Consider the following 110,776-nt stretch of genomic DNA (forward strand, 5'->3'; position numbering starts at 1 on the left):
GACGGCACCGAATCAAACCCCGCGTCCACCGCGAAGTCAGAATTCGACACCGCCTGCATCACACGCAGCGACCGATTCACACCCCACGCATCGTGAGACTCCCCCGCCCCCACAGACAACGCCAGGTCCGCATCCCCAGTCCCCTGGCCGACCAACTCAACCGACCCATCCCCCACCGGATCAACCACCGACCAACCAGACCCCAACACCGCACCCGAGAAATCATCCGACAACAACACCGTCGCCGCGGTTGCTGGTGACGCCATGCCTGCAAGAGCCACTGCTACGGCCCCGGCAACCGCCACCACTGCACGGAAGGGTCGGGTCGAACTAACTGCACTCTTCGCGTTCATGAGGAACTTCCGTCGACTTGGTGGATGAGTTCGGGTGGGGTCAGCATTCGGCCTTGGACTCGGGCTCGAAGCCGCCCTGCACTGATGCGAGCCCGCCGAGCCGAGTACGCAACTGCGAACGCCGCCCCGGAGGAGAGGTCATCCGGGAGAGAGCCGGTCGTCCTGGAGAGCGCACGAGTTGTACGCCCGAGCAGTCGCAATCGGATGAACGTCGGGCTTCCCTTCGTCGCCGGATCGAACCATGTGGCGATCTCCGCGGCAGAGGTTCGGCCCTGCCGTGACGAACTCTCATGGACGCGGCGTCGGAACAGGCGTCTGTCGACAAGGTCGAACGTTCCCATTGCCGCCATCTCCGCGAGGAACGTGACGTCCGAGGAGATGTAGGGCCGAATCAGTCCCGTCCGGGTCATCGGCTCACGCCGCATGACGCCGAAAGCCGCGTTGCAAAGGCTGAAGCGCCAAGCGAAGGAGGCCACCCTGCGCCACGGCGCTCGGGCCGTGATCTCGAGTCGCTCGTTGTACTCGCGGACCTCGTCGCCGACGCCGTCGATGATCGTCGCCTGCGCGAACGCGAGCACTGCGTCCGGATTCGCGTCCAGTGCCGCGACGCACGAACTCACATTCTCCGGCTCGAGGAGGTCGTCGTAGCCGGCCCACTTGAACAGTTCGGCACGCGAGTCCGTCACGAGTCGGTTGTAGTTGTAGGCCGCGCCCATGTTCCGGTCGTTCCGGACGAGTCGTACCCGGGGATCCCGCTCAGCGAACGATTCGACGATGGCGACGGTGCTGTCGGTCGAGGCGTTGTCGGAGACCACCAGTTCGAAGTCGTCGTAGTCCTGTGCGAGCAGGCTCTCGAGGGTCTCCGCCAGGTAGGCCTCGCCGTTGTAGACGGGAAGCCCGATGGTCAGCCGGGGCGTGCTCACAGTGCCTCCACGGTCGGCGCGAGGCCGAGGTCGGTCAGTTCGTTGACGATCTCGGTGCGATAGGCGCCGTTCATCACGATCACGAGCGCCGGCTCGGCGTCGGTGAGGTCCTTCGGCGCGAGGACACGGTGGCCGGTGCCGGCCATGTACTGGTTCTGCTTGAACGGGTTGATGTCGACGACGCCGCCCACCAGGGCGGCGTCCGCACCGAGTGCGGCGAGGAACGCGACACCCTTCGACCCGCCACCCCAGATGACCGTTCGGCCGCCTTCGGCGTGGACGGTCCGGATCCGGTCCCGCCAATGCTCGACCATCGTCCGGTGCCCGCGAGCGAATCGCGCGGCGGCCTCGGCGAGCGCCGCCGGGTCCTCCTCGATCGGGAGCGCCGCTGCTGCGCCGTCGACCGTCGGCCGGGCCTCGACGAGCAAGGTCTGGTCGGAGTACGCCCGCTTGATGCTGAGCACGTCGAACCCGGCAGCCCGGAACAGCCGGCCGACCGATCCCGCGGAGAAGTAGGAGCTGTGCTCGTAGTAGACGTCCCAGAACGCGACCTCGTCCAGGACCCGCTGCACGTCGGGCACCTCGAACAGCAGCACGGTGCGCTCGACGTCGGTGATCGCGGACCGGATGGACTCCAGGAACTCCCGGACCGGGGCGATGTGTTCGAGCGTGTGACGGCAGATGATGGCGTCCGCGTCCAGCTCGGGCAGGTCCTGCGGGAAGAGTCCCTGGATCCAGGTGACGGGGACGTCGTCGGTGATCCGGGCGGGCTGCACACCCGGGTCCACGCCGATGCCGGCGCCGATCCCGGCGCGGGCCATCTCCACCAGGAACTCACCCTTGCCACAGCCGATCTCGACGACGGTCCGGCCCGTCAGCGCGTAGCGCTCGACCCAGTCCGTGGCCAGGTCATGGATGAATGCCTGGAAGGTCGGCGAGAAGCCCTGCGTCTCCTCATAGTCCTGCGAGTACGTCGTCAGTGTCGGGTCGTGGCGGCAGTTCCAGATGAGTCCGCACACAGGGCACAACGCCAGCGCCAGGTCACCCTTCGGGAAGTCGACGGCGGCGGCCTGGTCCCCGAGGAGGAGGCAACTGTTGACCGGCACCGGTTCGCCCACATGGAAGGGTTCGGGTGCTGCGGTGCCGCATGCCGGGCAGGTGCCCGCGGTCACGGGGTGACTCGTTCCGCGAGGTCACTGCGCTGGGTCTCGCCACTGCGAGGTGCACTCGAGCGCCTTCTGCGACCGAGGAGACCGTCGAAGACGCCCACGTAGGCACGGGCCTGGAGCGACCAGGCCAACTCGTGCTCGATGCGGCTCCGGCCGACCCGTCCCATCGCCGTCCGTCGCTGCGGATCGTCGAGGAGATCGGCAATCGCCTGCGCGGACTGAGCGGGATCGTCACCGGAGACGTACACGGCCGCGTCACCGGCGCAGCGACGGGTCTCCCGCAGGTCCGTCGCGACGACCGGGATCTCGTGGGCCATGTACTCGAGGGTCTTGTTCATCGTCGAGCGGTGGTTGAACTCGTTCTGTGGGTCCGGCGTCACACCGAGGTCGGCGGTGGACAGCCAACGACCCAGCTCGTCGTGGTCCACCTTGCCGGTGAACGTCACCCACGCATCCAGGCCTCGGGCGGTGGCATCCGCCTTGAGGTCATCGAGGCTGTCACCGAAGCCGAGCAGGGCGAACCTCGTGTCCTCCCGGCCGAGGTCGTGCACGTAGTGGTCGATAGTCGCCAGGAGTCCGTCGACACCATCCTGCGGCCCCATGATGCCGACGTAGCAGACCAGGTGCTCGCGTCCGTCACGCAACTCCGGATGCGCTTCCCTGCGGCGCATCCGGTCCGCGTCCGGGGTGCTCATCACGACGGCGGTCCGGCCTGCCGGCACGCCACCGCGTTCGAGGGCGACGTCCCGATAGGCGGGGTTCGGGGAGATCACGCGGTCCGCGATCCGGTAGGTCATGGCCTCCAGGAGCAGGAGCGCGCGGTGCAGCGCGCCCCGCTTGCCGAAGCGGGCCTCGTAGACCTCCGGGCAGAGATCGTGCTGATCGAACACGTATCGCCGGCCACGCAGCTTCCAGAGCGCCCCGAGGAGCCAGTAGGTGTCCGGCGGGTTGCAGGCTTGAAGCACGTCGAAGCCACGCTCACGGTTCACCGTGATCGACAGCCGTGCGGTCTGCAGCCAGCACAGCGCGAACTCGCGGAAGTAACTCACCAGCCCAGAACTCTCCGGTGGGGCCGTGTAGGAGTACACATGGACGCCGTCGGCCACATGCCGATCGGCCTCGCCGGCGGTCTCCTTCGGGCAGATGACGCTCACGTCGTAGCCGGCACGCACCAGGGCGGCGCACTCGGTCCGGACCCGGCGGTCGATCCGGAGCGGCAGGTTCTGGATCACGATCAGCACGCGTGGCTTCCGCCCGGAGGCCGCGCCGGCCGCGACCGACGTCCTTCCGTTCCGGCGATTCCACATGTGTCCGCTCTCCTGTCATTGGGTGCAGGCGGCGGAGGAACTCACCAACGCGAGTGCGCACGACCCGACGGGCCGCGACCTCACCTCGCTCGATCCCCCGAACGCAGTGCTTCTCATTGCAACGTACTGAGGACGCCCGGCCCCCGATAGGTGATGGACGGGTGATCTTCCCCCACCTTCTGCCATCACCCCGGGGTGAGAGGAGGAGGGGGCAGCATTCCCTGACAGGCAGTCCTATGGACGGGATACTCAGCGCGTGGTCTCAATCATCATTCCAGCGCACAACGAGGAGCGGGCACTGCCTCGGCTGTTGGACGCGCTCCAAAGCACCGACGGATCCCCATCCGAGGTCGTGGTCGTGGCGAACGGCTGCTCGGACCGGACGGCGGACATCGCCCGTGGCCACGGGGTCACCGTGATCGAGACGCCCGTGCCGTCGAAGATCCGCGCCTTGGCACTCGGAGACCAGCACGCCTCGTCCTACCCGCGGATCTACGTCGACGGCGACGTGGTGCTCGGTGCCGATGATGCGAGGGCGCTCTGCGGCGCACTCACCGAAGAGATCCACGCTGCGGGCCCGACCAGGCACCTGCCGATGGACGGGGTGTCGGCGCCGGTCCGCTGGTATTACGACGTGTGGCAGAGGCTGGACGGCGTCCGGACCGAGTTGTACGGACGCGGTGTGATCGCCGTGAGTGAGCAGGGCCACGCTCGGATCCGGGACTGGCCGGACACGATGTCCGACGACCTACACCTGGCCATGAGCTTCGCCCCCGAAGAGCGCACCGTGGTGCCCGGCGCGCGGGTCACGATCAGGCCGCCGAAGACCTACGGCGACCTGTTGCGCCGACGGATCCGTGCGATGACCGGCAACACCCGCATGTCGGCTGCGCCCGGCGCACCGCCCGTGCGTGGCGCCGGTGCGACGCCGGGAGCGCTCGCCCGGATGGTCATGGCCGAACCCCGCCTGCTGCCCGGGGTGGTCGTCTTCGTTGCCACCGCGGCGATATCGAAGCTACTGGGACGCCGCGCGGCGCGGCGCGGCGACACCACCTGGCTACGGGATGAGAGCAGCCGGAGCTGACGGTCCGATTGCCTCACACCCCCTCACCCCCTGGTGAACGGAATTCCCACCGAAGGTCACCCCCCAGTCACCCGACGCTGCTTCACACGCTGCCCTAGATTCCGGAGTGTTCGAGCAGTACCTACCGGCTGTAGCCATCGGGCATGGGGAGATACGACGTGAAATTGCGTAGAGATGGCGTCACCTGGCGTGAGATCGACGGCGAGATGGTCATCCTCGACCTGAAGACGTCCAAGTACCTGACCACGAACCGCGCCGGCACCACACTGGTCAGATTGCTCGCCGAGGACCGAACGACCGGTGATCTCACCGACGCGCTGGTGACCGAGTTCGGTATCAGCACCGACCAGGCCGCCGGTGACGTGGCCACGTTCGTGGACTCCCTCGAGCAACGGGGACTGCTGCAGGACGCTGCGCGTTGAGGCGCGCCCAAGAATTCCGGCACATTCAGGCCGGGGCCACACGACGACACGTCGAGGGAGGTGACATCACCATGTACGAATCTCCGATGATCCAGGAGGTCGGCTCCGTCCGCGACCTCACGCTGGGCGAGGGCTGGGCCGGGAGCGACGACACGTTCCTGTACTTCATCCGGTACGGGACCGACCCGTCCTCCTGACCGCGGTGAGAGCGGGCTCGTTGGCCGATGCTGGTCAGCGGGCCCGCTCCGTTTCAGTGCTAGCGGCGTGAACCACCCAAATCGACTCGATTGGACCATGACATGACGGAAGCGCCCCCGGTGGACGGGTTCGTCCGATCCGACGCTTTCGAAGTGGCGACCTGCTGGAAGTACGGCCTGAGTGAGCCGACGCCCCTCCCGTCCCGGCTTCAGTCGCCGCGCGCCGCACTGGAAGCGGCAATCCTGCCCACGCTTGTCGACGGAGCCTGCTACGTCACGTTCTCCGGTGGCCGCGACTCATCGGCGATCCTCGCGGTCGCGACTCACCTGGCCAGGCGAGAAGGGCTGCCCGACCCCGTGCCGGTGACTCGCCGCTACCCGAACGTCCCGGACTCGGACGAGTCCGAGTGGCAGGACCTCGTCATCGATCACCTCGGCATCGACGACTGGCTCAAGCTGGAGTTCACCGAGGATGAGACCGATCTTCTCGGCCCCGCGGCCCAGGCGAGCGTGCGGCGTCACGGCCTGCTCTGGCCTCCCGCCGTGCACAGTCATGGTCTGGTCTACAGCCACTTGACCGGCGGGACGATGCTGACCGGAGAGGGCGGCGACGAGGTACTCGGCGCGCGTCGAGTCACGCCGCTCACCTTGCTGCGCCGGCGCCGCCGCCCGACCCGCACGCTCCTGCGCGGAGCGGCGCAGGCGCTCTCACCGACGTTGGTGCGCCAGCGTCAGATACGCCGCGAACTGGAATCGGCGCGGCTCCAACACTGGCTCCGCGCCGACGCCAAGGACCGGCACCTGCGGCGCATAGCCGCCGACGAAGCCACCGAGCCGCTGCGTTATGACGCCGCTACATGGTGGATCACCAGGCGGCGCAGCTGGACGACCATGGCGACGAACCAGGCTCTGATCGCCGGGACCTACCAGGTGCGCACTTCGAACCCGCTCCTCGACGTCGGCTTCGTCGCGGCATTGGCACATGCCGGAGACACCTGGGGATTCAACGGCCGGACCGCGACGATGAAGGCGCTCTTCTCGGACGTGCTGCCACCGGCGTTGCTGGCCCGCCGGACCAAGGCAAGTTTCAACAAGGCCTACGCCGGCAGGTACACCCGCGAGTTCGCAAGGGACTGGGACGGCTCCGGGGTCGACGACAGCCTCGTGGATCCGGAGATCCTGCGCGGCGTCTGGCTCTCCGACGCCCCGACCATGTCCACCGCGATGCTGCTCCATCAGGCCTGGCTAGCCGCCACGGTGACACGATGAGCGTCCGCCGGCCCCCGTTCGGTGAGTGGCCATGGATCGTCGCGGCCCTTGCCCTCGCGATCGTGGCCGAACTTGGCCTGCGCACCGCGGGCCTGCCACGCCTTGCCCGCGCGTTCGGGACGCCCCTGCGCACCGATGACTCGACTCGCGCCGAGCCGGCTCACCCCACCGGCCCTCCGGTCCTGGATGATCGGGCCCGACGCCAGGTGCGTGCCACTCGCCGGGTGATGCGTCATTGGCCGTTCGGCGACACGTGTCTGCGCCAGGCACTCGTCAGCGGCGCCCTGCTCCGCCGGCTCCGACCGGAGTTGCTCGTGGGCGTGGCCAAGATCGACGGCCACGTGCGCGCGCACGCCTGGCTCGAGATCAATGGCGGCATCCTCGACCCGCTGGGCGCTGCATCGTCCTACACACCGTTGCTCTCACTCGATGCCATGGACACGAAATGAACATCACCAAGTTGTACGGCCTGAACCTCGACTCCGAACTGCCACTGCATCAGACGAGGCCGGCCGACGGTCCGACCGACGTGACGATCCGGCTCGGTGCAACCATGGAGGCCACCGAGTCCGTGCCTCCCGGCCGCGTGCTGCTCCATCTCGACGGCGACAAGCAGTATTACTCCGCCACCGACACCGGATCGGGGTACCTGCTCCGGTTCTACCGCACCTGTGACTTCGAGCTCGACCAGGAACTCACCACGGTCACGGTCCGCCTCGTCCGTGGCGCCGACCCCGAACGGGCCGGCGTCCTCGCCGCGGGGACGATGCTTTCCTTCCTCCTCGCCATGCGCGGTCGCCCGGTGCTGCACGCGAGCGCGGTCCAGGTCGGCGACGCCGCGCTCGCATTCGTGGGCCGGTCCGGCATGGGCAAGTCGACGATGGCGACGCTGATGTGCGCCGACGGTGCCCGTCTCATCACCGATGACGTACTCCACCTCGACCTCGATGCGGCACCGCCGCGGTGTCACCTCGGGGCCACCGAACTCCGCCTCCGCAAGGCGGCCGGCGACCTTGCGGCCCGGTTCACCGTCCCGCCCGTGCACCGAGTCACGGGCGACGACCGGGACGCGCTCGCGACACGTCCAGCTGATACCGATGGCCTGCCGCTGCGCGCGATCGTGATCCCGGCGCCCGACCACTCGGACCAGGATCGGGAGCCGGAGTTCACCCGCCTGTCCCAGCGGGACGCGCTGCTGCACCTGCTGATGTTCCCTCGCATCGTGGGCTGGGAGGATCCAGCCGCCGTGGATCAGCAGTTCCAGCACCTCAGCGATCTCGTCGAGACGGTTCCGGTCTACGTCGCCCGGCTGCCCTGGGGGCCGCCCTTCCCGCCGTCCATCGCCGCACAGGTACGCGCCGCGGTGGGGTTGGGTCAGTCGGTCGCCTCGGTCTCGACACCGGCCAGGTAGACCTCCAACGCGGCCTCGTCCGCCGGGAGTCGGTTGGCCTTCGGGACCGCAGGCGTCCGGCGGGCCCGTTCGCGCACGCCGAGCAGTGCGTTGTGGCCGGCTGCGGCGAGCGTGCGGCCGGCGCCCGGTTGCGCGGCCCGGGCCACCAACCGCGCCAGGCCCGGTTCCTGACGAGCGTGCGGTACGGGGGCGACTCGATCCACAGCCGCCGTCAGGGCACCGAAGGCGCCGGACAGGCCCAGGCGACGGGTCAGGTCCGCGGGCGCCGAACCGGCGCCGAGGACGCGCCGGGCACGTGCCAGGACCAGGGCGACGTGCGGCTCGGCGCGCCACGCCTTGGCTCGGCGAGCCACCTCGTCCCAGTCCTCGATCTGGGCTGCCAGCCGGTCGGCGTCCACGAGGAGGAGGAGTCTGTTCGCGCCGGTCAGAGCCGCGTGCAAGCACACGTGCACCAGGGAGTCGGCCGGCGACAGCGCCCAGGCACGGTTCAGGCCAAGCGCCACTGGGGTCCTGCGGTCCAGGAGCTCACGGGTCGGTACGGCGAACCGCGCTCGCCGCACGGCCATGTTGATCATGGACCAGTGCAGGTCCATCAGCAGGCCGGAGGGACTGACCCAGTGCATCTCCCCGGGGGTCTGGGGGTTGCGCAGCATGTCGTCGTAGTCGGCGACCGTCCAGCCGGCCGCAAGGAGCCGGTGCGCGACCTCACGCAGATCGCTGGGATCGACCAGGGTGTCGACGTCGTGGTAGGTCCGCAGGCCCTGCGCGGGATGTGCCGTCTCGGAGAGGAATGGGCCCTTGAAGGTCACCCAGTCGATGTCCTCGAGGATGCCGCCGAAGTCGTCGAGCATGATCGTGGCCCGGATGTGCACGCCCATGGCGTGGTCCCTGTCGATTCGCAGGAGCGCTGCGTCCTCCGGGGCACTGTCCCTGAGCGCGAGGTGCACGAGCGGCGCGACGCGGTGGTACCGGGCGGCCTGGACCAGGTCCTGCCGCGCGCCCTCCCCCGGGGAGGCGAGGCCGCGATCGCCCCGCGCAACGGCCACCAGCAGGTCCGAGACCAACTGCCTCGTGCGGCGATCGACCCCAGTGGCGCCACCGGCACCTTCGGACGATCGCGTCACCGGGCGAGGGCCTTCCGGATCGAACGAACCACAAGAACTCCCGGGCGTCTTCGGGCCGGTCCCCGGCTACGGGACGGCGATAGGCGGTGGCCCTGCGCTCATCTGGCAGGTGACGAAAGGCTAGCGTGGGCCGCCGGCCGCGGGGGCCGATTGGCGGGGATCCGCGAACGTGGACCGCGACTCCACGTCGCGGCATCGCCGTACGTCAGGACGCCTTGACCACGTGCACGAAACAGCCTGGGACATCGGCGTCGGGGCGCCGGTCCGCCGCCGGGGTGGCCCGGACGAACCGCTCGACCTCGTGCTGGACGGGGAGCAGGTGCGGCAGCTGCGCTCGTCCGTCCCGGAAGACGGCGTGCCCGCCGACTGCGATCGCGGGCCACCAGTTCTCGATCTCGGCACGGATCCCATCACCGGACACGGAGGCGTCGAAGAACACCAGGTCGAACGGGTCCTCGCCCGGTTCATGCAGTCGCGTGTCGCCGACGACCAGGTCGACCTGATCGGCCAGTCCCAGCCGATCGAGGACCTGCTCCAGTTCCGGCCCCCAGACGTCCTGCTTGGGGTTGCCGTCGATGGAGGTCACCCGGGCACCGGTCGCCGCGTAGAAGACGGTGGAGCCACCCCGGAATCGGCCTAGTTCAGCGACCCGCGGTCGGTCGATCGCGGTCAGGATCCGGTAAAGGTACGCGGCCTCGTCGAGATCGAGCCGGCTGAACCGGTGGTTCAGCCAGTTCGAGGAGAACAGCCAGGCCAGGTCCTCGAAGTGCTCCACCGGTGCTCGGAATGCCGGCTCGGTCTGCGCGGTATCCCAGTCCGCCGCACGTGCCATTCGGTCCGAGAGCGAGAGCAGGAGCTCCGCGCGCACGTGTGGGTCGCGCATAGCCGATCGGACCAGAGCGAGCCCCACCCGACTGCCGACCAATGCCGAGGCCATGCGTCGCCCTGCCGAACGCATGCCCGACCCGGCCGCTCTCGGGGGCCCGAGCCAGATGCGGTCGGAGACTGGTGATCCCGCCGAACGCGACGGCGGGAAGCTGCGTTTGAGTGTCGATAGCACCACGGGGACTCCCCCAGGAGTTCGGTCATGTCGCGGCGCGGGCACGCCGAGTCGATTCGACAGTGCCCCCTGCCGTCATTCCTGACGCGGTGAACGTTAGTACCGACCGAGGCCGCCCGTGGGCCGAATGCTCGGCTGAAAGAAACCAGATCCTGCCGTGGCCGATCGGCCCCGGCAGGCCGTGGTGCCGCTCAGAAGATCCGGTTCGACACCTCCGCCGGCGCCAGCAGCAGTTCCTTGAGCTCATTGTCGACCTTGAGCAGGGTCAGCGAGGCGCCGGCCATGTCCAGGGAGGTGCAATACTCCCCCACATAGCTGCGGAACACCGAGATACCCTGGTCCGCGAGCTTGCGGTGGGCGATCCCGTAGAGCAGGTACTGCTCGCTGATCGGGGTGCCGCCGAGACCGTTGATCATCAGGGCGACCTCGTCGCCGGAGGAGTACGGCAGGTCGCCGACGACGGCGTCGAGGAGGATGTCCACGATCTCGTCGGCACTGGCGAGCTTGACGCGTTCCCGGCCCGGTTCGCCGTGGATGCCGATCCCGACCTCCATCTCGTCGTCACCGATCTCGAACAGGGGTGTGCCACGCTCGGGCGGGGTGCAGGAGGTGAGCGCGATGCCCATGCTGCGCACGGACGCGATCACCTTCTCCCCGATCCGAACCAGCTCCTCCAGCTCGGCGCCGTTCTCCGATGCGGCGCCGGTGGCCTTGATGACGAAGAAGTTGCCCGCCACGCCGCGGCGCCCGACGGTCCAGGTGGAGTCCTTGACCGCGACATCGTCGTCGACGAGCAGGGCGCCGACCTTCATGCCGTCGGCCTCGCACATCTCCTTGGCCATCTCCCACGCGGTGCGGTCGCCGGTGTAGTTGTTGACCAGGTGCAGGATGCCCTTCGGGGAGTAGAGCAGCTTGGACGTCTCGTAGACGAACTCCACGGGAGGCCCCGCGAACACGTCACCGGGGCACGCGCCGTCGAGCATGCCCTTCCCGACGATCATCGTGTGCGCGGGTTCGTGACCGGAGCCGGAGCCCTGGATGATGCTGACCTTGTTGTCGTTGGGGGCATCCGCCCGATAGATGAGGTTGTAGCGCGGGTCGTAGTCGAGCGCCCCGCCGCTGGCGAGCTGGATGCCGGTGAGCATCTCGGGGACGAACTGACGTGGGTCGTTGACGAACTTCTTCACTGTCCGGCTCCTTGCCGTGAGTCGCGCCACGCGGCGCTGATGTCCTGCAGGATCACCCCGATGGCGGTCGCCCCCGCGTCCACCGATGCGCGGCTGCGTTCGCCCGTGTAGGCGGCGCGGCCCCGTTTCGCGAGCATGCCCAGCGTCGCCTCCGCGGCGGCGACCGCCACGTCGGCTGCCTTCTGCACGGCGGCGACCCCGCCGTCGTCGAACCCCTCGGCGATGCTGGCCTCCAGCGAGTCGACCGCCGGCACCAGGGCATCGAGCAGGGTCTTGTCCCCCAGTTCCGCCTGCCCGCGCTGGGAGATCCCGGTGATCGAGGCCCGCAGGACCTCGATCAGCTCGGGCCCGGTGAGGCGGGTGCGCTCCCCCGCGGCGGCCGCCGCACGCATGAACGCCGTGCCCCAGATCGGCCCGCTGACCCCGCCGACCTTGCCGGCGATGACGAACCCGACCTTCTTCAGCAGCGCGCCCACGCTGGTGTGGTCGAAGGAGTCGAGGTCGGCCTCGACCACCTCGAAACCGTTGCGCAGGGAGAACCCGAAGTCGCCGTCCCCCGCCACGGCGTCCAGCTGCGCGAACTCCTCGGCGTTGTCCACGATAGTCCGCGCCATCGTGCGCAGGACGAGGTCGACGTCGTCGTTCGTGTCCGTCATGCCTACCCTCCTTGGTCGGTGCGGTGCTGGGTGCGATTCACTCCAGGCAGCTGAGCAGGTCGGCGAGGCCGATCACGGTGTCGGGCCGGGCGGCGCCCCGGTTGGCCAGGACGAGGGCGGGCTCTCCACCGGGGTCCCCGAGCGAGGTGACCACCAGGATGGCCTCGTCGTTCGGTTCGGTTCGCGTGTACCCGTTCACCGTCAGCACGCACCGCAGGCCTGCGCCGGTGGCGGCGAGCAGCCCGTTGCGGGAGTCCTCGATGACCAGGGTCCTCCTCGGGTTCGCCCCGAGCCGTTCGAGCGCGAGCAGGTAGATGTCCGGCGCCGGCTTCTTCGCCGGCACCACGTCCCCGGCGAGGATCGCGTCGAACGCCTCGGCCCGCCGTGGCCCGACCGCCTGGGTCAGGATGGCGCGCACCGATGCCTCCGCGGACGTCGAGGCGACGGCGAGCTGCCAGCCGGCGTCCTGGGCGGCGGTGATGATCCGGGTGACGCCGGGCCGGGGCGGCAGCGCGCCGTCGGCGACCAGTTGCGTGTACCGGGCGGTCTTGTCCTTGTGCCAGTCGGCGATCATCGCCGCCTGTTCGTCGAGGTCGGTGGGCAGGTTGTTCGCGGCGACGAACTCGGGGGTGAGCTCGCTCGCCATCCGTTCCTTGCCGCCAGCGATCTGCAGCTTGGCGGCGTAGTCGGCCTCGCTCCAGTGCAGGGGCACCCCGACGTGCTCGAACGTGGCGTTGAACGCGACCCGGTGCCCGTCCCGCTCGGTGTCCGCGAGCACGCCGTCGCAGTCGAAGATCAGGGTGGCGCTCACGTGACGGCCCAGGCCTTCCCGGCGCTGCCGAACATCCGGATGTGCTCGGCGGCCATCTCCTGGACGGCCGCGGTCTGCGCCCGGAACAGCGACGGCGGGTCGTACGTGCCCGGGTTGGCGTTCATGTAGTCGTAGCCCGAGGCCATGAACCTGATCTTGAGCGCCGTGGAGATGTTCACCTTCGCGCAGCCCCGGGAGATCAGGTCGCTGAACTGCGCCGCGCTCATCCCGGTGCCACCGTGCAGTGCCACCGGGATCCCGGCCGCCTCGACGATGTCTGTGACCCGCTTGTTGTCCAGGGTGGGCGCGGCCCGGTACATGCCGTGCGCGTTGCCGATGGCGGGCGCGAACACATCCACACCGGTGGCCTCGATGAAGGCCAGCGCGGTCTCCAGGCTGAGCTCGGGCGGTGGGGCGTCCCCGGCGAGATCCTCCACCCGGGCGAACGGCTCGATCTCCCCCTCGACCAGCGCGCCGTACTCCCGAGCCTGCTCGACCACCTCGACGCACTGGCGCTGGTTCTCCTCGACGCTCAGCTTCGAGCCGTCGAAGAGCACGGAGTTCCACCCGGCCTCCAGGCACGCGGTGATCAGGTCCCGGTCCGGGCAGTGGTCCAGGTGCAGCGCCACCGGCACGCTCACCCCCTCGGCGAGCTCGGCCCAGAGCGCGTACAGCACGTTCACGCCCATCGCCTCGACGGTCTTCACCGAGGTCTGCACGATGAGTGGCGCTCGTAGTTCCTGCGCCGCGGCGAGCACGGCCGCCATCGTCAGGTCGTTCACCACGTTGATCGCGGCGACCCCGTACCGGTCCTCGAATGCCCGGTCCACGATGTCCTGCGTGGGCACGATCGGCATCATCCACCTCCGATTCTCATGACCCCTCCGCCCGGTCCGTCACCACCAGCTCGAGGACGGCCCGGGCGTTCGGCTCGTCCACCACGAGCGCGTCGACGATGCCGGCGCGCAACACCCCGAGAATGGCGAGCGGCTTCTCCGGCCCGCACGCGACGGCTACGACGGCGGGGATCCGCCGCAGCTCCTCCAGCGACAGTGCCATCACCCGCTCCAGGTGCGGTGCGGTGATCGCCCGGCCGGAGGCGTCCACATACGTGCCGAGCACGTCCCCGACGGCGCCACGCGCCCGCAGCCGCGCGATCTCGGCGGCGGACAGGCACCCGGACCGCACCATGGTGCACCCGTCGTCGGTCCCGCCGATCCCCACCAGGGCCAACGCCGCCTCCGCGGCGAGATCGAAAACACGGCCGACGGCGTCCTGCTGGCGCAGTTGGTCCCGCACCTGTCCGTCGGCCACGTAGGCGGGCGCGTAGAGGCTGTGCGCGGTGCCGTCGGAGGCGTCCGCGAGCGCCCGGGCGATCTCGTTCGGGTTGGTGGGCGCGTCCACGAGCGGCGATCCGCCCATGGCGCTGACGAACACGCATCCGGTCGCGGCGGGTCCCCGGAACGCCCCGGCGAGAGCCGCCAGGTCCCGGCCGTGCCCGACGGCCACCCGGACCCCGTCGGTGAGCCGGCGCTCCAGGTACCGGGCCGCGCTGCGGCCCACCAGGGTGCGCTGCTCGGCAGCTCCCTCGGCGGCGGGCGCCACGATCGCGTGCCGGAGCCCGAAAGCCTCGGCGAGGCGGTCCTCGAGGTCGAGGTCGAGGCCACGCGGGGTGTCGATGTGGATGTCCACCACGCCGGTGGCGCGGGCCCGCTCGAGCAGCCGGCCGACCTTGGGCCGGGACAGCGCGAACTCCTCGGCGATCTGTTCCTGCGTGCGGGCGTCGACGTAGGACCGGTACGCGATCCGGGCGAGCAGCTCGTGCTCGTCAGGGTTCAGACCCACGGGCATGGCCGCCTCCGACACCTGAGCATCCGCTCACCACTGAGCGGATGCTCGTCAAGGTAGCACCGCGCGAACGCCGAGCGGAAGGGCTGACGCCGGGAGGCGTCAGTACGCGAGACGACCCCCGCCCGGCCCGCCGCCCGGGCCGAGCCCGGCACCGCCGTCGGGCATCATCTCGGCCCCCGCGTCGGAGGTGAACGCGACGTCGAGGTCACCGACGGTGGGCGCCTCGAACGTCGCCACACCCTCCTCGGGGACCAGCCGCAGCCGCGGGGTGGGCCGTGGGGAGCCCTTCGCGACGGCGTCGTCGGCGCCCCAGTCGTCGATGAGCGTGAGCAGTTCGCCGACCAGGTCGTTGATCCGGTCCCGCGCTCCCGCACCCGGTTTGTACGAGGGCAGCGGCGCGGCCGCACCCGGGCCGGCGAGCTCGGCGTAGTCGGTCGCACCGGCCACCGGCGTCCGGTAGCCGGTGCCCCACGCCCCCAGCCAGTTGCCCAGCCCCGTGGCCGAAGTCCGCATCCGGATCCACCGGTGGTTCTCGAACCCGAACCCGGGGGTGCCGCCCGGATCGCCGCCGGCGAACTGGTCCACCAGCTTGGCAGCGCCGGCCCGGCCGCGGGCCGCGAGCGCATCGACGATCTCCTTCGGCATGGACAGGTTCATCCCGCCCTCGTCGCCGGAGTGGTAGATCGTGACCACCCGGTCCCGGTAGCCGGGCAGCACCAGCTGGGCGTTGTCGACCCACACCTGGGACGTGGTCACCAGCGCGTGGGCGAACCCGAGCAGTCCGCCAAGGCCCGACGGCGTGAGCGTGTGCCAGTGCCGCAGCGCACCTACCGCGTTGTGGGTGGGCAGGAACGTGTTCTTGGCCTGGTCCGCCTCGGGTGCCCGGCCGGCGGCCAGCTGGCCGAGGTTGATCGCGAACGTGGGCCGCCGTGGCAGCGGGCTGTCGAAGAAGTGCACGGGCAGGTTCGCGCACAGGCCGCCGTCGGAGAACCAGTTCGGCTCGAACTCGGGAGCCGCGATCGCCGCCAGCGCCTCCTCGGTACCTGCGTCCGGGTGCTCGCCCAGCCAGGCCTCGGCCGTCTTCCGGTACCTCGTGTTCACGCCCCTGCTGAAGTCGATCGACTCCAGCGGCACGGCGGAGATGAGCACCGGGAAGCTCAGGCTCATCCGGGTCGCGACCACGATGGGGACGTCCCGCGGTGCGGGGAACGGCACCAGTCCACGCCGGCGGGCGTGCGCGCGGGTGAGCGCCGTGTAGCGGTCCTTCACGGTGGTCCCGGTCACGGCCGGCGGGTGCTGCTCGATCCAGGCGACCACGTCCTCGGGGAAGTAGCGGCGCCAGACCGCCGGGTCGATGTAGTAGCCGCGGCTGTCCCACGGCATCGACATGGGCTGGTACCGGGTCACGTTCGTGGTCATCATCCGCAGCGTGATGCCGGCGTCGGCGAGCTGCCCGAACGTCACCGGCCCCTCGCCCCCGCCGCGCCCGGGCCCGCCGCGCCCGGCCATGGTCTGGATCCGCTCGTGCAGCCAGGGTGTGAGCGCGGGCGCACTGTGCCGGGACTGCTCGCTCCGCCCGCTCTGCCCGCCGTAGCCGGCCATCCCGGTGCACATCCCCCACCCCTGCAGCCGGCCGAGCAGCCCGGCAGCGGAGATCACGAGGCCGAACACGGCACCGAGCAGCGCCAGGACCACCCCGGCCACGACCCCGGCCCACCGGCCGCCGCCACCGCCCGAGACCCCGGCGACCACCGCCAGGGCCACGCCCGGCAGGGCGCCGAGCACCAGTGCCCACCAGAACCAACGCAACGTCGCGAGCGCCTTCGCACGCACCGCCGTCGACCCCTTCGACCCCATCCCCGCGGTGGCGACCCCGAACAGCGGGGCCGCCGCCCGGGTCGGCTGGAACAGCCGGAACAGGGTGGACCCGCCGGCGGGCGAGGGCGCGGTGATGTCGTCCGGCATGCGCTCCAGCTCGGCGAACCCGCCGGTGCCGCGCCCGAGCTCGGCGGCGGCGGCCGCGGCGGCGGCGATGGCCCCGGCGGACGCGCCACCCACCGACCGGAGCCGGTAGGTGCGGGCGAGCTCGGTGACGGCCCGCGGGTAGATCACCCCGGAGGTGATCCCGCCCTTCATGACCAGGTCACACTCCAGCTTGGGGTCGGACCAGTCCTCGCTCATGACGACCTCCTCGGTTGGGGCGTTCTCAGTCCGGCGGGAAGAGCCGGTCGTAGTACGCGGCGACGACCTGCCTGGTCATCGCGGTGTAGGGCGCGTCTTCGGCGACGAAGGTGGCCACGTCGGCCACGCCGCGTTCGAACTGCTCGCGCAGGCCCCGGTCCTGCGGATGCCGGCCGATGGCCGCCTTCAGCGCGGCCAACGACTCCAGGTGACCGACGAGCTGACGCACCACGCGCCGTCGGGCCTCGACCAGGCCACGCCGCTGCAGCGCGCACACCTTGATCGTGGCCTGCCCCTTGCGGCTCTCCCGGCCGGAGTCGTTGCGGCTCGCCCGCACCCAGCCCTCGTCGATGCCCGTGGTCTGCCACACGAACTCGAGGTGCTTCTCCGGGTGGTCGAGGTAGGGGTGCAGCAGCAGCCGGTCCTCGCGGCCCTCCTGTCCCGGGCGGCTGGCGCGGCGGGACTCGGAGCCGATCGGGAACGCGTTCGCCTTGCCGGCCGTCTCCTTGATACCCGGCAGCTCCTGGGCCCGCGGGCTGTTGCAGTCGGTGCAGGAGGGCAGCAGGTTGTCCCAGTCCGAGGCGAGCCAGTAGTAGCCGGGCGGGGTACGCACCCCGTTGATGGTCACCTCACCCTTGGGCCGGTAGTGCTCGACGGCGAAGGGCTGGGTCGCCCCGTACGTCGACTCGCAGTAGGCGCACTTGTTCGAGAAGGCCCGCTCGAGCGCCTCCTTCACGTCCGGCGCCTTGTAGACGGAGTACTTGCCGTACTTCGCCGTGCCGTCCCAGGTCGCGTAGAACGCGGCCGCCGCCGCGCGCTCGCGCTCGGCTTTCGCCGAGGACAGGGTCGGCGGCGCGGGCGGGCGCGGTACCCGCCTCATCGCTGTGCTCCCCGGGCCGCCGGCGGCCCTGGCAGCCGCGCCGTCCACAGGGCCGCGAGCTCGGAGGTGACCTCCGCGGAGGTGCGCGTCACCTCATCACCCACCTGACGCCGTCGGGCGATGAACTCGTCCGCCGAGGCGAGCAGCAGCCGATCCCGTTCGGTGCTGCCGAGCACCCCGATCGCGTCCAGCCGGGCGCGCACGTGCGCCAGCTGCGACTCCTGTTCGGCGCCCCGTTCGGACAGCCCCTGGAGCTGGTAGTACTGCGCCCAGAGGTCGTCCAGCTCCGGGTCGTCGGTGCTGCCCAGGCCGAAGTGCTCGGAGGTGAGCAGCTGGTCCACGCGCATGCCCTGCACCGAGGGCAGGTCGGTGATCGCGATGACGTCGGCCTCGGCGTTGCGGCGGATCACCGTGACCTCGCCGTCGAGCAGGCCGCGCAGGCAGAGCGGGTCGTGGGTGGACACGATGAACTGCACCCGCGGCATGAGGGTGCGCAGCGCGGTCACGATCCGCATCCGCCAGCGCGGGTGCAGGTGGGCGCCGAGCTCGTCGATGAGCACGATCCCCTCCGCGAGGCCCACCTGGTCCCAACGGGTCAGGACCGTGCGCAGCACGTCGCAGGCGAGCACCAGCATGGACTGGTACCCGTCGCTGAGTTCGGTGAGTTCGGCCACGGAGGCGTGCTGGTGGATCCGGACGACCTTGCGGCGCCGGTCCGCCTCGATCTCGGCGCTGTCCTCCAGGGCGAGCAGGTCCGCGAGGCCCTCGGCGACGTCGGTGAACACCGTCTCCGGCAGGGACAGCAGCCATGCGGTGGGGTCGGTGAGCGGGCGGAACGGGTCGAACAGGTTGTCCACCCAGGCGCCGGCGCGGTCCGGGCGCTGCGGCGCCGGGCCGCGGGGCAGCAGCCGGGTGGCGCCGTAGCCGAGGAGCAGCACCGGGGCGGCCTCGGGGCCGGTGAAGTCGGTGTCGCCCGTGCCCCAGGTCAGTTCGAACGGCTGCGAATCACCGGTCAGGTAGACCTGCACGCGGCCGACCCGGGCGCGGTGGCGCAGGTACGCGCCGGCGTCCATGGCGAGCTCGCGTCGGTAGGCGCCGCCGATCAGGGTGAGCGCGATCGCGTGCAGGATCGAGGACTTGCCGCACCCGTTCTCGCCGAGCAGCACCGTCCACGGTCCGTGGGAGCTCGTGGACGTCGAGAAGTCCAGGTCGAGGTCCCGGATCGGCCGGAAGTTGCCGATGACCACCCGGTCGATCCACTTCGTGGCGCCGTAGTAGCTCGTCGCCTGGGTGGGTGCGAGTGGGAGGTTCAGGTCGTAGCCCGGGCGGGGCAGCGCCATGGCGGGCGTGTGCCCGACGCCGCGCTCGGTCATCGAGGGGAACGCGTCCGGGGTGAGGTTCGCCCGCCGCGCCGCCAGGGAGGACCGGTTCAGGGCGAGCACCTCGATGGTGACCCGGCCCCGTTCGGTGGTCCCGGCGACCGTCCCGTCGACCTGGTAGAGCAGGTGGGCGGCGAGGTCCTCCCGGCCGGGATCGAGGAGCAGCGCGTCCTCGCTGGTCCATGGCTCGGGCGCATCGGACCGGGCGCCGCGCACCGGGAACCGGCTGCCCTTGGCCCGCACGCAGTCCGCGCACGCGGGCAGCAGGTTCGACCAGGTGTACTCCAGCCATCGGTAGTGGTCCGGGCTGACCGAGCCGTCCTCGTCGACGGCGTTCCCCGGCGGGCGGTGGTGCGTCACCACCGCGGTATCGGGATCGATCGGGGTCTCGCAGTACGCGCATCGGTCGCCCGTCATGGCCAGCAGCGCTGCGACCACGCCGGGCGAGCGCAGGCCGTCCGCGCGGGCGCTCTTGACCAGGGGGCCGCGCCCGCCGGCGGTCAGCTGCTCCGAGCGCGCGCGGGCGAACTCCTCGGGCTCTGCTGGGCGCACCAGTCGCATGGGACCTCCGCCGACCGTTGGGCGACATCATCCCACCGGGCCAACTCCTCCGGTGGGCGTTTGCTCAGCGAAGAGGTGCATGCGGCGACCGTGATACCGGCCGCCCGTTGGTGCAGGTCAGGACCGGCTGATGTTCGGCAGGGCCGCGAGCGCGGTGTCCCCGGCGGCGTCGCGATGGAGCATCGGCACGATCACCCAGCCGGTGCCGGAGCGACCCGGGCTGACCACGTGCGCGGACTTGCCGTCCGGGGCGGTCCAGTCGGATCGGCGCCATTCGGCAACGACCGAGTCGGCGACGTCACCCACCTTCATCACGTGGTCGAGATCGCACACCCACGCACACGATGTCTCACCCATGTGCCACCACTCCCCGGTTCGGTCCAATTCGTTCCCTTGAGCGCTCTTCACGCTAGTCCGGGATGTGATACGGAGCACTAGCCGGATCGGGTGATCTTGAGGCCGTCCCGCGTTCACCCCGGGGTGAGCACAGGGTGAGGCCTCACCCCCACCGAGATCGGCATCGCCCGTACCGCCACCCGCCGCCGTCATCCCTGGCACGATCACCGGAGGCGCAGCAATGGTCATGAACAAGGAGCAGCGATGGTGAAGGTCCTGGTGGTGGGCGCGGGGATCCTCGGACTGGCGACGGCGGCGCGACTGGTCCGCCGCGGCGACGAGGTCATCGTCGTGGACAAGGAACTCTCGGTGGCGCGGCACCAGACAGGTCGCAACTCCGGCGTGATCCATTCCGGCCTGTACTACGCACCGGGGAGTCTGAAGGCACGCCTGGGCACCGCCGGCGCGGCGAGCATGACGGCATTCGCGCAGGACCACGGCGTGGCGGTGCGCACCTGCGGGAAGCTCGTGGTCGCCGTCGACGACGCGGAACTGCCGGGCCTGGCCGAGCTGGCCCGCCGGGCGGAGGCGAACGGCGTGCCGGCGCGACTCATCGACGCCGCCGAGGCCCGCGAGTACGAGCCGAACGTCAAGTGCGTGCGCGCGCTGCGGGTGGAGAGCACCGGCATCGTCGACTACGTCGGCGTGTGTGAGGTGCTGGCGCGCCAGATCGCCGACGGCGGTGGGCAGCTCCGCTTCGGCCGCACCTTCCGCGGTGCGCGCACCGTGGGTGGGCGCGTGCGCGCCCGGGTGGACGTGGTGGATCCCGACGGCGGGACGGAGCGGGAGGACATCGTCGCCGATGCCCTCGTGGTCTGCGGCGGCCTGCACGCGGACCGGTTGGCGGACGCCTGCAACGTGGTCCCGCAGGCACGGATCGTGCCGTTCCGTGGCGAATACTTCGAGTTGGTGCCGGACAAGGCGGATCTGGTCCGGACGCTCATCTACCCGGTGCCCGACCCGCGGTTCCCGTTCCTCGGGGTGCACCTGACCACGATGATCCACGGCGGTGTGCACGCCGGCCCGAACGCGGTGCTTGCCCTGGCCCGGGAGGGCTACACCTGGCGGGACGTGAACCTGGCGGACCTGCGCGGCTCCCTGTCCTGGCCCGGGCTGTGGCACCTCGGGCGCCGCAACATCGTGCCCGGCGCCGGGGAGATCATCCGGTCGCTGTCCCGGGCGCGGTTCGCGACCAGCCTGTCCCGGCTGGTGCCTGGCATCACGGCGGCGGACCTGGTGCCGGCCCCGGCCGGGGTGCGGGCGCAGGCGCTGCGGCGCGACGGGTCCCTGGTGGACGACTTCCTCGTCCAGCGTGCGGACCGGCAGCTCCACGTGCTGAACGCTCCGTCGCCGGCGGCGACGGCGTCCCTGGAGATCGCCGCGCACCTGGAGTCGGAACTGGACGAGGTCCTCGCCGACGCGGCAGTCTGATGCGATGACCCACATGGACCAGCAGGTGCACTTCATCACCCTCGCCACCGCGGACCTGGATGCGGCCCGCCGGTTCTACGCCGAGGCCCTGGGGTGGACGCCCACCCTGGACGTGCCGGGCGAGATCCTGTTCTTCCAGGTGGCACCGGGGCAGATGCTCGGGCTGTTCGACGCCGTGAAGTTCAACGAGGACCTCGGCGCCCCGGCCGGCCCGGCCTCGGTCTCCGGGGTGACGCTGGCCCACAACGTGGCCGGACCGGACCAGGTGCGCGCCCTGGTCGAAGCGATGGCCGCCGCCGGCGGCGCGGTGCTCACGGCGCCGCAGCCCGGGGCGTTCGGCGGGATCTTCCACGCGCATGTCCAGGACCCGAACGGGGTGATCTGGGAGATCGCGCACAACCCCGGGTGGAGCATCGACGCCGACGGCACCGTCCGGTTCGGTTAGTTTCCGGGCACTCCGGGACCACCTCCGATGACGAATGTCGGTGGCCCGTGCCATCGTGTTCCCATGGCCGCTCACGCACACCGCATCCCGCTCTCGATCGACTACATCGAGATCTCGGTGACGGACCTGCCCGTCGCCCAGGAGTTCTACAACCGCGCCTTCGGGTGGGAGTTCACGGCCTACGGGGACGGCTACGCCGGCATCCGCACCGCCGCGGAGTCCCCCGGCGAGGAGGCCGGTGGCCTCGCGCTCGCGTCGGAGATCAAGGTCGGCGGACCCCTGGTGCTGCTCTACAGCGAGGACCTCGACGCCACGCTGGCGGCGGTGACGGATGCCGGCGGGCGCATCGTGAACGGACCCTACGAGTTCCCCGGCGGCCGCAGGTTCCACTTCACGGACCCGAGCGGCAACGAGCTCGGCGTCTGGGCCGAGGCGTAGACCCGGCCCCTCGGCGTTCTCGACCTCCGAGGAGAAGGACTCAAGATCGGGACGGCGGCCATGGCCAGAGGACCTGGGCCGTCACGAGCGCTGCCGCCGCAGCCTCGTAACCCTTGTCCTCGCGGGACCCGGGCAGGCCCGCCCGGTCGATCGCCTGGGCCTCGTCGTCGCAGGTCAACAGCCCGAAGCCGACGGGAACGCCGTGATCGAGGGCCACCCGGGTGAGTCCGTCGGTGGCGGCCGAGCACACGTAGTCGAAGTGCGGTGTGCCTCCGCGGATGACCACGCCGAGGGCCACGACGGCGTCGTGGCTTCGGGCCAGGCGATCGGCGGCCACCGGCAGCTCGAACGATCCGGGCACACGCAGCACGGTCGGCTCGGCGACCCCGGCCTCCCGGCAGGCGCGCAGGGCACCGTCGAGCAGGCCGTCCATGACCTGCTCGTGCCAGGACGCGGCGACGACGGCGACCCTCGCCTGCGGCAGGTGGGGCACCTTCTGGTCGGGGCTTCCGTGTCCGCTCATGCGCTCTCTCCGGTCTGGTGGGGTAGGTCGACGAGGTGGTGTCCCAGTCGGTCCCGCTTGGTGGTCAGGTAGGCCAGGTTCTCGGGCGTGGGGTGGGTGGTCAGGTCGACGGTGCCGGTCACGTCGACGCCGCCGGCCCGCAGCGCCTGCGCCTTGGCCGGATTGTGGGTGAGCAGTCGGACCGAGCGCACGTCCAGGTGGTCGAGGATCCGCGGGACCACGGCGAAGGACCGCGCATCGACCGGCAGGCCCAGGTCGAGATTGGCGTCGACGGTGTCGCGGCCGGTCTCCTGCAAGGCGTAGGCACGCAGCTTCTCGATGAGGCCGATGCCACGCCCTTCGTGCCCGCGCAGCAGCACCAGCACGCCGCGTCCCTCGCGATCGATCCGGGCCAGGGACTCCTGGAGCTGGGGTCCGCAGTCGCACCGTCGGCTGCCCAGGACGTCACCGGTCACGCACTCGGAGTGCACCCGGACGAGGACGGGTTCAGGACCGCTGACGTCGCCGCGGACCAGCACCAGGTGCTCGGCTCTCGATCCTGGATCAGTGCCGCCCACGGGGTCGGCCTCCCGCACTGCGAGCGCGGTGAACACCCCGTGACTCGTGGGCAGCCGCACCGGCTCGGTGATCTCCAGTCGGGTGATCGTGGCTCGGCGGTGCGCGGCGAGGTCCTCGATGGAGATCATCGCCAGGCCGTGGTGATCGGCGAACTCCCGCAGTGCCGGGCCGCGCATCATGGTGCCGTCGTCGTGGACCAGCTCGACCAGCACGCCGACGTCCGGTAGGCCCGCGAGCGCCATCAGGTCCACCGCGGCCTCGGTGTGCCCGCGACGCTCGAGCACGCCGCCGGCGCGGGCCCGCAGCGGGAAGACGTGCCCGGGACGGGTGAGGTCACCCGCTGTGGTGTCGCCTCCCGCGAGCAGTCGCAGGGTGCTGGCGCGGTCGGCGGCACTGATTCCGGTGCTGACGCCATCGCGGGCATCGACGCTCACCGTGAAGGCCGTGTGCAGCGGGTCCTCGGTGCGTTCGACCATCAGCGGCAGACCGAGACGGTCGGCGTGGGCGGCGGGCATCGGGGCGCAGATGATGCCGCTCGAGTACCGCACCGTCATGGCCAGCAGCTCGGGGGTCGCGGCAGCCGCGGAGAAGATCAGGTCGCCCTCGTTCTCGCGTTCCGCGTCATCGACGACGACCACGGGCCGGCCGGCCGCGATCTCGGCGACGGCGCGGGAGACGGGGTCGAGGCGGAGCGCGTTCATCGTCGCGCCACGGCCTCGAGCCCGGGCCGGAGGTTCTCGACGTACTTGGCCAGGACGTCCACCTCGATGTTCACGCGAGATCCGACGGTGCGCAGGCCCAGGGTGGTGCGGGCGAGGGTCTCCGGGATCAGGCCGATGGTCACGACGGCGTCCGCCACGGAGGCAACGGTCAGGCTGACGCCGTCCACGGCGATCGACCCGCGGTCGACCACGTAGCGAGTGACGCCGTCGGGCAGTGCGACACGGATCAGGTGCCCGCCCTCGCCGGCCTCGTTGGCGATCACCTCGCCGACGCCGTCGACGTGGCCCTGCACGATGTGACCGCCGAGGCGGGCGTCGGCGCGCAGGGACCGCTCGAGGTTCACCCGGTCGCCGGCCGCGAGGGTGCCGAGCGAGGTCGCCATGAGGGTGGTGCGGATGACGTCGGCGCTCCACACCTGGCCGTCGTGCTCGGTGACGGTCAGGCAGCAGCCGTTGACGGCGATCGAGTCGCCCGGCGCGGCGTCGGAGAGGACGAGTGGCGCGCGGATGTGCACGCGTGCGGCGTGCTCCGAGGAGTCGATGCCCTCGACGGTGCCGAGTTCCTCGACGATTCCGGTGAACATGGTGATCCCTTCTGTTGGGGTCAGGCGGCGGGTGGCCGCAGGGTCAGCTGGAGGTCGGTGCGTCCGTCCGGTGAGGTGAGCAGGGTGGTGTCGACCAGGTCGAGCGCCAGGGCGTCGGCGATGGTTCCGATGCCGAGCGACCCGATCGCCGCCGGTCCGGCGCCGAGGAGCTTCGGGGCGAGGTGGACGATCAGTTCGTCGACCAGTCCGGCGGTGAGGAACACGGCGGCGAGGGTCGGCCCACCCTCGAGCAGCACGTGTCGCCGCCCGCGAGCGTGGAGGTCCGCCAAGGCCTCGGACGGGTCATGGGTGCGTAGTTGCACGGCGGGGACCGCCCGCTCGGGGGTGGGCAGGTCTGGGACCCGGCCGAGCCCCATCACGGCGCGAAGCGGCTGCCTCGGGTGCAAGGTGCCATCGGTGCGGCGCGCCGTGAGCGCCGGCAGGTCCGCCCGGGCGGTCCCGGCGCCGACCAGGACCACGTCGCACCGCGCCCGCAGGCGATGGACCCACTCGCGGGCCGCGCTGCCGGTGATCCACCTGCTGGAGCCGTCGGCGGCGGCCACCCGTCCGTCCAGGGTGAGCGCCAGTTTCGCGGTGACCAGGGGCCGTGCGTGCCACAGCCCGTGCTCCCAGCCGCGGTTCAACGCCGCGGCCTCGGCCGCGAGTTCGGCGGGCACGTCGGCATCGACCTCGATCCCGGCTGCGCGCAGGACCTCGACCCCGCCGGCGGCGACGGGGTTCGGGTCGCGGCGGCCGATCACCACGCGCCTGATCCCGGCGTCGATCAGGGCCTGGGTGCAGGGGCCGGTGCGGCCGGTGTGGGCGCAGGGTTCGAGGGTGACGATCGCGGTGGCACCGACCGTGTCCGCCGACCCGGCCCGGGCCAGGGCGTCGACCTCGGCATGCGCGGTTCCGGCGCCGCGGTGGTAGCCCTCGGCGATGACCCGACTGTCCGGGCCGAGCAGGACGCAACCGACGCGTGGATTGGGCCCGAAGGGGACGGCGGGGTGCGCCGCGATCTCGAGGGCACGGCGCAGTCCGCCGTGTTCCGCCTGGTCGATCATGCCCACTCCTGGTGTCCGCGATGCTCGCGGTCCGGAGTGAGGAAGGGGTCACGGAGGCGTCGTCCACCAGGGGAGTCCACGGCTGCACGGGTGCGCCCTGGGATCCGTCCGGAGACGTCGTCGCGTGCGCTTCCCATCCGGACTCTGACCGTCGGTCCAGGAGTTCCACCTGGTCAACCGGTGACCTTTCGGCCATCGGGTCGCGGACTATAACCGCCGGCTCGGAATTTCACCGACCCCAGTGCACGCGAGCTTTCCAGCTCGTCGACGCCATGCTAACAGCGCCGCCCGTACTGCTCCGGGTGGCCCGTCCGGCGACCGATCCGTGAGACGGGTCCCCGCATCACACAGCATCGGCAGCCCGAGGCTCATGAACCAGCGTTCCCACCGACGCGGAGCCGACGCCGCGTCGGCGGGCGGCCAATGCGACTCAAGGAGTCGCGTTGGGTTCCCGGCCAAGCAGAGCGACACTTCACTCGCCTGTGGTTCAGCAGCACACCTTGAGGTAGTCCTGGAGGTCACCGAGTGCTTGGCTCATGCCGTCGCGGTCGGCCCGGTACAGCACGACCTTGCCGTCTCGTCGGGACGTGACGATGCCCCCGCGGCGCAGGAGTTGGAGCTGGTGGGAGGCGGTGGACTGCCCGACGCCGGCACGTTCGGCGACCGCGCCGACGGAGAGCTCGGCGCCGGAGGCGAAGAGCAGCATCATGCGCTGTCGGGTGGGGCTGGCCAGGGCCGTGAGGAAGTCATGGGTGGCTCGCGAGAGCTCGCCCTGAGCGGCTGCGGAGGGTCGCTGTGAGGCGATCGGCGAGGTGCTCATGTCTGGGAGCATATCGCCTCAGATCGACATATTGACATATCGCGAAACTTCGATACGTTTTCCTCGTGACCTCCTCATCTGCACTCCCTGTGATCATCATCGGTGCCGGTCAGTCCGGGTTGGCTACGGCCCGGGCCGTGCGCGACCGCGGTCTTGAGCCGCTTGTGCTCGAGGCCGGTGACCGGCCGGTGGGCTCGTGGCCCTCGTACTACGACAGCCTGCGCCTGTTCTCCCCGGCGCGTTACAGCGGCTTCCCCGGGTTCCTGTTCGGGGGTGACCCCGATCGTTATCCGGCGCGGGACGAGGTGGTGGACCATCTCGCCCGGTATGCGGCGCATCTGGGTGTGGAGGTCCGCATGGGCACACGAGTGTCGACGGTCGAGCGGGCAGGGTCGGCGTTCCTGGTGCGTACCGCGGAGGGTGAGGAGGTCATCGGCAGTGCGGTGATCGCGGCGACGGGATCGTTCGCCAATCCCGTGACGCCCTCGCTGCCGGGGCTGGAGGCCTTCGCGGGCCGGGTGGTGCACTCCGCGGCCTACCGGGAGCCCGCGGACTTCGCCGGGCAGCGGGTCGTCGTGGTCGGGGGTGGGAACTCGGCGGTGCAGATCGCGCACGAGCTGAACGAAGTCGCCCGGCTGACGCTGGCCACACGCGAGCCGATCACGTTCGCCGCGCAGCGCCCGGCCGGCCGGGATCTGCACTTCTGGTTCCGGGTGTCCGGGTTCGACCGGTTGTCCCCGGCCTGGCTGCGGCGACTGGTGCGGGCACCCCTGGTGCTCGATACCGGCACCTACCGGGACGCGGTCGAGAGCGGACGGCTGGAGCGGCGTCCGATGTTCGCCCGGGTCGAGCACGGCGAAGTCGTCTGGTCGGACGGTTCGCGTGAGTCCGTGGATGCGTTGGTCCTCGCAACCGGATACCGACCTGCCTTGGCCTACCTGCACGCGCTGGGCGCGCTCGATGAGGCCGGCATGCCCCGTCATCGGGGTGGAATCTCCACTACCCACCCGGGGCTGGGGTATGTGGGCCTGGAGCTGCAGCGCTCGTTCTCCTCGAACACATTGCGCGGGGTGCACCGCGATGCGGACCACGTCGCGACGGCGGTCGTGGCCCACGCACGCTCGGCGCGGCCCCTCGCCCGGGCATGACCCTGCCTGGGCGAGCGGTCCCGCGAAGCCGGGCCACGGCTCGGCCGCGAGGCGTCCTCGGGGTGCTGTGCCTGACCCAGATCGTGGGCTGGGGAGTGCTCTACTACTCCTTCCCGGTCGCGCTACCGGCCATCACGGCGGAGACCGGCTGGTCTGCCACCTCGACCCTCGCGGCATTCTCCGCCGCCCTGGTGGTGGCCGCCGGTGCCGGGGTAGCCGTCGGGCGGGTGATCGACCAGCATGGCCCCCGATGGGTGATGACCGGTGGCTCGGCGTTGGCGACCGGCGCCGTCCTGGTGATCGCGTGGGCGCCGAACCTCGGGTGGTTCGTGACCGGGTGGGTCATCGCCGGATTGGCGCAGTCGATGGTCCTGTATGCACCGGCCTTCACTGCCATCACGCGCTGGTACGGGCCGGCTCGGACTCGGGCGCTGTTGACCGTCACGCTTGTCGCGGGGCTGGCCAGCACGATCTTCGCCCCGGTCACCGCCGCGCTGTTGGAGCAGCTCGGTTGGCGCCACACCTACCTCGTCCTCGCAGCCTTGCTGGCCCTCGTCACGATCCCGGCGCACGCCCTTGGACTGCGCGCACCCTGGCCGCCGCACCGCCACCGTTCGCTTGACCCGGGCGCCCGGCCCGGCCAGGGCACGCGTGCGATTGCGCGATCACGCGCCTTCGTCGCCCTCACGGTCGCGACGTCCCTGGGGGCGTTCGCGATGTTCGCCGCGACCATCCACCTGATTCCGATGCTGACCTGGCGTGGCCTGTCAGCATCCGCGGCCGCGTGGGCCCTGGGCCTGTCCGGGGCCGGCCAGCTCGCGGGTCGCCTCGCCTACGCACCACTGGCCGGAAGGACGACGCCGGTCTCGCGAGCGGTCGCCATCCTCGCCCTCTCCGGTGCAGGTGTCGCGGCCGTCGGACTACTTCCCGGACCCGGCCCGGCGCTCGTGGCCGCGGCCATCGGCCTGGGAGTCGTCCGCGGTGCGTACACGCTGTTGCAGTCGACCGCCGTCAGCGACCGATGGGGCACCGAAGGGTTCGGGGCCCTGTACGGGATCCTGAATGCGCCGACCACGCTGGCGATGGCCCTGGCGCCTTGGGTCGCCGGCGTGCTCAAGGACACGACCGGTTCCTACCCCGCGACCTTCGCGGCACTGGCCGGCGCCGCGGGGCTTGCTGCGTTCGTCGCGACCAGGACTGCTCCACCAAGCGCACCCGATCCGCACCTCCCCTAGGCAGAGTCGATCATCAGGCCGGGTCGGTGGGCTGCGGCTGACGTGGGATCAGGCGTCCGCAGCGTCGCCGGAGCGGCCGTGCGCCACGCCGGTGGCGAATCCCAGCCCGGCGCCCGCACCCACCCCGAGGGTGACGAGCTGGGGCGCGGCGGGCGCGCTCCCGCAGCACGACGAGGTCGCGGCGCCTGGCTGGTCGGCTTCGAGGGCGAGGTCGCTGGAGCAGACTCCGGTCGCGGGTAGGGCCAGTTCGACGGTGTCCGCGCCGGCTCGGTCGCCGGCCAGGGCGGCGGCGATCGACCGGACCTGTTCGTACCCGGTGGCCAGGAGGAATGTCGGTGCCCGCCCGTAGGACTTCATCCCGGCCAGGTAGAACCCGTCGTCGGGGTGCGCCAGGACGCGCTCCCCGTGCGCGGGCACGGTGCCGCACGAGTGCTGGTTCGGGTCGATCAGCGGCGCGAGAGCGGTCGGCGCCTCCACAACGGGGTCGAGGTCGAGGCGGACCTCGCGCAGCATGCCCAGGTCGGGCCGGAATCCGGTCGCGTTGACGATCGAGTGCACGTTCAGGTCGAGGTCGCCCTCACGGGACGCACCGAGCACCCGGACCGACTCGTCGCCGGGCAGCAGCCCTTCGATCGAGACCCGGGTGAGCAGCCGCAGTTGCCCGGCCTCGACCGCACCCTTGAGCCGGGTGCCCAGCAGGCCACGGGCAGGGAGCTCGTCGTCGGTCCCACCGCCGAACAGGCGACGCGCCGATCCCCCTCGGATCGCCCAGGTGATCGTGGTGGCCGGGTCGGCGGCGGCCAGCTCGACCAGGCTCAGGAGGGTGTTCGCGGCCGAGTGCCCCATGCCCACGACCAGGGTGTCCCGGCCCGCGAACCGGGCCCGGTCCGCGCCGAGTACGTCCGGCAGAGGGCCGGTGATGAATCCGGCAGCTTGATCCTCGCCGGCTGCGGGAAGGCCGCTCACGCCCAACGGGTTGGAGTGCCCGTAGGTGCCCGAGGCGTCGATCACGGCCCGGGCCAGGATGTCGACGACGGTGCCGTGGGAGTCCACGGTGCGCACGCGATAGCCCAGTCGCTCACGACCCAGGCTCCGGGTCTTGTCGCCGCCATCGCGCGCCACAGCCACGACCCGGGTGTGAGTGCGCAGCCGAGGCGCGATCTCTTCGGTCTGGGCCAGCGGTGCGAGGTACTGCGCGACGAGCTCGGCGCCGGTCGGCAGGGCATCCGGATCCGGGGCGACCCACCCGGTCGGCTCAAGGATCCGGGCCGCCGCGGCATCGACGTCGTAGCGCCACGGCGAGAACAACCGCACCTGCCCCCACGACCCGACGGCGGCGCCGGGCCCCTCCCCCGCCTCGAGCACGAGCGGCTCAATGCCACGCTCCAGCAGATGCGCCGCGGCCGCCAGACCCACCGGCCCCGCCCCGATCACCACGACCGGCAACTCCGCACGCGCAACCTCAACCATCACCACTCCTCACATCGAGAAACATCAATGAGACCGAGCGTGACCCACGCATCGAAGAATGTCAATCCATGGGACACTAGCGCCATGACGACGACCGAGATCGCACCGGCGGCAGCGGACATCGGCTGCTGCGCCCCCGCAGTCGCGCCGGCTCTCGACCCCGAGGTCGCCCGCGACGTCGCGCACGCGTTCAAGGCACTCTCGGATCCCACCCGCGTCCAGCTCCTGGCGATCATCGCCGCCCAACCGGACGGCGAGGCCTGCGTATGTGACCTCACCGAACCCGTCGCCCTCGCCCAGCCGACCGTCAGCCACCACCTCAAGATCCTCGTCGACGCCGGCCTGCTCGCCCGCGAACAACGAGGCCGTTGGGCCTACTACTCGCTCCAGCCCAACGCCCTGACGCACCTGGCCGCCGGCCTCGCCAGCACAAGCAGCACCACCGCGCCGCAGCGCTAGCCGCACCCCCCATACCCTTCGCCGTAAGCCCTGCAGACACATCGCTTGCGCGCTATATCGATACGTGTCAACATAGACGCATATCTATATAGCAGGCCCGGTTCACCGCCCGGCCACGGAGGAGATCTGATGAGTCTGGACACCGTCGCTGTGACCGTCGCGGACGCGGGCGTCGTGTCCATTCCGACGACGCTGAACTTCTACCCTGGGGCGAACTCGTGACGTCGGTGGTGGGTGCCCACCCGAGGAACGTGCTGGTCGCCGAGATCGAGGAGGTCCTGGCGTGAGTGAGACCGCCCTCGCGCCCGGCGCGCAGCGCACCCAAGCACCCCGGCTCTCGACACTGGACCGGTGGCTGCCGGTCTGGATCGGGCTGGCCATGGTCGCCGGCCTGGTCCTGGGCCGGTTCGTACCGGGCCTCGCCGGCGTGCTGACGGCGCTGGAGGTCGGGGGGATCTCCGTTCCGATCGGGTTGGGCCTGCTGGTGATGATGTACCCGGTGCTGGCGAAGGTCCGCTACGACAAGGTCGGCGCCGTCACCGGCGACAAGAAGCTCCTGATCAGCTCCCTGGCGCTGAACTGGCTGCTCGGACCCGCGCTGATGTTCACCCTGGCCTGGGCACTGCTGCCGGACCTGCCGGAGTACCGGACCGGGCTGATCATCGTGGGCCTGGCCCGGTGCATCGCGATGGTCGTGATCTGGAACGACCTCGCCTGCGGTGACCGGGAAGCGGCCGCCGTCCTCGTGGCGATCAACTCCGTGTTCCAGGTCATCGCGTTCTCCCTGCTCGGGTACTTCTACCTGACCGTGCTGCCCGGGTGGCTCGGCCTGGACACCCAGGGCCTGGACGTCTCCGTGGGGCAGATCGCACTCAACGTCGTGGTCTTCCTCGGGGTCCCACTACTCGCCGGCTTCGCCTCCCGCTGGATCGGCGAACGCACCAAGGGACGCGACTGGTACGAGGCCACGTTCGTGCCCCGGATCGGGCCATGGGCCCTCTACGGGCTCCTGTTCACGATCGTGCTGCTGTTCGCCCTCCAAGGCGAGGCCGTGACCTCCAACCCCCTGGACGTGGCCCGCATCGCACTGCCCCTGCTGGTCTACTTCGCGCTCATGTGGGGCATCGGGATCGCGCTCGGCAAATCCCTGGGACTCGGGTACGCCCGCTCCACCACGCTCGCGTTCACCGCAGCCGGCAACAACTTCGAACTCGCGATCGCCGTCGCGATCGGCACCTTCGGTGCGACGTCCGGGCAGGCCCTCGCCGGTGTGGTCGGCCCCCTGATCGAGGTCCCGGTCCTGGTTGGACTCGTCTACGTCTCGCTCTGGCTCGCCCGCCGCCTGTTCCACACCGACCCCAACACTCTCCCCGGCAGCACCCCATCCATGGAAGGAGCACGATCATGACCACCTCCGACGCGGTGCGGTCCATGTTCGACGTGACCGACCCGGACTGCGCACCACAGCTCGAGTCACATGCGATCGCCACCGAGAGCGCCACCACGGTGGCCACCACGCTGAAGGCCCTGGCCGAACCACTCCGGTTGCGAATGCTCTCGTTCATCGCGACCGCACCGGCCGGCGAGGCTTGTGTGTGCGATCTCGCGGCGCTCACCGACGTGTCCCAGCCGACCGTCTCCCACCACTTGAAGGTGCTGCGCGACGTTGGCGTCCTGACCTCCGAGCGGCGCGGTACCTGGGTCTGGTACCGGATCGAGCCCGGCTACCGAGGTGCGGTCGCGACCCTGCTGGACGCCTTCGCGCCCGCCGCGCTCGAGGCGCCGCACCGCCGGGAGGTGTTCAGCGGTCTGGACGACGCCGACGCGGTGCTGGATCGCCTGGTCACCGAGCTCGCGACGTCCTTCGCCGATGTTCACTTCGACGTGGTGCAGCGCATCGTGCGCGAGTCCTACACGAGCCTGGCCCGCACCGCGAGGGTCTCCGCGCACCTGGTCCCACTCGCTGAACGATTCGCCCGACAGCGCCTGGCCGACGTCAGCCGGGACGCCACGAACTCGGTCCCGCAGGTGCTGTTCGTCTGTGTCGCGAACGCCGGCCGCTCCCAGCTGGCCGCGGCCCTGATGAAGCGGTACGCGGGTGAGCGCGTGACCGTTCGCTCGGCTGGGTCAACACCCGCAGCGGACGTGCACACCGGGGTCCGCGAGGCCCTCGCCGATCTCGGCACCACCGACGCGTTCCCGAAGCCTCTCACCGATGATGCCGTCCGTGCCGCGGACGTCGTGGTCACGATGGGCTGCGGCGACGTCTGCCCGATCCTGCCCGGCATCCGGTACGAGGACTGGCTCGTCGGGGACCCCGCCTTGGCCTCACCCGCGGGCGTCGCCGCGATCCGGGACGACCTCGACACCCGGGTCCGGAGTCTCCTCACCGAGCTGCTGCCCGACCTCACCCTGCCCACCACCTGACCCTCGTTGGAGCCGACCATGACCACCACCCAGCCATCCGCCCTGTTCGTGTGCGTACACAACGCCGGCCGTTCCCAGATGGCCGCAGGGTTCCTGCGCACCCTGTCCGGCGGGGCCGTCGAGGTCCGTTCCGCCGGGTCCATGCCGGCCGACCAGATCAACCCGGTCGCCGTCGAGGCCATGGCCGAGGTCGGTATCGACATCCGCGCCGAGCAGCCCAAGGTCCTGACCACCGAAGCCGTCCAAGCATCCGACGTGGTCATCACCATGGGCTGCGGCGACGCCTGCCCGATCTTTCCCGGCAAGCGCTACGAGGACTGGACCCTCGAAGACCCGGCGGGGCAGGGCATCGAATCGGTGCGCCCGATCCGCGATGAGATCCGCGGGCGGGTCCTGACGCTCCTGGGCGAACTGGGCGTGGCCCCGGCTCAAGCCTGAACTGAGCCGGTGCCCGCGCCACCCATCCGGGCGAGGTCGACATAGGGAATCGGGCAGTCCGCGCACGTGCAGCCGGTGAGGCTGTCGCAGCGGCTATCGACGAGCTGTTGTAGGGATGCGCGGATCGTCGCGAGGTCGGCCATCCGCTGCTCGATCTCCTTGAGCTTCGCCACGGCACGGGTGCGCAGGTCTGGCGTCGGGTGCCGGCGGCTCCCGGCTGCCAGGAGCTCGGCCACCTCGTCGAGCGTGAAGCCGAGCCGTTGTGCCGACTTGATGACCCGAAGCAGCGCCACGGTGTCCTCGGAGTAGGCGCGGTGCCCGCCCGTGCTGCGTGCGGGCACCGCGATCAGTCCGCGCCTCTCGTAGTAACGCAGGGTCTCCACGTTGACGCCGGCGCGCTCGGCGACCTGGCCGCTGCGCATACTCATGCGATCGCCTCCGATCGCGCCTGCAGTGCGTCGAGGATCGATGCGTGCTGCGGTGGGACCTCGATGCCCAGCACAACGTCGGAGCCGTCCGCGGCGATCGTGAAGCCGAAGAATGAGCAGCACTGCGCCTCGCGGGCGGCGAGGTCGCGGACGGTCTCCTCGAGGCGCGCGTCGCGATGCAGGCGCAGCGTGAGGCGTGTGGGCGAGTCGCGCCCGTAAGTGCGTACCGAGCCGGTCAGGAGTTCGTCGAACTCGGCCAGGCGGATCGGTCGCTGCATGGTCGGGAGGTTGCACGCGTCGGGTATCTCGAAGGCCATAGGACAACGGTAAACCCGTACCTGGGTACGGGATACAAGCCCTCGACCGGCATCAGTTCCGTGCGGTGTCATGATCGTCCTCGCCATCCGGACGCGTAAGTGGTAACTTACGGGTTGTGTCCGCATTGACTGTCGACCCGTGGCACGCGTTGGGCGATCCGACGCGGCGTCGCGTCTTCGCGCGCGTTGCGCACAGCCCGTGCTCGGTGACCGAGATCGCGCAGGACTTGCCGGTCAGTCGCCCCGCGGTGTCTCAGCATCTGCGGGTGCTGCTCGACGCACGCTTGGTCGACGTCCACCAGCAGGGACGCCTGCGCATGTATCAGGCCCGTCCTGACGGGCTGGCCGAACTGCGGCACGAGTTGGAGTCCTACTGGACACAGGCTCTGACCACCTTCAAGAAGGTGGCCGAGCAGACCTACCAGGCAGAACCCTTGGAATAGGAAGGAATCCCAGCCCCATGAGTACCGCGCCGCAAGAACGGACCAACCTGCACGTCGACATCACGGTCGAGGTTCCCGTCGACCACGCCTTCCGGGTGTTCACCGGACACTTCGACGAGATCAAACCCCGCGCGCACAACCTGCTCCCGGTGCCGATCGAACGAACCGTCCTCGAACCCCGTGTCGGCGGCACGATCTACGACATCGGCACCGACGGGAGCATCTGCACCTGGGCAAGAGTGCTCGCCTACGAGCCGCCGCACCGGCTCGCGTTCAGCTGGGACATCAGCCCGCAATGGCGGATCGAACCCGACCCCGCCCGCACCAGCGAGGTCGAGATCCGTTTCACCTCCGAGGCCCCCGATCGCACCCGAGTCGTGCTGGAGCACCGCAACCTCGACCGCCACGGGCAGGGTTGGGAAGGCTTCACGAGTCTCGATACCGGAGACGGTTGGCCTTTGTACCTCGCCCGCTACCGCGACGTGGCGGAACGAGTCGCACGCGATGGTTCAACCTCGGCCCTCGCGTAACCCGGCTCAGCACGGGAGGGCTCGCCCGAGCGTCATCGGACGTTCGCGGCCAGGCGAACGGAGGTCGCAGATGGACGCGATCGAAAAGCACCGGCGTCACGCCGAGGCGGTGCGGAGTGCGGCCACCGGCTCGGCCGGAGTGACCGAGGCGGCGCTGCGCGCGGCCGTGCTGGCCCGAGCGGCCGGCGGCGCTCCGCTCGGCCAACCCTACGACGCGCTCGCTCGGCAGATCGGGGAAGCCGCATACCGGGTCACCGATGCCCAGGTCGAGGAGGTTCGCGTCGCCGAGGGCAGCGACAAGAGGGCGTTCGAGATCATCATGGCCGCCAGCATCGGGGCCGGACTCGCCCAGTGGGATGCCGCGATCGGAGCGATCGAGGGGACCGGCGATGCGACTTCCTGACGTCGAGCGCGGCGACAGCCTCCGCGGCCGGGCACTGATCCGGGTCATCTCGATCGTGTCCGCGGCACGTCTACCCGACGCGGCCCGCGTGGCGTTCTATCACCGGTCCTTCGTCGGCCCGACCTTCGGCGCCTGGACTCAGGCGGCGATGCGCGGACCCGGCGATTGGTCCGTGGGCGAGCGGGAACTGATGGCCGCGATGGTGGGCCACTGGAACTCCTGTGCCTTCTGCATCGGTGCACACCATGCGACCGCTGTGCGCGGTCTCGAGCCGGCGCTCGTCGACGCCTGCCTCGCCGACTACCGCACCGCGCCGATCTCCGAACCGCTGCGCGCCACGCTCGCATTCCTGGAGACCATGACCCTGCGACCCGGCGACCTGGCGGCCTCCGACGCGAAGGACGCGATGGACGCCGGCGTGAGCCGCACACAACTTGCTGACGCCGCCGCGGTCGCCGCCGTGTTCAACATCATCACCCGATACGCTGACGCCCTCGACTTCACCGTTCCGACGAACGCCGAGTTCGACAGGGCCGCGGCAATGCTGCTCAGACGCGGATACGGATAGGCCGGCGCTGCTCATTCGAAGGCCGCGCAGCACCCACGGCCTACGAATCCGGATCCGCTCGACGCGAACCGCCATTCGGAGCAACCATGCGTCATGGACCACTACCGACCCAACGAGCCGGTGCAGCGGTGAGCCCGGCAGAACGGGCGATGCTCGCCGAACTCGGGAGCCACCACCACCTCTGGTCCGACACCGCCCAGCCCACGACCCTGGCGCGCGGCAGCGAGAACTCGACGTTCGCCGTCGACGGTTTCATCGTCCGCCGCACAGCGGACGTCGAGGCCCTCGCGCGGGAGGTCGCTCTGCTGGACGCGCTCGCCGGCGCGACCGCGGTGCCGGTCCCCGTGCCCCTGGTGCACCGAGCGGACCTGGGGGTACTCGTGTACCGGAGGCTCCCGGGGGCGCCCCTGCTGCGCCGGCCCGACCGGGTCGGGCCCGCCGTCGAACACGCGCTGATCAACGTGCTCACCGCCGTGCGTCGGGTCGAGCCCGAGCCGCCGATGGAGGTGGACGATCACCCGAACGAGGCGTGGCTCGCCGACGCCCGGGAGAACCTCGAGGCCGCCCGGTCCTACCTCGGCGTGGAGCGGGCGGCGGCCGTGGCGGCATTCCTCGATGAGGCGCCGCCGCCGACCAGGTCGGTGCGCGTCGCCCAACACAACGACCTCGGGGCCGAGCACATCCTCGTCGACGAGAGCGGGCAGGTGACCGGCATCATCGACTGGACCGACGCCGCGCTCGCGGACCCGGCCCGGGACACCGGGCTGTTGCTACGAGACCTTGGCTCCGCCGTCGCCCTCGCGGTCAGCGCCGGGCTCGACGGGCCACCGATGCCCGACGAACGCGCGCGGATCTACTTCCATGCGCGGTGCAAGTGGCTCGAGGACCTCGCGTACGGCCTTGAGGACCCGGCCGGGCGGGTGGCGTATCTCGAGAACTCCGGCCGCACCTTCACGCATGTGTTCGGCGGCACCTGACCGGACCGGCTCATGCCGAAGGCCGCCGCGCCTGCCGGGATCGGCGGGTGCGGCGGCCTTCGGGAGGTGGGCCTGGGGAGCTCGCGTCATCGAGCGGGCGAGGCGACCCGGCCCTGCAGGGCCCTGGACGCGATCACCAACGCGGCGGTGACGAGGACGATGTCCTTGATGATGTACTGCGCCTCGAGGGTGAGGCCGCCGCCGACGAGGTCGCCGGCGAACAGCACGATCGGGGCGAAGAATCCGACCATCGCGCCGCCCATCGCGAGCAGCCCGAGTCGCAGGAACTTGCCCGTCACGAGGGTGAGACCGATGAACGTCTCGAGCAGTGCGACGGCGACCATCGCGGCGTGCCCCGAGACCAGTCCGAGGGAGAGCGCCTCGACCGTGTCGGTCACCAACGCCTCGACAGGGCTCGCGCCCGGGATGTACTTCGGGATCCCGAACGCCAGGAAGATCAGGCCGATGCTGACGCGCAGCAGGGTGACGCCGTGCCGTTCGGCCCAGCCTGCGAACCGGGTCGAGATGGTGGCCGGCGGCGCGGTCGGCGCCGGACGATAGGTGGTCGTGCTGGACATGAGAACCTCCGGGATGGGTGCGTTTTTCGGACGTTCTCAGCGTCGCCGTGACGGGCCCGGAGCGGATCCACCGGTGAGCGGGTTCCGGGCTGCGTCATCGGGCGCATCGGGGGGCGCTCGGTGACGACTCGTGGGGTCGCCCGGGTACGACAGCGGGCGCAGCGGACCCTGACGGGCCGGTGGGGGTTTCCCCTGAGCGCGGCGCCGCGCGCGGGCGGGTCTCAGCGGCGAACCGCGATGTCGACCCAGCACCGCTCCGGCCCGCGGGTCAGCAGTGCGACGAGGCCGCGAGCGTCCGTGGCCGGCGCCATTCGGAGCTGCCAGGGTCCCTCCATCGCACGCGGCGCTGGGCGCCTCGTCGGGACGCCCGCCCGGCTGTAGAGAACCGTGGTGGCACTCGAGCCGACCGAGGTCGATCCCGGCGGTCCGGCCGCAGGGCGCACCCGGAAGTTCGCGTTCCTGATCCGGGTCAGCGCGACCAGCTCGGCCGGTGCGAGTTCGCCCGCGGCGGCGGCCAGCAGTCGCCGCCTGCGCCGTCGGGCCTGCACCACGAAGGCGGACCCGACCGCGGCGGCACCACCGCCCAGGAAGAGGCCGAGGCCGGCCATGCCGAGCCTGGCGCCGGTGGGCGAATCGGCCGTCATGTGGCCGCTCGCGGCAACCCAGGCGTCGACGGTCTCCCCCACCACCGGGTCGTTTCCGCACGTGGAGTAACTGCCCCGGTCCGGTGCACCGTCGGTCGACCAGCTGAGCTCGACCCGGTACCTGTCCACGGAGCTGCGATTGCAGCGTCCCTCGACGGTGACCGACTCAACCCGGGCCTGCACCTTTTCGGTACGCCCGAGCAGATGATCGGCGGCGATGTCCCCCGTCAGGACGTAGAGCGTCACCGGGAACACCGCACACAGCACTGCGATGATCGCGACCATCACCACGCTCCGCCCCGAACGCGCGTCGGCGCGCCGCAGCGCGGCGAACTCCGCCGGGAGCATCAGACCTCAGACCTCGCGCGGCTCGATCGCCGGCCGGCGGCCCAGGGTGCGAGGTTCACGCTCGCAGTCTACGAAAGGCGAGCGGCCGCGCGAACGCACGCTCCGCCGTCGACGGCCTTCATCGATCGGGACTCGAGAGGCGGCCACCTGCGGACCATGCCTAGCATTGCTGACGGGTTCGAGAGGACGGAGCACTCATGAGCGACCGCGGAAAGAAGGACGGACCGACACTGCTCTCCGGCGGCAACCCGCAGATCCCGAAGGGTGAGGGGAACGAGCCGGTCCGGGACTACATCGCCGCGATGCCGGACTGGAAGCAAGACATCGGGCGACGCCTCGACGACCTCATCGTGGCCATCGTGCCGGACGTCCACAAGGCCGTGAAGTGGAACCAGCCGCACTACGGGCACGACGACGACGGCTGGTTCCTCTCCTTCCGGTGCTATACGGACTATGTCCAGGTGCAGTTCCTCAGGGGGACGTCCCTCGAGCCGATGCCGCCGAAGGCGTCCAAGCACAGCGAGGTGCGCTACCTCGACATCCACGAGGATGACGAGCTGGACGAGAAGCAGCTCCGCTCGTGGGTCAAGCAGGCCAGCGGGCTGCCGGGCGAGCGGATGTGACGCGGGCCGACCAAGCCATACCGAATGGTACGGTCGGCCCCATGGGTGCAGCACGCGACCGTTGGCTCGACGAGGGCATCCGGGTCCTGGCTCAGGAGGGCGCGGCCGGTGTCCGCATCGACCGGATCGCGGCAAGGCTGGGACTGTCGAAGGGGTCGTTCCACCACCACTTCGACGGCGCCGAGGGCTACAAGCGCGCCCTGCTGGCGCATTTCGAACGGCTGTCGATCGAGCAACTGGACCGCGCGATCGCCGAGGTCGGGCCAACCGGCGACGCGCGTTCGACCCTCGGCCGGCTGACCGAGCTCATCGAGCCACGGGAGGCCGGCCTCTACCAGCCGGAACTCGACGTAGCGGTGCGCGCGTGGTCGGCATCCGATCCGGAGGTTCGGTCCGCGCAGGCGCGGATCGACGAGGCCAGGCTCGCCGCCCTGCAGCGCGTCTGGCGACCGTACGTGACGACGGACGCCGAGGCCCGCACCGCCGCACTACTGCCCTACCTGCTCGCGGTGGGTGCCTCGGTGGTCTCCCCTCCGGTCGCGGCGGACGAACTCAGGGGCCTGTTCGAGACGCTCCTGCCGCTGGTGCCGGAAGGGCCCGCCGATACGGCCCAGGGCGAGCAGGCGGCGGGACCTGCCTGAACGGGACGCGATCGGCCCGGTGATGGCGGCGCGGCACCCCGCCGGGCGACGCTTGTCCGGTGACCATACCGTGCCGTATGGTATGCAAATGGACTCCGTCACCACACCGGTCGCGGCACGACCATGAACTCGCTTCCCGATCCCGTCTGGCCCGTGGTGCTGCTCGCTCTCATCCAGATCGTCGACGGGGCGATGTGCATCAAGCCGGTCGCGTTCATCGCCAAGTGCTTCGACGCGGTACATCTGCCACGGACGTACCGGAAGATGCTTCCGCCGATCAAGTTCGCGGCCGCGGCGGGCCTGATCGCGGGCATCTGGATCCCCTACCTGGGTGCGGTCACGAGCTGCGCGCTGGTCCTGTATTTCGTGCTCGCCATAGCCGCACACGTCAGGGCACAGGACTTCAGCAGGAACCTCTTCGTGAACGCCGCTGGGATGTTCGTGATCTGTGTTGCGACCGGCGTGTACTCGTTCGTGATCTGCCGATAACCACCCTCGCAGCCGCCGGGCGACGCAAGCGGTACCGGTGGCGGTGGCACGGTGCGGACCTAGTCTGCGTGAATGAGTGATTGCTTCATCGGTGTCTCCGGCTGGCGTTACCCCAATTGGCGTGGCGACTTCTACCCCGACGGCCTGCGGCAGCGCGACGAGCTCCGCTACATCGCCGAGCGGATGACGTCGGCCGAGATCAACGGCTCCTTCTACTCCCTGCAGCGGCCGAGTTCCTACTCGCGATGGGCGGAACAGACGCCAGCGGGCTTCGTGTTCGCGATCAAGGGCGGCCGCTACATCACGCACATGAAGCAACTTCGCGACATCGAGGCCCCTCTCGCCAACTTCTTCGCCTCCGGTGTCCTCGCCCTCGGAAGCCGCCTGGGACCGTTCCTCTGGCAGATCCCGCCGCGGATGACGTTCGACGCCGAGCGAGTCGGCCACTTCCTGTCCCTGCTGCCCCGCACGCACGGCGAGATCGCGTCACTCGCCACCCGGCACGACGACAAGCTCCCGCCCGAACGGATCCTGAGCGCTGTCGCGTCCGGTATCGCTCCCGCACAGCGGATCCAGCACGCCGTCGAGCCCCGACACCCGAGCTTCGACTCCCCGGAGGCCCACCGTCTGCTGGCGGCGCATGGCGTCGCCATCGTCATCGCGGACAGCGCGGGCACCTGGCCGACGATGGGCGACGCGACGAGTGACTTCCGCTACGTGCGCCTCCACGGCCAGCACGAGCTGTACACCGGCGCCTACACCGACGAATCCCTCGACGATTGGGCGCAGCAGTGCCGCAGGTGGCTCGCTGAAGGCCTCGACACCTACGTCTACTTCGACAATGACGCCAGCGGGCACGCGCCTCACGACGCCGTACGGCTGCTGGACCGCGTCGATGGAACCCGGGCAGCCTAGATCAGCGCGAAGGCACGGACGGGGAACGTGCCGAACCCCCTGATCTTAGGCGGGACGGCGGTGAATCGCGCGCCGCTCGGCGGTAGCGAGCCGAGCCCGGTGAGGTGTTCGACGACGTGGATGCCCGCAGCGAGCAGCAGTGAGTGCGCGGGTCTGGTTCCATGGGCCTCGGGCTCCGTGTCGTCGACGTTGAGCGAGTCGATCCCGACCAGCACGACGCCCTGGTCGATCAGGTACCGAACTCCTGCCTCGGTGAGGAACGGCGCGCGGTCCGCGTACTCGGGCGTGCCGAAGTGGCGATCCCACCCGGTATGGATCAGCACGGCCCTCCCGGTGAGGTCACGGTCGTGGAACACCGCCGCGGGCACGCCGCGACTCGTTGCGTCGGCCACGTGGAACACCTCGGCCGGCAGGTCGACGAGCGTGTCCAGGCTCAGCCCGGCGAGGTCGGTGCCGTCGGCATAGCGATGGTAGGGACTGTCGAGGTAGGTCCCGGTGTTGCCGACGAGGGTGAGGGCATCGATCGCGAACCGGGTGCCCGGTGCGTAGTTCGCGGCGGATGCCTCGCGGGTCAGGTGTGGCGTGATGACGGGAGCCGGCAGGCCCGGGTAGGTCACCAGCCCTTCGGTGATCGTGTGGCTCAGGTCGACCAGGCGCCCTCGCGCGGTCGGGGCGGCGGAGGGATGCGCATCGACGTGCGCCCGGTCGTCGGTCATGGGTCTCTCCGGTTCACAGCAGTCGCTGCAGGATGCCATCGGTGAGTTCGGGACCGAGGTCCTCGAAGGTCCAGCCGTCGCGACTGGCCGCCTGCGTGGTGGTCCAGAAGAGCATGGCACTGCCGTCCGGGGTACGGGCGAGTTCGCCGTAGGCATGGCTGTTGCCACCGTTGTGCCAGGCCACCGGCTCGTCGTCGTGATCGGTGATGACCCATCCGTAGCCGTAATACGTGTCGTCCGGCTCCTCGCGGACCCGGGGCTCGAAGAGCTGTGCCTTGGCGGCGTCGTCGAGGACGTCGTCACCCCGCAGGGCGAGATGCCAGCGGAACATGTCGCGCGCGGTCGAGAGCAGTCCGCCGTTGCCACGGAGGTTCCAGTAAGGGCCGTCCTCGGCCCACGGGTGGTCGATCGGGCGGCCCCGGGGGTTCCCCTCGTCGTCGAACTCGACGGCGACGTCGAGCCTCGACCAGTCCGGAAGGACATACCCGGTGGAGGTCATCCCGGCCGGACCGAAGAGATGCTCAGCGAGGAACTGCTCGTACCCGGTGCCGGATGCGATCTCGATAATCGCGGCCAGCAGGCCGTAGCCGAGGTTCGAGTACGCGTAACTTGTACCCGGCGTCGACTGCAGCACCGAGTCCATCGCGGCGTCGATCAGGTCGTCGCGCCCGACCGGGTCGTAGTCGTCGCCGAGACCGTCGACCAGCCCGGAGGTGTGCGTGAGCAGGTGTTCGATGGTGATGCCCTGCTTGTCCTCGGGCACGGCATCCAGGTAGGTGCCGATCGGGTCCGAGACGTCCAGCTCCCCGAGCATCTGGAGCCTGAGCACCGCGGCGGCCGTGAACTGCTTCGTCATCGACATCACGTCCACGACCGTGTCACAACCGAACGCCACATCCCCCGTCTCGTCCGCCGAGCCCCAGCCTTCGCACAGGACCAGGTCATCGGCCTGAGCGGCGACGACCACGCCCCGGGCGTCCGCGGGCACCGTCTCCGCCACGAACGGCGCGATGGTGTCCGGTCCGCCCGGGCCGCAGCCGACCAGCAACGATGCCGACACCGCGACCAGGACTGCCGCGGCGCTGACCCGAGTCGTTGCGCGCCTTCGCACGTATGGTGCTCCGCTCACTAGGAGATGGTGATCTGGTCGGGCAGCGCGTCGAGCAAGATCAGGACACCGGCGATGCCGACGATCCAGCTCGCAGCACTGCGGGAACCGGTGGCGATCCTGCGCTGCCACCGTTCGAGTCTCTCCTGCATCCGCTCACGCAGGATGACCCAGGCCAGGTACAGCACGACGCCGGGCAGGATCATGATGATCACGTAGGCGCCGAGCAGCGGCAGCCACGTGGCCGGCTCGAGGCCGGCTGAGGTCATCAGACCGACGGCGGCGAAATAGGGCACCGCGGTGTAGAACTCGAAGAGCCAGGTGCCCAGCCCCAGCAACACCATCGCCGGCACGGTGGACGTCCTGGCCCGGACCGGGGAGCGCTCGGTCTTCCTGCTCGGGATGAACCAGCTGCCGATGAACAGCGACAGGCCGATTCCACCTTGTACCCAGCGCCACACGACCGGGTCGCTCACGGGTGCCAGGGCGGCCAGGCCCAGCATGAGGAGCACGCCGAGCACGAAGTAGGCGACCGCGACGGTGCCCAGGTAGACGGCCAGCAACAGACCGGCGCGTCGGGGCCGGGCGATCAGGAGGTAGAGCGTCACTGCGACGAGCGCGGGGCTGAGCATGTCCAGGAGGGCGAGGCCGAGCACGGCTCCCACCGTGACCATCGACACGGGCTCGCCCCTCCTGGTCGGGTCGACACAGCGATCCGCTGCGCGCACGCATGCTAACACGCCCGTGTTAGCATCGGCCATGCCCCGCCTTGTCGACCACGCCGAGCGCCGCGCCGAGATCGCCGAGGCGGCACTGCGGGTCGTTCTGCGAGAAGGGCTCGACGGCGTAACGGTCCGGGGCATCGCGACCGAGGCCGGCTGGTCCACCGGCTCCCTACGGCACTATTTCGCCAACCAGCACGAACTCCAGGCGTACGTCATGACGGCCGCCACCGAGACGCTCCGGAACCGCGTGCTCCCGCGTGTGCAGCGACCGCGCACGTCCGGCTCCGCGGTCGAACGGGTTGTCTCGATCGTCGCGGAGATGCTCCCGCTCGACGCGCAGCGGCACGAGGAGTACGCACTGTGGGCGGCCGTTACCGAGTGGGAGCGCCGACACCCACCCGCGGGCGGCTCGCGGACGTGGCACGACCAGCGCGCCCTCTACCGCCAGTGCGTCGCGGCCCTGCGCGGGCAGGCGACCACCCGCCGGCTCGAGGACGTCGGCCTCCCCCACCCCGATCCGGAGGTCGAGGAGTGGGCCGCCGTGCTGCACACCTTCGTCGACGGGCTCGCGTCACAGTTGGTCAACACCCCCGGTGCGGTCAGCGCCGAGACCGCCGGGGACCTCCTCCGCGCCCTGATGCGCGCCGTGCCGCCCGCGCGCCGGTCGAGCTAGTGGCATTCAGTGGCGCCGGAACTCGGGCTGGTCGAGGGCGCGCAGCCGGCTGCCATCTGACTGTCGGCGCAGGACCTGTGCACGGGCGCCGGCGCCGTCCCGTGCGAAACGCTCGTTCCACCGACCGTCAGCCATCGTCGTTCGGTGGCGCCACCGCCAGCCGTACGGCGACGCGGAGTCCACCATCGGCCAGAGGTGTCAGCGTGAGAGTCCCGTCGTGTGCCTCCGTGATGCTTCGGACGATCGCGAGACCGAGGCCGACCCCCGCATGGTCGGTGCGAACGCGCTGGGCGCCGCGCTGGAACGGTTCGGTGAGCGTGGCGACCTGCTGTTCGGTCAGCCGCGCGCCGGTGTTCTCGACGATGAGCACCACGGCGTCCGGCTCACGGCTCGTCGTGACCCACACTGAGCCGCCGTCGGGCAGGTTGTGGACGATCGCGTTGTGCACGAGGTTGGTCGTCATCTGCAGCAGCAGCGCGTGCGAGCCGACCGTGGGGGTCAGGTCGCCGGACGTCTCGATGGTGAGGCCGCGTGCCTCGGCGAGCGGGAGCAGCGTCTCCGTGGCCTCTTCCGCGATGAGGGACAGGTCGACGTGCCCTCGGCCGAACGAGCGTTGGTCGGCGCGGCTGAGCAGGAGCAGTGCCTCGGTCAGATCGATCGCCCGGGAGTTGACGAAGTGGAGTCGCTCGACGAGGGCGCTCGTGTCGGAACCGGGGTCGTTGCGGGCGACCTCCAGGAGGGTCTGTGTGATCGCCAGCGGGGTGCGCAGCTCGTGGGAGGCGTTGGCCGCGAACCTCTGCTGCTCGGCGACCTGCGCTTCGAGCCGGCCGAGCATGGTGTCGAACGCGTCGGCCAGCTCACGGAACTCGTCCTTGCGGCCGTCCAGCCAGATCCGGTGGGAGAGCGACCCGGTCGCCGCCTTCCGGGTGGCTCTCGTGATGCGAGTCAACGGCGCAAGCATCCGGCCGGCGAGCAGCCATCCGCCGAGGAGGCCGAGGACCAGCAGGAACACCAGCATCAGGGCCGCCCGCGGGGCGAACGCGCGCAGCAGGTCCGAACGGTTGGGGACGAAGGGGCCGCGGGTGTCGATCGGCCCGTCGGGCACGTAGCGCAGCAGGAACGCCCACACCACCGCGAGCAGCAGTGTGCTCGCCAGCATGAGGAACCCGGCGTAGCTGAGGGTGAGCTTGAGGCGAACGCTCAGGCCGGGCTCCCTAGGCACGCTCGCCTCCCGTGGCGCCCGCAACCGGTCCGGCATCGATGCGATAGCCGACGCCGGGCACCGTCGCGATCAGCCAAGGTTCTCCGAGTCGCTTGCGCAGCGCCGAGACCGTGATCCGCACGGCATTGGTGAACGGGTCGGCGTTGGAGTCCCAGGCACGCTCCAGCAGTTCCTCGGCGCTGATCACCCCACCCTCGGCGCCGACGAGTACCTCGAGCACGGCGAACTGCTTCCTGGTCAGCGCGACGTAGCGGCCGTCCCGGTAGACCTCGCGACGGAACGGATCCAGCCGAAGGCCGGCGATCTCCCGCACCGGCGGTCTGCTGTGCGCGCGCCTGCGGTCGAGCGCCCGGAGCCTGAGGACGAGTTCGCGGAGCTCGAACGGCTTGGTCAGGTAGTCATCGGCACCCAGTTCGAACCCGGTGGCCTTGTCGTCGAGCCGGTCGGCGGCGGTGAGCATCAGGATCGGCATGCCGGTGCCGGAGGCGACGATGCTGGTGGCGACCTCGTCACCGGATGGGCCCGGAATGTCGCGGTCGAGGACCGCGATGTCGTAGGTGTTCACGGCCAGCAGTTCCAGGGCGGCGTGGCCGTCTCCGGCGATGTCCGCGGCGATCGCCTCGAGCCGGAGCCCATCGCGAATGGCCTCCGCCATGAGGGGTTCGTCCTCGACGACCAGCACGCGCATGGTCTCGATGCTACGAGGCGACGCATATTGCCGGCGTATCGAGATCCACTTACGGGCTGACAACACCGCACCGCCTTGACTTGTCGCATGAGTCAAGTGACAGCAGACGCGAGGGCACGCAGGCCGCACCGGACCGCCGTCGGGCTGGTCTTCGGGCTGGTCGTCGTCGTGGCCGCGCTCATCGGGGCCTTCGTCGATCAGCGGGGACCGACGCCGGCGCCGTCTCTCAGCGACATCCTTCCCGGCGACCAGGGCCGCCCCGTGACCGAGGTCGATGGCGCCGTCACCGGTGCCGACGGTGTCCTGCCCGACGGCGTGACGGTCTTCGACGATCAGTATCCCGGCGTGGCCAACCTCGACCCCGAGCTGCTCCAGGCGCTGCGTACGGCGGCGAGCGACGCCGGTCACCGCGGCATCGAGTTCAACGTGAACAGCGGCTGGCGCTCTCCCGATTACCAGGACCAGCTTCTGCGCGACGCGGTCGCCGAGTACGGATCCCAGGCCGAGGCCGCACGATGGGTCGCGACCGCGGACACGTCACCGCACGTGTCCGGGGACGCCGTCGACCTCGGTCCCTACGACACCATGGACTGGCTGTCCCGGCACGGCGCGCAGTACGGACTGTGCCAGATCTACGGCAACGAGCCCTGGCACTTCGAGCTGCGCCCCGAGGCCACCGACCATGGCTGCCCGGCCATGTACGCCGACCCGACCGAGGACCCGAGGATGTAGCCCTACTCGCGCGGGAGCAGTCTGGCCGTGGGCAGCGGCGGTGCCGGCAATGGTGCCGGCTGGCCGGGCGGGAACTCGCCGAACAGGGCCGGCTTATCGGCATCCCTCGGATCGGCGGGCTCGAAGCCGAGCTCGGCCTGGTAGCGACGCCGGTACTCCACGATCTCGTCGTGGTCGCGCCCGATGAAGTTCCACCACATCACGATCTGTTCGCCGAGTGGGACACCACCCAGGAGGATGACCCGGACCTGCGCGTCACCGGCCGTGATGACCAGCGTGTCGGATCCGGGCGGGGCATAGGCGAGAGAGCGATGATCGACGACTTCCGTATTCACCGTGACCGCACCGTTCTCAGCGAGGACGGCGTGTTCGAAGTCAGCGCGCACGGTCAGCCGCGCGGTGGCGCCGGGCTCGAGCGTCAGTTCGGCACCGAGCAGGTCAGGCGTGCGCGTATCGACCGGGGAGACCGAACCGAGGAGCGCCCCGACGAACACGCGTGCCGTGATCCCGGGGAGTTCGACCGGCTCCGGGGTGTGGTGCACGAACGCGTTCTCGGTGAACCGGGTCTTCTCCGGGAGCGCATACCAGAGCTGCACGCCATGCAGGTTGCTCGTCGCGCCGTCGCTGAGCTCCTGATGGGTGATGCCCCGGCCCGCGATCATCAGGTTGAGCTCGCCCGGCACGACTGCGGCCGCATTGCCGCCGGAGTCGAGGTGCTCGATACGCCCGGTGAACAGCCAGGACACCGTGGCAAGACCAGTGTGGGGATGCCGCGGCACCTGCATCCCACCGGTCGCCGAGACGTCATCGGGACCGTAGTGGTCCAGGAAGCACCACGCCCCCACCAGTGACCGTCGCCGCTGCGGGAGGGTTCGATACACGGTCATCGCGCGCGGGCCACCGAGGGGCACGAGGCGTGGCTCGAGGATCTCCGTCGCCGTGCAGGGCTCCCCGTCGTCCAGGACCGCCATATCGGGGCGTGCGTCGAGGTTGCTCATCGGATGACCCTTCCGTCGGCGCCCCGTGCACGCACCGGATGTTGACTGAGGATGGAGATCCGGTTGAACGCGTTGATCGTGACCGCCACCCACTCCGCAGCGACGAATGCCTCCTCGCCGAGCACCGATCGGGCACCCAAGAGATCAGCCTCCGAATCCTCGGTGACGGGCAGCGATGCGGCGGCTTCCGCCACCGCGAGCACGGCCCTCTGCCGATCATCGAACACGTCGGTCTCCCGCCACACCGGCAGCAGGTCCAGCTGCTGCTGCACGATGCCTGCCTGCCTCGCCTCGCGCGCATGCAGATCCACGCAGAACGCGCACGCGTTCATCTGCGACGTGCGCAGCTTGATGAGCTCGGACTCCTGGCTCGACAGACCCCGCTCCAGCACCGCCGCACGGATCGCCGACGAGAACGCTTCCGCAGCCTGCCACGCCTCGGGCATGACTTTGTCCAGGAACGGACGCATCAGTCTCCTCCTCCGTAGGCAACGCCCAGCCATGGCGGTCGAGCACTTGCCGCACTGATCTTGAACACCCTACGAGTTCCTGCGCCGCGCCAGCGCGTGGACGCCGTTCGACGGCGGAGGGCAACTTCTGCGGCTGCCCTCCGCCGGTCGACGTCCTACTTGTTCAGGAATGCGCTCAGCGCCGCGTTGACCTCGTCGGCGTGCGTCCAGAGCAGGCCGTGTGGAGCACCCTCGACCTCGGTGTAGTCAGCCTCGGGGAAGGCGGCATGGAAGCGACGCCCGGTGGCGTCGATGGGCAGGATGTTGTCCTTGGTGCCGTGCAGGATCAGGGACGGTTTCCCGCTGGCGCGCACCGCCTCGACGTCAGCCCGGAAGTCCTCGATCCAGGACGGCACGACCGCGTACGCAGCGACCGGTGCGCTGCCGGTCGCGACGTTCCAGCTGCCGGTGACGGCCTCCTGGCTGATGCGGGAGCCAAGGTTCTCATCCAGGTTGTAGAAGTCCTTGTAGAACTGCGTGAACCACGCGTACCGATCGCCCTTCGCCGCCGCGGCGATGCCGTCGAAGACCTCCTGCGGGACGCCGTCGGGGTTGTCGTCGCGTGCGACGAGGAACGGCTCGAGCGAGGCGAGGAACGCAAGCTTCGCCACGCGCTCGTGGCCGTACCGCGACACGTAGCGCGCCAACTCCCCCGTACCCATGGAGAAGCCGACCAGCACCACGTCACGAAGGTCCAGGGTCTCCAGCACCGTGTTCAGGTCCGCGGCGAACGTGTCGTAGTCGTAGCCGGACCCGACCTTCGACGACTGCCCGAACCCACGGCGGTCATAGGTGATGACCCGGTAGCCGGACGCGAGGAGTTCACGCGTCTGACGTTCCCAGCTGTGCCCGTCCAGCGGGTAGCCGTGGATGAGGACGACGGGCTGACCCGAGCCCTGGTCCTCGTAATACAGGTCGACCGGCGCGCTGTTCTCGTTCCCTACGGTGATGAATCCCATGATCTGTCCTTTCGGTGTCTCAGCCGGCCCAACGCCGGCCGCGTGGTGCGGATGGAGAACTGTGGTTGGCACAAGGTCACATAGCGGCGACATCGCTGACCACGGTGACTTGGCCGCCGTCACCGGGGTCGGGATCAGGGATGAGCGATTCCGGATCGACGAGGTAGACCTCGTGGCCATCCAGCGTGAGCCGACGCACGACCTCCAGCAGCATCCGCCGCGCCACATCATCGATCGAGTAGACCATCGTGAGGTCAAGGGCCACCCGGGCTTCCGGGGGCGCGGTGTCCACGGCCTCTCTGACGATTCGCTCGGCTCCGGCGAAGCGGATCCCACCCTGCAGTTGGAGGACCCGGATCGCGCTCGGCCCAGCACCGACGACGTGGTTGGATCGCACGACAGCTCGGGCAGCGGCAGGAACCTCCATCACGTGCAGCCCCATGTCGGATGAGAATCGTTCGAAGAGTGACACCCCGCGAACGCTGTTCCCATGGCGATCCAGTCGAGGTGAGAACGTGGCGATGCCGATCTGACCGGGAAGCGCGCCGATCAGGCCGCCCGCAACCCCGCTCTTGGCGGGAATGCCGACCTGGGTAGCCCAGTCGCCGGCCGCGTCATACATTCCGCAGGTGGACATGACGCTCAGCACCTGACGGACCACGGGTTCAGGTGCCACCCGCACGCCCGAGCGGGGGTTCACCCCGCGGTTGGCCAACGTCGCCGCCATCATCGCCAGGTCTCGCGCGGTGACGAGCACGGAGCACTGGCGGACGTAGCCCTCGACCACGGCGCTCGGGTCCTCGGTGAGGATGCCGTGACTACGGAGCATGTGTGCGATGGCGAGGTTGCGGTGCGCGTGCTCCATCTCGGACGCACACACCGCGTCATCAACCCTCAGCCGACGTCCGGCGAACTCCGAGAGACCGTGGACCACGCGCTCCACTCGCTCGGCCGGACTCAGGTCCGCCGAGCCGGCCAGCGCATGAGTGGTGATCGCACCGGCGTTGATCATGGGATTGAGAGGGCGTCCGGTGCCCGGTTCTAGGGAGATCTGGTTGAACGCCTCTCCCGAGGGCTCGACCCCGACCTTGGCGAGCACTGGGCCGAAGCCGCGGTCAGCCAGCGCCAGTGCGTACGTGAACGGCTTGGAGATCGATTGGATCGTGAACTCGGTGTCGATGTCACCCGCACCGTAGAGCTCGCCGTCAACGGTGGCGAAGACCGCACCGAGCCGCTCCGGATCCGCTGCCGCGAGTTCGGGGATGTACCCAGCGAGTTCTCCGCCGGTGTCCGGCTCGACGTGGCGGAGTACCTCGTCGAGGTAGTCGGGAATGACTGATCGCATCTGCGCTCCCCCAGCGGGCCCGGCGGCCGCTCTCAGGCCCCGGCCCGGGTGGCTCGTTCGACCAGAACGAGATCTGCGGGTCTCGGTCGCCGGAACACGCCCCCGTCCGCGACGAACTCGTCGCCGTGCCTGCTCAGATGGCGAGCGAACAGCGGGCAGACGGGCACCACGGTGAGGTGTTCGCGGATGCTGTCCGCGAGTGCCTCACGGACCAGGAGCCCGGCCAGACCGCGGCCGCCGAACTCCTCGGCCACCTCGGTATGGAAGAAGATCCGTTCGCCGGCCACGTCGGGAGAGTCGACGAAGTCGGCCCTTCCGGCGGGAGACCCGTCGGCGACGCTCACGGCATAGGAGCCGATCGGACTGGCGGGATCCAGCCTGATCGTCACCGACGCGCCGGTCCTGTCTGTCAATCCTTCAGTCATCTGACTGTCCTTTCGGTTGAGTGTCGGTTCATCCTCGCTCCGCCGAGCGTGGCTGGAGCGGGGCTGTTGACGAGTTCGCGGAGCCGGTCGGCATCGACGTTCGCGCCGAAGGCGGGAGCGCCGGGCTCGAGCCGGGCTCCCGAGGCGAGGTCACCGACGGCCACGGCGTCGAAGCCGAGTGCGTCGATCAGTGCCGAGACCACCGTGACGTCCTCGGGCGAGTCACCGGCGACCGCGATCGCCTTGCGCCCGGGGGCAGCGGCGGGCCGTGCCCCGTCCTCGAGGTCGTGGTAGCCCATGTGGTTGAGTGCCTTCACGACGCGCGCGTCCTTGAGGAACGTCTGAACCTGCTCGCTCGACGAGGTGGCCGGCGGCACGACCTCGTCCCGAGCGCCATCGACCTCCCACCAGTGATTCATCGCGTCCACGACCACCTTGCCCTGCAATTGAGGGACCGGGAGATGACGGTGCTTGCCGAGCGGGAGCGCGAGGATGGCGACGTCGGCGGCCTGCGCGGCCTCGGCCGGCCACACGGCCCTCGCGCCCGGGGTGAGGACCTCGGTCGTGAGCGCGATCCGCGCGGGGTCACTCGATCCGGCGATCAGGACTCGATAGCCGGCGGCGACCGCCAGGCGTGCCAGGACGGTGCCGAGCTTCCCGGCACCCAGAACGGCGATCGTTGTGCCCGGGCCGGTCACCGTCCCGACCCTGCCGTGACAGCGGGGCGCTCGGCGAGTATCTCGCGGACCCGCGGGATCACCTCGGTCCCGTACAGCTCGACCGAACGCATCCGGGCCGTGGCGGACACGGCACCGGCCGCGGAGTAGATCATGTCGAACCGGCCGGCATCGAGCGCCCGGATCGCGTGGGCGATCCTGTTCGCGACCGTCTCGGCGGAACCGACATAGAGCGACCCGCGTTCCACCTCGGCGTCGAACTCCGCCCGGCGGATCGGCGGCCAGCCCCGTAGCGCCCCGATGCGGTCCCGGATCTCCCGGTAGCCGGGGTAGAACAGCTCCTTGGCCTCCTCGTCGGTGCCGGCGACGAATCCGGGCGAGTGCATCCCGACCGGCTGTGCGGTGGTGCCCAGTTGCTCGCTCGCCCTCCGATACAGGTCGACGTACGGCGCGAACTGCTCGGGGGTGCCGCCGATGATCGCGAGCATGAGCCGGAACCCGTAGTGGGCTGTGCGGATCACCGACTGCGGTGACCCGCCTACTCCCACCCACGTGTTCAGTCTTCCCGACTCGGTCTTGGGGTACACGTCCGCCTCTTGCAGTGCGGCCCGGGTGGTGCCCTCCCAGGTCACCGGCGTCTCGTCGAGGAGTCGGTGGAAGAGGTTGATCTTCTCCTCGAACAACACGTCATAGTCCTTCAGGTCGTACCCGAACAGCGGGAACGACTCGGTGAACGAGCCACGGCCGAGGATCACCTCGGCGCGTCCGTTGGAGAGCGCGTCCAGGGTCGCGAACCGTTGGAACACGCGCACCGGGTCGTCGGAGGACAGCACCGTCACGCCCGAAGCGAGCCGGATCCGCTTCGTGGCGGTCGCGATACCGGCCAGAACCGTCTCCGGGCTGGAGATCGCATACTCCGGCCGGTGGTGCTCACCCAGAGCGACCACGTCGATGCCGACCTGATCGGCCAGGACGGCCTCCGCCACCGCGGCGCGGATCGCCTGCGCATGCGAGACGACCTCCCCCCGATCATCACGGGGTCGGTCTCCGAAGCTGTCGATCCCGAACTCGATCTGTGGAGCATCCATCGTGTGCCACTTCCGTTCAATGTGATTGACACGTGAATCATGCGGCCAATATGATTCACATGTCAACCACTGAGGAGGGGCGATGGGCACGATGAAGCGTCGGAGCGTCCCGACGAGCGAGGAACTCGCGATCTGGCGGGCACACATCGAGACGTTCGAGATCGTCCGCGCCCGGATCGAGGCCCGCTTGCACCAGGACTCGCAGCTGTCGAGTGGGGACTACCGGGTGCTCCTCGCACTGAGCGAGGCGGACGGAAAGTCGATGCGGTCATCGGAACTCGCCGCGCACATCCAGTGGGAACGCAGCCGCCTGTCCGGTCAGCTCGGCCGGATGGAGCGACGTGGGCTGCTGCGCCGCGAACCGTGTGCGGAGGACGCCCGCGGCGCGAACGTCGTCCTCACCGACGAGGGCGCCCGCGCCTTCCGCGCCAGCACGCTGCCCCATCTTCGGGCGGTCAAGGAGGTCTTCGTCGATGCGTTCGCACCGGAGCAGCTCGCCCAACTCGGCGAGGCCACCGGGGCGATGCGCAGCCATTTGAACCTCGACGCCCGCCCCTGATCCGGCGAACTTGTGGCAAGGAGGAGCCGGCAGCGGACGGCCGACCGAGCCGTCGTCCTCGATGCGCCGACGGCGTGGGGCGGCTGGGCGTGCGGCCGGGCCAACTCCTGGCAGATGCTCGACGTCACACGTGACCCGATCGACGTCACTCCCACCGCGCACTAGTCGATGGGCTGGGTCCACCCCGAGGACCACAGTTGAGCACACGGCTGGGCTCGCCACGCAACTGCGGTCCCTCGGAGCCATCCGAGACGCGAACTTGTCGATCGTCGATCGTCCCATCCGCTCGCCTTGTCGTGGATGTCGGCCGCAAGCCGATCCGGTTCCGAGGTATCAGGATCTCTCGGGGCCATCGTGGCGCTGGTGCAACTGTTCCTCAGCCTGGTCGTTCTCACGCCACTCGAACTCGTCGACGTCGACGCCCTGGAGTTCGAGAATCCGATCGAGCTTGGCCTCCAGTCGGTCGTCACTTTCCTTGGACTGCGACGACCCCCAGAAGAAGAACAGAGCAAGACCTGCCGCTTGCCAGAGGAGTTGGAGGAACTCCGACTGCCAGTTCTCGAAGGTGGAGGACAGGAACTGTGGCCAGAACTGGTCCCATTGGAAGGCCTGGCCATGTTCGGCGGCGTCGTTGCGGACTTCGATGAGCTGGAACGTGAACTGAGCCGCCCAGGACACGAGGAACAGACCAGCAGTGATGATGCCGAAGGAATATGCGGTGAAGAATCCAGGCCGACGGCGATCGGGCTTGTGCGCCATGGTGAGCCTCCCAACGATGCGGTATTTTCGATCACGCACCTGCGATCCTGTCCCAGCTCCGTCGCACCCGCGACCGCAGACGCGAACCGCGCGGATGCACTCCGGCTCTGCGTTTGCCTGGTTGGGGGCGGCGCTGACAACGACAAGACTGCCGTTCGGAGTCGTCACCACACCTGGCAGCGGTACCACCCCGCGTTGGTGGCGCACGCGTTGGCGACGCTGAGGGCCACCTGTCCTGGGCAATGACCGACGGCGAGGCCGAGCAGTTGCGTGGTCCGGCTGGCCCAGCAGTCTTGGGACGCCGGCGCGCTCGCCGGAGGCCGAGGCTCGCCGTCGGGCTTGCCCTGCACGCCGCGCACCGACGGTTCACCGGCGCGCACCATTGAAGCGAACGGATCCGAGGTGCGCACCCGGTCAGCACGCGATAGACACGTGGACGGCACGCGTCGCAGATCGTGGGAGGGCGAACCGGATGAACACCATGGAACTGACCGATCTGTGGTGGAAGAACGCAACCATCTACTGCCTCGACGTCGAGACCTACCTCGATTGGGACGCCGACGGCGCGGGAGACTTCAAAGGCCTGGCCCAACGGCTCGACCACCTGACCAGCCTTGGCGTCAGCTGTCTGTGGTTGATGCCGTTCTACCCCGGCGGCGGCAAGGATGACGGCTACGACGTCACGGACTTCTACGGCGTCGATCCGCGGGTCGGGTCGTTGGGCGACTTCGTCGATCTGATGCGACTCGCCAAAGAGCGCGGACTGCGGGTGATCGTGGATCTTGTGGTCAACCACACCTCGGATCAGCACCCGTGGTTCCGGTCGGCCCGTCGGTCCAAGGACAGTCCGCATCGGGACTATTACGTCTGGCGTGCGGACGAGCCACCGGACACCTCGGCCGAGGTGGTCTTCCCTGACCAGGAGGACGGCATCTGGGAGTTGGATGACCGCACCGGGGAGTACTACCTCCACCATTTCTACCGGCACGAACCGGACCTGAACGTGGCCAATCCCGTGGTCCGGCATGAGATCGCCAAAGTGATGGGCTACTGGCTTCAGCTCGGTGTCAGCGGCTTCCGGGTGGACTCTGCCCCGTTCTTGATCGGGGCCATGGACGGCGCCGGCGGCAAGGGTCCACTGGATCCCCACGGGTACATGAAGGCGCTCCGTTCGTTCCTCAACCGCCGATCCGGCGAGGCGATCCTGCTCGGGGAGGTGGACCTGTCGTACCCCGAGCAGTTGGAGTACTTCGGCGGATCCCAGGGAGATGAACTGACCATGGTGTTCGACTTCAACCTCATGCAACGCACCTACCTGGCGTTGGCCCGACGAACCGCGACGCCTATCAGGGAAGCACTCAAGGCTCGCCCGGACATCCCGGCCGAGGCACAGTGGGCTACCTTCCTGCGCAGCCACGACGAGCTCACATTGGACCTTCTCTCCGAAGCGGAGCGCCAGGAGGTCTTCGACGTTCTCGGCCCCGAGGAGGATATGCAGATCTACGGCCGGGGTTTGCGCCGTCGCCTGCCCCCGATGCTCGAAGGCGACGAGCGTCGGATACGTCTCGCGTACAGCCTGCCCATGTCGATGCCTGGCACGCCTGTGCTCTTCTATGGGGAAGAGATCGGCATGGGCGAGAATCTCGAGGAGCCGGATCGATACTCGGTGCGCACGCCCATGCAGTGGGGGCCAGGGCCGTTCGGCGACTTCTCCAGAGCCAACACGCGGCGCATCCGGCGTCGGCCACCGAAGGGCTCGTTCGCCCCGGAACACGTCAACGTCGACTCCCAGCAGAAGCGTCCGGATTCGCTACTGGCGTTCTTCACCCAGATGATCCACCGCCGCCACGCCTGTCCCGAATTCGGCTTCGGGCGCCTCGAACTCCTCGAGACCGGCACCGAGCAGGTCCTGGCTCACCGGTGCTCCTGGGACGAGGGCAGCGTGCTCGCCCTCCACAACCTCGGTCCGGACGCCCTGACCGCGACGTTGCACCTGCCCGATGCTGCGTCCGCCGTTGTGGCGGATCTCTTCGGCGGTGACGACATCGATCTCGATGAGCGCGGTCACGCCGGCGTCGAGATGCAGGCCTATGGCTACCGCTGGCTTCGGATCAAGCCGCCTGGGCGACGGTGACCCGTGCAGGAGGGTGCGGTCGGGTCCTGATCGATGAGGTGGACCCACGACGCCCACGCTGCAACGGCACCAGGCCGTCGGCGCCAGGCGTCCAGCCGCGACGATGCATGCCCAGCGCGCCGATCGACGTCCGAGCGTGTCGAGTTCGCCGGAGAGTTCGGCCCGCGCGGGCGCCGAACGTCATGGTCGCCACCACGTACAGGGTCGTGCCCAGATGGATGCGACGGTAGGCGAAATCTGCTCGTCGCCGGCGAGGACCCTCGTGAAGTCGCCGTGGACCACGACGGGAAGAACATGCCGCAGCGCGATGTGGCGCCGGTAGTGATGGAAGCCGCGTCGAGCCGCCTGCACGTGCCGGCGTCGATCTTCACCCGGGACCGGTGGCGAAGGGCGGACACCGGTGGGATCGTATGGACACGGAACAGAGTGAACCCTCCGAGCAGCCATACGAGGGCGCTCAGGACCCGGACGCCGATCCCGAGCAGTTGACGTCTCGCCAGATCGCCCAGCAGCCCGACCAAGCCGAGGACGACGACGATCCCGCAAAAGGATGGCCAGTGAACCGGACCGCGTCCCACCCGGATGTGCGCCGTTGAGAGGAAGGATTCCCGTGGCAATCTGCGACACCTGCGGCAACGACTACGACAAGCCCCTCACAGTCACCCGAGGCGATGTGAAGGGCACGTTCGACAGTTTCGAATGCGCGGCACACGCGTTGGCACCGGCATGCGCGCACTGCGGCTGCCGGATCCTTGGCCATGGCGTCGAGACCAACGCGGCGATCTACTGCTGCGCGAACTGCGCCAGGACGGCCGGCGAGAACGCACTCGCCGACCGCGCGTGACGCGACTCAGAACACCGGCATCCCGCCGGTGACCCCCAACACCGTTCCGGAGACGTAGCTCGCCTCGTCGCTGGCCAGATACACGAACGCGGTGGCCACCTCCACCGGCTGCCCGACGCGCCCGAGGGGCGTGTTCTTGCCGAGTCCCTCCACGTCGGCCGCCTTATGGCTGACCGGCTGGATCGGCGTCCAGATCGGACCCGGCGCCACCGCGTTCACCCGGATCCCGCGGGGGCCAAGTTCGGCAGCGAGGTTCACCGTGAAGTTGTTCAGCGCCGCCTTGGTGGCTCCGTAGTCGAGTTGTGGCTGGGATGGTTCGAAGGCCTGGATCGAGGAGGTGTTGATGATGCTCGCTCCCGCACGCATGTGAGCCACGACCGCCTTCGTCAACCAGAAGGGCGCGAGGATGTTCGTCCCGAAGACTTGCTCAAGTTGGCCGTCCGGGTAGTTCGTGATTCCGCCCTCGACGGCGAACCCGACACCGGCGTTGTTCACAAGGACGTCGATCCCGCCCAGCACCTCAAGGGCTGCCGCCGCCAGATCCACGTTGGCCTGCGCATCACGTTGGTCGCAGGGAAGTAGCGCGCACTGGCGTCCGGCGGTCTCGACGAATCCACGGGTATCCTCCGCGTCCTCCTGCTCAGCTGGCAGGTAGGCGATGGCGACATCGGCGCCCTCCTTGGCGAACGTGATCGCGATGGCCCTTCCGATCCCCGAGTCCCCTCCCGTTATCAGGGCCCGCTTGCCCCGTAGCCGGCCACGTCCGATGTATCCCTCCTCGCCGTGGTCGGGGTGGGGCCGCAACTGCTGGGTCGACCCCGGCCACCGCTGTTCCTGGGCCGGGATGTCCCTCACGGACTCGGTGTCGACGGAGTAGGTCTCGGTCGGTTCGCTGTGATTGCCCATATCTCAGTCCCTCTCGACTGCCGCGCAGATGCGTCCCGCTCAGGCGGTCTGAGCGCTGTGCTCGCCCTCGGCCAGTTCCTCGACGAGCTTGCTGTTGAAGGCGGGCAGATCGTCCGGCGTGCGACTGCTCACCAGACCCGCATCCACGACCACCTCTTGGTCGACCCACGACGCGCCCGCATTCGTGAGGTCGGTACGAAGACTTGGGTAGGACGTGATCGTGCGCCCCTTCAGTACGTCGGCCTCGGTGAGGATCCACCCGCCGTGGCAGATCACACCGACCGGCTTGTGCTGGGCGAAGAAGTCCTTGACGAAGGCCACCGACGCGTCGTCCAGTCTCAGGTGGTCCCCGTTCACGACACCTCCGGGAAGGACCAATCCGTCGAAGTCCGCCGCCGAGGCCGCCGCCGACGTGATGTCCACGCGTGCTTCGTGCCCCTTCTTACCCGTGATCGCAGCCGTCTCCGGCGAGACAAGCTGCGCCTGCGCGCCCGCATCGGTGACCGCGCCCCATGGGCTCGTCAACTCGCTGTCCTCGAAGCCGTTCGTCGCCAGGAAGGCGACCCGCTTTCCGGCAAGATCAGCCATGATGCCTCCTTCGTTCGTCGGTTCGTTCCACGCTAGGTGCCGAGGGTCGCTTCCGCGACTGGGCTCAACCACGCACCTGGGACTGTGGTGGGACGCTCGGCCGGGCTGGGGTCAGGCGAAGCAGCCGGACGCCGGAGCCGCGCACTCCGATGCGCCGCCCGGTGCTGCACCGCCCTTCGAGTTCGTCGACCAGGAAGTGCAGGGCCCTCGAGTCCGAGAAGGTGGTCTGACTCAGGTCGATCGTCATCTCGGCCTCGGGGTCCTCACCGTCGAGCACCTCGATCAGGAGTTCGGCAGCGCTCACCGAGAGGGGCCCACTGACATCGAGGGTCACCTGGCCCTCGGCCTGATGGATGCACACCTGGGCGCATGCAGCACCCTCATCGCGCTTCATGATCACCTCCAGCCATGGTCGTCCGTTGCCTTCGCCGAGACTGCATGCGACATTCGGCGGCGGTCTCGGCGCGGCTGACCAGATCCGCAGCATCCGCCTCATCGGCGGCGAAAGCCACGCCCACTTGGGCGTCGAACGGGAACGTTCCCTCCCAGCGAGCCAGGCATCCGAGGTGCCAGGTGACGGCATCGGCCACGTTCATGACGTGCATGAGCGAGCCGGGACACCTCAGGGTGACCGAGCGGGCACCGGCCGCGACGCTCAGCCCTGGAAAGTACTCACGGAAGAAGGCGGCGACGTCGTTGGCCACGGACTGAAGTGCCGTGGGCAGGTCCTCGCCCGCCTCGCCTCGAAGGCGAAGCCCGATGTGGATCACCCCACGCGAAGCGTCGACCGACCATGCCTGGCCCGTGCCTGTCATCGACTCTGCTGTGGTCACGACACTCCCCGAACTCGTGGAGTTGCCGGGGGCAGGAGCAACGGACGACTGATTGCACCGGAGGGCTGCAACGGCGCCTGCCTCCAGAACTGCGATTACGGTACACCGCGAGCACGGACGCTGCCAGACATGCCTGCCGGTCCAACCGCATGGACCTTACCGCCGGGCCCGCACGCTCTCCTGGCATCGGCAGGCGGGCTCGAACTCGACGCAGCGCAATATCATCGCAGTGGCGTAGACCGGCCGATCCACGGCACGGCCGGAACTCGGCGGCCGCTGTCACGACTCGTGAGATCCCTGGCGCTGGTCCGTCGGTCTCCCGCAGTCGCGGAAGCTCGGCGGGATCACGGATCTCATCGGCGAACAGCATCGATTCCAGAGGTCAGCACCCCACCCAGCGGACGGAGCGCCGTCACGTACTGCTTGGACCGCATCACGAACTCGGCGATCACGATGCGGAACAGCCAGAAGGGCCGGATCTCTGCGATCCGGCCCTTCGTCTGTGGAGCTAGGGGGATTCGAACCCCCGACCTTCTCATTGCGAACGAGACGCGCTACCAACTGCGCCATAGCCCCAGAACGACGTTCAGATTACCACCTCGGCAGCGCTCGCTGCGACGCCGCGGACGTGGCCGGGATCACTGTCCGGACGCGCGGCGGCGGGCCAGCACGGCCTGCAGGTTCATCGCCGGCGTGGCCGGTGCCTCGGCCCGGGCGGCCTCGTCCACGGGCGCCTGGGCAGGCGCGGCCGAGTCCGTCCCGGTCGCGGCGACCGCGGTGTCCTCGGCGTCCGCCTCGAACGCCGCGGGTGCCTGCTCGTCCTGGGACTCGAACTCAGTCTCCAGCGGAGCAACTTCCCGACGGCGGACGGCCGGCTTGAGCGTGTAGGTGGGCACGGGCACGGGTACGGGGGTCCAGCCCTCGCCCTCCGGCAGCGCCGGTCCGGCGCGGTGGGTGACGGCCGGCTCCTCCGGGAGCAGGGAGGCCGGGTCGACATCGATGCGCAGGCTGGGCCGGGTGCCCGCGGTGGCAGCCGAGCGCGCCGGCTCGGTGCGCTCGCCGGCACCGTCGGGGGTGGACGCGGTCCGGGTCCGCTCCGCCTCGCCGTCACGGCGGGCGGCCCTTGCGTGCCGGACCGGTGCCTCGGAGCGGTCGATCGTGCCGACGGGGGCGAACGGGTCGCCGGTGTCCCGGGTCACCTCGGCGCGCCAGCGGGCGTCGGCGACGGCGGCCTTGGCCGAGGCGCGGCGGCCGGCGACCACGACGGCGACCAGGAAGACGGAAGGCGCGACGGCGGCGGCGACCGGAAGCGACGCGACGGCGAACAGCGTCCAGGTCACGGCCGTGACGCCGAGGAGCAGCAGGGTGAGGGCGAGGCGACGGCGGGCGGCCGCGGCTCGGCGGCTCGCGGCCGCGGCGCGGGCCGCCCGGGCTGCGGCGGCACGGCGCGCGTCGGCAGCCACGAGCCGATCACGGTGTGCCACTGGCGTGTGCATGGGTGCCTCCGGTTGTTCGATCCGCGGGCGATGGACGTATCCGCGGTTACTGCGCTCAGCCTTCGGTTCGGGTCGGTCTCCCGCCCTCGCCACCACTCGGAGGTCCTCGGAGAAGCGGTCCTCGACCCGGGAGTCGAGCACCACCTGCCTCGACCGGATCACCGACGGCAGCAGGAAGGCGAAGAACATGATGAGGATCGCCGTCACTGCATACCCGCCGAAACTCACATCCCGACGGTAGAACGCCCCGGTGTCGCCACCGGCGAGCGGGCTCGGCGTGTCGCGGAAGATCAGCGCAAACGGGCCGCCAGACCCCCCTGCGCCTCCTCGACCGTGAGCGCGAACGACCGGTGGTCCGCCCAGGTCCCGTTGATGTGCAGGTACTGCCGGCGGACCCCCTCGTCCCGGAAGCCGAGCTTGGCGACCACGCGCAGGCTCGCGGCGTTCTCCGGGCGGATGTTGATCTCCACGCGGTGCAGCCCGAGCTCGAAGAAGCAGAAGTCGGTCGCGAGGGCCACGCAGACGGGCACGATCCCACGGCCGGCCATGTCCTCGGCGATCCAGTACCCGATGGTGGCCGACTGCAACGAGCCGCGAGTCACCGAGGAGATCGTCAGCTGCCCGACCATCTGCTCGCCCACCTCGATCACGTAGGCGTACCCCTCGCCGCGCCGGGCGGCCCGGTTCTGGCTGCGCACGTACTGGGCGAACGTGGGCCGGAAGGCGGCCGCCTCGGGCGAGGTGGCCTCCCAGGGGCGCAACCACGCGGCGTTGCGCACCCGGAGCTCGTCCCAGGCGACACGGTCGCGCAGCCGCAAGGGACGCAGTCGGATGTCCCCCGAGGCGAGGTCCATCAACTCTCCAGGACCAGGCAGTGCAGGTCGGTGCCCGCGTCGACCCTCGTGGTGTCCTCGGCGACCACCGCGAGCGCATTCGCCCGGGCCATCGCGGTCAGCAACAACCCACCCGGCGGGCCGACCGGCGTGGCCAGGTAGCCCTGGTCCGGCGATCCCACGAGCGCGACGGGCACGAACTGGCGCCGACCCTGCGGCGACTCCCACGCCGTCGCCATCTGCGCGGACACGGTCGGCCGGTAGATCTCCACGTGCCCGGCCATCGCCAGCAGCGCCGGTCGCACGAACACCTCGTAGGCGACCTGCGCACTGACCGGGTCGCCGGGCAGGCACAGGATCGGCGTGTCCTCGCCCACCACCCCGACGCCGAACTGCCGCCCGGGTGCGATCGCCACGTTGTCGAACCGGACGGTGCCGAGCGGGCTGAGCACCTCCTTGACGGTGTCGTTGGCGCCGTAGCTGAGGCCGCCGGTGGTGATGATCAGGTCGGCGCGCACGAGCTGGTCCTCAAGCGTCTCCCGCAGCGCGCCCCGCTCGTCCGGCACCGCGGCCACCCGGAACGTGGTGCCTCCGGCATCCTGGACGGCGGTGGCGAGAGCGTGGCCGTTCGCGTCGAACACCTGCCCGTCGGCGGCCTTACGGCCGGGCGCGACGAGTTCGTCCCCCACGGAGATCAGCACCACTCGCGGGCGAGGGTGCACCGGCACGCGCGAGCGGCCGAGCGCCGCGAGCAGTGCGATCTGCCTCGCGCCGACCCGCACCCCCGAGGCCAGGGCGATCTCGCCGTCGTGCAGGTCCTCGCCGGTACGGCGGATGTTCTCGCCGACGGCGCAGGTCGCCCTGATCGTCACGGAGGCACTCCCGGAGTCGGTCGCCTCGAGCGGCACCACGCAGTCGGCCTCGGCCGGAACGGGGGCACCCGACGCGATCCGGACGCAGCTGTGCGCGACCAGCCGGGTCGGGTCGGTCTGGCCGGCCCGGACCTCGTCCAGGACCCGCAGCACGACGGGCCGGTCCGGAGCGGCGCCGTCGATGTCGGCGAACCGGACGGCGTACCCGTCCAGCGCCGCCAGGTCGCGGCGGGGCAGGTCCGCGGACGCCGTCACATCGGTCGCGAGGACGCACCCGACGGCGTCGTGCAGCACCACGTCGAGCGGCGGTAGGGGGCGAAGGAGCTCGAGCACGGCGGCCAGGTGCTCGGAGACCGCCTTCATCGCCGGACGCCGGGCCGAGCGTCGATCGTTGCGTCGAACATGATGCGAAGGCTAGTAGATGCCAGGATCCCTCTTCGCCATCAGCGAATCGGTGGCGAGATGTCTCCGGGGCCTGACAAGGTGGAGGCATGTGGTCAGTGGCGAACACCCTCCCCCGTGATGGTCATCTGGAAATGGAGGACGCCAAGCAGATCATGCGTGATTCCGTGCGGGCGCACCGAACGGAACGTTCCGACCGGGAGCGCCGTGAGGCCGCCGAGTCGATCGCCGTCCACGCCGCCGAACTGCTCGACGGCGTGCGGTGCGTCGCCACCTACGCGGCCCGGCGGACCGAGCCGGACACGGCCCCGCTGATGGACGTGCTCGACCGGGCCGGGATCTCGATCCTGCTGCCGATGCTCGGGCCGGGTCTGAGCCGCGACTGGGCCCGGTACCGGCCCGGAGACCCGCTCGAGGTCCGGGCGCCCGGACGCCCGCCGGACCCGGAGGGCCCGGGCCTGGGTGCCGAGGCGCTGGCGGAGGCGGACCTGATCCTCACCCCCGCGCTGAGCGTGGACGCGGCCGGGAACCGGCTCGGGCAGGGCGGCGGCTGGTACGACCGCGCGCTCGCGCATGCCCGCCCGGACGCACGTGTCATCGCCATTCTGTTCGATGACGAGGTCTCCACCGAACCGCTGCCGGTCGCCGCACACGACCGCCGGGTGGACGGCGTGCTGACCCCGAAGGGGCTGATCCACGCCGTCCAGTGAGCGGGCGGACCGGGTCCGACCCGCTCCGGCCCCGGTTCAGCCGGGTGGCGTGAGCGTGAGCGTCCGGTCCTCCGCGGCCTCGACGGCGGCCCGGGTGAACGCCCACGGGTACGGCTCCCCGGAGACCCACCGCTCGAACTGGTCGTCGTAGTTGTCCGAGGTCGGGTGCCCGGAACTGCCGAGGAAGTTCTGCCATGTCGAGGCGTCCGGGTCGGCGAGGTCGATCACCATCCGCATGGACGGTCCGGCGGTCACGGACAGGTCGGCGTAGCCGCCGACCCAGGCGCTCGCGTCCCAGCTGGTCGCGTTGACGGATGAGCTGCCCCCGCCGACCTCGCGCGGGTCCGGGTTGAAGTAGTCCGAGACGATGCCGGGCACCCCGGCGCCACCGCCGAGCAGCGCGTGCGTGGGGGCGATCTGGTGGGACCGGCCCCAGCGCCAGTCGTCGGGGTCCTTGCCCTGCGAGACGGTCAGCTGCGCGCGGGCGTCGACCAGGGCGAGTCCGAGGATCTCGTCCCGCTGCTCCACCACGGTCAGGGTGGCCCGGTCGTCCCACCACGGGCTCGCCTCGTCCTCGAGCAGGTTGCGCACGACGTCGAGCGAACTGCTGCCACCGCTGGGCCGCTGGGCCTCAGGCACCTGGTCCCAGAACGTGAGCCGGAGCAGGTTCGTCCAGACCGCGGCGAAGTATGCGGCCGCGGGCGAGTCCGGGTCGTTGACGTAGTCCCAGTCGTCGAGGAGGTCGACCGCCTCGGCCACGAAGTCGTCCTGGACCCGGATCCGCTGCAACACGGGGACGAGCATCTGCGCGTACGGGTTGACCTCGTCGAGCTGGATCCGGGTCATGTCCGCTGTGGTGAACGGCTCGCCGGCCTCGATCTGTGCGGTGATCAGGTCCCGGATCCGCTGGGCACGGTACCCCCGGTCGACATCGGTGGCCAGGTCCGGCGTGTTCCCGGGCGAGGTCACTGCCTGATTCGCCGTGACGATGAAACCCTCCGCCGGGTCGGTGACGGACGGCATCTCCTCGGACGGCACCAGACCCTGCCAGTCGTAGGCAGGATCCCAGCCGAGCCGCGGCCAACGGCCGTCGGAGGGCACCACCGCGCCGGCCACGTCCGCCCGGACCGGCATGGCGCCGGCCGCCTGGTAGCCGATCACGCCGTCCGTGGTCGCGAACACGAAACTCTGCGACGGCGAGTCGTACATCGCGGCCGCCTCGGCGATGTCGTCGGCGTCTGCGGCGCGGTTCATCGCGAACAGGGCGTCCGCCGTCCGACCCGGTGTCAGCGCCGTCCAGCTCAGGGCGATCGCGTATCCGGACAGACCGGTCGGCGGGGAGCCGTCGGGCAGCGGCAGGTCACCGGCGGCCCGGGTGCTGTCGATCGCATCAGAGACGATCGGCCCGTGCGGCGTGGAGCGCACCGCGATCGTGACGTCGTCACCACCGTTGACCTCGATCACCTCGGTGCGCTCGACGAGCGGGAGTCGGTCCCCGGCCCGCAGGTAGGTGCCATCGGAGTACACCCGCTCGAGGAAGAAGTCGCTCGCGTCCGAGGTCAGGTTCGTCAGACCCCAGGCGAGGTCCGTGTTCTGACCGATGACGACCCCGGGCAGCCCGGAGAAGCTGTATCCGGCGACGTCGAACGGGCAGTCCTCGGACCGTTCGTTGCAGTGCAGGCCGACCTGGTACCAGATCCCGGGTGCGCCGAGGCCGAGGTGCGGGTCGTTCGCGAGCAGCGGCTGCCCGGACTCCGTGTGCTCCCCCGAGATGACCCACGAGTTCGAGCCCAGGCCGTCGCCCGCGCCCACAAGGGCCGGGATCGCGTCCAACGCGGTCTGCGCTGCGCCGGCCACGTCCCCGGCGGCGACACTTCCGGTCGAGTACGGGTCGTGCGTGACGTCGGCACCGGCGTCCGCCTCGCCCTCGCTGCCACCGGTCAGGTCCATACCCTGGCTCTGCGACTCCTCCGCGGCGGCGGCCTCCTGCTGCGCGACGACCTCCGCGGCCGTGGGCAGGATCGGCAGGTTCCTCGAGCTGTCGTAGGAGGGGTACAGGGCCTCGACCATGTCGAGGTCCCCGACCTGGCCATAGATCGCCGACCGGGCGAGCTCGTTTCCGTAGTTCGAACGCAGGTCCCAGGCCATGGCCTTGAGCCACGCGAGCGAGTCGATCGGGTCCCACGGCTCGATGGAGTCCATCTGGACGGACATCCCGAGCACCGTGTACTCGAGCCCGAGCTGGCTGGGCTGGCGGCCGTCCAGATAGGCGTTCACGCCGTCGGCGTAGGCGCTGAGATAGGAGCGGGTCCCCGGGTCGAGCAGGTCCCACTCCTGCTCGGCGACCTGGCGCCAGCCGAGGGTCCGGGTCGCGATGTCCGCTTCGAGGGCCGCCTCATTGGCGCCAACGAGCTCGGACAGCCGCCCCGCGGTCACGTGGCGGCGGTAGTCCATCTCGAAGAACCGGTCCTGGGCGTGCACGTACCCCTGGGCCATGAACAGGTCCTCGGCGCTGTCGGCGTAGATCTGCGGAATGCCGAGTTCGTCACGAATGACCTCGACATCACCGGTCAGTCCGTCGAGTTGCTGGGTGCCGCCGAGACTGGGCAACGGACGGCGCACGAAGGTCACCGTGGTGATCACCCCGGCGACGAGAACGACGACGAGGAAGACGGCCACGGCCAGAGCGATACGTCGAGCAACGGAGATCCCAGCCACGCTCCGAGAGTAACGGCCGTCCGACGGCGCGCGAGGCAACGCATCGCGGGCGCGTAGAATGAGCGATCGGGTCGGCGACGCGCCGGCCCGATCGCCTGTTGGTTATCCCGGAGGACCCTGTGCCGACCTACGCCTACGCCTGCCAGAACTGCGGCCACGCGTTCGACATCTACCAGTCCTTCAGCGACGACGCGCTCACCGAGTGCCCGAACTGCCACGAAGTTCGGCTGCGCAAGGTGTTCTCGCCGGTGGGTGTGGTCTTCAAGGGTTCCGGCTTCTACCGCACGGACTCGCGCGGCACCTCGACGTCATCGGAGGGCGCGGGCAAGAGCGAGGCCGGCTCGTCCTCGAAGAGCACGTCGTCGTCGGACTCGAGTGGATCGTCGTCGGGCGGTTCGTCATCGGGCGGTTCCTCGAACGACAGCTCCTCGAACGGCAGTTCCTCGAAGACGTCGTCCTCGGGCGGTTCCTCCTCGAGTTCCTCCTCCGGCAGCGGCAGCAAGGCCCCGGCTCCCGCCGCGAACTGACGCCCGCGCAGAACTGACGCCCCGCGCAGTCCCCGCTCTGCGACCCCGAGGGCTGCCAAGGGGCGCTTCCCGGCATGCACAGGCCCCGACGTCCGGCCGGCGCGTCCACAGGCGCGTGCAGGGCCGGTCGGTGGCGAGCGTGACCTGATTACCGTCGGCTGCGATGAGAGCCGACCGGGGACCCCGCACCAGGACGCAGCGAACACGCGTGCCCGCCGTCCGTTGGCGCGCCGTCCTGTGGCGCTACCGCTTCGTGCTCGCCACTGCCTGCCTGGCGTGGGCCGCGGTGCTGGTACTCGCCGAGCTGCGGCCACCGGCACCACCGACCACGGAGGTCCTCGTGGTCACCGGCACACTCCCGGCAGGGTCGGTCCTGACCGCCGCGGACGTGGAGGTGCGGCGCGTCCGGGACCCGCCGCCGGAGACGGTGCCGCTCGCGGAGGCGGTCGGTGCGCCGCTCGCGATCGGCGTGACCCCCGGGATGCCCGTGGTTCCGACCCTGCTCGTCGGGCCCGGGCTGGCGGCTTCGGCGCCGGCCGACACCGTCGTCGTCCCGATCCGGCTCGCGGATCCCGCGCTGGCCCAGTTGGTCCGGGTCGGTGACCTGCTGGACCTGTACCTGGCCCCGGTGGACTCCGGTGGGCAGGTCCTGGAGTCCGAGCTGATCACGTCGGAGGCCCTGATCCTGAGCCGCGTGGACGCCGCAGAACCGGATGCCTCGATCTTCGGTGCGACGAGCCCGGCCGGCGTCACGGGTGTGGTGATCGCTGCCGTCGCTGCCCGGGACGCCGCCCGCGTGAGCGGGGCGAGCGCGGTGGCCCCGTTCCGCGCCGTGCTCATCGACCGGGACTGAACCGATCGTTGTCGAACGGGAACGGGCACAGGTGAGGGGCGGGAGCCTGTTGGCTCCCACCCCTCACGACCGGAGATCCCGGCCAGGCCCGATCAGGCCTGGTTGCCCGGGCGCAGGGAGTCGCGGATCTCACGCAGCAGCGCGATCTCCTCCGCAGTCTCTGCGGCCGCTTCCTCGGCCGGGGTGACCATCCGGGCCTTGACGGCCTCGTAGGGCTTGACGATCCCGAAGTAGACCACGAAGGCCAGGATGAGGAAGGCGACGACGGCCGTCAGGAACGGACCGACCGTCGTGAACCCGCCCGGAGCCCACTCGTCGAAGTTCGGCGCGCCGCCGGCCTTCGCGATGATCTCGAGGATGATGTTCGTGAACGCGGTGACAACCGCGGCGAACGACGTGGCCATGATGAAGGCCACGGCAAGTTCGACCAGGTTGCCCCGCATGATGAAGTCCTTGAAACCGCCCAAGGCTGGTCCCCTCTCTCTGATGGCTGCACAGCCGGATGCGGAGTGATTGCGGCGCAATCGTGATGAATATGTGTCCGGGGACCAAGGTAGTCACTCCTGACACAACCGCACCTTGAACGCTCCATAAGCGACGATCCGGGCGTGTCGGAAGGGAGGCCCGACACACCGTCCGTACCGTGACTTGGCGCTCCCTGGCCGTCGGCACCCGGTTCGATGCGACTGGATCAGTGCGCTCGCCCAGCGCCGCCGAGATCAGTGCGTCAGGACAAGTGCCTCAGGACCAGTGCGGGGGGACGTCGCGTCGGAGCCGGTCGTCGTCGGAGTCGGACGAGCCCTCGCCCCAGGCGCGGTCGTCGTCCTCCCAGGCCCGGTTCGGGATCGTCGGCTCGGACTGGCCGGACGGGCGAGTCGCGGCGTCAGCGTCAGCGGAGGCGGCGCCGTCAGCAGAGGCGGCGTCTGCATCAGCAGCGGCATCGTCAGCGGCGGTGTCGGCCGCTGCGACGCCCGGGTCCGCATCCGCCTCCACTGCACCCGGGGCACTGTCGGCCTCCGGGGCGTCCGGGTCTGCATCAGCCTTCGTGGCCGCCGAACTGCCAAGGGGCACGGTGGCAAGCCCCGAGCGTCGCACCGCGGCCCCGAGGACCGCGTCCACGTGTGTGCCGCGCCGGGCGATACCGAGCTCGGCGCGCAGTTCCTCGCGCAGCTCGTCCGTGGACCGGGGCACGGAGTCGGAACTGATCCAGGCCACCAGGGCATCGAGCTCGTCGTCGCCGTATCGGCTCAACGGTTGACCCGGGGTCACGTCGGGTCGATCCCCACGTAGGCCGGCGATCGGCGACGTGGTGACCGGGCGGGACGGCTGCGCGCCGACCATGGCCAGGCCGCGGGCGGACGTGGTGGGCCGGGCCGGGTCGCCCTCGGCAGTGGCCGCGTCGTCCTCGTCCCTGAGCTGGGTGGGCGGGGCGCCCGAACCGGGCCGGGTGACCGTCACGTTCCGTTCGGCCAGCACCGCGTGGACGTCGGCCGCGATCCGCTCGGCCTCGCCCTGGGGGTCCATGAACACAGCCGTGGAGAACACCATCCGGACCCGCCACCCGCGGTTCGTCAGCCGCTGCACCCAGTGCCGGTCCCGCCGTCGCAGGCTCGGTTCGGCGACGTACTCCGGGTCGTCGGTGAGCACGGCGACCAGCAGCTCCCCGGGCAGGTCCGGGTGACCGATGGCGAGCGGGATGCGGACTCCCCCGGGCACGCCGTAGCGCGGCACCACGGTGAGACCGAGACGCCAGAGCCGCTCGGCGAGATCCACGAGCAGCCGGTCGGGGACATGGTCGTCGGTGTCCTCGTCGAGCTCGGCGTGACCGCTCGCGGCGAGGGCGAGCACGTCCTTGAGCATCCGGGCGCCCTCGGAGCGGAGCCGGTCCGGGTCGAGATCCTCCGGGGAGAGGCAGCTGACGACGGTGAGCCGGTGCCGTACCGCGTCCAGCGCGTCGACGAGGTACTCGGCACCGTCCGGTCCGGAGACCGCCCCGAACCGGTGCAGCACCCGGCCGTGCGGGGTCTTCCCGTAGCCGAGGCTGAGGATGATCGCGTCCCGGCGCAGCCCGGCGACCGACTCCACGTCGACGACGGTGAAGGCGTCCGTGCCGGACTGGTCGAAGAACGAGGACATCGCCGCACTGCCCGCGGCCGTGGACAGGACGGCCTCACGGACCCGGTCCGCATGCCGGCTGTTCAGCGCGATCACGGCCAGCGACTGCTCCGGCCGGGTCAACGCGTGGTCGATGACGAGGTCGACGACCCGGTCCACCTCGGCCTGCACGCTCTCGACCACGTCCGAGCCCGGCGCCGGCATCCCGGTCCCGTCCACCAGGTCCAGGGCGATCCGAGGGCTGTGCGGCGGGGCCGGCACCGGCATGATGATGTCCGCGTAGCCGTGCCGGGCGAGGAACGCGGCGATGTCTGTGTCCTGGTCCACCCGGTCCCCGGGCAGCGTGGCCCGCGGCAGGAGGTCCAGTGCGCGCACCGTCCCGGTGCCGCCGCGGCGGGTGTCGCCGAAGACGACGACCTGCCGGGCCCGGGCGATCGCCGAGATGGCCTGCTCGACCGGCAGGTGCTGAACGGCGTCGAGCACGAGCAGGTCGATGTCCCGGCCGGGCGGGAGCACCTGCGGCACCACCATCGGCGGGACGATCCAGACCGGCCGTGGGGCCCAGGCGACGTCACCGAATCTGGCCAGCAGCGCCTTGAGGTCGGTGGTTCCCCGCATCACCTCGCGGTAGAAGTCCTGAGCGCGCGGGCGGTCGGCCGCGATCGCCGCCCGTACCCGCGCAGCCGAACCTGCCAGCACGGGCGCCACCAGGCTGGTGGTCTGGACCTCGTCCAGCTCCCGGAGCCGGTCGGCGGCCTCGTCCAGGGACTCGGCCTCGAGTCCGGCCATGGCCGGGTCCTCGGCGAGCATCTCCTCGAGCACGCTCGACCACCAGGCCAGGTCGAACTCGGCGCCCACCAGGCTCGTCGGTACCCGACGCTGACTCAGGTCCGCGACCAGCGGTGCGAGGCCGAGCCCGTTGAGCTTGGCGAGCACGGCGGCCCGCTCGGGCATCTGGCGCGCCGCCGCGTCGTCGGCGCCGAGCCGCTCGATGCGGGTGGCGAGCTCGGCCAGGGGCACCTCGGCGAGGCTACGGCCACCGAGGGCGGGGTCCAGCACCGGGGAGAGCCGGTCGACGAGGTCGGTGACCTCCTGCGCGGTCCGTCCGATCGCCGTCATCTGTTCGGGCACACGTGGCCAGCCACCGCCCGCGCAGTGCCGGCGCCACACGTCCCGGCGCGCGGCGACCTCGACCAGTTCCGCGTGCAGGTCACCGACGGTGACGCCGGGACGGAGCAGGTCCTTGGCCTGCTTGCGCAGCCGTCGTCGAGCACCCCAGGACAGGTCCACCTGGTGCTGCACCCGCCATGCCCTCGTGCCGGTGGCGGCCACCATGTCCGTCGCGGACCGTTCGAACACCTGCGGCGTGAACACGTCCAGGGACGACTGGATGCCGTCCAGCAGGGCCAGCTGTTCGGCCCATTGGCCGAGACTCTGCGCCTCGTCGAGGCCGGTCTGCGCTGCGGCCGCGGCAACCTGCTCGCGCATCGTCGGCAGTACCCCGTTCAGCGCGCGGACGTCCTCGAGGGTGGCCTTGGCGTGGTCGGCGCTGGTCAGCTCGGCACCGAACCACGGCGTGTCCGAGGCCCGGAGCTGGAACGCACCGAGGGCACCGGCGCGGGCGAGCTCCTCGCGGGCACGGGTGCGCTCGTCGGAGTCCATCGACCGCACGGCGGTACCGGCCAGGCGTACCTGCGTGCGAGGTCCGGGCCGGGCCGCGGTCAGTTCAGCCAGTGCCTGCAGCGCCTGGTAGGCGCTCGCCGACCACGGCGGGCGCGGGGTGTGCAGGGCATTGATGTATCCCGAGAGCCGCCGCCGAGCGGTCACCAGTTCCTCGCGCTGCGCTGCGACCGCGGCCGGGTCCACCTCCGGGTCGGGCGGGTTCAACCCGTCGACGAGGCTGCGGGCCGCGGTGGTGTTCCAGCTCGGATCGTTGCTCAGGTCGAGGGCCAGGTCGCCGACGCCGACGGCGCGCATCGCGTCCAACAGAGCACGTGCGGCCCGGCGGGTGCCGGGCACGTACAGCACGCGTTGGCCCTCAGCGGCGGCCTGCGCCACCACCGCGGTGACCGTGGCCGGCACATCCACCCCGGGCGGGGCGTCGACGAGCACGTGGCCGCCGGCGCGCACCGCGTCCAGGACCCGGTGCTGGCCCGCGTCCAGGTCCCCCGCACCGCGCTCGGTCGTGGGGTCCCGGTCCTCCGGCTCGGCGGCGGGCACGGTCGACCGCAGCGCGGCCCGGGCCTCACTGTCGCCCGCGAGCGCGGCCACCACCTCGTGCTCGGCGAGGCCGGCCTGCTGGGCGTCGAGATCGTCCGCGAGGGCCTGCCCCGGGTGCACGAACGCGCCGACGATGATCCGGGCGTCGATCCGGAACTCGGGCAGGGCCCGGCCGAGCTCCTCGATCGTGGCCAGAGCCGGGCTCGGGGAGAAGCCGTGCGTGCCCATCGTGGACCGCGCGACCTCGGCCGGGTCCACGTCGACCCCGTGGGCGCGCAGTTCGCGCACCAGCACTGAGTTGACCTCGACGGCGGGGTCGAGTTCGAGATCGATCTCCGCCTCGGTGCCGTGTCCGGTCAGGCGCACCGGGCGCAGCAGCACGGGTGCGTGCACGAGCCGGGTGGTCGGCGTGCTCACACCCGACGCCGGGGTGGCGCCGTCCGCGCCCAGCGCGGGCACCGTGCCCGCGTCAGCGGCCAACTCGGCCTCCGCCGTCGCACCCGGCTCAGGCTCCGCCGTCGGGCCCGTGTCCGTACCGGGCGCAGCGGCCCGCACACCAGAGACCTCGGTGCCGCTCGCCGGGGTGGCCGGGTACGGCTCCCGGGCGGCCTCGCCGGGAGACTCCGTTCGCCAGGTGGCGACGCCGACGGCGACGTAGGTGGGAGCCACCCCGTAGCGCTGGGCGAGTTCCTCGGTCCGGGCACCCATGACCCGGGCGCGCCGCCGGGCCTGGGTGAGCGCGGAGCCCTCCCGGACCAAGTTGGACAGCCGGGTCGCGCGTCCCGCGAAGAGCTGCGCGATACCACTGGGGTGGGCCGCGGTCAGATCGACGAGCGCGTCACCGAGCGCGTCCACGTCCCAGAGGGCGCTGCCACCGGCGAGGTCGGCGAGCCGGTTGCGCCACTGCGCCGCGGCCTCCGCGACCGTGCGCTCCCGCGCGGTCGGTTCCGGAGCGGTCTCCTCGTCGGGAGGCTGCGGTGCCGGGGAGGCCTTGCGGCCGCCGGGCAGCGGGAATCGAACGGGCGGGGTCACCAGACCACGCTAACGAACTCCTGGCCCGGATAGCACTCTGACCCGCCGACGTCGGCGTGCAACGGTGCGATCACGGCCACATACCGCGCCTTTCGGCGGCGGTCAGGCCCACACCGGCTCCGGACATGGAAGGACGGTGTGCGCCACGCAGGGGGCAGGCGACGCACACCGCCGAGGAAGAGTGTGGCCCGCAGATGCTCCGAATGCAAACTTCGGCCCGGATCAGGCCTCGAGGTAGGTCTTGAGGACCACGGCCTGGTTGTGTTCGGTGTCCTTCGCACCGTAGAGCAGCGTGACGTCGCCGTGCGTGCCGATGAGATCCCGGAGCGTCGCCACGTCGGCGTTGGCGTCGAGTTCGTCGCGGTAGCGGCGGGTGAACTCCTCGAACTTCGGCGGCTCGTGTCCGAACCAGGTGCGCAGCTCGTTGCTCGGTCCGACGCCCTTCAACCAGACGTCGATGCGTCCCTTGTGGACTCCGCGCGGCCAGATCCGGTCCACGAGGATGCCGTACCCCTCGTCGGCGGTGCGGTCCTCGTAGACCCGCTTGATCGCGATCATCGGTCCTCCTCCTAGAGTACTCGAACGGCGGTGCACACTCACACTCTCACTCCCGGGGCGTCAGGTAGCCACGGGAGAACGCGATGGCGATGGCGGCCGCACCGTCGTTGACGCCGAGTTTGGCGCACGCATGCAGGAGGTGCGTCTTGACGGTCGCCTCACTGATGAACAGGGCGCGCGCCGCGTCTCGGTCGGCCGTCGGCAACCAGTTCGAGCACCTCCAGCTCGGGCTGTGAGAGCGGATCGGCGCCGGGTCGGTGCCCGCAGACGCGGATCGTGCCGGCGTCGAGGGTGGCTAGCTAGACCCTCGATGATTGCCAGGCCTCAACAGTGCTCGGCGGCGCGGCTCGCCGGATCAACCGCCCGGCCACAGACCGACGCCGGTCCGGTGGTGCGGGCGTCAACCGATCGGTGGATGCGCGCGTTACTCGCGGTGTCTTGCGATCTCGTCGAGCCACCGTCGCTGCCGGCGGGTCTCCACTGCGCGCGGGTGGTAGTGCGCACGCACCCAGCCCACGGCTTCCTCTGCGTCGAGCCCTGCTTCGATCGCCAGCACGGCCAGAGCCGTCCCGGTCCTACCGACACCGGCACCGCAGGCGACCTCGACCCGCTCCGTGCCCGCCCGTCGGTGAGCCTCGCGCAGGGCATCCAGGGCGGCCTCGGTGGAGGCGGGCCGGCCGAAGTCGCGCCAGCGGACCCACCGGCACGGCCATCCCTCGATCCGGGGATCGCGCCCCAGCAGGTAGACCGCGAAGTCCGGGACCGGAACGCCACCGCGGGGTCGGCGCCAACCGGTGCCACGGACGTGGCGACCATCGGGAAGCTCCACCACCCCGGCGCCCGGATCCCACGTACTCACAAACTCCAGACTAGGGGCGGAATAGGCCCCGCGCGGGTGCGGTTCGTCTCTGACATGGAACTCGAGGTCGTGCTGCCCGATGAGTCGCCGTCGATGTCCGTGGCAGCGCTCGTCGACCTTGCCCGCGCGGCCGAGCATCTCGGGTATGCCACCGCATGGCTGCCCGACCATGTGCTGCCGCCCGGGGAGTACGGCGCGACGTTCGGCGGGGTGTACGAACCGCTGGTCGCGATCGGGCATCTGGCCGCCGTCACCGAGCGCCTGCGGCTGGGTACCTCGGTGCTGGTCGCCCCCCTCCGCAACCCGTTCGTCCTCGCCAAGCAGGTCGCCACGCTGCACCACCTCTCGGCGGGCCGGGTCGTCCTGGGCCTCGGGGTCGGCTGGAGCGAGCAGGAGTTCGACGCGGTCGGCGCCGAGTACCGCAACCGGGGCGCGGTCACCGACGACGTGCTGGCCCTGCTGCGCCACCTGTTCGAAGCAGGCACCGCGCCCTATCGGGCCCGACGGTTCTCCTACCAGCACGGGGTGTTCGCCCCCGTCCCGGAGGGCGGCGTGCCGATCATGGTCGGCGGCAACAGCGACGCGGCGCTGCGACGTGCGGCGCGGTACGCCGACATCTGGCAGGGCATCCCCGCGAGCCCGGTCGCGTTCGCCGAACGGGCACACCGGCTAGCCGAGCTCGCGGGCGAGCGTAACGTGGTGGCCGCGCTGCGGATCGGCTGGGACGGTGCCGTGCCGGTCGAACAGATCGCCGACGAGGTCGCCGCGTACCGGGCTGCGGGGGCCACGCGGGTGGCTGTCCACTTCAGCGCCTGGGACGGCACGCGCGAACGGATGGAGGCGCTGGCCGGGGCGTTGGCCCCGCCGCTGACCGCCCACCACCTGGGTGCCACGTCCGGAGCTTGAACGCCGACCCCTGGTGCCCCCGGCGCGATTCGAACGCGCGACCTACCGCTTAGGAGGCGGTTGCTCTATCCCCTGAGCTACGGGGGCCCAAGGTGGAAGACTACCGGCCCGGCGGCCATCGAAGCGAAGCGGACGCCGGTGCGGTGTGACACCGTGGAGCCGTGCCCGCCACCGTCACCTCCCGCGTGATCGGCCTGGACGCCTCGGCCCTGTTCGACCGGGTCACGGCGCTCGCCAACCACGAGCGGCTGATCCCGCTGACGCGCATCTGCGCGCCGGCCCGCCGGCCCCGCGTGGGCGATCGGGTGGTCGCCACGTCCGCAGGGCTGCTCCGGGACGTCATGCTGCTGACCCACTACGAAAGGCCCGACGGCGTCGCGAACCGAGGCTCCGCCGTCGCCCCGGTCGGGCGGGCCGTGTACCGCAAACTCGGCCCGGTGCTGCTCGGTACCGCCGAGATCGTCGTCACGGCCCTCGGGCCGGCGACGGCCCGCGTGGACTGGACCGAGGACGTCCGGCTGGTGGCGCCGTGGCGGCCGGCCGAGGCGATCGTGTCCCCCTTGCTGGGGTTGATGACGGCCCGCGCCCTGCGACTGCTCGCGGAGGCCACCGAGCGCGACTGAGGCCGGGCGCCTCCGCCACCACCACCGGACCATGGCCCGCGGCCCGCCGCCCGCTGCCCCGCCAGTCGTGACGGTGTGTCGAGCGCGCACTTCCCACGTTGGAACGCGACTGGAACAGGGGGCAACAGCACGGTCGGCCGAGGCGAGCGTGGCCGGCGAGGCCGCGGCGCGTGGTGGCGCCGATCGCTAGCCGCGGGACGTCTCAGCATGTGAGAATGGCCTGACTTCCGCTCACCCATCTGGAGGTTCGATGATGCACCGCCACGACCGGACGTGCCCACCCGCGCACGCCGGCCTCCGCCGTCCGATCCGCGACCGCGTCACCGGCCACACGCCGGCCCTGCGCACGGAGGTGATCGCGGCATGAGCGCCCTCGCGGTCAACTACGCCCCGCTCGACATCGATATCGCCGACGGCGACGGCGTGTGGATCACCGACACCGCCGGCAACCGCTACATCGACTGCCTCGCGGGATACTCGGCGCTGAACTTCGGACATCGCAACCCCGAGCTGACGGCGGCCGCGCACGCCCAGCTCGACCGGGTCACCCTCACCGCACGCGCGATCGGCAACGACCGCCTGCTCCCGTTCGCCGAGGCCGTCACCGCGCTCACCGGCACCGAGATGCTGCTGCCCATGAACACCGGCGCGGAGGCGGTGGAGACCGCCATCAAGACGGCCCGCAAGTGGGGTTACGACGTGAAGGGTGTGCCGCGCTACGACGCCACGATCATCGTGGCCGCGAACGCGTTCCACGGCCGCACCACGACGATCATCTCGATGTCCACCGATCCGGAGGCCCGGGAGGGGTTCGGCCCCTACACACCGGGGTTCCGGGTGGTGCCCTACGGGGACGCCGCGGCCGTGGCCGAGGCGATCGACGAGACCACCGTGGCCGTGCTCGTGGAACCCGTGCAGGGCGAGGCCGGGGTGATCATCCCGCCGGAGGACTACCTCGAGGCACTCCGCGCCACCTGCACGGCCGCGAACGTGCTCCTGGTGCTGGACGAGATCCAGTCCGGGCTCGGCCGTACCGGAGCCACCCTCACCCAGGATCTGTCCGGGGTGCGGGCGGACCTGACCACGCTCGGCAAGGCGCTCGGCGGCGGCATCATCCCGACGTCGGCGCTGGTCGGCCGCAGGGATGTGATCGAGGTCGTGACCGCGGGCACCCACGGCTCGACGTTCGGCGGCAACCCGCTCGCCTGCGCCGTCGGTCTGGCAGTCACGAAGATCCTCGGCACCGGGTACTACCAGGAGCGAGCCCGGACGCTGAGCCCGATCCTGGCCGAGCGGGCCAAGGACCTTGTGGCCGACGGCCTGCTCACCGACGTGCGCTGCCTCGGGCTGTGGATGGGCGTGGACGTGGCGAACCTGACCGGGCGCCAGGTGAGCATCAGGCTCGCCGAGCGCGGCGTGATCGCGAAGGAGACCCACGGCAACACGATCCGGTTCGCGCCGCCCCTGTGCGTCACCGAGGACGAGCTGCACCAAGTCATGGACGCGCTCACGGCCGCCCTGCGCGCGTGAGGGGGCCAGACGACCGGTCCGGGGTCTGACGGGGCCTCGGGCCGGTCAGGGCCGGCGCTTCCAGCCCATCGCGATCGGCGGCAGGCCCTCATCCGCGACCCGCGTCGGTACGACCATCACCGGGCACGCCGAGTGGTGCAGCACCTGCTGCGAGGTACTGCCGAGCAGCATCCCGGCGAATCCGCCGCGCCCGCGCGAGCCGACCACGACCAGGTCGACCGCGGTGGAGAACTCCGAGAGCAGGGCGGCACCGTTGCCGTCGAGGGCGTGCCGGCGGACGGTCAGGTCCCGTCCCTCGAGGGCGTGGTCGACCGCGACGTTCAGGCCTTCCTTGACGTCGGCCAGCACGCCTTCCCGGTCCACGGACGCGGGCAGCCAGCCGAGCAGCCCCGCGCCGGCGCCGATCGGCACGGCCACCACCGCCGTCAGCTCGGCGCCCCAGACCTCGGCCTCCTCGATTGCCCGGGTCAGCGCGACCTTGGCCGATTCCGAGCCGTCGACGCCCACCACGATCCGCTTGACCGGGATCGGCGTCTCCTCACCCTCGCGCAGCGGCACCACCACCGTGGGGCAGTGTGCGTGCGCAGGCAGCGCGGAGGAGACGGTGCCAAGGATCCGCTCCGCGAACCCACTCGTGCCCCGGGTGCCGACCACCGCCAGGCATACCTGCTTGGTCAGGTCCACCAGCACCCCGGCCGCGTCGCCGGTCTCGAGGGCGCTGGTCACGTCGACGCCCCGACCGCTGACGCGCTCCATGGCCTCATCGAGGACGGCCTGCGCACCCTCCCGGATCGCGGTGTCGTCCAGGGTGGCGTAACCGCCGTCGAGCGAGGCTGCCGCGAAGGTCGGCAGCGCGTACGCGCACACCAGATGCAGCCGCCAACCGACCCGCTTCGCCTGGGCGACCGCCCAGTCGAGGGCGTTCAGACTCGCCGCTGAGCCATCCACCCCGACAAGGACCACCTGTTCGTGTTCCATGACCGCTTCACCGCCGTCCCTTGGGAATCTCTTTGACCATTGTGCCCCGTCCGAGCGCACCCCGCAGCCTTGCCCACGCGCGATCGGCGAACTGAAACGAGAAGTTCACCCACCCGAAAAAGACGAATGGCCCGCCCCTGCTGGGGGCGGGCCATTCATCGGGGGGATCGTTGCTCAGAGAACCCGGATGAAGGTGGGGTTCGAGCGGTAGATCGGGCCGGCGGTCAGCGGGGTGCCGGGGTTCCGGGCGGCGATGTGCTGGTTGCCACCGAGGTAGATGCCGACGTGGCCGGGCCACCAGATCAGGTCACCGGGCTGCGCCTCGGAGGCCGACACGATGGTGCCGGCGCCACGCTGGGCGGAGGAACTGCGCGGCAGGCTGATGCCCACCTGGGCGAACACGTAGGACGTGAACCCGGAGCAGTCGAACCCGGACGGCGTGCCACCGCCGTACACGTACGGGGTGCCGACGTAGCGGTAGGCGATGTCGATGACGGCCGCGGCGGAAGCCGAGGTCACCTGCGGAGCGGCGGGCGTCTCCTCGACGGCCTCACGCTCGGTGCTCCGCGACGCCTGGCTGTCCGCCGTCGTGGTGCGGGCCGGCGTGGTGCGCACGACCGGTGGCGGGGGCGGGGGCGGCGGCGGAGCGGCCTCGGAGGTCGCCTCGACGGCAGTGAACGTCCAGGCGGCGTCGGCGGCGACGGTGACGACCTCGGACGTGGTGTCCGGGGAGTCGAAGTTCGCAGCGGCGGCAGCCGTCAGGTTCGCGGCCTGCACGGGAGCGACGTTGTTCGGGGCGGCGATGCCGGCCGACGCGCTCAGCGTGAGGATGATCCCCGAGGAGGCCACAGCGGCGACGGCGCGGCGACCGACGGTCCCCGTGACGGCCTGACCGAACGTGGTCAAGGGGGTGACGGGGCGGCGTGCGGCTCGGTGCCGAGCGCCTGCGATGCATTCAGTCAAAGTGGTACCTCTCCTGACGCCTACGAGGTGAGCTGTCGGGTTCGGGTGGGAGATCACCCGGTCTACCGGACCTCACGGTCCGGCGGGACTTCACCCCAAGGAGTTCTTCGACTTCTGTGAACTCCACAAGGATTGGGTCCCCCGTCCCTGTCTCTGCTGATACGGGAACCTCGTTCGGTGACAGGGCTAGGCGTTCCATCCGAGGTACTCGCCGAAGGAGGGTTTCGTCGAGCGAGGTTGAGGCTACATGACGGTCCCGGCGATTGTCACGTTCTGATCACGAAGTGTGTCTCAACGCGCGCCGGCCACGGCCCGACGACCTACTTGCCGACCTTCACGAAGAGGTGCCGCGCGGTCTCCTCGGGCAGGTCCAGGGCGTACTCGGCGCCCTCCACGCTGACCGTGATGACGTCCTGCCGGCGCTGCGAGGTCAGGGTGGCGCCGGGGCGAACCCCCGCCTCGCTGAACCGGGCGAGCAGTTCCACGTCCACCTGGAGGGGCTCCCCGATGCGGGACAGCACGAACTCGGTGGGCTCCTCGCGGGCGGCGTCCGCGAGCGCCACGCCGAGATCGACCGGGACCTTCGCCTCGCCGAACTCCTCCAACCCGGGGATCGGGTTGCCGTACGGGTCGTGGTCCGGGTGGTTCATGAGCGTGAGCAGGCGCTCCTCGACCTGCCGGCTCATCACGTGTTCCCAGCGGCACGCCTCCTCGTGCACGTGCGGCCAGTCCAGCCCGATCACGTCGGTGAGCAGGCGCTCCGCGAGGCGGTGCTTGCGCATCACCCGGGTGGCGCGCGCCATGCCCTCCTCGGTCAGCTCCAGGTGCCGATCCCCGGTGACGACCATCAGACCGTCCCGTTCCAGCCGCGCGACGGTCTGGGAGACGGTCGGACCGGAGTGGCCCAGCCGCTCGGCGATCCGGGCCCGCAGCGGCACGATCCCATCCTCGATGAGCTCGAAAACCGTCTTCAGGTACATCTCGGTGGTGTCGATCAGATCGGCCATGGCGTCCTATCCATCCCCTTGCTCCAGAATCTCGACTCACCCTAGTCGCTGCCACGCGAGATCGGCCCTCGGACCCGACGGGTCACGGCGCCCGCGGCGGTCGGCACTGGTCCGCGCGAGGGCCGCGATCACCTACCCTTCACCGTGATGAGTGTCATACCCCCGATCTCCACCGTGGACCCCGCCGCCGGGCTCCGATACCGCGGTCACGACGTCGGTGACCTGGTCCGCACGCGTCCGTACGGGCAGGTGTGGACGCTGCTCGTCGACGGCACCCTGGACGGCGCGGTCCTGGCACCCGCCGAGTCGTTCCCGCTGCCCCTGCGCACCGGGGATCACCGGGTGGACCTGCAGGCGGCGCTGGCCGCACTGGCTCCGGTGTGGGGCTTCCTGCCGCTTGAGGACATCGACGGCGTCCGGTTGCGCACCGATCTCGCCCGCGCCTCGGCGATGGCGTTCTCGATCCTCGCGCAGTCCGCGCGCAGCGAGAACCTGCCCTCGATCGGCCGGCGGGAGATCGTCGGCGCCGGCGGCCTGGCGGAGCGGTTCCTGATGACCTGGCACGGCGAGGTGCCCGAGCACGAGGCGACCGCGATCAACGCCTGCTGGGTGGCCCTGGCCGAGCACGGCCTGTCCACCTCCACCCGCGCGGCCCGCCTGATCGCGGGGACCGGCGCGGACGCCGCCGCGTGCCTGTCCGGAGCGGTGGCGGCCTCCAGTGGCCCGATCGGCGGCGGTGCCACGGCCCGCTCCCTCGGCCTCCTCGACGCCGCCGAGGACCTCGGCGACGCACGCGCCGCCGTCCGGGCCGCTTTCGAGGCCGGCACCCTGTTCGGCTTCGGCAACTCCGGGTACGCCGGGGCCGACCCCCGGGTGACGGCGTTGCGCCAGGTCGCCGCGGACCTGAACATCGAGCGGCTCGAGGTGGCCACCGCGGTCGCCGACGCGGCCCGGGCCGAGTACGCCGACCGCGGCCTTGCGCTGCCCGTCGACCGCGGCGACCACGTGATGTTCTGGGCGGGTCTCCTGCTCGACTCGGCACGGGTCCCGGCCCGGATGTTCACCGCGATGTTCGCGTGCGCCCGGCTCGCCGGCTGGAGCGCCCACATCACCCAGGTGCACCAGGAGCGACGAGCCTCGAACGGGTGACGAGGGCCCGCTCGAACCTGGAATGATCGGGGCGTGAGCACTCTCGCCATCCCCGCCGACCTCCTCCCCGCCGACGGCCGCTTCGGCTGCGGACCGAGCCTGATCCGGCCCGCCCAGGTGGATGCCCTGGCCGCCCTCGGCACGACGGTGCTCGGCACCTCACACCGACAGGCACCGGTGAAGTCCCTGGTCGGCCGGGTGCGGGAGTCACTGGCCACCCTGTTCGACCTGCCCGACGGCTACGAGGTGGTGCTCGGCAACGGCGGCGCCACGTTCTTCTGGGACGCCGCCACGTTCGGTCTGATCCGGGAGCGTTCGCAGCACGTGTCCACCGGCGAGTTCGGTGCCAAGTTCGCCGCGGCGGCGACCCGCGCCCCGTTCCTGGCCGAGCCCGAGATCATCGAGGCCACCCCGGGCGAGCTCGCCCTGCCCAGCCCGAGCGACGCCGTCGACTCCTATGCCTGGGCCCAGAACGAGACGTCCACCGGCGTGCTCGCCCCCGTGCAGCGGGTGCCGGGCACCGACGCCCTGATGCTCGTGGACGCGACGTCCGCGGCAGGTGGGGTCGGCGTGGACGTCGGCCAGAGCGATGCCTACTACTTCGCACCGCAGAAGGCGATGGGCTCCGACGGCGGGCTCTGGTTCGCGCTGCTGTCCCCCGCCGCGCTGGAGCGGGTCGCCGAGCTGGCCGGCCGGTGGGTGCCGGAGTCACTGTCCCTGCCGGTGGCCGTGGAGAACTCGCGCAAGGACCAGACCCTGAACACCCCCGCGATCGCCACGCTGGTGCTGATGGCCGAGCAGCTGGACTGGCTCCTGGACTCCGGTGGCCTGGCCGCCGCCGCCCACCGCAGCGCCACGTCCGCGGCGAACCTGTACGGCTGGGCGGAGTCCTCGGAGTACGCGTCACCGTTCGTGACCGCCGTCGAGGCCCGCTCCCCCGTGGTCGGCACCATCGAGTTCGACCCGAGCGTGGACGCGGCCGCACTGGCGGCGACCCTGCGGGAGAACGGCGTGGTCGACACCGAGCCGTACCGCAAGCTCGGCCGCAACCAGCTCCGGGTGGGCATGTACCCGTCGGTGGACCCGGCCGACGTCGCGGCCCTGACCGCGTGCATCGACTACGTGATCGAGCACCGCTGATGCGCGGCCTCACCGGCCGGGTGGCCCTGGTCACCGGAGCCGGGCACGGCATCGGTGCGGCGATCGCCGGCCGGCTCGCCGCCGAGGGTGCGCGGGTGGCCGGTGTGGATCTCGACCTGCCGGCGGTCGAGGCCGTCGTCGGCGGGTTGCCGACGACGGGACTCGCCCTGCGTATGGACGTCACCGACCGCGCCGGCATCGACGCGGCGGTGGCGGCGACGGTCGAGGAGTTCGGCGGCATCGACATCCTCGTGAACAACGTCGGGGTGGCCGGTGGAGGGACGCTCGAGGACCTCGACGACGCCGAGTGGGACCGCCAGGTCGGGCCCACCCTGCGCGGTGCGGTGCGGTGCATCCAGGCGTGCCTGCCCGAGTTGCTGCGGGCCGCCGGCGGCGGCCGGATCGTCTCGATCGCGTCGGTGAACGGGATGACGGCGGTCGGTGACGTGCCGTACTCGGCGGCCAAGGCCGCCCTGATCAACGCGTCCATGAACGTCGCGGTCGAGTACGGGCCGAAGGTGCAGGGCACCGTCGGCGGCGGATCGGGCTGGGTCCGCTCGAACGTGGTCTCCCCCGGCACCATCGTGACCAGGAACTGGACGGAGGGCGGCCCCGAGCAGCTGGAGACGCTGGACAAGATGGCTCAGCTCTACCCGATGGGCCGGGTGGGCCAGCCGGACGAGGTGGCGGCCGCCGTCGCCTTCCTGGCCTCGGACGACGCGTCCTGGATCACGGGCGTCAACCTGCCGGTCGACGGTGGCTTCATGACCGGTCCGCTGGTCCGGATCCGAGACTTCTAGGGCCGTCAGCCGAACACCCCGAGGGCGCCCCACCCGGCCAGCAGGCCGCAGCGCCAGGTCGCCAGCAGCACCGCCGTCACCGTCGCGAGCGCTACCGCGCTCAGGACCGCGTCACCCGGGGTGAGCCGGGCCGGGTCGTGGATCGTGCGGCGGCCGGCGCCGAGTCCGCGGGTCTCGAGGGCGATCGACATCCGCTCCCCGCGGCGCAGGGTCGTCACGAGCAGGGTGAAGGACGCGCGGGCGAGGGCGCGCGGCGAGCGGGGCAGCGGCATCGGACGCTCGGTCCGGCGCGGCCGGACCCTTCGCGACCGGTGCCGTGGCGACCCGCCCCCGGACGAGCGCGGACGCCGCATCGCCTGGGCCTGCCGGATCGTCTGCCACTGCTGCGGCAGCTGTTCGAGGAGCCGGTATCCGGCCAGCACCGCGTAGGCGAAGGCGCCACTGAGGCGCACGTGCTGATGCAGGCTCGTCATGAGCCGGGCGCCGTCGGTGGTCAGCACGAAGCCGAGCGACAGCGTCCCGATGAGCAGGGTCCGGACCGCGAGCGAGATCCCGATCTCGAGACCGGGCACCGACACGTCGAGCGGCCCGAGCACCCAGACCACCGGACCCGGCCGGGTCAGCGCGTTGACCGTGAACAGGCTGAGCCCGAACAGGGCGAACGGCAGGTGCGCCCGCGCCATGGTGCCCAGCGGGATACGGCCGGCGAGGACGACCGCCGGCACGGCGAGCAGGTACAGGATCGTGGGGGTCCACGGGTCGAAGACACCGGTGACGACGGCGGAGATGACGAGCACGAGGGCGAGCTTGACGGCCGGGTCACGCCGGTGCAGCGCCGAGTCGACGTCGAGCGGGCGCCCGAACGCGGTCGCGCTCACGCGGCGGCCCCGGAGCCCGCGCCGAGGGCCTCGTCGAGGGTCTCGAGCAGCCGCCGCAGTGGGACCCCGCTGCCGCGCCAGCCCTCGAGCAGCGGCGGCAGCGCGAGACCTGCCCACTCCAGCGACGGGCCGGAGAAGACCTCGTCGACGCCGCCCCGGGCGAGTACCCCACCGCCGGCGAGGACCACCACCTCGTCGGCGAGGGTGGCCACCAGGCGCAGGTCGTGGCTGACCAGGACCACGCCGCGCCCGTCGTCGGCGAGCCCACGCAACGCGCGGGCGACGGCGGCCGTGGTGACCCGGTCCTGCCCGAACGTCGGCTCGTCGGCGAGGAACACCTCGTCCGCGCACACGGACATGGCCGCGAGCGAGAGCCGCCGCTGCTGCCCGCCGGACAGCCGGAACGGGTCCCGGTCGGCCACGGCGCCGAGGTGGTAGCGCGCCAGGACGGCATCGATGTCCTCGGTGGGGTCCATCCGTGCCGGACCCGCCGGAACCGCCGGAACCGCTCCGTACGCGACCTCGGCCCGGACCGAGCGCGTGAGGAACTGGTGCTCGGGGTTCTGGAACACCAGACCCGCCGGTGGCCCGTCGATCGTGCCGGTGAACGGGAGCAGTCCGGCCAGGGCGAGCAGCAGGCTCGACTTGCCGCACCCGTTGACGCCGACGACGGCGGTGATCCGGCCGCGGACCACGTCCAGGTCCACGTCGGTCAGGACCTGCGCGGAGCCACGGCGCACACCGAGCCCGCGGGCGCGCAGGACGACCCGCTCGCCCGCGCGAGCCGACCGCGACGGTGCCGACGACGACGGTGCCGACCCCGACCGACGCACGCTCCGCCGTCGGGCCATCAGCTCCGCGAGGCCCGCGCGCAGCGCGGCACCCCCGGGCCCGACCTCCCGGCCCAGCGCCAGGCCGACCTCGATCCCGGCCGGGAGCCACGCCCCGGCGCCGGCCAGGGCCACGCCGTGCTCGCGCAGCACCTGCGGCGTCGGCCCTGCAGCCCGCACCCGGCCGGCGTCGTCGAGGACCACCACGTGCTCGGGCAGCCGCCCCAGCTCGTCGAGGCGATGCTCGATGAGGACCTGCGCGGGTCCCGGTGCCGCGAGCAACGCGCCGATCCGGCGGGCGGCCGCGGTGTCGAGCAACGCCGTCGGCTCGTCGAGGAGCAGCACGTCCGGGCGGGCCACGAGGGCCGCTGCGAGCGCGACCCGCTGACCCTGCCCGCCGGAGAGTTCGCCGGTGCGCCGCCCGATCAGGTCCGTGGCACCGACCGCCGCGAGGGCGGCGCGGACCCGGGGACCGATCTGCGCCGGCGGCACCGCCCGGTTCTCACAGGCGAACGCCACCTCGTCCACGACGGTCGGCAGGCACAGCTGGTCCGCCGGGTCCTGCGTGAGGGTGCCGACCCGCCCGGCCAGGACCGGCACCGCGGTGGTGGTCGGGTCGGCACCGGCGATGCGGACCCGGCCGGTCACGTCGGCGTCGATGGTGCCCGGGACCACGCCGGCGAGGACCCGCAGCACGGTGCTCTTCCCGGACCCGGACGATCCCATCAGCAGCAGCCGCTTCCCGGCCGGCACGTGCAGGTCCACGCCCGCGAGGGACGGTACGGACGCCGTCGGGTAGTGCACCCGGAGGTCCCGCACGGTGACGGCGGCCGGGGCCTCGGGACTCGTGCGGCGGTCCGCGGCGGACGCGGGCGCGGCCGTCATCAGCCGGCGGCGCGGGCGGCGATGCGCTGGGCCCGCCCGATGGCGTAGTTGTCCAGCACCCCGGTGCGCAGCAGGGCGTCCCCGATCAGCTTCGCCAGGAGCCCGCAGAGCAGGATGCCGCTGGCGAACTGCAGGCCCACGCGGAGCGCGAAGAAGTCCTGACCGGCCCAGCCGAACCGGACCATGCCGAGGACCAGGTTGAACAGTGCGGCGCTGATCCCGGAGGCCAGGAACACGCCCCAGCCGTACCGGCGGTACCTGGTGAGCGCGAACGGGAGCTCGGCGCCGGCGCCCTGGATCAGGCCGACCAGGAGCAGCATCGGGCCCACCGGGGAGGCCAGGAACACGACCTCCACGATCGCGGCGATGATCTCGACGACGATCCCGACGCCGGGCTTGCGGACGATGTAGACCGCGAGCGGGGCGACGACCATCCAGCCGCCGGCGAGAGCGTTCTGGGCGAGGTCGCCGAACGGGCCCATCGCGACCTGGAGCCAGCCCCACAGCTGCACGAGGGCCCAATACAGGAAGCCGAAGACGACGGCGAGCGCGGCCAGGAGGACCAGGTCGTGCAGGGTGATCGGGGTGCGGCGGGGAGCGGCGGGCTCGGGGTCGGGGCGTGGGGTGTCTTGGCTCGGGTGGTCCGGGCTCGGGCTGTCCCGGCGCGGGCCGTCGGTGCGCGCGCTCATCGGTCGCCTGCAGGGCTCGAGGTGGTTGGCGAGTTCAGCGAGATGGTCGCGTGGGTGGCCACGTGCCGGACCGACCGGCCGACGGTGAGCCAGGCGTCCCCGATCGTGGTGAGCACGTCGGCGAGGTCACCGTCGAGCCGGGTCGCGAAGTGTTCGCTGCGGGTGAGCGTGCCCCGCTCGCGGGCTCCGTCGATGGCGGCGTAGATGGCGCTCATGTGATCGCCGTCGGGACCGTCGTGCAGGGGGTAAAGCGACCAGTGCGCGGCCGCGCGCAGCCCGGTGGCCGGGATCGGTGCGAGGCGCTCCGGGGCGAACGCGACGCCGTCGGCCACCTCGCAGGCGACCTCGCCCGGGCAGCCGCGGGAGAGCAGCACCTGGGCCACGGTGTGCACGCCGGTGCGTGCCGCCCGTGCGATCACCGCGGTGAGGTAGCCGACCACGTCCGACTCGGTGCCCCGCACGAAGGTGGAGACGTCGTCGGTGACCACCTCGAGCCCGGCCGGGCGGTCCACGGCGAGGGCGTCGGTGATGACCTCGACGAACCGATCCGTGAGCGGCAGCAGCGTGAACCGGGCACCGACGCCGTAGTCGCCGGGCGTGGGCGACGGGTCGGCGGACGTGCCGGGTTCGAGTGGGGTCGCGGGGCTGGTGACTTCGGGCATCGTCGGGTCCTCTCGTGGAAGGACCCCCGGCGAGTGCACGACGCCGGGCCCAACCCACGCCGGAGACCTCCGGCACGGGTCGTGCCCGACAACTGCCCTACTCCCTACGCTGGTGCTAACCAGTTCAGGTTCCTCGGGTCTGCGGCCGGTGTACCGACCGCACTCTCAGCGCCAACGCGCTCCCCGGGGGCTATGTCACGGACACCTTAGCCCCGGACCGGCCTGGCGGAGCGAGCGCCGTCCACGGTGTGGGACCGGCGGCCCGCCGACGCGGGACCTCCGGCCTCAGGCAGGCGTGCCCGACCTCCGACTCACGCGGCTTGACCGCCGTCGGTGGCCTGCTGGGAGGCGACCTCGACGCGGGCACGTTCGCGGGCGGCGCGCTCCTCGGCGTTCGTGAGGACCAGGTGCGGGCGTTGGCGCAGCCGGTAGGACACCTCGATCTGCCAGTTCCGGTGCGCCCACAACGCGGCCGCCGCGGCCACCAGCACCGAGGCGATCGCGCCGATCCCGATCGACCAGCGCGGGCCCCAGGCCTCCGCGACCCAGCCCACGAACGGGGAGCCGATCGGGTTCCCGGCGAACAGCACCACCACATACAGGCTCATCACCCGACCCCGGATCGCCGGATCGGTGCCGATCTGGATCGCGGCGTTCGCGGTCGTGAGCATCGTGATGGAGAAGAACCCCACCGGGATGCACGCGAGCGCGAAGAGCTCATAGGTCGGCGCGAGCGACATCAGGCCGGAGAACACCCCGAACAGCGCAGCGGCGGCGATCACGCTGCGGACCCGGGGCTGCTTGCGCCGGGCGGCCAGCAGCGCGCCGGCGAGCGAGCCGATCGCGAGGATCGAGCCGAGGATGCCGTACTCGCTCGCATCCTTACCGAACTCGATCCGGGCCATCACCGCCGACGTGAGCTGGAAGTTCAGGCCGAGCCCGCCCACCACGAACACGACGATCATGATCATCATGATGTCGCTGCGGTGCCGGACGTAGGCCATCCCGGCCCGCAGCTGCCCCTTGGCGCGCGCGATCCGCGGCGAGACGTGCAGTTCGGCGGTCCGCATGATCGCCATCACGAAGATCGTCGCGGCGAACGAGACCGCGTTGATGATGAACACCCAGCCCGGTCCCACGAGCGCGATCAGGAGCCCGGCCGCGCCGGGTCCGATCAGCCGGGCGGCGTTGAACGACGCGCTGTTCAGGGCGACGGCGTTCGCGAGCCCGCCGGCCGGCACGAGTTCGGAGACGAACGTCTGCCGAGCCGGAGCGTCGAACGCGCTCGCCACCCCGAGCAGGGTCGCCAGGACGTACACATGCCACAGCTCGGCGTGACCGAACAGCACGAGCACACCGAGCGCCACCGCGAGCAGGCCGAGGATGCCCTGCGTGACCATGAGCAGCTTGCGCCGGTCGATCCGGTCCGCGAGCAGGCCGGCGTACGGGCTGAGCAGCACCGACGGTGCGAACTGCAGCCCGGTCACGATCCCGACCGCGAGGCCCGAGTCGTCCGACAGCTCGGTCAGGACCAGCCAGTCCTGGGCGATCCGCTGCATCCAGGTACCCACGTTGGCGACGAGGGCACCGGCGAACCAGAGCCGATAGTTGTAGTGCCTCATCGAGGCGAACATCGCGTTCACTTGGTGTAGATCCTCCGCATGATCTCCTCGGCGTCGGAGAGCGTCTGCCTTTCGGCAGGCGTCAGGGATGCGAGCCGTCGGGAGAGCCACTGGTCCCGGCGGCGGCGCGTGGCGATGATGTGCTGCTCGCCCGCCTCGGTGAGCGAGACGATGACCTGCCGCTTGTCCTCGGGGTGGGCCGCCTTGGTGACCATGCCGAGATCCATCAGGGTCTGGATCGTGCGGGTCATCGTGGGCGCGCTCACGTGCTCGCGCTCGGCGAGGGCGCCCGGGCTCTGCGGGCCCAGGTTGAACAGGCCGCCGAGCACCGCTCCCTGCGCCTCGCTGACGGCGTTGGACCGCTCCGCGCGCAGCCGCCTCGAGGTCCGCAGCAGGGTCACCCGCAACCGGGCGGCGAGGCCGCCGTCGCCCCGCGGCGGTTGCTTGCGCGCGGCGACCGCTGAAGGTCCCGCAAGAGGTGCGCTGCCGACGGCGGAACCCGCAGGAGGAGTGGGAGTCGGGTCGGTCACGATACTCAAGTCTAGATCATTAGTTCGGCTAAGTAAATTCCGACCTCGGTCGGAGGTGGCAGCCGCGTGCGGTTTGCGGCACGCCGGGGTGCGTAATTCTGCGGTTCGGCGAACGGTCAACCACTGGTCACGGCCCGTTCACCCGGGCCGCGCCTGGGCGTCCTAGCGTCCGTAGCGTCCCCGTCTGTGCGAAGGAGCAGTCCCCGATGTTGACATCACCCCGCAAACTCTTGCCGCTGATCGCGAACCACAGCAGCAACCGCTCCCCCATGACCTGCAAGTACCGCTGCGGCGACGCCTGCTTCCACGAGGTGCCGAACACCTCCGAGGGCGCCTACCTCGGCGACATCATCGCCGCCGGCATCTCCCGCCGGAGCCTGCTCAAGGTCGGCGCCGTGGTGGCCGTGGCCGGCGCCGGCGCCGCGACCCTCGGCGCCCAGCCCGCCGCCGCTGCCCCGCCCCAGGCGGCCCGTGGCCTCGCGTTCACGCCCGTCCCGCCGAACTCCAAGCACGCCGTCAGCGTGCCGGAGGGCTACACCTCCAAGGTCCTCGTCCGGTGGGGCGACCCGCTCTTCTCGGACGCGCCGGAGTTCGACCCCGAGAACCAGAGCGCCGCGGGCCAGGAGCGCCAGTTCGGCTACAACTGCGACCACCTCGACCTCTTCGAGATCCGCCGCGACGAGCACGTCATGGTGATCAACCACGAGTACACGAACGAAGAGATCATGTTCCCCGGCTACGACCCGGCCGCTCCCACGCAGGACCAGGTGGAGATCGCCTGGGCCGCGCACGGCCTCACCGTCGTCGGCGTCGCCGGCGCGGCGCAGGGGCGACCGTCCGGCGAGCTGACCACCGTCGTCGACCACCGGCTGAACCGGCGGCTGACGGCGACCACGCCGTTCGAGCTGACCGGCCCGGTGGCCGGCAGCGAGTACGTCCGCACGACGGCCGACCCGGACGGCCGCACCGTGCTCGGCACGCTGAACAACTGCGCCGGCGGCGTGACACCGTGGCAGACCTGGCTGACCGCCGAGGAGAACTTCAACCAGTACTTCGCAAACGCGGACGAGGTGACCGACCCGGTGGTCCGCGAGCGGCTGCGTCGCTACGGCCTGCCCGGTGGCGCCTCCGAGCGGAAGTGGGAGGCGTACGACCCGCGCTTCGACCTCGGCGCGGAGCCGAACGAGGTGAACCGGTTCGGCTGGATCGTCGAGGTGGACCCGTTCGACCCCCGGTCCACGCCCCGCAAGCGCACCGCCCTCGGCCGGTTCAAGCACGAGGCGGCCAACATCCACCTGAGCCGGCAGAACCAGGTTGTCGCCTACATGGGTGACGACGAGCGGTTCGACTACCTGTACAAGTTCGTCTCCCGGGATCAGTTCCGCCGGAACAAGCCCGAGCACAACGCCACCCTGCTGGACAACGGCACCCTGTATGTCGCGCTGTTCACCGGCAACTCGCCGGTCGAGGAGATCGACGGGTCCGGCACCCTCCCCAGCGACGGCGAGTTCGACGGTGCCGGCGAGTGGATCCCGCTCGTCACCAGCGACGAGGCCGGCGCACACTCCCACGTGGAGGGCATGACCGGCATCGAGGTGCTCCTGTTCACCCGCCAGGCGGGCGACGTCGTCGGCGCCACGAAGATGGACCGGCCGGAGGACGTCGAGACGAACCCGCTGACCGGTGTGCTGTACGTCGCGCTGACCAACAACAGCAACCGCGGCACCGGCACGAACCCCGGCCCGGACGAGACGAACCCGCGCTCGTCCAACCGGCACGGGCACGTGATCGAGCTGATGGAGACCGGGAACGACCCGCGCGCCTACACCTTCGACTGGCGGATCTTCCTGCTCTGCGGGGACCCGAACGACCCGAGCACCTACTTCGCCGGGTACGACAAGTCGCAGGTGTCCCCGATCTCCTGCCCGGACAACGTCACCTTCGACCCGTACGGGAACCTCTGGATCAGCACCGACGGCAACGCCCTCGGCACGAACGACGGACTGTTCGGCGTCGCCGTCGACGGGGAGTACCGGGGCCAGGTCAAGCAGTTCCTGACCGTGCCGATCTCCGCGGAGACCTGCGGCCCGAAGGTCACCGAGACCCGTGTGCTGGTCTGCGTGCAGCACCCGGGTGAGCGCTCCGGCGCCACGTTCGAGAACCAGTTCTCACACTGGCCCGACGGCGGCACGTCCGTTCCGCGGCCGGCCGTCGTGGTGGCGTGGCGTCCGGACGGCATCCGGATCGGCCGCTGACCGACCCGCTCCCACGGATGAGGGCCACCCGCCGAGTCGGCGGGTGGCCCTCATCCGTTCCGCGTCAGCCGAACCAGACCTGCAGCGGCCCGCGGATGTAGTACAGGACGAACAGGATCGCCGCGCCCCACATCAGCGGGTGCACCCTCGAGGCCTTGCCGACGGCGATCTTGATGACCACGAAGGCGATGAAGCCGGCGCCCATGCCCGCGGTGATCGAGTAGGTGAACGGCATCAGGATGATGGCCAGGAACGCCGGGAGGGAGACCTCGATGTTCTTCCAGTCGATCCCGGTCACCTGGGACATCATCAGGAAGCCGACCAGCACCAGCGCCGGGGTGGCGGCCTCCGACGGGACGATGTCCACGATCGGGGACAGGAACGTGGCGAGCAGGAACGCGATGCCGGTGACCACCGACGCGAGCCCGGTCCGGGCGCCCTCGCCCACACCGGCCGCGGACTCGATGTAACTGGTGTTGGACGAGACCGACCCGGCGCCACCGGCGACCGCGGCGATGGAGTCCACCACGAGGATCGCGCGGGTGCGCGGCGGGTTGCCCTGTTCATCCAGGAGCCCGGCCTCGCTGCCGACCGCGACCATCGTGCCCATCGTGTCGAAGAAGTCGGCGAGCAGCAGGGAGAACACGAGCAGGACGACGGTGATGATGCCGACCTTCTCGATGGACCCGAACAGCGAGAAGTTCCCGAGCAGATCGAAGTCCGGGACCGCGACGGGCGAGTCCGGCAGCGCCGGTGTGTTGAGCTTCCACCCGCTCGCGTTCGACCCGTCGGGGGTCTGCGGGCCGATGTTCGCGATCGCCTCGATGATGATCGCCAGGATGGTGGCGGCGATGATCGAGATGAGCAGGGCGCCCTTCACCTTCTTGACCCAGAGCACGATCGTCAGGATCAGCCCGATCACGAACACCAGCATCGGCCACCCGACCAGGGAGCCGCCGATCCCGAGTTCCACCGGGGTGGCCAGGGACGCCGGGATCCGGACGATGCCCGCGTCGACGAGGCCGATGAACGCGATGAACAGGCCGATGCCGACGCTGATCGCGGTCTTGAGCTCCACCGGCACCGCCTTGAAGACCGCCTCCCGGAACCCGGTGAGCACCAGGACGAGGATGATGATGCCCTCGAGCACCACGATGCCCATCGCGTCCGCCCAGGTCATGTCCGGCAGGATCGCGATCGAGAACGCGACCACGGCGTTCAGGCCGAGCCCGGCGGCCAGCGCGATCGGGAAGTTCGCGGCCACGCCCATCACGATCGACATCACGCCGGCGATCAGGGCGGTCGCGGCGGCCACCTTGGCGACCGACGTCGCCTCGTCGCCGCCGAGGAAGTTGCCGGTGCCGTCGGCAACGGTGCCGATGATCAGCGGGTTCAGGACGATGATGTAACTCATCGCGAAGAACGTGACGAGCCCTCCGCGGACCTCCCTTCCGACGGTCGAACCACGCTCGGAGATCTTGAAGAACCTGTCCAGGGGACCAGACGCCACGGCCGCGTCGTCGGTGCGAGGGGTGCTCATGGGTCGCCATCCTGGCAGAGGAACGATGTGCGGAACACCCTTTGAACACCCGGCCCGGTCGCACGCGGTCCTGTCCTACGATCGGGGGGTGCCCCCCTCCCCTGACCGCCCGGCGCCGAAGGAACTCGCTCCCGCGCGGGTGAACGCGAAGGTGCTCGTTCTGGTCGGCATCGGAGGGTGGCTGGCTGCCCTGGTGGTGCTCGGGGTGCTGCACCTGACCGGGTCGGTCATCGACGGACGCTGGCCGCTCATCTGCGTGGCCGGCGTGGTCCTTGGCTGGGTCGGGTTCTGGTTGATGCACCGCATCCATCTCATCAACGACGAAGGAATCTCCGAGTGAAACTGCTGCTCCCGAATTCGATCCCCATGTCCGTCACGGCGCCCGTCGGCGTCACGACCGCGGTCTACGACGTCGCCGCCCCGATCCCGGCCGAGCACCGTGACGCGGAGGCGATCGTGGTGTGGGGCAGCTCCGGCGAGCGGATCGCGGCCATGGTGACCGAGCTGCCGCGGCTGCGGTGGATCCAGGCCCTGATGGCCGGCACCGACTCCGTGGCCGCGGCCGGGTTCGACGACTCCGTGGTGCTGACGTCCGGGGGCGGGCTCCACGACGCGCCCGTCGCCGAGCACACCCTCGCGCTGATCCTCGCGGCCGCGCGCCGGCTCGACACGGCCGTCCGCGCCGGTGACGCCCACGAGTGGTACAAGTCCCTGGACGTGAACCAGGCGTTCGGGACCACGGGGACGTTCACCACGCTGTTCGGGGCGAAGGTCGTGATCTGGGGCTTCGGCGGGATCGGCACCCGTCTGGCCGGCTTCCTCACCGCGCTCGGTGCCCAGGTGACCGGGGTGGCCACCACCGCCGGCGAGCGGGCCGGCTACCGGGTGATCACGCCCGCGGACCTGCCCGGCGAGCTGGCCGACACCGACGTGCTCGTCGACATCCTCCCGGCGCTGCCGACCACGCAGAAGGTGGTCGACGCCGCGATCCTCGGGGCGCTGCCGGAGCACGCCTGGTTCGTCAACGTCGGCCGGGGCGCCACCGTGGACGAGGCGGCGCTGCGGCAGGCACTGGTCGAGGGGAGCATCGGCGGCGCCGCGCTGGACGTGTTCGCCACCGAGCCGCTGCCCGCGGACGACCCGCTCTGGGGCTCCTCCAACCTGATCGTCACCCCGCACAGCGCGGGTGGCCGCCCGCAGGACCCGGAGCAGCGGATCGAGGAGAACCTGCGCCGGTTCCTGGCCGGCGAGGAACTGCTCTACACCGTCTGAGCGAGTGATCCTGCGGCGGATCCTGCCTATCCGCCGCAGGACCGCACCCTCGCGGGTCGGCGGCGGGTCAGCGGGTGGCCCGGCTGATGAAGTCGCGCAGCAGGAGGTTCACGAAGACCGGGTCGCGGGCCATCGGGAGGTGGCCGGCGCCGTCGATCTCGACCTGCTCGCCGCCGGTCAGCTCCGCGACGATCCGGCCCCGCTCCGGCACCTGGCACCGGTCCTCGGACCCGGTGATGACGAGCACCGGGCAGCGGACCGCCGCGCAGGCGGCGCGGGCCGCGGCCTCGCCGGAGTACCTCGACGGCGGAGCCTCGGAGTCCGCGAGGTTCACCTCCGCCGTCGTCTCCCGAGCCCAGGCGACCATGTCCTCGACCTGCTTCGTCGAGTGCGGCTCGGGGAAGAGCTGCCCGAAGAAGAACCGCGCGAAGCCGGGCCAGTCCCGGAGCCAGTAGTGCCGGTTCAGCCTGGCCCAGCCCTCGTCGGTGTCGAGCACGGCGTCGAAGTCGTACCGGACCTTCCACGGGTGCGGCGGCGTCAGCGGCAGGCCGGGGTTGATCGCGACCACGCCACGCACCCGCTCCGGGCGTTCGGCGGCCATGACCAGCGCGAGCCCGGCCCCGCTGCAGACCCCGCACAGCACGGCCTCGGCGGCGTCGACCTCGTCGAGCACCGCCCACGCGTCCTCGACCATGCGCTCGAACGCGAAGTCGGCAGGGTCCGTCGTCCGGTCCGAGCCGCCGTTGCCGCGCGGGTCCGCCGTCACCACGCGGAAGAACCGGGCCAGGAACGGCACCTGCGCCTTCCACGCGCGGGCCTGCGTGATCACGTCCGGCATCAGCAGGAAGACCGTCGGCCCACCGGTGCCGAAGACCTCGAAGTGCGTGCGGACCCCGCGGGCGCCGATGTGGCCGGCGCGGGTCGGCGCGAGCGCGCGCATCAGAGCAGTTCCGCCAGCATCGCCGCGGCCCGTGCGGCGCCGTCGGTCTCCACCGGGAGCGCCGTCGAGGCAGCCGACCCCGACGCGAGCTCGGTGGCCATGGCCGCGGCGAGCGCGTCCGGGTCGGACGCCTCGGCGTACTCGACGCACCGGCCCGCCCCGTACCGCTCGAGCCGGTGCCGCACGTGCACGTTCTGCTCGAAGTGGTGCTGCAGCGGGACGTACAGGAACGGCCGGCCGGCCGCGGCGAGCTCCATGGACGTGGTCAGCCCGCCCTGGACCACGGCCAGGTCGCACGCGCCCAGGTGCCGGTACAGGTCCGGCACGTACCCGCGATAGGTGACGCCCCGCCGTCGGGGCAGTTCGTCGGGATCGATCCGCGGACCGGTGACGACGAGGACGTGCAGGCCGTCGACGGCCCGGCGCGCCGCCGGCACGGCGTCCAGGACACGGCGCAGCAGCGAGGTGCCGACCCCGGAGCCGCCGACGGTGACCACGCAGAGCCGGTCGTCGGCGCCGAGGCCGAGCCTGCGCCGCAGCGCCTCGCGCTCGGCGTCGGTGGGTGGCACGAAGCCGGTCACGTACCCGGCGAAGTCGAAGTTCGCCTCGGTCCACTCGCGGATGCCGGGCAGCCCGGGCCCGAACGTCAGGTCCACGACGTCGTCGGGGTTGCCCACGAAGATCGAGCGGTCCCGGACCCGCCGGTAGCGCGCCCGCTGCTCGATCATCTCCGCGTTGTAGTCGGCTGTGAGGGCCTGCTCGGGCTCGCCGCCGTCGGGCATCGGCACCCACCCGACGAAGTCGGTCATCCACGCGAACGAGAACCGCTTGAGCTCGGGGTTCTCGTGCAGGAAGTAGTCGACGTCCCACGCCTCGTCGCCGATGACGAGGTCGTAGTTTCCGTCCGCGACGACGTCGGCGAAGACCATGAAGTTGTTGATCAGGATCTCGTCCATCCGGCGGATCGCCTGGAACGCGTGCAGGTCGTGTTCGGCGCAGGCGTCCTCGAAGTGGGCCGACTCGTTCGCCAGCCACGCCGACGCGGGGTGGACACGCTCGCCGGCGTCGGCGAGCACCCGGGTCACGGGGTGCTGGGTGAGCCAGTCGATCTGGAGGTCCGGGTGGTGGGTGCGCAGTTCCTGGGCGACGGCGAGGTCCCGCCGGGCGTGGCCGAGGCCGATCGGTGAGGACAGGTACAGGGCGCGGCGGGGGCGCCGCTGCGCGCGCGTCCAGGTCCGACGGCGGGGCTGCGGGGTCCATCGCGCGTCCGGTCCGTCCGGGGTGCTCGAGGCGGCGGGCGCGGCCTGGCCGGGTCGGGTGGGGGCGCTGACGGTGTCCATCGCGAACTCCTTGATGAGGAGGTTGGTGCGGACCGGGTCCCTCGCTGGCAGGCCGTGCCCGCCGCCGTGGACCAGGACGAGTTCGCCGCCGCATAGGTCGGCGAGCCGGATCCCGATGGCCGCGGGCCGCACCGCGTCCTCGAGCCCGTGCACCACGAGCACGGGGCAGCGCACCTGCTCGCACAGCGGCTCGAGCGGGGTCCGGATGGCGCCCTCCAGGCCGAGACGGCCGGCCGTCGTGTCCGCGAGCGTCTGCGGGCTGATCTGGTGCGCCCACCGGACCACGTCCTCGATCGGCTTCGTGGAGTGGGGCTCGGTGTACATCCTCCGGGCGAAGAAGTCGACGTAGTCGTCGTACCCGCCGCCGAGCCAGTAGTCCTTGTTGTACTTGGCCCAGCCCTCGGTGGTGTCGAGGTGGCCGTCCCAGGCGTACTTCTCCCGTTCGGGCGCCGCGACGGCCAACCCACAGGACGGCGCGATGGCCACGAGCGCCTGCACCCGCTCCGGGTGGCGCGCCGCCAGGTGGACCGCCCAGGCCGCGCCGCAGGAGTAGCCGACGACGACGGCCCGGTCGGTGCCGGTCGCGTCCAGCACGGCGGCCCCGTCCGCCGCGTACTGCTCGTCGGTGTAGGCGGGCGCCCCCTCGGGCCGCCCGGCCGCGCCGCTACCCCGACCGTCGAAGGTGATGACCCGGAAGTACCTCGCCAGGTAGGGCACCTGCGCCTTCCAGAACCGGGACGGCACCAGGGACCAGGTCGGCAGCAGCAGGATGGTCGTCGCCCCCGAGCCGGACACGGCGTACGGGATCCGCACGCCGTCGCGCACGGTGACGCCGGTGGCGTCGGGGGCACGGGCGGGCCGGGGCTCGTCGTCCTGGACCGGCGGCCCGCTCGCGGGGGCCGGCTCGGTGTCCGCAGCGACGGCCGCCGGAGGGATGGACGCTCCGGCGGTGTGCGCGACCCGCTCCTCGGCGGCGTGAGTGAACCGGAGGACCCTGGCTCGCGTCGGGCTGCCTCGCCCGACCACGGGACGTCCCGTCATGTCCGCAGTGTCCTCCGGTTCGGTACGCATTGCCCACCCTTTCCGTAGCGCCGCCGCCGTCCTCGCCCGTCAGGGCCGGATCTCGAGCACCCGGTTGAACGGGGTCTGCGCGACCGACGCGAACCGGGTGAACCCCGCCGCGGTGGCGACGTCCCGGATCCGGGCCGGGCCGGCCTGGGTGCCGAGGGCCAGGCCCACGTCCTGCGACAGCGACGCGGGCGTGCACAGCAGCGTGGAGAAGCCGTAGTACGCCCGGCCCACCGGGTTCAGGTTGTCCTCGACGTGGTCACCGGCCATCGGCTCGACGACCATCCAGGTCCCGTCCGGGGCCAGCGCCTGCCGGACCTGCTCGGCCGCCCCGACCGGGTCGCCCATGTCATGCAGGCAGTCGAACATCGTGACCAGGTCGAAGCCCGAACCAGGCAGCGCCTGCGCGGGCGCCACCTGGAAGTCGACCCGGTCCGCCACGCCGGCCTCCGCGGCCCGGCGGCGGGCGGTGGCGATCGAGGCCTCGTGGTAGTCGGAGCCGACGAACCGCGAGTTGCCGAACGCCTGCGCCATCAGCACCGTGGAGGCGCCGTGGCCACACCCGACGTCCGCGACCAGGGCGCCCTCCCGCAGCTTCTCGACCACGCCGTCCAGGGCCGGCAGCCAGGAGTCGATCAGGTTCGCGTTGTAGCTCGGGCGGAAGAACCGCTCACACCCGACGTGCACGTCGGTGACGTGCTCGTGCCAGCCGTAGCCGGCGCCGTTGCGGGCCGCGTCGAGGATGTGGTCGACGTCGTGGACGGTGCCGAGGGCGATCTGGAAGAACCCGGGCAGGAACGCCGGGCTGTCCTCGACCGTGAGCGCGATGGCCTGCTCCGGCGGCAGGGTGTACCGGCCCGACGGCGGGTCGTAGGTGACGTAGGCACCGGCGGCCTGGGCGTTGAGCCACTCGCGGGCGTACGGCTCCGCCGTACCGGTGCGAGCGGCCAGTTCGGCGGGCGTGGTCGGCCCGTGGGCGGCCAGGTCCTTGTAGTAGCCGAGCTTGTCGCCGAGGACGACGAGCGCGGCGTTCAGGGTGGCCCCGACCTCGTCGACCGCGCGGAACACGAACGCCATCAGGGCGTCCATGTCGATGGCGGGGGCGGCCGGTTCCGGCGGCGCGCTGGCGGCCGGCTGGGTGCTCGGTGCGGATGTCTCGGTGCTCATCGGATCCTCCGTTGGTTCCTCGGTCACGTGCGGTTGTGGTTCGCGGCTGGGGCCGTGACTGCGAACGTAGATCCGCCTCGCACCGGCCCGCGTCAGGTGCCCCACCTAGTCCGTGGGGCCCAGACCTCGCCCACCCCCGCGCCGATCGCGAGCGCGCCCTGTTGATCGCCGCCCATCCGCGTCCCCCGCGCAGCACCAGCGTCAGTGGTGTGCTTCCGAGGCACTGGGCGCCTCGGAATCACACCGCTCCCGCGAAAGTGGCTGCCGGCGTCCCAAGCCGACCCCTGAACCACCGCTGCTCCCTAGACTTGACCGGTGACCCTCCTCGGCAGGGCGGCCGAGCAGGAGACGGTGTCCCGCCTCCTGGCCTCGGCGCGCCTCGGCAGCGGCGGGGTGCTGACGATCGTCGGCGAACCGGGCGTCGGCAAGACGGCGCTGCTCACCGAGGCGCTCGCAAGCCTCCCGCCCGGCGACGTGCGCGTACTGCGGGCGACGCCCGCGGAGGCCGAGGGGAACCTCCCGTTCGCCGCGCTGCACGCCCTGGTGCTGCCGGCGCTGCCACTCCTCGATGACATCCCGGCCCCGCAGGCAGCGGCCCTCGGAACCGCGCTGAGCCTGCGGCACGGGGGCGGCCCGGACCGGTTCGCGATCGGTGCCGCGACCCTGAGCCTGCTGAGCCGCTACGCCGAGGACGGGCCCGTGGTCGTGGTGCTCGACGACGTGCAGTGGGCGGACCAGCCCTCCGTCGACGCCTTCGCCTTCGCAGCGCGCCGGGTGCGCAACGACCCGATCGCGGTCCTGATCGCGGGACGCAGCGCCGAGGTGCCGGAGCCCGTGCGGGGCCTGCCCACGATCGAACTCGGGGGCCTGTCCCCGGAGGCTGCGGAGCAGTTGCTGGACGAGGCGTTCGGCTCATCGGACGTCCGGCGCGACGCCGACGGTCTGTACCGTTCGACGGGCGGCAACCCGCTGGCCCTGCTCGAGCTGGCCGGCGAGCCGGATGCGACCGACGACGTCGGCGCCGGTCTGCCGCGGACCCTGCCCGACCGGCTGCAGCACACCTTCGCCCGACGTCTGGCGGCGCTCACCCCGGACGAGCGCACCGTCGCGATGGTGGCAGCGATGGCTGGTGACGACCTTCGCCTCACCCGCGCGGCCTGCGGTCGCCTCGGCGTCGACCCCGCCGAGCTCGACGGTGCCTCCGGGGCCGGCCTGATCGCCGTCGACGGTGGCCGCATGACCTTCCGGCACCCGCTCCTGCGCGCGGCCGCCTACGGCTCCACGACGCCGGACCTGCGGCGACGGGCGCACCTCGCCCTCGCCGACGAACTCGCCGGTGTGGACGCCGACCGCCACGCCTGGCACCTCGCCGCGGCCACGACCCACCTCGACGAGTCCGTCGCCACGCTCCTGGCGGAACTCGGCGGTCGGGCCACCGCGCGGACCGCGTTCACGGTTGCCTCGACGGCCTTCGAGCGGGCGGCGCGGCTGAGCCCGGACCCCGGCGACAGCCACGACCGGCTCATCGCCTCAGCGCGCGCGGCGTGGGCCGGTGGCCAGCGCGTTCGGGCCCTGGCCCTGCTGGACGAGGTAGAGCCACCGAGCGGGGAGCCGACCGCGACCGGAACCGAACTGCGGGCCACCATCGCGGTGCGCTCGGGCTCGGCGCGCGAGGGCCTCGGCCTCCTCGAGCGCGCCGCCGATCTCGCCGATTCCGACCAGCGGGTCCTGATCCTGGCCCAGGCGTGGCACGCCTGCATGTATCTCGTCGACACCGCCGCCATGCGCCGGATCGACGCGCGGCTCGCCGCTGCCCTGCCGTTCGCGACGGACCCCGTGGCCCGCGCCGTCGGGCTGGCCGCGTCCGGGACCGCGGGGGTCCTCCTCGGCCGGGACAGTAGGGTCCTGCTCTCCGACGCCGTGTCACAGCTGGCGGACCATGTCGACCCGCTCGCCCACACGGCCGCACTTCCCTGGCTGCTGCTCGCGCCGCTGTTCCTGCGGGACGCCGACGGCGGCGGCGAGTTGCGTACCCTCGTGGACCGAGTACGTGCCCGCGTCGGTGTGGGGGCGCTGCCGAACCTGCTCTTCCACGTGGCCCGCGACCAGGCGACCACGAACGCCTGGGACCGGGCGGCGGCCAACTACGACGAGGCGGCCCGGCTGGCCCGGGAGACCGGCCAGGGCGGCGAGCTGGCGATGTCGCTTGCCGGGCTGGCCTGGCTGGAGGCACGGTCCGGTCGTGCGGCCCAGTGCCGGGAGCACGCCGCCGACGCGCTGGCGCGCTGCCAGGAGCGGTCGATCCGGTTCGGGGAGATCTGGTGCGAGCTCGCCGTGGGCGAGCTCGCCCTGTCCGAGGGCAGGTCGGCCGATGCCGCGCACCGGCTCGGTGCCGTCGCGGCGCGGCTCGATGCGGACCAGGTCGGTGACCCCGATCTCCATCCCGGACCGGACCTGGTCGACGCCCTGCTGCGGACCGGGGACGCCGACGGCGCGGCCGGTACGGCCGCACGGTTCGCCGCCGCCGCCGCCGCGAGCGGCCGGCCCTGGACCCTCGCGCGGGCCGACCGGGCACTCGGTCTGATCGCCGCCGAGGCGGACTTCGAGACCCACTTCGCCTCCGCGCTGGCGCACCACCGGCACACCCGGGACGACTTCGAGACGGCGCGGACGCACCTGGCGTACGGGATGCGGCTGCGCCGAGCAGGGCGGCGGGTGGACGCCCGCACGCCCCTGCGGGCCGCGCTGGCTTCGTTCGACGAGCTGGGCGCACGGATCTGGGCGGCGAACGCCCGGACCGAGCTGGAGGCGACCGGGGAGCACGTGCCGCTGCGCGAGGCGGCCGGCCCCGGCGCCCTCACCCCCCAGGAGCTCCAGGTGTGCCTCCTGCTCGCCGAGGGCCGGACCACCCGGGAGGCCGCGGCCGCCCTCTTCCTGAGTCCGAAGACGATCGAGTACCACCTGCGCAAGGCCTACACGAAGCTCTCGATCCACTCCAGGGACGAACTCGCCGCTGCTCTGCGCGACGCCGGGTGAGGCGCCTCGAAACAGGTGGATCAAGCCGGGCCGGTCAGACGGATCAGGCCGGGTCGGTCAGGCGGATCAAGCCGGGTCGGTCAGGCGGATCAAGCCGGCGGGCGTCGCGCGGAACCCGCACGCGTCGAGGTAGAACTCCGCCAGGGGCGGTTCGAAGTCCACGAAGAGCCACTCGCACCCCGCTGCGCGTGCCTCCACGACCGCGCGGTGTACCACCGCGGTGCCGAGCCCCTGCCGCTGGTGCGTGGGCCGCGTCTTGGTGTCGATCAGAAAGGCATGGTCACCGCCGTCCCAGGCCACGTTGACGAACCCGACGAGCTGACCGGCCCCGGTTCGAGCCGTCACCCATCCCAGCGAGTGTTCGCGCACCCGATCCCACCACCCGGCCTCGGGTGAGCCGCCGTGTGATCTGGTGAGTTCGACGAGTTCGTCGTCGGACACCGGTGCCCGCCACTCGATCTGCACGTCCGGGCTCGTCATCAGAGGACTCGACATCACACCAGCCTGCAGCAACGAGTCCGGACAACGCGAACCGGGGACCGCCGAGCTACCGCGCGTCCGGGAGGTGGGCGACCAGCACCGGACCCGAGGACCGCACCCGGAGCGGGCCGTCCGCATCGGAGACGAACGCGCTCTGCCCCGTCGAGAGCGTCATTCCCGCGGCGTCCGTGGTCAGCGAGACGGTCACGCGGCCGCCTGGGCCGGCGTCGGCCTCCGGTGTCCACCGATGCAGGCACACCACCAGGCGCGGCCCGTGCGCGGGCCCGGGCACGGGCCCGGGTGCGCCGGGCGACGCCCACAGCCCCAGATCACCCGCGGGCGAGGTGAACACGGCAGCGACGCCGTCGGGCTCGGCCTGAACCTGCGGCGGCTCGCCGACGCTCAGCCCGGCGATCCGCAGCACCTGCCGCAGATCCACGTGCTCCAGGCTCAGGCCCGCGCGCACCACGTTGCCGGAGGACGCCGTCAGTTCCAGACCCATCCCGCTCAGGTAGCCGTGGATCATCCCGGGCGGCAGGTACCGGACCTCACCGGGCTCCATCCGGACCCGGTTCAGGAACAGCGCCAGGACCACCCCGACGTCACCGGGGTGGTGTTCGGCGAGCAGGGTGACCAGGCCCGCGTCGGGGTGCTCGGGGTGCTCCCGGGCCGCCCGCGCGAGGCCCTCCGCGATCTGCCGCTGCTTCGCCGCGCTCGAGGCGAGCAGCGTGGTGAGCGCGTAGAGCAGCTCGTCGCCGGGACCGGCCTGCGTGAGGGCGGAGACGATCGGGGCGAGAATCGACAGGTCCCACCCGGCCAGCGAGGCCTGGATCGCCGGCACCGCCCGGAACCCGGCGAGCATCTGCACCTCGGAGAACGCGTGGATCAGGCCCGGTCGCGCGGAGTCGTCCGGGAAGAGGCGCTGCGGGGCGTAGGCATCCACACCGGCCGCCTCCTCGCGGGCGTGGCCGACCCGTGCCTGGGTGGCGTCGGGGCACACCTGGAGTGGCAGCGGCGCCCAGGTGGCGAGCAGACGCGCCTCGAACGGCAGCCGGCGCCCGCCGCCGCGCGTGGCCGCGACCCCGAGCGTCGCGGCCGGATGCGCCGCGACGAACCGGTCCAGCCGGACCGCGTGCCCGCCCTCGATGACCTGCGAGGAGTCCTCGCCGTGCGCCCCGATCCGCACCTCGGCGAGCGGGTGCCCGTCGGCGGGCACGCCGAGCAGCCCCTGGAGCAGGTCCCCGGAGCCCCAGCGGTAACGCAGCAGCGGATTGGTGAGCAGGTGCACGTCGGCTCAGCGGACGGCGTTCAGGACCGGGGCGTCGCGGATGTACATGCCGGCCGCGGCGAGCCGCTCGGCCGTGCGGTCCGCATCCACGTGCGCGCCGACGGTGGCGCCGCCGCCCATCGGGACCACCGAGTGCAGGATCGTGTCGGTGTAGACGTGCACGAGGTTGAAGGCCTGCGCGCCGTCGCGGCCCCGGGTGCCCCGGTCCGGGGTCTGCAGGTCCTGGGTGTAGCAGGTGGCCGACGCCACGGACACCGGGATCCCGGCGAAGGTGGACGAGGACGAGTAGTGGTAGTGCCCGGCCAGGATGGTGCGCACGTCCGTGCCCGAGAGGACGTCGGCGAGCGCCTGCTGGTCGCGGAGCTCGAACGTGACGAGCAGGTCCATCACGCACGGCGCCGGCGGGTGGTGCAGTGCGAGGACGGTGCCCTCCGGCGCGGGCTCGGCGAGCACCCCGGCCAGCCACTCGAGCTGGGCCGGAGTGATCTCACCGTCGTGCCGGCCGGGCACCGTGGAGTCGAGGACCACGATGCGCAGCCCGCCGAGCATGATCACCCGGTCGTACGGCTCGGTGAGGTCGGCGGCGTCGGCCGGTGCGTCCAGGAGGGTGCGCCGCATGGTGGCACGGTCGTCGTGGTTGCCCATCACCCAGATCAGCTCGGCGCCGAGCCGCTCCGCCAGCGGCTCCACGACTCCGCGCAGGATCCGGTACGCCTCCTCCTCGCCGCGGTCCGCGAGGTCCCCGGTGAAGATCAGCGCCTCGGGGCGCACGTTGGTGGCCTCGAGGTCGGCGAGCAGCGACTCGAGGTGGTCACGCATCGGCGCCACGCCGTGCAACAGCTCCCCCTCGGGCAGGAGGTGGGTGTCGGACAGGTGCACCAGCACGTGGTTCGGGTGCGGGTACTCGGCGGCGCGCAGGGAGGTCACGGTTCCGAGTGTGGTGCACCCGTCGAACCGCGAGTTGAACGACACGTGAACAGCCTTGGACCGATATCGGGCCGGTGTGGGGTCCGTTCGCCGGACGCGGCAGGGCCCGGCGTCAGCGCAGGACGACGGCGGCCGCCTGCTCCCAGCGCGCGCGCCAGTCCCCGATCGGCTCCACGCCGATCGCCGTCAGCGCGCCGTGGCCGAGCACGGACCAGGCCGGGCGGGGCGCGGGGCGCGCGAACGAGGCCGAGTCGGTCGGGGTCACCATCGCCGGGTCGTGGCCGGCGGAGGCGACGACGGCGCGGGCGAAGTCGTACCAGGACGCCCGCCCTCCGGAGGTGGCGTGGTAGGTGCCGGTCGGGGCGTCCGCCGCGATCAGCGCGGCGATCAGACGCGCGACGTCCCCGGTCCAGGTGGGCTGGCCGACCTGGTCGTCGACGACGCTGAGCGAGTCCTTCTCGCCGGCGAGGCGGGCCATGGTCGCGGCGAAGTTGGGGCCGTGCGCGCCGTACAGCCACGCCGTACGCAGGATCCAGTGCTCGGGCGCCTCGGCGCGGACCGCCCACTCCCCCGCGGCCTTCGTGCGGCCGTACGCGGACCGGGGGGCGACCGTGGCGGCCTCGTCGTACGGTGCGGTGGCGTCCCCGGCGAACACGTAGTCGGTGGAGATCTGCACGAGCCGGGCGCCGGCCCGGGCGCAGGCACGGGCCAGGTTCGCGGGGCCGACGGCGTTCGCGGTGAACGCCTCCGCCTCGGCCGTCTCGGCGGCGTCGACGGCGGTCCAGGCCGCGCAGTTGACCACCAGGTCTGCGCCGGCGAGGGCGTCCGGCAGGATCGGGCCGGCCGTGATGTCGAGGTCCGCGCGGGTGCGCGGGAGGACGTCGTGCCCGGCCTCCCGCAGGACCGTCACGACGTCCGTGCCGAGCATGCCGTTGACGCCGGTGACCAGGATTCGCACGTGCTGTCCCTTCGTCCGTGCCGGTCGTCCCCGGGTCGGTGGGGCGCGGCCGGCCGGGTCTGCGTGGTCGGCTATCCGTTCGCGCCGGTGTCGCCGGTCGCCGTGCCGGCGTCCGCGGACCCGGTGGGGTCCACGGTGGCGAGGAGTTCGCGCAGATCGGTGAGCTCCTCGGGTTGAGCCGTGACGATCTGCTCGGCGATGGCCGCCAGCTCCGGGCTGGTGCCGGTGGTGAGCACCTCCTCGGCGAGCGCCAGGGTGGCCTCGTGATGGGCGATCATCCCGTTCAGGTAGATCACCGTCGCCTCGGACCCGGTGCCGACGAAGAGTTCCTGCAGCTCCTCGGGGGTGAGCATCCCGGTGAGCGTGCCGGCGGCCGCGGGGTCCGCGGGTTCCTCGCCCCAGGTGACCAGCAGCGCCTGGAGGTCCTCGCTCTCGCGTCCCTGCACGTTGGTGAGGGTGCCGGCCAGCCCGAGCACATCCTCCGGCACGCCGGCCTTGCTGAGGATGGCCTGGTGCATCTGCGAACTCTGCCCGTGGTAGGTCCGGATCGCGTTCGCGAAGTCGATGTCCGCCTGGTTGCCCGGCTCGGGTTCGGCTGTGGTCTCCTCGGCGCTCGGGCTCGGCGAGGTCTGCTCGCCGGCGGTCTCGGTCGCCGACGGGGACGTGTCCGGCGACGGGTCCGTGCACCCCACCAGAAGCCCGAGGGCGAGGGTGGCGGCTGCACACTGGACGAGACGGCGCGTCATGACGAGATCCTTCGTGTTCCCACGCCCCGGCTTCGCACGGTGCGTGGGGCAGGCCCACCCTAACGGCCGCCAGCGGCCAGGTTCAGTCGACGAGCCGGGAGGAGTCGAGCGAGTCGCTGATCGCGGAGGTGATGCGCGCGTAGAGCACGTCGGCCCCGTGCAGCAGGTCCCGGTACTGCTCCGGCAGGTCCGCGGGTGCGAACACGGCCAGCTCGGGTCGGCGCGTGGTCCGACCGCGCTTGTTGACGGCCATCCCGACGGCCGTCACCTCGTACCGCCACCGTGGCTCGGCCAGCGGCCGCCCGGCGGCATCGGTCCCGACCAGGGAGATCGCCTCGATCAGCTCGTCGACGAGGAGTTCGGTGCCCCAGCGCGGGTGGGTCAGCTGCTCTCGGAGCTGCTCCGGTAGCGCGTGCACGAACGTCGCCGACGCCCGGACTGTGGTCGCGGGATTCGCGCTCATCGGATCCGACCCAACTCTTCGCACCCGGAGGCGTCCATGACACAGTCCCTCGTCTCGATCGGGCCGTAGACGCGCCCCTGCATCGGCCCCATACGCCACGATACTTGCGTACGGCACCAGAAGCACAACTCGGGCCCACCGGGTTTGGGTGATATGGGGGGCGATCGCCCGCACCGCCCGCCCGCTCAGCCAGCCGCGGGCTCACGGAGCGTGATCTGCAGCCCCCGGGCCCGACCGAGGACGTCGCTCAGCACTCGCAGCCGCGGGTCCGGGACGTCGTGGAAGGACCGCCGCGGCAGACCGGCGAGCACCGCCAGCCGCGGCTCCTCCAGCACCTGCGCGGCCAGCGCACGGTCCCCGCCGAGGACCAGCCCGGCCGGGGTGGTGCCCGCCGCCGGCAGGGCGTGCTCGCCGAGGATCCGGACGACGTGCCCGACGACGGCGGTGACGAGTTCGTCGGCCTGATTGCCCCGCCGTCGGGCGAACCGCTGCTGCGACCAGCCGCCCGCGGCCGTGCGCGACTGCACGTAGCGGGTGCCGCTCTTGTGGGCCGTCAGGTCGGCGCCGTGCGCCCGCCCGACGGCGTAGCCACCGCGGCGGATCAGGATCAGGACGAGGTCGGTCGGGCCGTGCGCCCAGCCGGGTACGTCGGCAAGAGTGGTGGGCGGCTCGCCCGGCCAGGACGTCAGGACGGCGGTGGCGCCGTCGGCGCCGAGCAGCGTGACGCCGTCGGGGACCGGCCCGCGCCCGCCCGCCACTGCGTCATCGGAGTCGTTGCCCAGAACCAGTTCGGCGCCGCCGTGCCGCTCGCCGAAGCCGGCGAGCCAGCGCGCCACGCGCGCGCCCGGCACCTCGACGCGGCGTTCGGTCTGGGCGGGCACGCACCGATCATGGCAGGTGCCCCGACCTGCCCGGGCGACCGGCCGCCGTCGGGCCGGTTGCGTCAGTGCGCGCGGCGGCGCAGCGTCGTGAGCAGCTGCGAGAGCGCCGGGGCGGGGTCGGCGTGCACGGCGTCGGCGTCGGTGCGGTAGCGGTGCACCCGCAGCCGCCCGTGCACCCGCGTGGTGTCCTCGGTCCACTCCGGGACCCGGACCAGGTCAGCGACGGCGCGTGGATCCACCGCGGTCCGGGTCGCGGTGGTGGCTCCGGAGGCGTCCGTGGTGAGCGTGACGTCGCGCAGCTCGCCGGTGCGCAGCAGCCAGAACTCATGGACCCGGCGCGAGGCGTCAGCTCCGATCCGTTCGCCCTTGCTGTCGGTGACGAAGAACTCCTCCACGAGGGTGCCGGTCACCCGCCAGCCGCCGATGGGTTCCCGGCGTTCCAGGGTCGGGACCAGCACGGACTCGCCGAGCTCGTGCCACCCGAACTGCTCGGCGGCACGCGGGGGCCGGTACTCCTGGGACACCCACTCGTCCTGCGGCACCCGGGCCGCCTCCAACTCGTGCGCGACCTTGCGCGCGAACGCGAGCACGTGGGTGAACGCGATCGGGTCGTTCGGCTCCGCCGCGGCCAGATCGCTGGGTTCTTCGACCGTCTCCGACATGACGCCTCCTGCTTTGGTGGCTCCACTTTCGAGTCTCCCACAGGGGCGCGCGCCGCGCAGGTCGCTCCTGCCCGACGACGGCGTGGCTCGCCGGCCGGCTCGTTCGGCTGACCCGAAGTGCGGGTCGCGCCAGGAACTACCCGCAGGTCGCGTCAGCGGAATCGCCGGGCGCCTCGTTCGCCTGACTCGAAGTGCGGGTCGCGTGCAGGACCATCGACGGTTCGCGTCATGGGAACCGGATCCGCTGGGATGAACCCGTGGCCCTCGGCGACCGCACCGACGAGCAGCGGGACCGCGTCACCGGCGCCCACCTCGGCGGCGATGCGCACGTCCTCGCCGTGGCCGGCGGTGACCAGTTCCCGGCCGCTGGCGAGATCGGCCAGCAGCCGCGGCCAGCCGGAGTCGGCAGCAGCCGTGCGCGCCGCGCGGTAGGCGTCGCGGGCCACCTGCGCCTCGGGTGAGCACGCGCCCGGCGCACCGACGGACGCGGCCGCACCACCGCCGTCGGGCAGTGCTTCGGCGACGGCGTCGATCACGGCACCGGCGCCCCAGAGGTCCTCCACGGCGGGGCGCAGCGTGCCGTCCGGCCACCGCTCGCCGGCCGCGATGACCAGGACCCCGACGCCCCGGGCCGCGGCCCATCGACCGACCGCGGCCGCGTTGCGCAGGCAGCCGGCCAGCACCTGCGCGCCCGCGGACTGCAGGTGGTGGGAGATCGTGGCGCCGTTCGGTGACGGCAGCACCACCCGCCGCAGCCCCTCGGCCCGGCGCAGCGAACCCGGCGCGAGGCTCACCTGTCCCGGTCCCGCCTCGCCCCGGCGGACCGCGAGCTCGGCGTCGTGGCGTTTGGCGTGCTCGGCGGCGTCGGCGCGCGCCCACGGGTAGGGCAGCACCTCGATGCCACGGTCGGCGGCCACCGAGACGGCGGTACTGAAGCTGAGCACGTCCACCACCACGGCGACCTCGCCCGGCCGGATCAGCGCCGCGCCGG

General features: G+C 71.2%; 114 protein-coding genes, 2 tRNA genes, 2 pseudogenes and 3 riboswitches (1 of these 121 cut by a window edge). Of the genes and pseudogenes, 42 read left to right on the plus strand and 76 right to left on the minus strand.

All coding sequences use genetic code 11. The features are described from left to right. The 4 genes from KCQ71_RS22925 to KCQ71_RS22940 all read right to left on the minus strand — a co-directional run. The coding region (locus KCQ71_RS22925) for a hypothetical protein (protein WP_223410816.1) at window positions 1-353 on the minus strand (353 nt) is incomplete at its 3' end. Next, the gene (locus tag KCQ71_RS22930; protein ID WP_223410818.1) at window positions 350-1,276 is read right to left on the minus strand and encodes a glycosyltransferase family 2 protein; all 927 of its coding nucleotides are present in this window, start codon (window positions 1,274-1,276) and stop codon (window positions 350-352) included. The genes KCQ71_RS22930 and KCQ71_RS22925, both read right to left, overlap by 4 nt. After that, window positions 1,273-2,448: a class I SAM-dependent methyltransferase gene (locus tag KCQ71_RS22935; RefSeq protein WP_223410820.1), complete on the minus strand. Its 1,176-nt coding sequence runs from the start codon at window positions 2,446-2,448 to the stop codon at window positions 1,273-1,275. Before KCQ71_RS22935 ends, KCQ71_RS22930 begins: the two co-directional genes overlap by 4 nt. Continuing rightward, window positions 2,445-3,686: a glycosyltransferase family 4 protein gene (locus KCQ71_RS22940; protein ID WP_223410822.1), complete on the minus strand. Its 1,242-nt coding sequence runs from the start codon at window positions 3,684-3,686 to the stop codon at window positions 2,445-2,447. Before KCQ71_RS22940 ends, KCQ71_RS22935 begins: the two co-directional genes overlap by 4 nt. Before the next feature lie 322 nt (window positions 3,687-4,008). On the opposite strand from KCQ71_RS22940, the gene KCQ71_RS22945 reads away from it, so the two are divergent. The 6 genes from KCQ71_RS22945 (at window position 4,009) to KCQ71_RS22970 (ending at window position 8,135) form a co-directional block, all read left to right on the plus strand. After that, the gene (locus KCQ71_RS22945; protein WP_223410824.1) at window positions 4,009-4,836 is read left to right on the plus strand and encodes a glycosyltransferase family 2 protein; all 828 of its coding nucleotides are present in this window, start codon (window positions 4,009-4,011) and stop codon (window positions 4,834-4,836) included. Between the two features lie 158 nt (window positions 4,837-4,994). Further along, complete coding sequence (locus KCQ71_RS22950; protein WP_223410826.1) at window positions 4,995-5,258, plus strand: PqqD family protein; 264 nt, start codon at window positions 4,995-4,997, stop codon at window positions 5,256-5,258. A 71-nt stretch (window positions 5,259-5,329) separates the two neighbouring features. Beyond that, the gene (locus KCQ71_RS22955) at window positions 5,330-5,455 is read left to right on the plus strand and encodes a lasso RiPP family leader peptide-containing protein (RefSeq protein WP_133107788.1); all 126 of its coding nucleotides are present in this window, start codon (window positions 5,330-5,332) and stop codon (window positions 5,453-5,455) included. Window positions 5,456-5,557: 102 nt separating this feature from the next. Then, window positions 5,558-6,724 (plus strand): asparagine synthase-related protein, encoded by a 1,167-nt coding sequence (locus KCQ71_RS22960; RefSeq protein ID WP_223410828.1) that lies wholly within the window; start codon window positions 5,558-5,560, stop codon window positions 6,722-6,724. Further along, window positions 6,721-7,173 carry a lasso peptide biosynthesis B2 protein gene (locus KCQ71_RS22965; RefSeq protein ID WP_223410836.1) on the plus strand — a complete coding sequence of 151 codons (453 nt, stop codon included), beginning with the start codon at window positions 6,721-6,723 and terminating at the stop codon, window positions 7,171-7,173. Before KCQ71_RS22960 ends, KCQ71_RS22965 begins: the two co-directional genes overlap by 4 nt. After that, window positions 7,170-8,135, plus strand: a complete 966-nt coding sequence (locus tag KCQ71_RS22970; RefSeq protein WP_223410838.1) for a phosphoenolpyruvate carboxykinase (ATP) — start codon at window positions 7,170-7,172, stop codon at window positions 8,133-8,135. Before KCQ71_RS22965 ends, KCQ71_RS22970 begins: the two co-directional genes overlap by 4 nt. On the opposite strand, the gene KCQ71_RS22975 is transcribed toward KCQ71_RS22970, so the two are convergent. From KCQ71_RS22975 to KCQ71_RS23025, 11 genes are all read right to left on the minus strand, one after another. Then, window positions 8,099-9,259, minus strand: coding sequence for a nucleotidyltransferase domain-containing protein (locus KCQ71_RS22975; protein ID WP_223410840.1), 1,161 nt, complete (start codon window positions 9,257-9,259; stop codon window positions 8,099-8,101). The two genes, KCQ71_RS22970 and KCQ71_RS22975, sit on opposite strands and share 37 nt — an antisense overlap. 205 nt (window positions 9,260-9,464) lie before the next feature. After that, complete coding sequence (locus KCQ71_RS22980; protein WP_223410842.1) at window positions 9,465-10,142, minus strand: class I SAM-dependent methyltransferase; 678 nt, start codon at window positions 10,140-10,142, stop codon at window positions 9,465-9,467. Between the two features lie 368 nt (window positions 10,143-10,510). Next, on the minus strand, window positions 10,511-11,506 hold the full coding sequence (locus KCQ71_RS22985) for a dihydroxyacetone kinase subunit DhaK (RefSeq protein WP_223410850.1): 996 nt from the start codon (window positions 11,504-11,506) through the stop codon (window positions 10,511-10,513). Beyond that, a complete protein-coding gene (gene dhaL, locus KCQ71_RS22990) occupies window positions 11,503-12,162 on the minus strand; it encodes a dihydroxyacetone kinase subunit DhaL (protein WP_223410851.1) in 660 nt (219 codons plus the stop codon). Before dhaL ends, KCQ71_RS22985 begins: the two co-directional genes overlap by 4 nt. A 37-nt stretch (window positions 12,163-12,199) precedes the next feature. Continuing rightward, window positions 12,200-12,973 (minus strand): HAD-IA family hydrolase, encoded by a 774-nt coding sequence (locus KCQ71_RS22995; RefSeq protein WP_223410852.1) that lies wholly within the window; start codon window positions 12,971-12,973, stop codon window positions 12,200-12,202. Then, complete coding sequence (locus KCQ71_RS23000; protein ID WP_223410853.1) at window positions 12,970-13,830, minus strand: class II fructose-bisphosphate aldolase; 861 nt, start codon at window positions 13,828-13,830, stop codon at window positions 12,970-12,972. The genes KCQ71_RS22995 and KCQ71_RS23000 overlap by 4 nt, the downstream gene beginning before the upstream one ends. A 16-nt stretch (window positions 13,831-13,846) precedes the next feature. Continuing rightward, the gene (locus tag KCQ71_RS23005) at window positions 13,847-14,824 is read right to left on the minus strand and encodes a sugar-binding transcriptional regulator (protein ID WP_223410854.1); all 978 of its coding nucleotides are present in this window, start codon (window positions 14,822-14,824) and stop codon (window positions 13,847-13,849) included. A 99-nt stretch (window positions 14,825-14,923) separates the two neighbouring features. Then, window positions 14,924-17,005 carry a patatin-like phospholipase family protein gene (locus tag KCQ71_RS23010; protein WP_223410858.1) on the minus strand — a complete coding sequence of 694 codons (2,082 nt, stop codon included), beginning with the start codon at window positions 17,003-17,005 and terminating at the stop codon, window positions 14,924-14,926. 25 nt (window positions 17,006-17,030) lie between these two features. After that, complete coding sequence (locus KCQ71_RS23015; protein ID WP_223410860.1) at window positions 17,031-17,885, minus strand: HNH endonuclease family protein; 855 nt, start codon at window positions 17,883-17,885, stop codon at window positions 17,031-17,033. After that, entirely contained in the window at window positions 17,882-19,825 is a 1,944-nt protein-coding gene (locus tag KCQ71_RS23020; RefSeq protein ID WP_223410862.1) for an AAA family ATPase, read from the minus strand. Before KCQ71_RS23020 ends, KCQ71_RS23015 begins: the two co-directional genes overlap by 4 nt. A gap of 117 nt (window positions 19,826-19,942) precedes the next feature. Beyond that, window positions 19,943-20,182, minus strand: a complete 240-nt coding sequence (locus KCQ71_RS23025; protein ID WP_223410864.1) for a hypothetical protein — start codon at window positions 20,180-20,182, stop codon at window positions 19,943-19,945. 243 nt (window positions 20,183-20,425) lie between these two features. Between KCQ71_RS23025 and lhgD the strand changes: the two genes are divergently transcribed. The 3 genes from lhgD to KCQ71_RS23040 all read left to right on the plus strand — a co-directional run bounded on the left by lhgD (window position 20,426) and on the right by KCQ71_RS23040 (window position 22,535). Next, complete coding sequence (lhgD, locus tag KCQ71_RS23030) at window positions 20,426-21,652, plus strand: L-2-hydroxyglutarate dehydrogenase (RefSeq protein ID WP_223410865.1); 1,227 nt, start codon at window positions 20,426-20,428, stop codon at window positions 21,650-21,652. Window positions 21,653-21,656: 4 nt separating this feature from the next. After that, window positions 21,657-22,097 carry a VOC family protein gene (locus tag KCQ71_RS23035; RefSeq protein ID WP_223410867.1) on the plus strand — a complete coding sequence of 147 codons (441 nt, stop codon included), beginning with the start codon at window positions 21,657-21,659 and terminating at the stop codon, window positions 22,095-22,097. A 63-nt stretch (window positions 22,098-22,160) separates the two neighbouring features. Then, window positions 22,161-22,535 (plus strand): VOC family protein, encoded by a 375-nt coding sequence (locus KCQ71_RS23040; RefSeq protein WP_223410869.1) that lies wholly within the window; start codon window positions 22,161-22,163, stop codon window positions 22,533-22,535. A gap of 40 nt (window positions 22,536-22,575) precedes the next feature. Here KCQ71_RS23040 and ribH read toward each other — a convergent pair whose 3' ends face one another. The 5 genes from ribH to KCQ71_RS23065 form a co-directional block, all read right to left on the minus strand. Continuing rightward, entirely contained in the window at window positions 22,576-23,058 is a 483-nt protein-coding gene (gene ribH, locus KCQ71_RS23045; RefSeq protein ID WP_223410871.1) for a 6,7-dimethyl-8-ribityllumazine synthase, read from the minus strand. After that, entirely contained in the window at window positions 23,055-24,317 is a 1,263-nt protein-coding gene (locus KCQ71_RS23050) for a bifunctional 3,4-dihydroxy-2-butanone-4-phosphate synthase/GTP cyclohydrolase II (RefSeq protein ID WP_223410873.1), read from the minus strand. The genes ribH and KCQ71_RS23050 overlap by 4 nt, the downstream gene beginning before the upstream one ends. Next, window positions 24,314-24,922, minus strand: a complete 609-nt coding sequence (locus tag KCQ71_RS23055; protein WP_223410876.1) for a riboflavin synthase — start codon at window positions 24,920-24,922, stop codon at window positions 24,314-24,316. Before KCQ71_RS23055 ends, KCQ71_RS23050 begins: the two co-directional genes overlap by 4 nt. Window positions 24,923-24,942: 20 nt before the next feature. Continuing rightward, entirely contained in the window at window positions 24,943-25,986 is a 1,044-nt protein-coding gene (gene ribD / locus KCQ71_RS23060) for a bifunctional diaminohydroxyphosphoribosylaminopyrimidine deaminase/5-amino-6-(5-phosphoribosylamino)uracil reductase RibD (RefSeq protein ID WP_223410877.1), read from the minus strand. Between the two features lie 120 nt (window positions 25,987-26,106). After that, a riboswitch (FMN riboswitch) is annotated at window positions 26,107-26,237 on the minus strand. A gap of 236 nt (window positions 26,238-26,473) precedes the next feature. Next, window positions 26,474-26,806 carry an ArsR/SmtB family transcription factor gene (locus KCQ71_RS23065; protein WP_223410878.1) on the minus strand — a complete coding sequence of 111 codons (333 nt, stop codon included), beginning with the start codon at window positions 26,804-26,806 and terminating at the stop codon, window positions 26,474-26,476. A gap of 65 nt (window positions 26,807-26,871) precedes the next feature. Here KCQ71_RS23065 and KCQ71_RS23070 point away from each other — a divergent pair, with 65 nt between their 5' ends. Together KCQ71_RS23070 and KCQ71_RS23075 are read left to right on the plus strand one after the other, a co-directional pair. Beyond that, window positions 26,872-27,954 (plus strand): flavin-containing monooxygenase, encoded by a 1,083-nt coding sequence (locus KCQ71_RS23070; protein WP_223410879.1) that lies wholly within the window; start codon window positions 26,872-26,874, stop codon window positions 27,952-27,954. Window positions 27,955-28,016: 62 nt separating this feature from the next. Continuing rightward, entirely contained in the window at window positions 28,017-29,189 is a 1,173-nt protein-coding gene (locus tag KCQ71_RS23075; protein ID WP_223410880.1) for an MFS transporter, read from the plus strand. 48 nt (window positions 29,190-29,237) lie between these two features. On the opposite strand, the gene KCQ71_RS23080 is transcribed toward KCQ71_RS23075, so the two are convergent. After that, complete coding sequence (locus KCQ71_RS23080) at window positions 29,238-30,659, minus strand: FAD-dependent oxidoreductase (protein ID WP_223410881.1); 1,422 nt, start codon at window positions 30,657-30,659, stop codon at window positions 29,238-29,240. Window positions 30,660-30,743: 84 nt separating this feature from the next. On the opposite strand from KCQ71_RS23080, the gene KCQ71_RS23085 reads away from it, so the two are divergent. The 4 genes from KCQ71_RS23085 (at window position 30,744) to KCQ71_RS23100 (ending at window position 33,983) form a co-directional block, all read left to right on the plus strand. Beyond that, window positions 30,744-31,118 (plus strand): ArsR/SmtB family transcription factor, encoded by a 375-nt coding sequence (locus tag KCQ71_RS23085; protein ID WP_223410882.1) that lies wholly within the window; start codon window positions 30,744-30,746, stop codon window positions 31,116-31,118. 283 nt (window positions 31,119-31,401) lie between these two features. Beyond that, on the plus strand, window positions 31,402-32,526 hold the full coding sequence (gene arsB / locus KCQ71_RS23090; RefSeq protein WP_223410883.1) for an ACR3 family arsenite efflux transporter: 1,125 nt from the start codon (window positions 31,402-31,404) through the stop codon (window positions 32,524-32,526). Beyond that, the gene (locus KCQ71_RS23095) at window positions 32,523-33,545 is read left to right on the plus strand and encodes a metalloregulator ArsR/SmtB family transcription factor (protein ID WP_223410891.1); all 1,023 of its coding nucleotides are present in this window, start codon (window positions 32,523-32,525) and stop codon (window positions 33,543-33,545) included. The genes arsB and KCQ71_RS23095 overlap by 4 nt, the downstream gene beginning before the upstream one ends. Before the next feature lie 18 nt (window positions 33,546-33,563). Further along, a complete protein-coding gene (locus tag KCQ71_RS23100; RefSeq protein WP_223410893.1) occupies window positions 33,564-33,983 on the plus strand; it encodes an arsenate reductase ArsC in 420 nt (139 codons plus the stop codon). On the opposite strand, the gene KCQ71_RS23105 is transcribed toward KCQ71_RS23100, so the two are convergent. Further along, the gene (locus tag KCQ71_RS23105) at window positions 33,974-34,411 is read right to left on the minus strand and encodes a MerR family transcriptional regulator (RefSeq protein WP_223410895.1); all 438 of its coding nucleotides are present in this window, start codon (window positions 34,409-34,411) and stop codon (window positions 33,974-33,976) included. The genes KCQ71_RS23100 and KCQ71_RS23105 overlap by 10 nt on opposite strands. Next, complete coding sequence (locus KCQ71_RS23110) at window positions 34,408-34,728, minus strand: hypothetical protein (RefSeq protein WP_223410897.1); 321 nt, start codon at window positions 34,726-34,728, stop codon at window positions 34,408-34,410. Before KCQ71_RS23110 ends, KCQ71_RS23105 begins: the two co-directional genes overlap by 4 nt. 116 nt (window positions 34,729-34,844) lie before the next feature. On the opposite strand from KCQ71_RS23110, the gene KCQ71_RS23115 reads away from it, so the two are divergent. The 5 genes from KCQ71_RS23115 to KCQ71_RS23135 all read left to right on the plus strand — a co-directional run bounded on the left by KCQ71_RS23115 (window position 34,845) and on the right by KCQ71_RS23135 (window position 37,649). Further along, window positions 34,845-35,171, plus strand: a complete 327-nt coding sequence (locus tag KCQ71_RS23115) for an ArsR/SmtB family transcription factor (RefSeq protein ID WP_223410899.1) — start codon at window positions 34,845-34,847, stop codon at window positions 35,169-35,171. 17 nt (window positions 35,172-35,188) lie between these two features. Then, entirely contained in the window at window positions 35,189-35,701 is a 513-nt protein-coding gene (locus KCQ71_RS23120; protein WP_223410901.1) for an SRPBCC family protein, read from the plus strand. 70 nt (window positions 35,702-35,771) lie between these two features. Beyond that, window positions 35,772-36,104: a hypothetical protein gene (locus tag KCQ71_RS23125; protein WP_223410903.1), complete on the plus strand. Its 333-nt coding sequence runs from the start codon at window positions 35,772-35,774 to the stop codon at window positions 36,102-36,104. Then, window positions 36,091-36,672 (plus strand): carboxymuconolactone decarboxylase family protein, encoded by a 582-nt coding sequence (locus KCQ71_RS23130; protein ID WP_223410906.1) that lies wholly within the window; start codon window positions 36,091-36,093, stop codon window positions 36,670-36,672. The genes KCQ71_RS23125 and KCQ71_RS23130 overlap by 14 nt, the downstream gene beginning before the upstream one ends. Before the next feature lie 128 nt (window positions 36,673-36,800). Further along, window positions 36,801-37,649 carry a phosphotransferase family protein gene (locus tag KCQ71_RS23135; protein ID WP_223410908.1) on the plus strand — a complete coding sequence of 283 codons (849 nt, stop codon included), beginning with the start codon at window positions 36,801-36,803 and terminating at the stop codon, window positions 37,647-37,649. Between the two features lie 86 nt (window positions 37,650-37,735). Here the strand turns inward: KCQ71_RS23135 and KCQ71_RS23140 are convergent, their stop codons facing one another. Together KCQ71_RS23140 and KCQ71_RS23145 are read right to left on the minus strand one after the other, a co-directional pair. Continuing rightward, window positions 37,736-38,227 (minus strand): DoxX family protein, encoded by a 492-nt coding sequence (locus KCQ71_RS23140; RefSeq protein WP_223410910.1) that lies wholly within the window; start codon window positions 38,225-38,227, stop codon window positions 37,736-37,738. 221 nt (window positions 38,228-38,448) lie between these two features. Beyond that, on the minus strand, window positions 38,449-39,219 hold the full coding sequence (locus KCQ71_RS23145) for a hypothetical protein (RefSeq protein WP_223410911.1): 771 nt from the start codon (window positions 39,217-39,219) through the stop codon (window positions 38,449-38,451). 197 nt (window positions 39,220-39,416) lie between these two features. Here KCQ71_RS23145 and KCQ71_RS23150 point away from each other — a divergent pair, with 197 nt between their 5' ends. From KCQ71_RS23150 to KCQ71_RS23165, 4 genes are all read left to right on the plus strand, one after another. Beyond that, entirely contained in the window at window positions 39,417-39,842 is a 426-nt protein-coding gene (locus KCQ71_RS23150; RefSeq protein WP_223410913.1) for a DUF1801 domain-containing protein, read from the plus strand. Between the two features lie 41 nt (window positions 39,843-39,883). Then, entirely contained in the window at window positions 39,884-40,483 is a 600-nt protein-coding gene (locus KCQ71_RS23155) for a TetR/AcrR family transcriptional regulator (protein WP_223410915.1), read from the plus strand. A gap of 123 nt (window positions 40,484-40,606) precedes the next feature. Beyond that, window positions 40,607-40,972, plus strand: a complete 366-nt coding sequence (locus tag KCQ71_RS23160; RefSeq protein ID WP_223410917.1) for a DoxX family protein — start codon at window positions 40,607-40,609, stop codon at window positions 40,970-40,972. Window positions 40,973-41,044: 72 nt separating this feature from the next. Then, window positions 41,045-41,887: a DUF72 domain-containing protein gene (locus tag KCQ71_RS23165; protein ID WP_223410919.1), complete on the plus strand. Its 843-nt coding sequence runs from the start codon at window positions 41,045-41,047 to the stop codon at window positions 41,885-41,887. Here KCQ71_RS23165 and KCQ71_RS23170 read toward each other — a convergent pair. From KCQ71_RS23170 to KCQ71_RS23180, 3 genes are read right to left on the minus strand one after another with little or no spacing between them, the layout of a single operon-like run. Beyond that, window positions 41,884-42,603, minus strand: a complete 720-nt coding sequence (locus tag KCQ71_RS23170) for a cyclase family protein (protein WP_223410921.1) — start codon at window positions 42,601-42,603, stop codon at window positions 41,884-41,886. The two genes, KCQ71_RS23165 and KCQ71_RS23170, sit on opposite strands and share 4 nt — an antisense overlap. Window positions 42,604-42,616: 13 nt before the next feature. Continuing rightward, the gene (locus tag KCQ71_RS23175) at window positions 42,617-43,732 is read right to left on the minus strand and encodes a serine hydrolase domain-containing protein (RefSeq protein ID WP_223410923.1); all 1,116 of its coding nucleotides are present in this window, start codon (window positions 43,730-43,732) and stop codon (window positions 42,617-42,619) included. Next, window positions 43,732-44,385 carry a GAP family protein gene (locus KCQ71_RS23180; protein ID WP_223411210.1) on the minus strand — a complete coding sequence of 218 codons (654 nt, stop codon included), beginning with the start codon at window positions 44,383-44,385 and terminating at the stop codon, window positions 43,732-43,734. The genes KCQ71_RS23175 and KCQ71_RS23180 overlap by 1 nt, the downstream gene beginning before the upstream one ends. Before the next feature lie 85 nt (window positions 44,386-44,470). Here KCQ71_RS23180 and KCQ71_RS23185 point away from each other — a divergent pair, with 85 nt between their 5' ends. Next, window positions 44,471-45,109: a TetR/AcrR family transcriptional regulator gene (locus KCQ71_RS23185; RefSeq protein WP_223410930.1), complete on the plus strand. Its 639-nt coding sequence runs from the start codon at window positions 44,471-44,473 to the stop codon at window positions 45,107-45,109. Window positions 45,110-45,236: 127 nt separating this feature from the next. Here the strand turns inward: KCQ71_RS23185 and KCQ71_RS23190 are convergent, their stop codons facing one another. Next, a complete protein-coding gene (locus KCQ71_RS23190) occupies window positions 45,237-46,313 on the minus strand; it encodes a sensor histidine kinase (RefSeq protein ID WP_443683203.1) in 1,077 nt (358 codons plus the stop codon). 10 nt (window positions 46,314-46,323) lie between these two features. Then, complete coding sequence (locus KCQ71_RS23195; RefSeq protein ID WP_223410934.1) at window positions 46,324-47,019, minus strand: response regulator transcription factor; 696 nt, start codon at window positions 47,017-47,019, stop codon at window positions 46,324-46,326. A gap of 87 nt (window positions 47,020-47,106) precedes the next feature. Here KCQ71_RS23195 and KCQ71_RS23200 point away from each other — a divergent pair, with 87 nt between their 5' ends. After that, complete coding sequence (locus tag KCQ71_RS23200; protein WP_223410936.1) at window positions 47,107-47,751, plus strand: M15 family metallopeptidase; 645 nt, start codon at window positions 47,107-47,109, stop codon at window positions 47,749-47,751. Window positions 47,752-47,753: 2 nt separating this feature from the next. Here the strand turns inward: KCQ71_RS23200 and KCQ71_RS23205 are convergent, their stop codons facing one another. The 7 genes from KCQ71_RS23205 to KCQ71_RS23235 form a co-directional block, all read right to left on the minus strand. Beyond that, window positions 47,754-48,749: a pirin family protein gene (locus KCQ71_RS23205; RefSeq protein ID WP_223410942.1), complete on the minus strand. Its 996-nt coding sequence runs from the start codon at window positions 48,747-48,749 to the stop codon at window positions 47,754-47,756. Next, the gene (locus KCQ71_RS23210; protein WP_223410944.1) at window positions 48,746-49,219 is read right to left on the minus strand and encodes a carboxymuconolactone decarboxylase family protein; all 474 of its coding nucleotides are present in this window, start codon (window positions 49,217-49,219) and stop codon (window positions 48,746-48,748) included. Before KCQ71_RS23210 ends, KCQ71_RS23205 begins: the two co-directional genes overlap by 4 nt. Window positions 49,220-49,374: 155 nt before the next feature. Then, a complete protein-coding gene (locus tag KCQ71_RS23215; RefSeq protein WP_223410946.1) occupies window positions 49,375-50,217 on the minus strand; it encodes an alpha/beta fold hydrolase in 843 nt (280 codons plus the stop codon). 76 nt (window positions 50,218-50,293) lie between these two features. After that, a complete protein-coding gene (locus KCQ71_RS23220) occupies window positions 50,294-51,562 on the minus strand; it encodes a glutaminase (RefSeq protein ID WP_223410948.1) in 1,269 nt (422 codons plus the stop codon). A 32-nt stretch (window positions 51,563-51,594) separates the two neighbouring features. After that, the gene (locus tag KCQ71_RS23225; protein WP_223410950.1) at window positions 51,595-51,987 is read right to left on the minus strand and encodes a GNAT family N-acetyltransferase; all 393 of its coding nucleotides are present in this window, start codon (window positions 51,985-51,987) and stop codon (window positions 51,595-51,597) included. Next, window positions 51,984-52,685: an NADPH-dependent F420 reductase gene (locus KCQ71_RS23230; RefSeq protein ID WP_223410952.1), complete on the minus strand. Its 702-nt coding sequence runs from the start codon at window positions 52,683-52,685 to the stop codon at window positions 51,984-51,986. Before KCQ71_RS23230 ends, KCQ71_RS23225 begins: the two co-directional genes overlap by 4 nt. After that, window positions 52,682-53,752: an LLM class flavin-dependent oxidoreductase gene (locus KCQ71_RS23235; protein WP_223410954.1), complete on the minus strand. Its 1,071-nt coding sequence runs from the start codon at window positions 53,750-53,752 to the stop codon at window positions 52,682-52,684. Before KCQ71_RS23235 ends, KCQ71_RS23230 begins: the two co-directional genes overlap by 4 nt. 82 nt (window positions 53,753-53,834) lie before the next feature. On the opposite strand from KCQ71_RS23235, the gene KCQ71_RS23240 reads away from it, so the two are divergent. Then, window positions 53,835-54,311 carry a MarR family winged helix-turn-helix transcriptional regulator gene (locus KCQ71_RS23240; RefSeq protein ID WP_223410963.1) on the plus strand — a complete coding sequence of 159 codons (477 nt, stop codon included), beginning with the start codon at window positions 53,835-53,837 and terminating at the stop codon, window positions 54,309-54,311. A gap of 333 nt (window positions 54,312-54,644) precedes the next feature. Here KCQ71_RS23240 and KCQ71_RS23245 read toward each other — a convergent pair whose 3' ends face one another. Further along, window positions 54,645-55,070 carry a DUF6766 family protein gene (locus KCQ71_RS23245; RefSeq protein ID WP_223410965.1) on the minus strand — a complete coding sequence of 142 codons (426 nt, stop codon included), beginning with the start codon at window positions 55,068-55,070 and terminating at the stop codon, window positions 54,645-54,647. 472 nt (window positions 55,071-55,542) lie between these two features. Between KCQ71_RS23245 and KCQ71_RS23255 the strand changes: the two genes are divergently transcribed. Next, entirely contained in the window at window positions 55,543-57,204 is a 1,662-nt protein-coding gene (locus KCQ71_RS23255; protein WP_223410967.1) for an alpha-amylase family protein, read from the plus strand. A 610-nt stretch (window positions 57,205-57,814) separates the two neighbouring features. Further along, window positions 57,815-58,048, plus strand: a complete 234-nt coding sequence (locus KCQ71_RS23260; protein ID WP_223410969.1) for a metallothionein — start codon at window positions 57,815-57,817, stop codon at window positions 58,046-58,048. Window positions 58,049-58,054: 6 nt separating this feature from the next. Here KCQ71_RS23260 and KCQ71_RS23265 read toward each other — a convergent pair whose 3' ends face one another. The 8 genes from KCQ71_RS23265 to KCQ71_RS23300 form a co-directional block, all read right to left on the minus strand. Further along, window positions 58,055-58,954: an SDR family oxidoreductase gene (locus KCQ71_RS23265; protein WP_223410971.1), complete on the minus strand. Its 900-nt coding sequence runs from the start codon at window positions 58,952-58,954 to the stop codon at window positions 58,055-58,057. Window positions 58,955-58,993: 39 nt separating this feature from the next. Next, entirely contained in the window at window positions 58,994-59,542 is a 549-nt protein-coding gene (locus KCQ71_RS23270) for a type 1 glutamine amidotransferase domain-containing protein (protein WP_249423429.1), read from the minus strand. A gap of 64 nt (window positions 59,543-59,606) precedes the next feature. Next, window positions 59,607-59,936, minus strand: coding sequence for an STAS domain-containing protein (locus tag KCQ71_RS23275; RefSeq protein WP_223410973.1), 330 nt, complete (start codon window positions 59,934-59,936; stop codon window positions 59,607-59,609). Then, a complete protein-coding gene (locus tag KCQ71_RS23280) occupies window positions 59,923-60,375 on the minus strand; it encodes a hypothetical protein (protein WP_223410975.1) in 453 nt (150 codons plus the stop codon). The genes KCQ71_RS23275 and KCQ71_RS23280 overlap by 14 nt, the downstream gene beginning before the upstream one ends. A gap of 503 nt (window positions 60,376-60,878) precedes the next feature. Next, a tRNA-Ala gene (locus KCQ71_RS23285) sits at window positions 60,879-60,951 on the minus strand. Between the two features lie 62 nt (window positions 60,952-61,013). Next, on the minus strand, window positions 61,014-62,099 hold the full coding sequence (locus KCQ71_RS23290) for a hypothetical protein (RefSeq protein ID WP_223410977.1): 1,086 nt from the start codon (window positions 62,097-62,099) through the stop codon (window positions 61,014-61,016). A gap of 62 nt (window positions 62,100-62,161) precedes the next feature. After that, complete coding sequence (locus KCQ71_RS23295; RefSeq protein WP_223410979.1) at window positions 62,162-62,725, minus strand: GNAT family N-acetyltransferase; 564 nt, start codon at window positions 62,723-62,725, stop codon at window positions 62,162-62,164. Next, window positions 62,725-63,939 (minus strand): molybdopterin molybdotransferase MoeA, encoded by a 1,215-nt coding sequence (locus KCQ71_RS23300; protein ID WP_223410981.1) that lies wholly within the window; start codon window positions 63,937-63,939, stop codon window positions 62,725-62,727. Before KCQ71_RS23300 ends, KCQ71_RS23295 begins: the two co-directional genes overlap by 1 nt. Before the next feature lie 128 nt (window positions 63,940-64,067). Between KCQ71_RS23300 and KCQ71_RS23305 the strand changes: the two genes are divergently transcribed. Continuing rightward, a complete protein-coding gene (locus tag KCQ71_RS23305; protein ID WP_223410988.1) occupies window positions 64,068-64,688 on the plus strand; it encodes a 5-formyltetrahydrofolate cyclo-ligase in 621 nt (206 codons plus the stop codon). A 36-nt stretch (window positions 64,689-64,724) separates the two neighbouring features. On the opposite strand, the gene KCQ71_RS23310 is transcribed toward KCQ71_RS23305, so the two are convergent. Then, window positions 64,725-67,406: a penicillin acylase family protein gene (locus KCQ71_RS23310; protein WP_223410990.1), complete on the minus strand. Its 2,682-nt coding sequence runs from the start codon at window positions 67,404-67,406 to the stop codon at window positions 64,725-64,727. Window positions 67,407-67,525: 119 nt separating this feature from the next. Between KCQ71_RS23310 and KCQ71_RS27800 the strand changes: the two are divergent. After that, window positions 67,526-67,621: pseudogene (locus KCQ71_RS27800) on the plus strand (FmdB family zinc ribbon protein); the annotation flags it as partial. A gap of 62 nt (window positions 67,622-67,683) precedes the next feature. Here KCQ71_RS27800 and KCQ71_RS27805 read toward each other — a convergent pair. After that, window positions 67,684-67,992 (minus strand): hypothetical protein, encoded by a 309-nt coding sequence (locus KCQ71_RS27805; protein ID WP_308116692.1) that lies wholly within the window; start codon window positions 67,990-67,992, stop codon window positions 67,684-67,686. Between the two features lie 149 nt (window positions 67,993-68,141). Here KCQ71_RS27805 and KCQ71_RS23320 point away from each other — a divergent pair, with 149 nt between their 5' ends. After that, a complete protein-coding gene (locus KCQ71_RS23320; RefSeq protein ID WP_223410994.1) occupies window positions 68,142-68,786 on the plus strand; it encodes a CpaB family protein in 645 nt (214 codons plus the stop codon). 92 nt (window positions 68,787-68,878) lie between these two features. Here KCQ71_RS23320 and KCQ71_RS23325 read toward each other — a convergent pair whose 3' ends face one another. The 5 genes and pseudogenes from KCQ71_RS23325 to KCQ71_RS23345 form a co-directional block, all read right to left on the minus strand. Beyond that, window positions 68,879-69,310: an MscL family protein gene (locus KCQ71_RS23325; RefSeq protein ID WP_308116686.1), complete on the minus strand. Its 432-nt coding sequence runs from the start codon at window positions 69,308-69,310 to the stop codon at window positions 68,879-68,881. Between the two features lie 217 nt (window positions 69,311-69,527). Beyond that, entirely contained in the window at window positions 69,528-74,153 is a 4,626-nt protein-coding gene (locus KCQ71_RS23330; protein ID WP_223410997.1) for a PDDEXK-like endonuclease domain-containing protein, read from the minus strand. Window positions 74,154-74,375: 222 nt separating this feature from the next. Beyond that, on the minus strand, window positions 74,376-74,711 hold the full coding sequence (locus KCQ71_RS23335) for a DUF488 domain-containing protein (RefSeq protein WP_223410999.1): 336 nt from the start codon (window positions 74,709-74,711) through the stop codon (window positions 74,376-74,378). Between the two features lie 46 nt (window positions 74,712-74,757). Beyond that, window positions 74,758-74,892: pseudogene (locus KCQ71_RS23340) on the minus strand (LuxR C-terminal-related transcriptional regulator); the annotation flags it as partial. Window positions 74,893-75,135: 243 nt separating this feature from the next. Further along, window positions 75,136-75,570: a protein-tyrosine phosphatase family protein gene (locus KCQ71_RS23345; protein ID WP_223411001.1), complete on the minus strand. Its 435-nt coding sequence runs from the start codon at window positions 75,568-75,570 to the stop codon at window positions 75,136-75,138. 54 nt (window positions 75,571-75,624) lie between these two features. Between KCQ71_RS23345 and KCQ71_RS23350 the strand changes: the two genes are divergently transcribed. After that, window positions 75,625-76,476 (plus strand): TIGR03619 family F420-dependent LLM class oxidoreductase, encoded by an 852-nt coding sequence (locus KCQ71_RS23350; RefSeq protein WP_223411003.1) that lies wholly within the window; start codon window positions 75,625-75,627, stop codon window positions 76,474-76,476. A gap of 11 nt (window positions 76,477-76,487) precedes the next feature. On the opposite strand, the gene KCQ71_RS23355 is transcribed toward KCQ71_RS23350, so the two are convergent. Beyond that, window positions 76,488-76,563: transfer RNA gene (locus KCQ71_RS23355), tRNA-Arg, on the minus strand. Between the two features lie 74 nt (window positions 76,564-76,637). On the opposite strand from KCQ71_RS23355, the gene KCQ71_RS23360 reads away from it, so the two are divergent. Further along, window positions 76,638-77,099 (plus strand): hypothetical protein, encoded by a 462-nt coding sequence (locus tag KCQ71_RS23360; protein WP_223411005.1) that lies wholly within the window; start codon window positions 76,638-76,640, stop codon window positions 77,097-77,099. 363 nt (window positions 77,100-77,462) lie between these two features. Next, window positions 77,463-78,629: an ornithine--oxo-acid transaminase gene (rocD, locus tag KCQ71_RS23365; protein WP_223411007.1), complete on the plus strand. Its 1,167-nt coding sequence runs from the start codon at window positions 77,463-77,465 to the stop codon at window positions 78,627-78,629. A 45-nt stretch (window positions 78,630-78,674) separates the two neighbouring features. Here the strand turns inward: rocD and KCQ71_RS23370 are convergent, their stop codons facing one another. The 3 genes from KCQ71_RS23370 to KCQ71_RS23380 form a co-directional block, all read right to left on the minus strand. Next, window positions 78,675-79,607: a universal stress protein gene (locus KCQ71_RS23370; RefSeq protein ID WP_223411009.1), complete on the minus strand. Its 933-nt coding sequence runs from the start codon at window positions 79,605-79,607 to the stop codon at window positions 78,675-78,677. Window positions 79,608-79,781: 174 nt separating this feature from the next. Continuing rightward, complete coding sequence (locus KCQ71_RS23375) at window positions 79,782-80,513, minus strand: C40 family peptidase (RefSeq protein ID WP_223411011.1); 732 nt, start codon at window positions 80,511-80,513, stop codon at window positions 79,782-79,784. Between the two features lie 60 nt (window positions 80,514-80,573). Beyond that, window positions 80,574-80,760, minus strand: a riboswitch (cyclic di-AMP (ydaO/yuaA leader). Window positions 80,761-80,890: 130 nt separating this feature from the next. Further along, window positions 80,891-81,577, minus strand: coding sequence for an iron-dependent transcriptional repressor DtxR (locus KCQ71_RS23380; RefSeq protein ID WP_223411013.1), 687 nt, complete (start codon window positions 81,575-81,577; stop codon window positions 80,891-80,893). 147 nt (window positions 81,578-81,724) lie between these two features. On the opposite strand from KCQ71_RS23380, the gene KCQ71_RS23385 reads away from it, so the two are divergent. Genes KCQ71_RS23385 through KCQ71_RS23395 form a run of 3 tightly spaced genes read left to right on the plus strand, consistent with a single transcriptional unit; the run spans window position 81,725 to window position 84,666 of the window. Then, entirely contained in the window at window positions 81,725-82,726 is a 1,002-nt protein-coding gene (locus tag KCQ71_RS23385) for a citrate/2-methylcitrate synthase (protein WP_223411015.1), read from the plus strand. A 33-nt stretch (window positions 82,727-82,759) separates the two neighbouring features. Beyond that, the gene (gene serC / locus KCQ71_RS23390) at window positions 82,760-83,866 is read left to right on the plus strand and encodes a phosphoserine transaminase (RefSeq protein WP_223411017.1); all 1,107 of its coding nucleotides are present in this window, start codon (window positions 82,760-82,762) and stop codon (window positions 83,864-83,866) included. Further along, entirely contained in the window at window positions 83,866-84,666 is an 801-nt protein-coding gene (locus tag KCQ71_RS23395; RefSeq protein ID WP_223411019.1) for an SDR family NAD(P)-dependent oxidoreductase, read from the plus strand. The genes serC and KCQ71_RS23395 overlap by 1 nt, the downstream gene beginning before the upstream one ends. A gap of 5 nt (window positions 84,667-84,671) precedes the next feature. Here KCQ71_RS23395 and KCQ71_RS23400 read toward each other — a convergent pair whose 3' ends face one another. From KCQ71_RS23400 to KCQ71_RS23425, 6 genes are all read right to left on the minus strand, one after another. Continuing rightward, window positions 84,672-85,544, minus strand: a complete 873-nt coding sequence (locus tag KCQ71_RS23400; RefSeq protein ID WP_223411021.1) for an energy-coupling factor transporter transmembrane component T family protein — start codon at window positions 85,542-85,544, stop codon at window positions 84,672-84,674. Next, on the minus strand, window positions 85,541-87,259 hold the full coding sequence (locus tag KCQ71_RS23405) for an ABC transporter ATP-binding protein (protein WP_223411023.1): 1,719 nt from the start codon (window positions 87,257-87,259) through the stop codon (window positions 85,541-85,543). Before KCQ71_RS23405 ends, KCQ71_RS23400 begins: the two co-directional genes overlap by 4 nt. Next, window positions 87,259-87,948, minus strand: coding sequence for an ECF transporter S component (locus tag KCQ71_RS23410; RefSeq protein ID WP_223411025.1), 690 nt, complete (start codon window positions 87,946-87,948; stop codon window positions 87,259-87,261). Before KCQ71_RS23410 ends, KCQ71_RS23405 begins: the two co-directional genes overlap by 1 nt. Next, window positions 87,945-88,610, minus strand: coding sequence for a YkoF family thiamine/hydroxymethylpyrimidine-binding protein (locus KCQ71_RS23415; protein ID WP_223411027.1), 666 nt, complete (start codon window positions 88,608-88,610; stop codon window positions 87,945-87,947). Before KCQ71_RS23415 ends, KCQ71_RS23410 begins: the two co-directional genes overlap by 4 nt. An 82-nt stretch (window positions 88,611-88,692) precedes the next feature. Further along, window positions 88,693-88,806, minus strand: a riboswitch (TPP riboswitch). A gap of 115 nt (window positions 88,807-88,921) precedes the next feature. Next, a complete protein-coding gene (locus KCQ71_RS23420; protein ID WP_223411029.1) occupies window positions 88,922-90,253 on the minus strand; it encodes an MFS transporter in 1,332 nt (443 codons plus the stop codon). Continuing rightward, window positions 90,250-90,762 carry a MarR family winged helix-turn-helix transcriptional regulator gene (locus KCQ71_RS23425; protein WP_223411030.1) on the minus strand — a complete coding sequence of 171 codons (513 nt, stop codon included), beginning with the start codon at window positions 90,760-90,762 and terminating at the stop codon, window positions 90,250-90,252. The genes KCQ71_RS23420 and KCQ71_RS23425 overlap by 4 nt, the downstream gene beginning before the upstream one ends. A gap of 206 nt (window positions 90,763-90,968) precedes the next feature. On the opposite strand from KCQ71_RS23425, the gene KCQ71_RS23430 reads away from it, so the two are divergent. After that, on the plus strand, window positions 90,969-93,017 hold the full coding sequence (locus KCQ71_RS23430) for a PhoX family protein (protein ID WP_223411032.1): 2,049 nt from the start codon (window positions 90,969-90,971) through the stop codon (window positions 93,015-93,017). A gap of 64 nt (window positions 93,018-93,081) precedes the next feature. On the opposite strand, the gene KCQ71_RS23435 is transcribed toward KCQ71_RS23430, so the two are convergent. Then, entirely contained in the window at window positions 93,082-94,557 is a 1,476-nt protein-coding gene (locus KCQ71_RS23435) for an NCS2 family permease (protein ID WP_223411034.1), read from the minus strand. A gap of 88 nt (window positions 94,558-94,645) precedes the next feature. Between KCQ71_RS23435 and KCQ71_RS23440 the strand changes: the two genes are divergently transcribed. Together KCQ71_RS23440 and KCQ71_RS23445 are read left to right on the plus strand one after the other, a co-directional pair. Then, window positions 94,646-94,897 (plus strand): DUF2530 domain-containing protein, encoded by a 252-nt coding sequence (locus KCQ71_RS23440; protein WP_223411036.1) that lies wholly within the window; start codon window positions 94,646-94,648, stop codon window positions 94,895-94,897. Then, the gene (locus KCQ71_RS23445; RefSeq protein WP_223411038.1) at window positions 94,894-95,829 is read left to right on the plus strand and encodes an NAD(P)-dependent oxidoreductase; all 936 of its coding nucleotides are present in this window, start codon (window positions 94,894-94,896) and stop codon (window positions 95,827-95,829) included. The genes KCQ71_RS23440 and KCQ71_RS23445 overlap by 4 nt, the downstream gene beginning before the upstream one ends. A 67-nt stretch (window positions 95,830-95,896) precedes the next feature. Here the strand turns inward: KCQ71_RS23445 and KCQ71_RS23450 are convergent, their stop codons facing one another. The 3 genes from KCQ71_RS23450 to KCQ71_RS23460 all read right to left on the minus strand — a co-directional run bounded on the left by KCQ71_RS23450 (window position 95,897) and on the right by KCQ71_RS23460 (window position 100,344). Next, window positions 95,897-96,769 carry an alpha/beta fold hydrolase gene (locus tag KCQ71_RS23450; RefSeq protein ID WP_223411039.1) on the minus strand — a complete coding sequence of 291 codons (873 nt, stop codon included), beginning with the start codon at window positions 96,767-96,769 and terminating at the stop codon, window positions 95,897-95,899. Continuing rightward, window positions 96,769-99,150 carry an alpha/beta fold hydrolase gene (locus KCQ71_RS23455; RefSeq protein WP_223411041.1) on the minus strand — a complete coding sequence of 794 codons (2,382 nt, stop codon included), beginning with the start codon at window positions 99,148-99,150 and terminating at the stop codon, window positions 96,769-96,771. The genes KCQ71_RS23450 and KCQ71_RS23455 overlap by 1 nt, the downstream gene beginning before the upstream one ends. A gap of 69 nt (window positions 99,151-99,219) precedes the next feature. Continuing rightward, the gene (locus KCQ71_RS23460) at window positions 99,220-100,344 is read right to left on the minus strand and encodes a class I SAM-dependent methyltransferase (protein ID WP_223411043.1); all 1,125 of its coding nucleotides are present in this window, start codon (window positions 100,342-100,344) and stop codon (window positions 99,220-99,222) included. Between the two features lie 315 nt (window positions 100,345-100,659). Here KCQ71_RS23460 and KCQ71_RS27810 point away from each other — a divergent pair, with 315 nt between their 5' ends. Next, window positions 100,660-103,380: an AAA family ATPase gene (locus KCQ71_RS27810; RefSeq protein ID WP_223411045.1), complete on the plus strand. Its 2,721-nt coding sequence runs from the start codon at window positions 100,660-100,662 to the stop codon at window positions 103,378-103,380. A gap of 66 nt (window positions 103,381-103,446) precedes the next feature. On the opposite strand, the gene KCQ71_RS23470 is transcribed toward KCQ71_RS27810, so the two are convergent. The 9 genes from KCQ71_RS23470 to KCQ71_RS23510 form a co-directional block, all read right to left on the minus strand. Continuing rightward, window positions 103,447-103,875: a GNAT family N-acetyltransferase gene (locus tag KCQ71_RS23470; RefSeq protein WP_223411047.1), complete on the minus strand. Its 429-nt coding sequence runs from the start codon at window positions 103,873-103,875 to the stop codon at window positions 103,447-103,449. Between the two features lie 52 nt (window positions 103,876-103,927). Then, window positions 103,928-105,148, minus strand: a complete 1,221-nt coding sequence (gene manA, locus KCQ71_RS23475) for a mannose-6-phosphate isomerase, class I (protein WP_223411049.1) — start codon at window positions 105,146-105,148, stop codon at window positions 103,928-103,930. Window positions 105,149-105,154: 6 nt separating this feature from the next. Further along, a complete protein-coding gene (locus tag KCQ71_RS23480) occupies window positions 105,155-106,066 on the minus strand; it encodes a phosphodiesterase (protein ID WP_249423457.1) in 912 nt (303 codons plus the stop codon). Between the two features lie 121 nt (window positions 106,067-106,187). After that, window positions 106,188-107,033, minus strand: coding sequence for a dTDP-4-dehydrorhamnose reductase (gene rfbD / locus KCQ71_RS23485; protein ID WP_223411053.1), 846 nt, complete (start codon window positions 107,031-107,033; stop codon window positions 106,188-106,190). 71 nt (window positions 107,034-107,104) lie between these two features. After that, window positions 107,105-107,779: a DUF305 domain-containing protein gene (locus tag KCQ71_RS23490; protein WP_223411055.1), complete on the minus strand. Its 675-nt coding sequence runs from the start codon at window positions 107,777-107,779 to the stop codon at window positions 107,105-107,107. 82 nt (window positions 107,780-107,861) lie between these two features. Next, window positions 107,862-108,242, minus strand: coding sequence for a hypothetical protein (locus KCQ71_RS23495; protein WP_223411057.1), 381 nt, complete (start codon window positions 108,240-108,242; stop codon window positions 107,862-107,864). Between the two features lie 185 nt (window positions 108,243-108,427). Continuing rightward, complete coding sequence (locus tag KCQ71_RS23500) at window positions 108,428-109,123, minus strand: acVLRF1 family peptidyl-tRNA hydrolase (protein ID WP_223411059.1); 696 nt, start codon at window positions 109,121-109,123, stop codon at window positions 108,428-108,430. Between the two features lie 62 nt (window positions 109,124-109,185). Beyond that, window positions 109,186-109,785, minus strand: a complete 600-nt coding sequence (locus tag KCQ71_RS23505) for a hypothetical protein (RefSeq protein WP_223411061.1) — start codon at window positions 109,783-109,785, stop codon at window positions 109,186-109,188. A gap of 152 nt (window positions 109,786-109,937) precedes the next feature. Continuing rightward, window positions 109,938-110,776, minus strand: partial view of a 2-phosphosulfolactate phosphatase gene (locus KCQ71_RS23510; RefSeq protein ID WP_223411063.1) — the 3' portion only. 73 nt of this gene lie beyond the right edge of the window; 839 of the gene's 912 nt are visible here — the last part of the coding sequence; its start codon lies beyond the right edge, outside the window — the gene reads right to left on this strand; it ends in the stop codon at window positions 109,938-109,940.

The organism is Occultella gossypii (assembly GCF_019947135.1).
Taxonomy (GTDB): domain Bacteria; phylum Actinomycetota; class Actinomycetes; order Actinomycetales; family Beutenbergiaceae; genus Occultella; species Occultella gossypii.

Coding starts and splice junctions, on each gene's coding strand:
- KCQ71_RS23490 (WP_223411055.1), bottom strand. CDS start 107,779: ATGACGCGCCGTCTCGTCCAGTGTGCAGCCGCCACCCTCGCCCTCGGG.
- lhgD (WP_223410865.1), top strand. CDS start 20,426: ATGGTGAAGGTCCTGGTGGTGGGCGCGGGGATCCTCGGACTGGCGACG.
- KCQ71_RS23015 (WP_223410860.1), bottom strand. CDS start 17,885: ATGAGGCGGGTACCGCGCCCGCCCGCGCCGCCGACCCTGTCCTCGGCG.
- KCQ71_RS23195 (WP_223410934.1), bottom strand. CDS start 47,019: ATGCGCGTGCTGGTCGTCGAGGACGAACCCCTCATGGCGGAGGCCATT.
- KCQ71_RS23410 (WP_223411025.1), bottom strand. CDS start 87,948: ATGAGCGCGCGCACCGACGGCCCGCGCCGGGACAGCCCGAGCCCGGAC.
- KCQ71_RS23220 (WP_223410948.1), bottom strand. CDS start 51,562: ATGCGATCAGTCATTCCCGACTACCTCGACGAGGTACTCCGCCACGTC.
- KCQ71_RS23210 (WP_223410944.1), bottom strand. CDS start 49,219: ATGCGTCCGTTCCTGGACAAAGTCATGCCCGAGGCGTGGCAGGCTGCG.
- KCQ71_RS23055 (WP_223410876.1), bottom strand. CDS start 24,922: ATGTTCACCGGAATCGTCGAGGAACTCGGCACCGTCGAGGGCATCGAC.
- KCQ71_RS23265 (WP_223410971.1), bottom strand. CDS start 58,954: ATGGGCAATCACAGCGAACCGACCGAGACCTACTCCGTCGACACCGAG.
- KCQ71_RS22960 (WP_223410828.1), top strand. CDS start 5,558: ATGACGGAAGCGCCCCCGGTGGACGGGTTCGTCCGATCCGACGCTTTC.
- KCQ71_RS23295 (WP_223410979.1), bottom strand. CDS start 62,725: ATGGACCTCGCCTCGGGGGACATCCGACTGCGTCCCTTGCGGCTGCGC.
- KCQ71_RS23270 (WP_249423429.1), bottom strand. CDS start 59,542: ATGGCTGATCTTGCCGGAAAGCGGGTCGCCTTCCTGGCGACGAACGGC.
- KCQ71_RS23405 (WP_223411023.1), bottom strand. CDS start 87,259: ATGACGGCCGCGCCCGCGTCCGCCGCGGACCGCCGCACGAGTCCCGAG.
- KCQ71_RS23160 (WP_223410917.1), top strand. CDS start 40,607: ATGAACTCGCTTCCCGATCCCGTCTGGCCCGTGGTGCTGCTCGCTCTC.
- KCQ71_RS23130 (WP_223410906.1), top strand. CDS start 36,091: ATGCGACTTCCTGACGTCGAGCGCGGCGACAGCCTCCGCGGCCGGGCA.
- KCQ71_RS23430 (WP_223411032.1), top strand. CDS start 90,969: ATGTTGACATCACCCCGCAAACTCTTGCCGCTGATCGCGAACCACAGC.
- KCQ71_RS23415 (WP_223411027.1), bottom strand. CDS start 88,610: ATGCCCGAAGTCACCAGCCCCGCGACCCCACTCGAACCCGGCACGTCC.
- KCQ71_RS23275 (WP_223410973.1), bottom strand. CDS start 59,936: ATGAAGCGCGATGAGGGTGCTGCATGCGCCCAGGTGTGCATCCATCAG.
- KCQ71_RS23125 (WP_223410903.1), top strand. CDS start 35,772: ATGGACGCGATCGAAAAGCACCGGCGTCACGCCGAGGCGGTGCGGAGT.
- KCQ71_RS23000 (WP_223410853.1), bottom strand. CDS start 13,830: ATGCCGATCGTGCCCACGCAGGACATCGTGGACCGGGCATTCGAGGAC.
- KCQ71_RS23185 (WP_223410930.1), top strand. CDS start 44,471: ATGCCCCGCCTTGTCGACCACGCCGAGCGCCGCGCCGAGATCGCCGAG.
- KCQ71_RS23435 (WP_223411034.1), bottom strand. CDS start 94,557: ATGAGCACCCCTCGCACCGACGACGCGGCCGTGGCGTCTGGTCCCCTG.
- KCQ71_RS23380 (WP_223411013.1), bottom strand. CDS start 81,577: ATGGCCGATCTGATCGACACCACCGAGATGTACCTGAAGACGGTTTTC.
- KCQ71_RS23255 (WP_223410967.1), top strand. CDS start 55,543: ATGAACACCATGGAACTGACCGATCTGTGGTGGAAGAACGCAACCATC.
- KCQ71_RS23335 (WP_223410999.1), bottom strand. CDS start 74,711: ATGATCGCGATCAAGCGGGTCTACGAGGACCGCACCGCCGACGAGGGG.
- KCQ71_RS23035 (WP_223410867.1), top strand. CDS start 21,657: ATGACCCACATGGACCAGCAGGTGCACTTCATCACCCTCGCCACCGCG.
- KCQ71_RS23225 (WP_223410950.1), bottom strand. CDS start 51,987: ATGACTGAAGGATTGACAGACAGGACCGGCGCGTCGGTGACGATCAGG.
- KCQ71_RS23205 (WP_223410942.1), bottom strand. CDS start 48,749: ATGAGCAACCTCGACGCACGCCCCGATATGGCGGTCCTGGACGACGGG.
- KCQ71_RS23370 (WP_223411009.1), bottom strand. CDS start 79,607: ATGGAACACGAACAGGTGGTCCTTGTCGGGGTGGATGGCTCAGCGGCG.
- KCQ71_RS23100 (WP_223410893.1), top strand. CDS start 33,564: ATGACCACCACCCAGCCATCCGCCCTGTTCGTGTGCGTACACAACGCC.
- KCQ71_RS23455 (WP_223411041.1), bottom strand. CDS start 99,150: ATGACGGGACGTCCCGTGGTCGGGCGAGGCAGCCCGACGCGAGCCAGG.
- KCQ71_RS23120 (WP_223410901.1), top strand. CDS start 35,189: ATGAGTACCGCGCCGCAAGAACGGACCAACCTGCACGTCGACATCACG.
- KCQ71_RS23300 (WP_223410981.1), bottom strand. CDS start 63,939: ATGAAGGCGGTCTCCGAGCACCTGGCCGCCGTGCTCGAGCTCCTTCGC.
- KCQ71_RS23235 (WP_223410954.1), bottom strand. CDS start 53,752: ATGGATGCTCCACAGATCGAGTTCGGGATCGACAGCTTCGGAGACCGA.
- KCQ71_RS23165 (WP_223410919.1), top strand. CDS start 41,045: ATGAGTGATTGCTTCATCGGTGTCTCCGGCTGGCGTTACCCCAATTGG.
- KCQ71_RS23010 (WP_223410858.1), bottom strand. CDS start 17,005: ATGAGCGAGGACTGGTCCGACCCCAAGCTGGAGTGTGACCTGGTCATG.
- KCQ71_RS23095 (WP_223410891.1), top strand. CDS start 32,523: ATGACCACCTCCGACGCGGTGCGGTCCATGTTCGACGTGACCGACCCG.
- KCQ71_RS23110 (WP_223410897.1), bottom strand. CDS start 34,728: ATGGCCTTCGAGATACCCGACGCGTGCAACCTCCCGACCATGCAGCGA.
- KCQ71_RS22970 (WP_223410838.1), top strand. CDS start 7,170: ATGAACATCACCAAGTTGTACGGCCTGAACCTCGACTCCGAACTGCCA.
- KCQ71_RS23240 (WP_223410963.1), top strand. CDS start 53,835: ATGGGCACGATGAAGCGTCGGAGCGTCCCGACGAGCGAGGAACTCGCG.
- KCQ71_RS22965 (WP_223410836.1), top strand. CDS start 6,721: ATGAGCGTCCGCCGGCCCCCGTTCGGTGAGTGGCCATGGATCGTCGCG.
- KCQ71_RS23505 (WP_223411061.1), bottom strand. CDS start 109,785: ATGTCGGAGACGGTCGAAGAACCCAGCGATCTGGCCGCGGCGGAGCCG.
- KCQ71_RS23305 (WP_223410988.1), top strand. CDS start 64,068: ATGTGGTCAGTGGCGAACACCCTCCCCCGTGATGGTCATCTGGAAATG.
- KCQ71_RS23040 (WP_223410869.1), top strand. CDS start 22,161: ATGGCCGCTCACGCACACCGCATCCCGCTCTCGATCGACTACATCGAG.
- KCQ71_RS22980 (WP_223410842.1), bottom strand. CDS start 10,142: ATGCGCGACCCACACGTGCGCGCGGAGCTCCTGCTCTCGCTCTCGGAC.
- KCQ71_RS23050 (WP_223410873.1), bottom strand. CDS start 24,317: ATGAACGCGCTCCGCCTCGACCCCGTCTCCCGCGCCGTCGCCGAGATC.
- KCQ71_RS23105 (WP_223410895.1), bottom strand. CDS start 34,411: ATGAGTATGCGCAGCGGCCAGGTCGCCGAGCGCGCCGGCGTCAACGTG.
- KCQ71_RS23085 (WP_223410882.1), top strand. CDS start 30,744: ATGACGACGACCGAGATCGCACCGGCGGCAGCGGACATCGGCTGCTGC.
- KCQ71_RS23020 (WP_223410862.1), bottom strand. CDS start 19,825: ATGCGACTGGTGCGCCCAGCAGAGCCCGAGGAGTTCGCCCGCGCGCGC.
- dhaL (WP_223410851.1), bottom strand. CDS start 12,162: ATGACGGACACGAACGACGACGTCGACCTCGTCCTGCGCACGATGGCG.
- KCQ71_RS23065 (WP_223410878.1), bottom strand. CDS start 26,806: ATGAGCACCTCGCCGATCGCCTCACAGCGACCCTCCGCAGCCGCTCAG.
- KCQ71_RS23385 (WP_223411015.1), top strand. CDS start 81,725: ATGAGTGTCATACCCCCGATCTCCACCGTGGACCCCGCCGCCGGGCTC.
- KCQ71_RS23080 (WP_223410881.1), bottom strand. CDS start 30,659: ATGGTTGAGGTTGCGCGTGCGGAGTTGCCGGTCGTGGTGATCGGGGCG.
- KCQ71_RS23460 (WP_223411043.1), bottom strand. CDS start 100,344: ATGAGCACCGAGACATCCGCACCGAGCACCCAGCCGGCCGCCAGCGCG.
- rocD (WP_223411007.1), top strand. CDS start 77,463: ATGAGCGCCCTCGCGGTCAACTACGCCCCGCTCGACATCGATATCGCC.
- ribD (WP_223410877.1), bottom strand. CDS start 25,986: ATGATCGACCAGGCGGAACACGGCGGACTGCGCCGTGCCCTCGAGATC.
- KCQ71_RS23170 (WP_223410921.1), bottom strand. CDS start 42,603: ATGACCGACGACCGGGCGCACGTCGATGCGCATCCCTCCGCCGCCCCG.
- KCQ71_RS23140 (WP_223410910.1), bottom strand. CDS start 38,227: ATGTCCAGCACGACCACCTATCGTCCGGCGCCGACCGCGCCGCCGGCC.
- KCQ71_RS23395 (WP_223411019.1), top strand. CDS start 83,866: ATGCGCGGCCTCACCGGCCGGGTGGCCCTGGTCACCGGAGCCGGGCAC.
- KCQ71_RS23215 (WP_223410946.1), bottom strand. CDS start 50,217: ATGGGATTCATCACCGTAGGGAACGAGAACAGCGCGCCGGTCGACCTG.
- KCQ71_RS23450 (WP_223411039.1), bottom strand. CDS start 96,769: ATGCGCGCGCTCGCGCCGACCCGCGCCGGCCACATCGGCGCCCGCGGG.
- KCQ71_RS23245 (WP_223410965.1), bottom strand. CDS start 55,070: ATGGCGCACAAGCCCGATCGCCGTCGGCCTGGATTCTTCACCGCATAT.
- KCQ71_RS23155 (WP_223410915.1), top strand. CDS start 39,884: ATGGGTGCAGCACGCGACCGTTGGCTCGACGAGGGCATCCGGGTCCTG.
- KCQ71_RS23350 (WP_223411003.1), top strand. CDS start 75,625: ATGGAACTCGAGGTCGTGCTGCCCGATGAGTCGCCGTCGATGTCCGTG.
- KCQ71_RS23005 (WP_223410854.1), bottom strand. CDS start 14,824: ATGCCCGTGGGTCTGAACCCTGACGAGCACGAGCTGCTCGCCCGGATC.
- KCQ71_RS23180 (WP_223411210.1), bottom strand. CDS start 44,385: ATGGTCACGGTGGGAGCCGTGCTCGGCCTCGCCCTCCTGGACATGCTC.
- KCQ71_RS23145 (WP_223410911.1), bottom strand. CDS start 39,219: ATGCTCCCGGCGGAGTTCGCCGCGCTGCGGCGCGCCGACGCGCGTTCG.
- ribH (WP_223410871.1), bottom strand. CDS start 23,058: ATGAGCGGACACGGAAGCCCCGACCAGAAGGTGCCCCACCTGCCGCAG.
- KCQ71_RS23470 (WP_223411047.1), bottom strand. CDS start 103,875: ATGTCGAGTCCTCTGATGACGAGCCCGGACGTGCAGATCGAGTGGCGG.
- KCQ71_RS23025 (WP_223410864.1), bottom strand. CDS start 20,182: ATGGGTGAGACATCGTGTGCGTGGGTGTGCGATCTCGACCACGTGATG.
- KCQ71_RS22955 (WP_133107788.1), top strand. CDS start 5,330: ATGTACGAATCTCCGATGATCCAGGAGGTCGGCTCCGTCCGCGACCTC.
- KCQ71_RS23150 (WP_223410913.1), top strand. CDS start 39,417: ATGAGCGACCGCGGAAAGAAGGACGGACCGACACTGCTCTCCGGCGGC.
- KCQ71_RS23495 (WP_223411057.1), bottom strand. CDS start 108,242: ATGAGCGCGAATCCCGCGACCACAGTCCGGGCGTCGGCGACGTTCGTG.
- KCQ71_RS23200 (WP_223410936.1), top strand. CDS start 47,107: ATGAGTCAAGTGACAGCAGACGCGAGGGCACGCAGGCCGCACCGGACC.